Source organism: Wolbachia endosymbiont of Menacanthus eurysternus, assembly GCA_029715105.1.
Lineage (GTDB): Bacteria > Pseudomonadota > Alphaproteobacteria > Rickettsiales > Anaplasmataceae > Wolbachia.
The window spans coordinates 634387-733850 of the sequence record CP085695.1 but is presented as its reverse complement, the minus strand read 5'-3'; the positions used below and the strand labels follow the sequence as shown (position 1 = coordinate 733850).

The 99464-nt window shown below is 27.4% G+C and carries 70 protein-coding genes and 4 tRNA genes (1 of these 74 running past the window's edge); 38 read left to right on the top strand and 36 right to left on the bottom strand.

Annotated elements, in window-relative coordinates; genetic code table 11:
* Positions 1-2562, top strand: a complete 2562-nt coding sequence (gene clpB, locus LJI21_02985; protein WFW29702.1) for an ATP-dependent chaperone ClpB — start codon at positions 1-3, stop codon at positions 2560-2562.
* Positions 2563-3283: 721 nt separating this feature from the next.
* On the opposite strand, the gene tyrS is transcribed toward clpB, so the two are convergent.
* Positions 3284-4546, bottom strand: coding sequence for a tyrosine--tRNA ligase (gene tyrS, locus LJI21_02980; GenBank protein ID WFW29985.1), 1263 nt, complete (start codon positions 4544-4546; stop codon positions 3284-3286).
* Positions 4547-5083: 537 nt separating this feature from the next.
* Between tyrS and LJI21_02975 the strand changes: the two genes are divergently transcribed.
* Positions 5084-5575 carry an RNA pyrophosphohydrolase gene (locus LJI21_02975; GenBank protein WFW29701.1) on the top strand — a complete coding sequence of 164 codons (492 nt, stop codon included), beginning with the start codon at positions 5084-5086 and terminating at the stop codon, positions 5573-5575.
* Between the two features lie 352 nt (positions 5576-5927).
* Here the strand turns inward: LJI21_02975 and mdh are convergent, their stop codons facing one another.
* From mdh to LJI21_02950, 5 genes are read right to left on the bottom strand one after another with little or no spacing between them, the layout of a single operon-like run.
* Complete coding sequence (gene mdh / locus LJI21_02970) at positions 5928-6878, bottom strand: malate dehydrogenase (protein WFW29984.1); 951 nt, start codon at positions 6876-6878, stop codon at positions 5928-5930.
* 1 nt (position 6879) lies between these two features.
* Positions 6880-7452 carry an NADH-quinone oxidoreductase subunit C gene (locus tag LJI21_02965; GenBank protein WFW29700.1) on the bottom strand — a complete coding sequence of 191 codons (573 nt, stop codon included), beginning with the start codon at positions 7450-7452 and terminating at the stop codon, positions 6880-6882.
* 1 nt (position 7453) lies between these two features.
* Positions 7454-7966 (bottom strand): NADH-quinone oxidoreductase subunit B, encoded by a 513-nt coding sequence (locus LJI21_02960; protein WFW29699.1) that lies wholly within the window; start codon positions 7964-7966, stop codon positions 7454-7456.
* Positions 7967-7969: 3 nt separating this feature from the next.
* A complete protein-coding gene (gene ndhC / locus LJI21_02955) occupies positions 7970-8323 on the bottom strand; it encodes an NADH-quinone oxidoreductase subunit A (GenBank protein ID WFW29698.1) in 354 nt (117 codons plus the stop codon).
* Positions 8324-8340: 17 nt separating this feature from the next.
* Positions 8341-8715 (bottom strand): HIT domain-containing protein, encoded by a 375-nt coding sequence (locus LJI21_02950; protein WFW29697.1) that lies wholly within the window; start codon positions 8713-8715, stop codon positions 8341-8343.
* Between the two features lie 463 nt (positions 8716-9178).
* Between LJI21_02950 and LJI21_02945 the strand changes: the two genes are divergently transcribed.
* Both LJI21_02945 and mraY read left to right on the top strand, forming a co-directional pair.
* On the top strand, positions 9179-10570 hold the full coding sequence (locus tag LJI21_02945; protein ID WFW29696.1) for a UDP-N-acetylmuramoyl-tripeptide--D-alanyl-D-alanine ligase: 1392 nt from the start codon (positions 9179-9181) through the stop codon (positions 10568-10570).
* Between the two features lie 1004 nt (positions 10571-11574).
* Positions 11575-12573 carry a phospho-N-acetylmuramoyl-pentapeptide-transferase gene (mraY, locus tag LJI21_02940; GenBank protein ID WFW29695.1) on the top strand — a complete coding sequence of 333 codons (999 nt, stop codon included), beginning with the start codon at positions 11575-11577 and terminating at the stop codon, positions 12571-12573.
* 562 nt (positions 12574-13135) lie between these two features.
* Here mraY and LJI21_02935 read toward each other — a convergent pair.
* Genes LJI21_02935 through LJI21_02925 form a run of 3 tightly spaced genes read right to left on the bottom strand, consistent with a single transcriptional unit; the run spans position 13136 to position 15142 of the window.
* The gene (locus LJI21_02935; protein WFW29694.1) at positions 13136-13759 is read right to left on the bottom strand and encodes an SCO family protein; all 624 of its coding nucleotides are present in this window, start codon (positions 13757-13759) and stop codon (positions 13136-13138) included.
* Positions 13760-13794: 35 nt separating this feature from the next.
* A complete protein-coding gene (dnaQ, locus tag LJI21_02930) occupies positions 13795-14511 on the bottom strand; it encodes a DNA polymerase III subunit epsilon (GenBank protein ID WFW29693.1) in 717 nt (238 codons plus the stop codon).
* On the bottom strand, positions 14501-15142 hold the full coding sequence (locus LJI21_02925; GenBank protein WFW29692.1) for a Tim44/TimA family putative adaptor protein: 642 nt from the start codon (positions 15140-15142) through the stop codon (positions 14501-14503). Before LJI21_02925 ends, dnaQ begins: the two co-directional genes overlap by 11 nt.
* Positions 15143-15315: 173 nt before the next feature.
* Between LJI21_02925 and secB the strand changes: the two genes are divergently transcribed.
* The 4 genes from secB (at position 15316) to sucD (ending at position 18317) form a co-directional block, all read left to right on the top strand.
* On the top strand, positions 15316-15795 hold the full coding sequence (gene secB / locus LJI21_02920) for a protein-export chaperone SecB (protein ID WFW29691.1): 480 nt from the start codon (positions 15316-15318) through the stop codon (positions 15793-15795).
* Between the two features lie 237 nt (positions 15796-16032).
* A complete protein-coding gene (locus LJI21_02915; protein WFW29690.1) occupies positions 16033-16212 on the top strand; it encodes a 30S ribosomal protein S21 in 180 nt (59 codons plus the stop codon).
* Between the two features lie 57 nt (positions 16213-16269).
* Positions 16270-17445 (top strand): ADP-forming succinate--CoA ligase subunit beta, encoded by a 1176-nt coding sequence (gene sucC / locus LJI21_02910; GenBank protein WFW29689.1) that lies wholly within the window; start codon positions 16270-16272, stop codon positions 17443-17445.
* A complete protein-coding gene (gene sucD / locus LJI21_02905) occupies positions 17433-18317 on the top strand; it encodes a succinate--CoA ligase subunit alpha (GenBank protein WFW29688.1) in 885 nt (294 codons plus the stop codon). Before sucC ends, sucD begins: the two co-directional genes overlap by 13 nt.
* Positions 18318-18320: 3 nt before the next feature.
* On the opposite strand, the gene dapF is transcribed toward sucD, so the two are convergent.
* Both dapF and LJI21_02895 read right to left on the bottom strand, forming a co-directional pair.
* Complete coding sequence (dapF, locus tag LJI21_02900; protein WFW29687.1) at positions 18321-19121, bottom strand: diaminopimelate epimerase; 801 nt, start codon at positions 19119-19121, stop codon at positions 18321-18323.
* A complete protein-coding gene (locus tag LJI21_02895; GenBank protein WFW29686.1) occupies positions 19109-19666 on the bottom strand; it encodes a nitroreductase family protein in 558 nt (185 codons plus the stop codon). The genes dapF and LJI21_02895 overlap by 13 nt, the downstream gene beginning before the upstream one ends.
* A 1460-nt stretch (positions 19667-21126) precedes the next feature.
* On the opposite strand from LJI21_02895, the gene lipB reads away from it, so the two are divergent.
* Positions 21127-21747 (top strand): lipoyl(octanoyl) transferase LipB, encoded by a 621-nt coding sequence (gene lipB, locus LJI21_02890; protein ID WFW29685.1) that lies wholly within the window; start codon positions 21127-21129, stop codon positions 21745-21747.
* Positions 21747-22775 (top strand): LD-carboxypeptidase, encoded by a 1029-nt coding sequence (locus LJI21_02885; protein ID WFW29684.1) that lies wholly within the window; start codon positions 21747-21749, stop codon positions 22773-22775. The genes lipB and LJI21_02885 overlap by 1 nt, the downstream gene beginning before the upstream one ends.
* Before the next feature lie 1085 nt (positions 22776-23860).
* On the opposite strand, the gene rpsT is transcribed toward LJI21_02885, so the two are convergent.
* From rpsT to LJI21_02870, 3 genes are all read right to left on the bottom strand, one after another.
* On the bottom strand, positions 23861-24133 hold the full coding sequence (gene rpsT, locus LJI21_02880; GenBank protein WFW29683.1) for a 30S ribosomal protein S20: 273 nt from the start codon (positions 24131-24133) through the stop codon (positions 23861-23863).
* 34 nt (positions 24134-24167) lie between these two features.
* Positions 24168-24911: a 1-acyl-sn-glycerol-3-phosphate acyltransferase gene (locus tag LJI21_02875; protein ID WFW29983.1), complete on the bottom strand. Its 744-nt coding sequence runs from the start codon at positions 24909-24911 to the stop codon at positions 24168-24170.
* Between the two features lie 956 nt (positions 24912-25867).
* Positions 25868-26908, bottom strand: a complete 1041-nt coding sequence (locus tag LJI21_02870) for an AI-2E family transporter (protein ID WFW29682.1) — start codon at positions 26906-26908, stop codon at positions 25868-25870.
* A 721-nt stretch (positions 26909-27629) separates the two neighbouring features.
* On the opposite strand from LJI21_02870, the gene metG reads away from it, so the two are divergent.
* Positions 27630-29165 carry a methionine--tRNA ligase gene (gene metG / locus LJI21_02865; GenBank protein ID WFW29982.1) on the top strand — a complete coding sequence of 512 codons (1536 nt, stop codon included), beginning with the start codon at positions 27630-27632 and terminating at the stop codon, positions 29163-29165.
* An 815-nt stretch (positions 29166-29980) separates the two neighbouring features.
* On the opposite strand, the gene LJI21_02860 is transcribed toward metG, so the two are convergent.
* A complete protein-coding gene (locus LJI21_02860; protein ID WFW29681.1) occupies positions 29981-31426 on the bottom strand; it encodes a replicative DNA helicase in 1446 nt (481 codons plus the stop codon).
* Positions 31427-31547: 121 nt separating this feature from the next.
* Between LJI21_02860 and LJI21_02855 the strand changes: the two genes are divergently transcribed.
* From LJI21_02855 to LJI21_02830, 6 genes are all read left to right on the top strand, one after another.
* Positions 31548-31631 (top strand) — tRNA-Leu (locus LJI21_02855).
* Between the two features lie 31 nt (positions 31632-31662).
* Complete coding sequence (locus LJI21_02850) at positions 31663-32253, top strand: RDD family protein (GenBank protein ID WFW29680.1); 591 nt, start codon at positions 31663-31665, stop codon at positions 32251-32253.
* Between the two features lie 452 nt (positions 32254-32705).
* The gene (locus LJI21_02845) at positions 32706-33629 is read left to right on the top strand and encodes a ribose-phosphate diphosphokinase (GenBank protein ID WFW29679.1); all 924 of its coding nucleotides are present in this window, start codon (positions 32706-32708) and stop codon (positions 33627-33629) included.
* Positions 33619-33978, top strand: coding sequence for an aspartyl/glutamyl-tRNA amidotransferase subunit C (locus LJI21_02840; protein WFW29678.1), 360 nt, complete (start codon positions 33619-33621; stop codon positions 33976-33978). Before LJI21_02845 ends, LJI21_02840 begins: the two co-directional genes overlap by 11 nt.
* Before the next feature lie 134 nt (positions 33979-34112).
* Entirely contained in the window at positions 34113-35339 is a 1227-nt protein-coding gene (gene mtaB, locus LJI21_02835; protein WFW29677.1) for a tRNA (N(6)-L-threonylcarbamoyladenosine(37)-C(2))-methylthiotransferase MtaB, read from the top strand.
* Positions 35340-35397: 58 nt separating this feature from the next.
* Positions 35398-36204, top strand: a complete 807-nt coding sequence (locus LJI21_02830; protein ID WFW29676.1) for a P44/Msp2 family outer membrane protein — start codon at positions 35398-35400, stop codon at positions 36202-36204.
* Positions 36205-36661: 457 nt separating this feature from the next.
* Here the strand turns inward: LJI21_02830 and rnc are convergent, their stop codons facing one another.
* The 8 genes from rnc to LJI21_02790 all read right to left on the bottom strand — a co-directional run bounded on the left by rnc (position 36662) and on the right by LJI21_02790 (position 47621).
* A complete protein-coding gene (gene rnc, locus LJI21_02825; protein ID WFW29675.1) occupies positions 36662-37366 on the bottom strand; it encodes a ribonuclease III in 705 nt (234 codons plus the stop codon).
* Positions 37367-37450: 84 nt separating this feature from the next.
* On the bottom strand, positions 37451-38482 hold the full coding sequence (locus tag LJI21_02820; GenBank protein WFW29674.1) for a quinone-dependent dihydroorotate dehydrogenase: 1032 nt from the start codon (positions 38480-38482) through the stop codon (positions 37451-37453).
* 471 nt (positions 38483-38953) lie between these two features.
* Complete coding sequence (locus LJI21_02815; GenBank protein WFW29673.1) at positions 38954-40234, bottom strand: pyruvate dehydrogenase complex dihydrolipoamide acetyltransferase; 1281 nt, start codon at positions 40232-40234, stop codon at positions 38954-38956.
* 1154 nt (positions 40235-41388) lie between these two features.
* Positions 41389-43752: a type VI secretion protein gene (locus LJI21_02810; GenBank protein WFW29672.1), complete on the bottom strand. Its 2364-nt coding sequence runs from the start codon at positions 43750-43752 to the stop codon at positions 41389-41391.
* A 26-nt stretch (positions 43753-43778) separates the two neighbouring features.
* Positions 43779-44129 (bottom strand): hypothetical protein, encoded by a 351-nt coding sequence (locus LJI21_02805; protein ID WFW29671.1) that lies wholly within the window; start codon positions 44127-44129, stop codon positions 43779-43781.
* 552 nt (positions 44130-44681) lie between these two features.
* A complete protein-coding gene (locus LJI21_02800; protein ID WFW29670.1) occupies positions 44682-45698 on the bottom strand; it encodes a nitronate monooxygenase in 1017 nt (338 codons plus the stop codon).
* A 678-nt stretch (positions 45699-46376) separates the two neighbouring features.
* Positions 46377-46955, bottom strand: a complete 579-nt coding sequence (locus LJI21_02795; protein ID WFW29669.1) for a CvpA family protein — start codon at positions 46953-46955, stop codon at positions 46377-46379.
* Between the two features lie 75 nt (positions 46956-47030).
* Positions 47031-47621: a riboflavin synthase gene (locus LJI21_02790; GenBank protein ID WFW29668.1), complete on the bottom strand. Its 591-nt coding sequence runs from the start codon at positions 47619-47621 to the stop codon at positions 47031-47033.
* 1066 nt (positions 47622-48687) lie between these two features.
* Here LJI21_02790 and pheS point away from each other — a divergent pair.
* Entirely contained in the window at positions 48688-49731 is a 1044-nt protein-coding gene (gene pheS, locus LJI21_02785; GenBank protein ID WFW29667.1) for a phenylalanine--tRNA ligase subunit alpha, read from the top strand.
* A 1220-nt stretch (positions 49732-50951) separates the two neighbouring features.
* Positions 50952-51024: transfer RNA gene (locus tag LJI21_02780), tRNA-Lys, on the top strand.
* A 611-nt stretch (positions 51025-51635) separates the two neighbouring features.
* Here the strand turns inward: LJI21_02780 and LJI21_02775 are convergent.
* Positions 51636-52445: a uracil-DNA glycosylase gene (locus LJI21_02775; GenBank protein ID WFW29981.1), complete on the bottom strand. Its 810-nt coding sequence runs from the start codon at positions 52443-52445 to the stop codon at positions 51636-51638.
* Positions 52435-52983: a peptide deformylase gene (gene def, locus LJI21_02770; protein ID WFW29666.1), complete on the bottom strand. Its 549-nt coding sequence runs from the start codon at positions 52981-52983 to the stop codon at positions 52435-52437. The genes LJI21_02775 and def overlap by 11 nt, the downstream gene beginning before the upstream one ends.
* A 61-nt stretch (positions 52984-53044) precedes the next feature.
* On the opposite strand from def, the gene ftsA reads away from it, so the two are divergent.
* A complete protein-coding gene (gene ftsA, locus LJI21_02765; GenBank protein ID WFW29665.1) occupies positions 53045-54376 on the top strand; it encodes a cell division protein FtsA in 1332 nt (443 codons plus the stop codon).
* A gap of 946 nt (positions 54377-55322) precedes the next feature.
* Here the strand turns inward: ftsA and petA are convergent.
* Together petA and gyrA are read right to left on the bottom strand one after the other, a co-directional pair.
* Complete coding sequence (gene petA / locus LJI21_02760; GenBank protein ID WFW29664.1) at positions 55323-55904, bottom strand: ubiquinol-cytochrome c reductase iron-sulfur subunit; 582 nt, start codon at positions 55902-55904, stop codon at positions 55323-55325.
* 78 nt (positions 55905-55982) lie between these two features.
* Positions 55983-58667, bottom strand: a complete 2685-nt coding sequence (gene gyrA / locus LJI21_02755; protein ID WFW29980.1) for a DNA topoisomerase (ATP-hydrolyzing) subunit A — start codon at positions 58665-58667, stop codon at positions 55983-55985.
* 130 nt (positions 58668-58797) lie between these two features.
* Between gyrA and LJI21_02750 the strand changes: the two genes are divergently transcribed.
* Positions 58798-58870: transfer RNA gene (locus LJI21_02750), tRNA-Val, on the top strand.
* 340 nt (positions 58871-59210) lie between these two features.
* On the opposite strand, the gene LJI21_02745 is transcribed toward LJI21_02750, so the two are convergent.
* Complete coding sequence (locus LJI21_02745; GenBank protein ID WFW29663.1) at positions 59211-60461, bottom strand: IscS subfamily cysteine desulfurase; 1251 nt, start codon at positions 60459-60461, stop codon at positions 59211-59213.
* Between the two features lie 255 nt (positions 60462-60716).
* Complete coding sequence (locus tag LJI21_02740; protein WFW29662.1) at positions 60717-61628, bottom strand: acetylglutamate kinase; 912 nt, start codon at positions 61626-61628, stop codon at positions 60717-60719.
* Positions 61629-62252: 624 nt separating this feature from the next.
* Here LJI21_02740 and prfA point away from each other — a divergent pair.
* Positions 62253-63356 carry a peptide chain release factor 1 gene (gene prfA, locus LJI21_02735; GenBank protein WFW29661.1) on the top strand — a complete coding sequence of 368 codons (1104 nt, stop codon included), beginning with the start codon at positions 62253-62255 and terminating at the stop codon, positions 63354-63356.
* A gap of 130 nt (positions 63357-63486) precedes the next feature.
* Positions 63487-64344: a hypothetical protein gene (locus LJI21_02730; GenBank protein WFW29660.1), complete on the top strand. Its 858-nt coding sequence runs from the start codon at positions 63487-63489 to the stop codon at positions 64342-64344.
* Between the two features lie 515 nt (positions 64345-64859).
* Here LJI21_02730 and LJI21_02725 read toward each other — a convergent pair.
* Together LJI21_02725 and LJI21_02720 are read right to left on the bottom strand one after the other, a co-directional pair.
* Positions 64860-65891, bottom strand: coding sequence for an aspartate-semialdehyde dehydrogenase (locus tag LJI21_02725; GenBank protein ID WFW29659.1), 1032 nt, complete (start codon positions 65889-65891; stop codon positions 64860-64862).
* A 1186-nt stretch (positions 65892-67077) separates the two neighbouring features.
* Complete coding sequence (locus tag LJI21_02720) at positions 67078-67752, bottom strand: septal ring lytic transglycosylase RlpA family protein (GenBank protein ID WFW29658.1); 675 nt, start codon at positions 67750-67752, stop codon at positions 67078-67080.
* 85 nt (positions 67753-67837) lie between these two features.
* On the opposite strand from LJI21_02720, the gene murC reads away from it, so the two are divergent.
* The 7 genes from murC (at position 67838) to LJI21_02685 (ending at position 75814) form a co-directional block, all read left to right on the top strand.
* The gene (murC, locus tag LJI21_02715) at positions 67838-69301 is read left to right on the top strand and encodes a UDP-N-acetylmuramate--L-alanine ligase (GenBank protein ID WFW29657.1); all 1464 of its coding nucleotides are present in this window, start codon (positions 67838-67840) and stop codon (positions 69299-69301) included.
* Between the two features lie 14 nt (positions 69302-69315).
* Positions 69316-70596, top strand: coding sequence for a phosphopyruvate hydratase (gene eno / locus LJI21_02710; protein ID WFW29656.1), 1281 nt, complete (start codon positions 69316-69318; stop codon positions 70594-70596).
* The gene (obgE, locus tag LJI21_02705) at positions 70580-71581 is read left to right on the top strand and encodes a GTPase ObgE (GenBank protein ID WFW29979.1); all 1002 of its coding nucleotides are present in this window, start codon (positions 70580-70582) and stop codon (positions 71579-71581) included. Before eno ends, obgE begins: the two co-directional genes overlap by 17 nt.
* A 573-nt stretch (positions 71582-72154) precedes the next feature.
* Positions 72155-72796, top strand: coding sequence for an alpha/beta fold hydrolase (locus tag LJI21_02700; GenBank protein WFW29655.1), 642 nt, complete (start codon positions 72155-72157; stop codon positions 72794-72796).
* Positions 72797-73440: 644 nt separating this feature from the next.
* Entirely contained in the window at positions 73441-73764 is a 324-nt protein-coding gene (gene secG, locus LJI21_02695; GenBank protein WFW29654.1) for a preprotein translocase subunit SecG, read from the top strand.
* Positions 73764-75374, top strand: coding sequence for a CTP synthase (locus LJI21_02690; protein ID WFW29978.1), 1611 nt, complete (start codon positions 73764-73766; stop codon positions 75372-75374). Before secG ends, LJI21_02690 begins: the two co-directional genes overlap by 1 nt.
* A 20-nt stretch (positions 75375-75394) precedes the next feature.
* Positions 75395-75814, top strand: coding sequence for a nucleoside deaminase (locus LJI21_02685; protein ID WFW29653.1), 420 nt, complete (start codon positions 75395-75397; stop codon positions 75812-75814).
* Positions 75815-75918: 104 nt separating this feature from the next.
* On the opposite strand, the gene LJI21_02680 is transcribed toward LJI21_02685, so the two are convergent.
* Complete coding sequence (locus LJI21_02680; GenBank protein WFW29652.1) at positions 75919-77199, bottom strand: MFS transporter; 1281 nt, start codon at positions 77197-77199, stop codon at positions 75919-75921.
* Between the two features lie 665 nt (positions 77200-77864).
* Here LJI21_02680 and nuoF point away from each other — a divergent pair.
* Entirely contained in the window at positions 77865-79145 is a 1281-nt protein-coding gene (gene nuoF, locus LJI21_02675; GenBank protein WFW29977.1) for an NADH-quinone oxidoreductase subunit NuoF, read from the top strand.
* Positions 79146-79567: 422 nt separating this feature from the next.
* A complete protein-coding gene (gltX, locus tag LJI21_02670; protein ID WFW29651.1) occupies positions 79568-80908 on the top strand; it encodes a glutamate--tRNA ligase in 1341 nt (446 codons plus the stop codon).
* Between the two features lie 212 nt (positions 80909-81120).
* Here gltX and LJI21_02665 read toward each other — a convergent pair.
* Positions 81121-81193 (bottom strand) — tRNA-Ala (locus LJI21_02665).
* A gap of 488 nt (positions 81194-81681) precedes the next feature.
* Here LJI21_02665 and dapD point away from each other — a divergent pair.
* Positions 81682-82503, top strand: coding sequence for a 2,3,4,5-tetrahydropyridine-2,6-dicarboxylate N-succinyltransferase (gene dapD / locus LJI21_02660; protein ID WFW29650.1), 822 nt, complete (start codon positions 81682-81684; stop codon positions 82501-82503).
* A gap of 14 nt (positions 82504-82517) precedes the next feature.
* Here dapD and LJI21_02655 read toward each other — a convergent pair whose 3' ends face one another.
* On the bottom strand, positions 82518-82796 hold the full coding sequence (locus LJI21_02655; protein ID WFW29649.1) for a DUF2610 domain-containing protein: 279 nt from the start codon (positions 82794-82796) through the stop codon (positions 82518-82520).
* A gap of 424 nt (positions 82797-83220) precedes the next feature.
* On the opposite strand from LJI21_02655, the gene LJI21_02650 reads away from it, so the two are divergent.
* Complete coding sequence (locus LJI21_02650) at positions 83221-84258, top strand: SAM-dependent methyltransferase (protein ID WFW29976.1); 1038 nt, start codon at positions 83221-83223, stop codon at positions 84256-84258.
* Positions 84259-84386: 128 nt separating this feature from the next.
* Here LJI21_02650 and topA read toward each other — a convergent pair whose 3' ends face one another.
* Entirely contained in the window at positions 84387-86705 is a 2319-nt protein-coding gene (gene topA, locus LJI21_02645) for a type I DNA topoisomerase (protein WFW29648.1), read from the bottom strand.
* A 1139-nt stretch (positions 86706-87844) separates the two neighbouring features.
* Between topA and serS the strand changes: the two genes are divergently transcribed.
* From serS to guaA, 3 genes are all read left to right on the top strand, one after another.
* Positions 87845-89128 carry a serine--tRNA ligase gene (serS, locus tag LJI21_02640; GenBank protein WFW29647.1) on the top strand — a complete coding sequence of 428 codons (1284 nt, stop codon included), beginning with the start codon at positions 87845-87847 and terminating at the stop codon, positions 89126-89128.
* 42 nt (positions 89129-89170) lie between these two features.
* A complete protein-coding gene (purD, locus tag LJI21_02635; protein WFW29646.1) occupies positions 89171-90445 on the top strand; it encodes a phosphoribosylamine--glycine ligase in 1275 nt (424 codons plus the stop codon).
* A 634-nt stretch (positions 90446-91079) separates the two neighbouring features.
* Entirely contained in the window at positions 91080-92669 is a 1590-nt protein-coding gene (guaA, locus tag LJI21_02630) for a glutamine-hydrolyzing GMP synthase (protein ID WFW29645.1), read from the top strand.
* A 1064-nt stretch (positions 92670-93733) separates the two neighbouring features.
* Here the strand turns inward: guaA and LJI21_02625 are convergent.
* Positions 93734-94906, bottom strand: a complete 1173-nt coding sequence (locus tag LJI21_02625) for an NADH-quinone oxidoreductase subunit D (GenBank protein WFW29644.1) — start codon at positions 94904-94906, stop codon at positions 93734-93736.
* A gap of 415 nt (positions 94907-95321) precedes the next feature.
* On the opposite strand from LJI21_02625, the gene LJI21_02620 reads away from it, so the two are divergent.
* On the top strand, positions 95322-99464 hold the 5' portion of the coding sequence (locus tag LJI21_02620; GenBank protein ID WFW29975.1) for an NAD-glutamate dehydrogenase. It continues 555 nt past the right edge of the window; 4143 of the gene's 4698 nt are visible here — the first part of the coding sequence; the start codon lies at positions 95322-95324; its stop codon lies off the right edge, out of view.

The following is a 99464-nucleotide window of genomic DNA, read 5'->3' as shown; positions in this document are numbered from 1 at the left end:
ATGAACTTTAATAAATTTACTGAAAAAGCAAAAAACTTAATTCAAAGTGCTCAAATAAAAGCATTAGGATTAGGACATCAAACTCTTACAAATGAACATTTACTTAATGTAATGTTAGAAGATGAATCAAATTTAGTACAAGATCTGATAAATGCTTGCGGAGGTAATGTGCAAAATATTTCTAATGCTGTAAATGATGCGATAAAAAGACTTCCAGTAATTGAAGGACCTGATAATACTAATCTCGGCCTCTCAAGAGAAGTTGCAAAAGTTTTCGAAAATTCAGCTAATTTTGCAAAAAAAAATAACGATTCATTTATTACTGTTGAACATCTATTACAAGGTCTTGTTGCACAAAAATATGATACCGTAAGTAAAATTTTAACAGAAAATGGTGTAACCCAGCAAAAATTAAATTCAGCTATCTTAGAAATCAGAAAAGGTTATAATGCAGATTCTCCAAATAGTGAAGAAAAGTTAAATACAATAAAAAAATATACAAAAGATATTACAGAACTAGCTACGCAAGGAAAACTTGATCCGGTAATTGGTCGAGATGAAGAAATAAGAAGAACCATGCAAGTATCACTAAGACGTACAAAAAATAATCCAGTATTAATAGGTGAACCAGGGGTTGGAAAGACTGCAATAGTTGAAGGGCTTGCAAATAGAGTAGTTGCAAATGATGTACCACTTGGTTTACGTGGTGCAAAAGTTTTATCATTAGATCTTGGTGCATTAGTTGCAGGAACAAAATTTAGAGGAGAATTTGAGGAAAGATTAAAAGCAGTTATTAATGAACTTTCAAGAACAAAAAAAAAAATAATATTGTTCATTGATGAATTACACACTTTAGTTGGAGCGGGAGCATCAGATGGTACAATGGATGCTTCAAATTTACTAAAACCTGCTCTTGCGCGCGGAGAAATTCGTTGTATAGGAGCTACAACTTTAGATGAGTATCGTGAGCATATAGAAAAAGAACCTGCATTTGCAAGACGTTTTCAGCCTGTATTCATTTCTCAACCAACTGAAACTGACACCATTTCAATACTTAGAGGTTTAAAAGAAAGATATGAGGTACATCATGGTATTAGAATTACAGATGGTGCAATAATTTCTGCTGTACTGTTATCTAGTAGATATATAACAGATAGATTTTTACCTGATAAGGCAATTGATTTAATTGATGAAGCAGCTAGCAGGGTAAGAATTGAAATGGATAGTAAACCAGAAATTATAGATGAACTTGAGAGAAAAATAATGCAATTAAAAATTGAATCAGAAGTTTTAAAGAAGGAGTTTGATGAAAATTCAAAGCAGCGTTTAAAAAAAATAAACGATGAAATTGAAAATATGAATATTAAATTTGTTGATTTAACAAATAAGTGGCAAATAGAAAAAGATAAAATAGCTAAGATACAAGATACAGCAGAAAAATTAGATAGTGCTAGAAAAGAATTAGAACTGGTTCAACGTAGTGGAGACTTAGGAAAGGCTGGAGAATTAATGTACGGTATAATTCCACAACTCGAAAATGAATTAAAAAGTCAAGAAAAGGTTACTGATAGTTTTTTAAAAAAAGAAGTTACTGAAAATGATATTGCAAATATTGTTTCAAAATGGACTGGGATTCCAGTTAGTAATATGATGTATGATGAAAAAGAAAAGCTTCTTAGTATGGAAAATGAAATAGGAAAAAGAGTAATAGGACAAAAAGATGCAATAGAAGCAATAAGTAATGCAGTAAGGCGATCTCGTTCAGGCGTACAGGACACTAATAGGCCGTTTGGTTCATTTTTATTTTTGGGGCCAACAGGAGTTGGGAAAACAGAGCTTGCAAAAGCTCTTGCTGAGTTTTTATTTAGTGATCAGTTAGCGCTTTTGCGTTTTGATATGTCTGAATATATGGAAAAACATTCTGTTTCGAAGTTAATTGGTGCACCTCCTGGATATGTTGGTTACGAGCAAGGTGGTAGATTAACTGAAGCAATAAGAAGAAGACCGTATCAAGTAATCTTGTTTGATGAAATAGAGAAAGCAGATCCAGATGTGTTTAATTTGTTATTACAAATTTTTGATGAAGGTAGACTGACTGATAGTCGTGGTAAATTAATTGATTTTCGTAATACAATATTGATTTTAACTTCTAATCTCGGTGCTGAGATAATGCTAAAAAGTTCCTTTGATTCTGTAAAAAAGGAAGTAATGAAAATAGTTAAATCTGTATTTCGTCCTGAATTTTTGAATAGGTTAGATGAAATTGTTATATTTCATAATTTAACTAAAAACGATATTTATAAAATAATAGATGTTCAGTTTCTTTATTTGCAGAAAATGCTCGCTAAACGAAAGTTAGATATAAGTCTGTTAGAGAGTGCTAAGGAGTTGATAATGCATACTGGTTATGATTTTGAATATGGAGCAAGACCCTTAAAAAGGGTAATGCAAGAATCTATTCAAAATAATTTAGCTAAATTACTTTTGTCTGGAGAAGTAACTGAAGGCGATAAACTAGTGGTGTACGCCTTTAATGATGAAATTTTAATAAAAAAGATTTAGGGCTATATTATCATCAAATAGTGGTTTGTTTTTATTGGATATTTGGATGTTTTGTATTTTATATAAATTAATGTGTGTGGATTTCTAACAAGTTATAGAAAATTTTTAGTTTTGTGAGTTTAAATTTTAATTTTATTAAAGCTATTTGTTTTATTAAAATAATGTTAATATTATTATATACCTTGTTTATAGGTTTTTATTTGTGTGCTGATAGTTATTTTGGATTGTGACAATCTTTTAATTTTAAATTAAATCATAGAAGTTTTAACTTCATAAAAAGTTTGGATTGTTACTTTTTATAATCAGATTTCTTTTAGAGCTTTGTAAAGGTTTTAATTTTGTTTAATAAATTAGGATTTTTAGTAAAAGGTTTTCTTCAAAATCAAGAGCATTTTTAATGTATAGAAGGCATATCTCATTTATTCTAAAAAAAGGGAGGTTTGTTTAAAGTTGTTTATACTGTTGATTGGCATAGAAAAGAAGTGTTGTTTTATGATATTTCATTTTATTATATTAAGAAATAATCGGATAAATATAAAGTGGTAGAGGTTTTATGTATTGTGATTTTATAATATTTTGTGTTTAAATTTAAATTTTTATTTAATTAAATAGTTTATTGATAATATTTTGTACTGATTAATATGTACTTTTATTCCAAATTTTATTTTTATTTTAATTTTATTAAATATTTTGTTTCTCTAGGGAGAAGATTCTATTTAGTTTAATATATTACAATTTTTATATGTCGTTTTTTTCCTGCAGATAGTTTTATAAATGGGTGATATTTAAAATTATTAAAATTTATTACGTAATTAGTATCATTTACAATGATATCGTTAATTTTACATCCGTTATTTTGTATCAAACGTTTTGCAGCACATTTTGATGGTTCGAGACCTGTATTGTGTAAAATGTTTATTAGAGATATGCCATTCGTGATTTGTTCTTTTGTTATGGTATACTTTGGAAGTAAAGAATTATCTTTGTTATCAAAAGTAGAAACTGCTGTGGATTGTGCAAGTTTTGCTTCTTTTCTGCCATGACATATTTTTGTTACTTCTGTTGCTAAAATTTTTTTTGCTTCATTTATTTCTTGATTTTTCAGGGATTCTAATTTTTTAATTTCATTAATTGGTAGATCAGTAAGTAATCTTAAAAAGCGTCCAACATTTTGATCATTAATGTTGCGAAAATATTGCCAATAGTCGTAGGGTTTTAACATTTTGCTATCAAGCCATATTGTTTTATTTTCAGTTTTGCCCATTTTTTTTCCTTGTGCATTTAGTAAAAGAGGTGTAGTAAGGCCAAATAATTTGGGTAAATTTAATTTTTTGCCGAGTTCAATTCCATTTACTATATTCCCCCATTGATCAGCTCCGCCTATTTGTAAACGACAGCCATATTTTTTATTTAATTTAATAAAGTCATAAGCTTGTAATAGCATGTAGTTAAATTCAAGAAAGCTTAAATTTTGTTTTCTTTTTAGTCTAATCTTTATACTGTCAAAATTTAGCATACGATTTATAGAAAAGTATATTCCTATGCTACGTAGAAAATCTATATATTTTATGTCGTTTAACCAATCTGCGTTGTTTACTATAATAGGGCTAGTTTTTTTATTGTTGAAAGATATTATCTTTTTTAATTTTTTCTTTATATTTGTCATATTTCGATCTATATCATCTGTAGATAAAATATTTCTTGTTTTATCTTTACCGGACGGGTCACCAACTTTTGTTGTTCCACCTCCGAGTAAAATTATTGGTTTATAATTAAATTTTTGTAGATGACGGAGCATCATAATATGTATAAGATGACCGATATGAAAACTTGGAGCTGTACAGTCAAATCCTATATATGCAACAATGTAATTGTTTTGTGTTAGTAATTGATCTAATTCTTCAATATTTGTACATTGGTATAGGTATTCTCTTTCTTTAATAAAATTTAAAAACTCTGATTTATACTTTGTAGTTTGTTGCATTTTAATTAAAATATTCGTGTTCATAAATTCTATAGATATTTTATAAATAAAAGTAGGTTGATTTTATAGTTTTATTTAGATAAGTTTTTATACAATTTTATTGTGTGGATTCTTTATTGTATATTGGGATTATATAAGCTAGTTATCTATTTTAATTTGTTTTAATTTTTATATATGATTTGCTTAATTATTTAGGTTAAAATCGATAAGTATAGTTTATTTTATTGCTACAGTAACAAAAAGTTTTGACTTAGATTGTCAAATATGGTAAACTGTATCCCGCAAGGTAAAACAGATTCTCGTGGGGATTTTATATATATTTAATGGGTTTTAATAATTAGATCCATAATACTGAGAATGTTAAGAAAATTAACAAGGATTTGAGGAACCAAGGATGTTATAATTGTGCTTTTTAAATTAGAGAGAATTCGGTTATGTTTATATTTTATGTAAATTATATTTATAGTTGTTAAAGTTAATTTTCTGAAATAGATTGCTAAATGATAGCAATAGAGAGTTTTTTATATAAAAAAGTTTATGGTTTATCAGGAAGATGATAAATATCGTCCTTGCGTTGGTATAATGTTGTTTAATAAACAGGGACGTATTTTTGTCGGAAAACGTTTTAGTAATGATTCTTATTGGCAAATGCCACAAGGTGGTATTGATGATAGTGAAAAATTAAAAAGTGCTGCGTTACGTGAATTATTAGAGGAAGTTGGAACTAATAAAGTAGAAATTGTAACCAAAAGTAGAAATTGGATATACTATAATTTACCTAGAGGGTTTATACCAACTTATTGGAATAGGAAATATTTTGGACAGAAGCAGATATGGTTTTTAATGAAATTTTGTGGAGAAGATAAAGAAATTAATATTAATTATACTAATTGCCCAGAATTTATAGAATGGCGTTGGCAAAATATAAATGCTTTAATGACGAATGCTATCTTTTTTAGGAAGAAGGTATATAAAATAGTGATAGAAGAGTTTTATTCTCAAATAAAAGCTTTTGCTTTTAATAAATAAATAAAAATAAGAGATAAGAATTATGTTCTATTTTTAGATAGAATATAACGAATATTATATGTGTATTTCATGTAGAAGCATATAATAAATTGTGCAGGACATGAATTTAGTTTTAATGGGTTAGTACTTTTTGTGCGGGATTTCCTTATTTGATAATACTTTTCTCCTCATTCCTTCTTCTCCTCTCTCTTGGGAAGAAAACTTTTTCATTAGTAGTATAGGTTGTAAATAAAATAAACTTTTAATAAATAAATTTTTTAAAGTAGATTCTTTTAATGACAAAAAAAAAGAAGTTTTACTATTGGGTATAAATTAATTTTCAATATTTTCGTTATTATCTTTAGTTGCGTTTTTAGTTATTATTTAAAGTTTTTATTAAGTTTTCTGTTATTTTTACAGATTGATTAAACATTTTTTGTTCATTATCTTCCATTTTAATTTCTAAGATTTTTTCAACTCCATTTTTCCCGATGATTGTAGGAACACCAATAAACAAGTCTTTTACACCATATTCGCCATTTAAGTAGGAAGTGCATGCTAGTATACGTTTTTTATCTTTTAAATATGATTCTAGTATATATATAGCTGAAGATGCAGGAGCATAGTACGCTGATCCGAATTTTAGTAAATCAATTATTTCTTTTCCGCCATTACGAGTACGTTCGATTATTTCATTAACTTTTTTTTGTGTGATAAAACCCATATCAATAATTTGAGTAAGAGGAATACCAGAAATAGAGGTATATTGAACAAGAGGTATCATGGTGTCACCGTGTCCTCCGAGCACAAAAGTAGATATATTTTCGATTGAGATATTTAATTCGTTTGCGAGAAAATAACAAAAACGAGATGAATCAAGTACTCCCGCCATTCCAACAATCATGTGATTTGGAACACCTGAAGATTTATGTATTACTGAAACCATGGCATCTAGGGGGTTTGTGATTACTATTACGAAAGCATTTGGAGAATATTTTTTAATGTTTTTACCAACTTTTTTCATTATTTCAGCATTAGTCTGGAAAAGATCATTTCTATTCATACCAGGTTTTCTTTTAATGCCAGCAGTTATTATAATTGCATCAGAATTTTCTATATCTTTATATTCGCTAGTACCTATTATACTAGTATCGAATTTTTCGATAGAGGATGATTCTGCAATATCAAGTGCCTTGCCTTGTGATATTTCATTATCGATATCAAGCAATATGACATTACCAAGTTCTTTGAGAACAATCATGTGAGCTAAAGTTCCGCCTATATTTCCTGCACCAATTAAAGATATTTTTCTCTGTGCTATCATTTTATTTTTTATGTTTATTTTGTATCTTGCCACCCCATGGAGATAAATTGTCAAATATTCGAAAATCTTGTGGTAAATCAATAGGACTGTATTTAATTTTTTTTGATTTTATATCATATTTAACTTCTTCATAGCCAGTAAGTGGAAAATCTTTTAGCATTGGATGGCCTTTAAAAGTATAATCTGTTAGAATTCTTTGTAAATTTGGGTGATTATAGAATTTTATTCCATACATATCAAAAACTTCACGTTCAAACCATGAAGCTGCGCTAAATATATTTGTTACACTAGAAGGAGTATCACCCTCATGTAACTGGAGTTTTACATGTACTCTAATATTATATACAATACTAAGCAGGTTGTATATTAATTCAAAGCGTTTTTTTCTATTTGGGTAATCAATTCCAAAAATGTCAATCAATAGCTCAAATCTGCATTTTTTATTGTTGCGTAGAAAGAGTAAATGGTTTCTGATATCATCTAGAGTTGAATATATTATAATTGTATTACTATCATTCTGTTGAAAACATTTACATCCGGTTTTTTTTTGTATATATTCGGCAATTTTATTCATATTATATGTTTCGCTTTATTTTATTTTGTAGACACAACATTCCATATAGAAGCGCTTCGGCAGTTGGCGGGCATCCTGGAACATATATATCAACAGGTACAATTTTATCACAACCACGTACTACTGAATAGGAATAATGATAATATCCACCACCGTTTGCGCAACTACCCATAGATACAACATATTTTGGATTTGACATTTGATCGTAAATTTTACGTAATGCAGATGCCATTTTATTGGTTAGTGTGCCTGCAACAATCATAACATCTGCTTGTCTTGGACTTGCGCGGAAAATCATACCATATCTATCGAGATCATATCGACTTGATGCAGTGTGTATCATTTCTACTGCACAACATGCAAGACCAAATGTCATAGGCCATAATGAATTTGATCTTGCCCAATTCATTATGTAATCTATCAAATCACCAAATTTGGTAATAAGAAATCCTTCTTTCTTATATTGGCTCCAATTGTTATTTTTTTTATTAAAAGTACTGTTATGATGATTCATTTCTTATTCTAATTCTAATGCACCTTTACACCATTCGTAGATAAAGCTTATAGTAAGTATTGTAAGAAATATTATCATAGACCAAAAGCCGTAATAACCTATTTTATATAATGAAACGGCCCAAGGGAAAAGAAAAGCAATTTCTAGATCAAATATTATGAATAGTATTGAAATTAAATAAAATTTGATATTAAGGTTTTTTCTTGCTCTTGACAAGGGTTCAAATCCGCATTCATATGTAGAAAGTTTTTCCTTATCGAAACTTTTTATTGTAAATAATACCGGCAATACGCCAAGTACGAAAGATATTATAACTGATATGCAGATGAAAATTATTATAGTTAAGTATTCGCTCATATAAAATGAATGAAAAATTATAAGTTATTTACATGTTTTCCTAATTTTCTACCACCTAGAATATGAATATGAAAGTGTGGTATAATTTGTTCTCCATTTTTACCATAATTAGTAACTAATCTATATCCAGTTTTTTCTAGGTTATGTTTATGTATTATTTTTACTATTCTTTTAAAGAAGTTTATTATTTCTTCTGTGGGAGCATTCAGAATAAAATCATCATATGAGATATACTGATTTTTTGGTATAACTAGAATGTGAATTGGTGCATCAGGATATTTATCGTAAAATGCTAACATGCTATCATTTTCATATACCTTTTTGCAAGATAATTCACCTTTTATTATTTGAGCAAAAATATTATTATTGTCGTATTTTTTTTTATCACTCATATTATTTTATTTTACCTCTTTATTTTATTATTTTGTAGTTGATAGCTTTAGATAAAAGGGACGCCCATCCTCCTTAGGAGAGGGGTAGTATGGCATAAAACAATGCTCTATAAATTTCGCACCAATATTTAGACATAATCTCCTCCCTTCTTGGAATTACTAGAATTTATTTTCATAAACTAAACATTCTTATTTTACTTTATAAAAAGTTTTTTTGCAATATAACTTAGCAGGTTTGATTCTTATAATTTAAAATTATTAGTCTTATTAATTAATTTGGAATGACATTTTATGTTTAGGTTTTTGTATTTTTCTCATTTTGAGAGAATTAATAATTCTATATTAATTTCAATTATAATTTTGTTTGAAAATATCTATTTTATCATATGCATTATATGATATAAAATTGTGTGATAGGATTTTATATAGCTGTTCTAATATTAATTATTAAGGTATACACAGAATGTTCAAGTGGAATACAAAAAATATAATTTATGCTACTGGTGGAAAAAAAATAGGTAATTATGATGAGCGAATATATAGTTCAAATATTTCGATAGATACGAGAACCTTAAAAAGGGGTGATGTGTTTATTGCCCTTAAGGGAGAGAATTTTGATGGGCATGTTTTTTTAGGTGAAGCTTTTTTAAAGGGAGCGGTAATTGCAATAGTAAGAGAATGCAGTAATTATAATACTAGTTTTCCTTTAATTCTTGTTCAAGATACCCTTAAGGCTTTGCATGATATGGCATCATATTATATTAAAAATGTTCTTATTAGGGCTAAAGTTATTGCAATTACAGGTAGTATAGGAAAAACTACCACAAAGGATATGTTGAATATTGTTTTATCGCAATATGGAATATCTCATGCGAATAAAGGGAACTTAAATAATGATATAGGGCTGCCTTTAACGATTTTAAAGGCTTCAGAAAATTGTCAATATTTAATACTTGAAATGGGTATGAGCAAAGCTAACGAAATAAGAAAGTTATCAGAGATCAGTAGTCCTGATATTGCAGTCATTACTAATGTAGAACCCACTCATATTGAGAATTTTTCTTCATTACTTGATATTGCTGAAGCAAAATCAGAAATTTTGTATGGCATGAAGAATGATGGTATTTTAATTATAAATAGAGATAATAGGTATTATAATTATTTTTTGTCATTTTGTAATAAGAGGAAGGTAGTGAGTTTTGGTAAGCACAGAAGTGCTACTGTTCGTTTATTAGACTTGGCAAGGGATGATAATTATGGATTAAGTTTTAAAATTAGGTTTAGTGATAATACAGTTATAAATTGTAATTTACTTGTTCGAGGTGAGCATTTTGTATACTCTGTGTTGATTATTGCAGTAATTTTGCAAAGCCTTAGTCTTGATTTATTGAAATTTCCATTTACGCTTAAGAAATTTAATATAACTAGGGGTAGAGGTAGTTTTCATAAATTAAAATTTAATGGAAAGAATATATATTTAATTGATGATTCTTATAATGCTAGTCCATCTTCGGTAAAAGCTGCAATAAAAACGCTATGTACATATTCTTCTCATAGAAAAGTAGCATTACTTGGTGATATGTTAGAGCTTGGCAATAAGAGTATAAAGTTTCATGTAGGTTTGCTTAATTCTATTGTAGAGTGTTGTGTTAATGGGGTTTATACAGTTGGTAAGTTTATGTTAGAGTTGCAGAGGTTTCTACCAGAAAATATAAGGGGTATGCATTTTGATAATTCTAGCGAGTTAAGAGATTATTTGCCTAATATTATTCAAAACAATGACGTGGTTTTAATTAAAGGTTCACACAAGATGAAAATGGATCTTATAGTACGGAGATTTATGAATGATTGTTAGAGTTTTAACTGCGTAAAATTATTAATTTATAGAGAGTATAATAGAAGTTATAAAAATAATTAGTAGAATTATCGTTTTAATGTGAGAAGGTTATGCTTAATATTTAGGAGAAGAAAGTTCTCTTTCGTCCTTATAAAGGGTGTATTATATTGAAGGTCGATATAACATTATAAATGTTCTCATTTTTAATTAGAAGGTTATTGGTTGATAAATTGTTGAAGTTTTTAATTAGGGTTTTTGGGATATAAGAAATAATATTTAAAATTAATTTAGTTTTTTGGTAAAAGTAAAACAATTTTTGTTCATAAACAACTTTCTTTAAGTTTTAATAAAAGTGATTTAAAGTAAGTCAGAAGAAAGATATATGGCTAGTCTGTTTAAAATAATATGTATAATAAAATATAGAGAGTAGAGTTAGTAACTAATGATTTTGATGCTTAATTTAGCGTATTAAAAAATATTAGCAGAAGATTGCTAAGAATATTTGATATGTTTGAGCTAAAGTAAGATAGATAGTTTCAGTTAAAGATTATGGAGGGATTTGATAGTTTAATTTTAAATGTAGTTATAAGTATATATTTAATTTTTTAAAATTTAGCAGGTAAGAGAATAGTGCTTGTAGGCAGCAGTACCTATTGTAAGTTTTTAAAATTTTGTTGTTTTAATTTCCAAAAAGGATAGAAAATTTTAATATATTTGTATTTTGTGTTATTTTATGTTTTGTTCACCCTTAATAAGGGTGTGTGTAATAATGAACATATAAAAGTAGACCGTATATTTTATATTCTTTAATAGTTTAAATAGTGGATTTTTAAAAGTTTTTCTCTCTACTCTTTAATAAGAGAATATATGAATTAGAAGTTAAAAATTAAAAATTAAGTATTAAAAATTCTTTTATTATTTAAATTTTTAGTAGAGTTAAGAGATAATGGTGGGTTTTAAATATTTAAGTTATTTATAAAAATGTGAAATATTAATTTATGCTTAACATTATTTAAAATTAAATGATAGGTAATTTTTTATATATAAAAGTATTTTGTACTTCATTTATTTCTGGATTTGTTCTTTTTTACTTTTTTGTAAAATTCTTCAAGAAAATATGTAAAGACGGGCAGCCAATTAGATTATTTGGACCAGAAAGTCATTTAATAAAAAAAAAACACGTTCCTACTATGGGTGGGATAGTAATATTAGTTTCTTCCTTATTGTCAATTTTATTGTGGATTCAATTAACTGCGGAGATTTTATTACTTATATTTGTAACTTTGTCTTTTGCTATAATTGGGTTTATTGATGATTTTTTAAAATTAAAGGCAAATAGCTACTTGGGTTTAAGAGTAAAAATTAAAATACTTGCTCAAGTTATTATTACATTAATCGGTATATTAATGTTTAAGTTGTATTTTCCCAAAAGGATTACAGAAGAGACGTTTTTTATTAAAGAAATAGTAATTTATTTTGGTCATTTATATATTCCATTTATTGTGCTTGTAATTGTTAGTTCTTCTAATGCTGTAAATATTACAGATGGTTTAGATGGTCTTGCAGCAACTCAAGTTATTAATTCTTTTATTTTTTTAGGACTAATTGCACACCTTACTCAAGGAGTGAATGATATGGATATCGTTCTGTTCTGTATTGCGCTTGTGGGAGCACTTTTAAGTTTTCTATGGTTTAATATATATCCTGCGAGAGTTTTTATGGGTGATGTTGGAAGTTTATCAATTGGCGCGGCTTTAGGACTAGTTAGCGTTTTTATTAAAAGAGAAATGCTTTTTGCAATTATTGGGATAATTTTTGTAATAGAAACTTTATCTGTGATTATTCAGGTATTATATTTTAGATATACAAGGCTTAAATATGGAAATGGGATAAGGATTTTTCTTATGACTCCAATACATCATCATTTTGAAAAAAGTGGGTGGTCTGAAATTAAAATAGTTGTGAGATTTTTACTAATTTCTATTATTTGTTCGGTATTTACTATAGCTTTTTTATTATGAAGATTTATTGGTGTTTATTTAATTTTATTAGATAAAATTATCAAAAATTTTAGATGAAGAAAAGTATTTAAATTTTTAAAAGTTAGTGGTAGGACAGTAGGTATTTTGTATTTTTTATGTTTATAAATGTAGATTCTGGTGGATAGTTGATTATGGAATTGGGCTATTTCTAGTATTAGAAAATCGGATTTATTAAAATAATTAATTATAAAATATATAAAAAGTGGTGTGATGTATATTTTGAGATTCAGTGATTTATTTACTATCGAATAAAATGTTGTCACAATATAGAAATTTTGTACACTAAGGGTTTGTAATTTTATTTCCTTTTCAAAAGGAAATAAAATATGGATTAATGTATATGTGTAAAACAATTTTTAATAAAGTTTATTTTAAATAAAAAAATGAATGAAACTAAAAATATTACTATTTAGTAGTAGTTGTATTTTTTATTTTATTTAAAAGTAGATTTCTTATGTGAATTGATTTCTGAATTATTTGAACACAGAATGTGTAAAACTTATCAAAGTGGTAATTTTTAGTATGGAAAACTGTAACGAGTTTATGATTTTTCGTTTATATATTTTTTTATTTCATTTTTAATCTTGTCTGATTGACTTTCGTCTGAATTTAGATCAGCTATAAAATGCGTGATATATTTTCCCTTAGGTCCAATGAGGTATATTATTGAAGAGTGATTAATTTCATCTTCTTCAACGATTTTGCTGGAATATACTTTATAATCTGCAATTACTTGACTTATTTTTTCTTTTTCACCTGTTAACATTTGTATTCTGTGATCAAATTGTTGATGAAACTCTTTGAGTTTCTTTACATTATCACGTTCAGGATCAACTGTTATAAAAAATGCTTGTAATTTATTATTAGTTTTTTCGTCTAGTTTTGAAAGCAATTCTGAAATTATTCCAAGATTCATAGGACAAATTTTTTTACAAGAAGAGAATCCGAAGAAAATTATCATATATTTATCTTTAAAGTTATTACTATGTATAATTTGCCCATCTTGATTAATTAGAGAAAAATTTCCTCCTATTTTTATTTCTAAATTTCTAACAACAATAGGATTAGGAGCAAAAATTCCCTTTTTAGTAAAAAAACAGTAACTTAGAAAAATAGATGATAGCATTATTGCTATACTAGATAGTAATTTTATAGAACTTAACATCACTTATTTATATTTATTGTTTTTATATATTTATTTTATAATTTTTTCCAAAGCGGATTATGAATTTTATTTAATAGTTTTTTATGTTCATTGATTTCTTCATCGCTTGGTGAGTATTTTCTATGAGTTATGTTATTATATCTATAATGGTGGATGTCTGTAGAGACATTATTTTGTTTATGTTGTTTATTATTAAATAAAAAAATTTGCAATCCTCCAGTAAGCTCAACGTATACTTTTGCAAGTAATTGAGCATCGACTAGTGCTCCGTGTAGTTCTCTATTCTCTAGTGATATGTTAAAACGTTTGCATAATGCACTTAAAGATGCTGGTGATCCTGTGAATTTTTTTCTTGCAAGTAATAATGTATCTAGGACTCTTTCTTGAGAGATTAATTTAGCATTTAATTTATTTAATTCCATATTTAAAAATTTAATATCAAATTCAGCATTATGAATTATTAAAATGTCATTAGATATAAAATTAAGAAATTCTAGTGCTATATCCGAAAATAATGGTTTGTCTTTTAGGAATTCTTTGCTAATACCATGGATTTTAAATGAGTGATAAGGTATATCCCTTTTCGGATTGATATATCGGTGAAATACCTTGCCAGTTGGAATACGATTGATTAATTCAACACATCCTATTTCAATAATTCGGTGTCCAAATTTAATATCTAGACCAGTAGTCTCAGTATCAAGTACTATTTCACGTAATTTTTTTTCAGCAAAATAATTATTAATGTTCATTATCTTCTTTTTTATATTCTACGGATGTGAGAAGCCATTTTGGATTTGAGAAAGTAATATTTTTTTTAAATTGCCAAATATCTTCAACTTTATTGATAGTAGATGTATTACCAGATATAATTTCTCCTTTGTCGTTTTTAATAAAATTAATTTGATCTGAGAGAAAATATACTACAATGTGTACTGTATCTTTTATTAATTTTATTTCTAAAATTTTTTGTGTGATAATAGAAACAATTATAGATTCTTGTACTTCTTTGCGATATTTGATTTTTTCTACAAAGTTACTATATAATTCCTTATCTAGGAGTGGTTTTAATTTGGGTAAATTTCCTTGGTTGTAGTATTTTATTACTAATTCAAAAACTAAGCTTGAACCTTTCATAAAATTGAAAATTGAGAAATTTTTATTTATTTGTAATATTTGTTCGTAAGTAGCTTTTATTGAGCTACTGTCAGTGTCATTATAAATATAATTTTCAACGTTTTCTACTATATTTTTTTCTTCTTGGTTTGCGTCAATTATATTGGTTAGTTTTTTTATATTAGAACTTGTAGATCTTCCTAAAGAATTATATAATCGTGAAAAAATAAAAGCTGCTAACAAAGCATATATTACGAGTTCTATCATAAATAGTAATATTAATATAATAATTAATTAAACTAATTGTTAACGAAATGGTTTATTTTATTTTATATTCCAAATAATTAACTTCTAATTCTTAGATTTGCTATTTATTTATAAATGGCTATATTGTACAAGAAAGTATAAGTATTTCAAATAAACTTTAATTAAAAATAATAATGGTATATTACAAAGAGTCACGGTTAAAAGTTTATGGTCAATATATTAAAGATTTATCATTCGAAAATCCAAATTCACCATTTTTACCTCGAGAGGTCCCAAATATTAGTGTAATGGTAAGTATTAATTCAGCGAGATTAGAAGGAATCAAAAATAGTGAAGATAATAAAGGAAAACTTTTTCATGAAATTACTTTACACATAGAGGCAAAAGCAACAGTAAATAATAAAAATATCAGTAGTGATATTGCTTTTATTTGTGAAACAAAATATTGTGGTGTTTTTTTAATAGAAAATTTTTTAAAATTAGATATTGAAGAGGCAAGACGAATTTTATTTATAGATGGACCTACTTTTCTTTTTCCATTTGCAAGAGAGGTAATTGCAAGAGTTACAAGTAGTGGAGGGTTTCCTCCTCTTATGCTAGATCCTATAGATTTTGAAGCTATGTATAAGAAGAAGACTAATGTGAAGATATAAAATAATAGTGACAGTGGTTTTGATAAAAGGTTAAAAAGTACTTCACTTGGATTGAATCAAATATGTATAAAATATTAATGTTATAATACGTAAGATTTTATTTTTAATAATAAAATCCTAAGACTTTTGTATTTTTATTGTTTATATTGTTATTTATATATGAGTATGCTAAAAAAAAATTGACAATTTAATCAGTTTAATCCATATCATAGGGATATATTATACGGTGTGTAAACTTTGATTGAAGTATCGGTTCATTATGGTGATATAGATAGGGCATTCCCTGTTTTGAAGAAGACAATTCAGAAGGAAGGAAGAGGTGTAAAGATGAGAAAGCAATATCATGAGAAGAGATCTGAAAAGATAGCTAGAAAAAAAGCTAAGAAGAGAGCTAGGGATAAAAAAAAATGTATCTGATTTCCTTTTAAAGAAATAAAAAGGGGGGTGGAATTAATTAATTATGGTTTATGAACTATGAACGTTTATGAGTATCAAGCAAAGGAAATTTTGTGCAAGTTTGGTGTTCCGATTCCGAGAGGTTTTGTTGTCTCTTCCGTAGAGGAAGTAGAAATCGGAATGGATAAGTTAAAATCTGATGTATTTGTAATTAAAGCTCAAATTCATGCAGGCGGAAGAGGTAAGGTTGGTGGTGTAAAATTTGCAAAGTCCCCCGAGGAAGCTAAGAGGTTTGTTGAGTCTATGCTTGGTATGGCCTTAGTTACTCATCAGACTGGTTCAATGGGATTACAGGTAAAGAAAGTGTACCTTGAGGAAGGTTTAAATATTATAAAAGAATATTATTTGAGCCTAGTAATTGATCCAAAGCTTAGTACTTTAGTATTTATATTTTCTTCAGAAGGTGGGGTTGATATTGAGGAAGTCGCAAAAAATTTTCCTACGAAGCTTGTAAGATTTGTTATTGATTATTCTGTTGGTTTTGTGAATTTTGATAGTAGTAAATTAGGTAGTATTTTTAATTTAAGTTTAAGACAAGTAAGAAGAATAACTGATATTGCTAAAAGCATGTATGATGCATTTATCGCAACTGATGCAAGTCAAATAGAAATTAATCCATTAGCTGAGATAAGTTCAGGAGATTTTATTGCGGTTGATGCAAAAGTTAGTTTTGATGATAATGCTTTATATCGTCATCCTGAAATTATGGAGCTTTACACTTCCGATAAAGTAGAAGAAATGGAAGCCATGAAATATGGTTTTAGTTATATTAAAATGGGTGGAGGTAATATTGGTTGTATGGTAAATGGTGCTGGTCTTGCTATGGCAACAATGGATATAATAAAGTATTATGGTGCAAAACCTGCAAATTTTTTGGATATTGGTGGTAGTGCGAGTAAGGAAGTTATTATTAATGCACTTAGAATTTTGTTATCTGATAGTGATGTAAAGGGAATATTAATCAACATATTTGGAGGTATAATGCGTTGTGATACCATTGCAAGCAGTATAAGTGAGATTTCAAGAGAAATGAATATAAATGTTCCGTTGGTAGTTAGGTTGTCAGGCACTAACTTTGAAGATGGAAATAAAATTTTAAAAAGTTCTGGGTTAGATGTTACTCTTGTAGAAGGATTCGATGATGCTGCACAGGTGATAGTAAAATTAGTAAATAGTTTATCATGTCAATTTTAGTAGATAAGAGTACAAGATTAATATGCCAGGGTTTTACCGGTATGCAGGGTACGTTCCATTCAGAACAGACAATTAGGTATGGAACAAAAATGGTAGGTGGCGTAACCCCCGGCAAGGGGGGAACTTCCCATCTTAATTTGCCGGTTTTTAGTACTGTACTAGAAGCTAGAGATAAAACTAATGCAAATGCTACAGTGATATATGTACCTGCTAAGTTTGCTGCTGATGCAATATTAGAAGCAATAGATGCGGAAATAGAAATAGTAGTTTGCATTACAGAGGGAATCCCTGTACTTGACATGATAAAAGTTAAACGTGCACTTATTGGTTCGAAAAGTAAATTGATTGGTCCTAATTGTCCTGGAATTATAACTCCTGAAGAGTGTAAGATAGGTATTATGCCAGGATATATTCATAAACGTGGACATATAGGGATTATATCTCGCTCTGGGACGTTGACTTACGAAGCGGTAGCACAGATCACTGCTATTGGTCTAGGTCAGTCGACGTGTATAGGAATTGGAGGCGATCCTATTCATGGTGTGACGTTTATTGATTGTGTAGAGCTTTTTTTGAAGGATAATGATACTTATGGTATTGTAATTATTGGTGAAATAGGTGGAAACGAGGAGGAGGATGTGTCACTTTTTTTAAAGACAGAGAAAACTAAGAAGCCAGTTGTTGGGTTTGTAGCCGGTAAGACAGCACCTCCAGGAAAACGCATGGGGCACGCTGGGGCTATCATTTCCTCTAATAGCGGTGGGGATGCTGATTCGAAGTTAGAATTTATGAAGAGTGCTGGCATTGCAATTGCAGAAACTCCTGCTGTAATTGGTAAAAAGGTTTTAGAAAAAATGAATTATTATATTTAAAATTTAAGAATTTTTCTTTTTAAGAAATCCTACATCGCCGGTTATGAATATATTGTTTGATACCCATTGCACCAGTATTTTTCCTCCCTGTGAGTTTATAAATGTTTGTGTACTACTAGTAGGTAGATGTTTAAGAAGAATAGATGCGACAAATACTGCACAAGACGCACTACCACATGAAGAAGTAATACCTGTACCTCTTTCCCAAACTTTCAAGTTTATTTCTCCATGTTTTTTGATTTGAGCAATACTGATATTTATTCCTTCAGGGAAAAGAGCGTGTTTTTCCAGTTTTGGTCCTAAATTTTGCAATGGTATTTTGTCGATATTATCAACAAAAAAAACTATGTGAGGATTACCAATATTTACTGCAATTGGATTTTTTAGCATTTCGATTTTTATTGGTAAGCAGAGAGTATTACATCTAATAGATAGGGGGATTTCGTACCATTTAAATAATGGTTTGCCCATGTTAACTTTTATAGACTTGTTATTAATTTTAAAGCATTCTAAAATGCGTCCGTTTATTAATTCTATAGTTATGTATTTAGTATTTTTTTCTAACATTATTAAGTATCCAACGCATCGCGCTGCGTTTCCACATATTTCTGCCTTACTACCATTAGCATTATATATATGCATAAAGCAGTCCGCTATGTTAGAGTTAGTGATAACTATCACTTGATCGCAATTGTTTTGATAAGCTATTTGTTTATAATCTCGTCTTAAGTTATTTGTTGTACGTGAGTCTATAATAACAAAGTTATTACCAGTACCATGCATTTTTTTTATTACTTCGGCCATTCGTCATAAAAAAGTACTTCTTCTATTGGTTTTCTTATTTTTTTTTTAATGTCAACTCCTTCTTCTTCGTAACCGATTGATATAACTGACATTATATTAAAGTTATTAGGTATGTTAAATTTTTCTATTATTTTATTTTTATTAAATCCACTCATTTGATGTGCCATTAAGTTCATAGATGTGGCTTGTAACATAAGTGCATAGTTTGCTGCTCCAGTATCGTGTTTAGCCCAGGAATTTTTTCCTTTATTTATTTTTTGAAAATTTTTTGCACTTAACGATATAATTAAGACTTGTGCATTTTTTGCCCATTTTTGGTTAGATTTATTAAGACAATTTAATAATTTTTCCCATGAATTTTGATTAATTTGTTTGTTACATACAATATATCTCCAAGGTTCATCGCAAAAGCATGAAGGAGAGAATCTTGCTGCTTCTATTAGAGTAATAATATCTGCCTGGTTTACTAGTTTGTTTGAATCATATAAATATCCGCTATGTCTTGTTTTTATTAACGTTAATAATGAATCTTGTTTATTTGTCATTTATTTTATATTAAAAGCAATACGAATTGTTTTATTGTATCAAAATATACAACAATTTGAATTAGTTAATTTATAAAAAGTTATAGATATACATTTTATCTTTATTAAACTTTTTACTTATTTATATTCTAGGAATTATCGTTGATAACGATGTAATATAAATTTATAATCACGAATATCTAATTTAATTAAAATTAAGTTATATAAATATTTATTTATATAGAAATAAGACACTAAATAAGATTGACTATTGACATATGGTGTTTTATAAAAACTCTTTAAAAAAAGAGGTGTGGGTATAGGATGTAAACAGTGATATAAAATAATATTAGTTGTTATGTAGTTATGAATATAGGTGAATAAAGATTTGTATCTTTTAAGAAGATTAATTGTGTATTTTTTATTTTGAATTTTAGAAATTTTGTAAGATTTTGCCGAAATTATGTTAGTGTTAAAGATCTGTTATAATTAATTTTGTAATTGTACACTACATATTGTAGTGTATATAACTGTTAGGGCTTTGTGAAGACAGGATAGATGGGTTAGAGATAAAACGTAGTAGAATTATTTTTTTAAAATAAAATTAGAAAAGAAAAATGGATTAGAGTTTTATAGTCAGATAGTAATGAGAAATATTAATTATTAATTAGTTGAATTTTCTTTAAAAAGAAAGGAAGAAATAAATTAAAAGTAGAAAGTTTAAAATTTGAAGAAATTGTTTTGATGTTAGTTTTTCTTTTAAGAATTGTAAGATAAATTTGAACGGGTTACTATCTAAATAACAAAAATATATAAAATAAAAGTGTTAATAATGATAGTTATAGAGAGTATTATTTTTCTAAATAGAAAAATAGAGAAAAAGTAAAATTAAAATGGAGATCCTATTTATAAAACAAAGTAGAAATTTAGTTAAAATTTTGAAGATTCTGTATAAGAAATACATTGTTTCATGTATTTTGTATGAGATTGCAGTATTAATTGTTTTAGATAAATTTTAGAATGTTCCTCTAGAATGTTTCTAAATGAGTGGGATCCTTGAAAAGGATAAAGATAATAAAAGTATGGATATATATAAATGTGAGTTTCACCACTTACGTTGGGGATTGGTATGCATTAAATTTATTTAATGATCTCTTATTTAGATCTTTAGGTTCCGATTAAAAATTTGTAATTATTTTATAGATAAAAATTTGAGTTAAGTTTTGTGGAATCATGAAGACATTAATTTTGACAAATTTTATTTAACTTTAAAAATTGGTTTTCTTAGTAAACTTCAAATTTGTTTTATTGAAAATAAAACAGAGAAAATTTTTTGATAAGATGTTTTTAATAAATTAAAAATTTTTATTATTATATATGTAAATAAAATTAAAGTTTTACTGAAATTAATGAAATTAAATAAAAAAAGCTTCAGATAGTTAATACAAAACATAAGATATTAAATACAGATAAGTGAAAATATGGTGAAATGGTTAATAACTGATCAATTAATTGATTACAGTAATGCTGTAAAATTCATGAAAATAAAAAATAAAAGAATTTATAGTAGATTATCTGACGAATTAGTATGGTTACTTCAGCATCCTTCACTTTATACGGCAGGTATTGGTGTAACTGATGAAGAAATGATCGTGAAAAATTTATTTCCTGTGTATAAAACGGATAGAGGTGGCAAGTATACGTATCATGGTCCAGGTCAGCGTATTGTATATTTAATGCTTAATCTTAGAGAAAGAAATAAATGCGATATAAGATTATATATTAGAGATTTGAGTGATTGGATTATTAATGTCTTAAGGTATTTTAACATTATTGGAGAGTTCAGGGGAGATAAAATAGGTATTTGGGTAAGTAACAACGGAATAATGGAAAAGATAGCAGCTATTGGTATACATATAAGGAAATGGGTAACTTATCATGGTATAGCACTTAATGTTTCTCCAGATCTTTCTCACTATAGAGGCATTATTCCTTGTGGATTAAAAGATTGTGGTGTTACATCAATGAAAAAGCTCGGAGTTGAAGTTTCATTTTCTGAATTGGACTTTTTATTAAAAAAAGAATTTTATAAGATATTTTAATGTTTATTATTATTTATATTTTTTACGTTATTGTTTTATGTGTTAATACGAGTAGTATTTATGCAATTGATCAAGTTGATATTATCGCTCCTTCTTCAAAAGGAAGAGAGTCAGATTTAATTTTTATAAAAGAATATGTGGAGGCTTTAGGTTTTTATCCTCATGTTTCGGAAAAAATATATAGTAATGATAATTCATTTTATTCTAATTCTGATGAATTTAGAGCTAATGATTTGATTAATGCTTTAATTGGTAAAAGCAAAATAATTTGGTGTATTAGAGGTGGAACAGGAGCTTCTAGGTTAATTCCTTATCTGGAAAAATTATCAAGCGATCAAAAAGAAAAGATTACTCGAAAAGTTTTTATAGGTTATAGTGATGTAACTGTTTTGCATACGTATTTACAAGCTAAGTATGATTGGCAAACCTTGCATGGTACTATGTTAGAAATGATAGTAAATAATTCTGTTTCGGAGAGTTCCATTGAGAAATTAGAAGGATTAATATTAAATAAACAAGATTTTATTAGATTTGATAACTTGAAGATAATTAATAATAACATTAAGTTAAAAAATGGTAGGTTAGAATCTAAAATTGTTGGTGGTAATATGACATTAGTTGAAAATAGTATAGGAACTGTTTGGCAAGTAAATGCAAAAGGAAAAATTCTATTTTTAGAAGATATAAGAGTTTATCCATATGCAATGGAACGTAGCTTAGATCATTTAAAACAGGCTAATATTTTTGATGGTGTACAAGCGGTGATTTTTGGTAACTTTGTTAATTCTAGCAATAGTAATCTTGTTGAAAGAGTAAAGGAAAGATTTGCAAAAAGTGTCAATTTTCCAGTGTTTACAATTCAGGGGGTAGGGCATGGGTATATAAATGATCCATTACCCCTTAACACTCATACTATAATTGATATAAAGAACGAGAAAAAGGGTTTGTTTTTCATGGATGTTCAGAATTTACAAGTTAGTTCGCCTATACCTACATCTAAGATAAGGGATGGAGACAAAAAAGCATAAATGTGCTAGTGCTAACTTCAAAATTAAGAAATTTAATTCTCTTGAAACTTAAGAATATGAAGGTAACCTGAAAAAGGATTTTTATTTTGTAGTAGAAATTTTTTAAATATAATATTTAAGCATATTAGATTTATAATATGAAAAATTCTTGTGATATGTAATGTAAGTTTACTTTAGTTATATAATCTCCCTTATAAATTTATAAAAGAGCGTAGGAATTTATGTGGTGTTATATTTAAAGGGATTGTATCACCCAATTATCTGAGATCTTAGCTTTATTTTATATGAGTTTATTCAATTCTATAGTATAGTTTTACGGAGGAGAGAATGTAAAATATAAGTGTGGAGTTATTTTAGGATATGGATAAGAAACATTAATAAAAATATTATTTGTATTTTAAGATTATCTTCGAGCTTATTAAATCTAATTTGAGAGGTTTATTTTTTTTTCTATGGATTTTATTACTTTATAAGTAATTTCTTTAATATTTTTACTGTGTATTATAGACTCTATTTTTATAGACAAGAGAGAGATCAGGGTCATCTCATTTAATGAATGAAAATTTTTATCGTTTGAGATTAAAATAGTAGTTTTTATTATTAAAATTTTCCATTTTATATTTGTGGTATATATATTATTTTATTTTGGGTTATTACAAAGAAGAGGTTTTGAACTTTAATTTTATTTAATTAGTGTATAAAAAGAAATTTTCAATTGAATTAGTTTCCTCTATTGATAGAGGAGAGATTTATCAAGATTATTTTGAAAATCTTTGTAAAGAGAGAGAGTTTAGTATTAAAAAGTGCTATTGTATGTTTTCCAATTTAATTGGAGTTTATGGATTTTTGATTATTAGTTTTATATATTATTTATTGATAATTAAGATGATTTGCAGCATACATAGAGATATTTTAATGATCTTTTTATATATATTTTTGTGTTGTATATTTTATGGTATAGCGAGGTATTTTAAGTTTATAAACGTGATTAGTAGTTGGTGTTTTTAGAAAATTTTAGGTATTAGGTCGACTTGATTCTGCAAAAGGGAAAGGGTGTGAACTGAAAATTTTATAGTTACGACCTGTTAGGAAGAAGATATTAGTGTTTTAACTTTTATATTTAAGCGACGTATTTTACGTGCAGCAGTATTTTTGTGAATGATACCTCTACTTGCACATTTTTGTAAATTAGATTCAGCATTTTGAAATGCTACAGCAATATTTTTTTTATTACCAGACTCAATCATATTAACCAATTTTTTAATAGCGGTGCGTGTTTTATTTTTAAACATTTTATTTATTAAATTACGTTTTGCGATGATTTTTATCATTTTTTTAGCATTTTTATGATTTGCCATATGAGATTAAAATCTTAACTGTACTTGTTTCATATTATAGATTTTTTTTATTAATTTGTAAATTATTAGTTTTAGCTATAGTTAATTTTTTACTTTTTTCTTCAATAGTTTTTTCTAAATTTTTTAAGAATTCATTTTTGTTTAATCCTGGATGTATAGGAGGTAATATCTCTATTGTTGCCTTTCCAGAATTTTTTCTTATAGAAAATATATTTTTTGGCCAGAATAATCCTGTATTTAATGCAACTGGTAATACGGGAATAGATAGCGCATTGTACAGTGCCGCAACTCCTGGTTGATATTTTATTTTTTGTGTTATAGATGTTCTAGTACCTTCGGGGAATATTATTATATTTCTATTTTCTTTTATACGGATTTTAGATAAATTAATAATGTGTCTGATAGATTTAATGCCGTTTACACGATTAATAAAAATCATTTTTAGTGCTATAAGATGCAGACCAATGAATGGAATCCATTTTAGTTCGCGTTTTAAAATGAAAACTGCGTTTTTAAATAAAAGTATAAAGATGAATGCTTCGAACGGGGATTGATGTTTAGAAGCAATTATGAACGGTTGTTTTGGTATATTCTCCACTCCTTTAACAGTATATTCAATATTATGCAATAAATAAAGCATGTATAATACAATTCTTATTGAATAGGTAAGAAAAGTATTTATTATACGTATGGGGAGTAGAAGCATTGGAAGTGTAACTGAAGTGTATACTATTTCCCATATTATAAAAAAGAGATTGAACAGTAGCCCATTTAATATCAACGTCATGACTTTAGATATTTTTAAATTTTAAAATACCCTTATCAAGGATAAGTCTGTATATTATTGTTAGAATGTAATGATATAAGTCAACCGAAATTTTATAGAGAGTAATTTTGTTGAAATATATTTGTTTTATGTTGTATGGTAATGAGAGTAAGGGGGGGGGGCTTTATTTAAACATTTTAAAGGATCTTAGCAAAGAATAGAAATATTAAGTTGATAAGTTTTATTTATTAGTGAGTAAAATGTTTTTGTTTTCCTATTTTATATATAGGAAGGAATATGTAGCTTAGTTTTATTTATAAATATGAGAGTTGTTTTCAAAAAAAAATAGTGGTTTTCTATATCTTAAATGGGACTTATAGAGGCTTTTTGATAAAAGTACTTTTTAATTTGTTCTATTTATAGAAATTTTAGAATTTATTCTTTAGTTCTATATCTATTTGTTTAATTATAATTTTGCTGGGAATATGATTTTTATCTAATAAAAGAGATAAGATAAATAAACTATTTATCAATATGGCGAGTACAATAAATTTTCGTTTTGTTTTTTTAAATTTTAGTTTTATTTTTATCATATAATTAGATTATGGTTTAAATTGGTGAAGTTTTATATAAATTTAATTATTGAAATATATTGTATAAAATAATTATGTATAAATTGAAAACCTTTATTTGGTTTATTTTTATTTTAATAAGGGTAAAACATTTTCAATGGATGGGATGCCATTCTTAATATAAGAAGAAAGATATGTAAAAATGATGCAAAGTTTTTACTTGTGTATTTGTTTCTTTTATCTCTCTAAAATTTTAGAGAGATTTCAATTGGTTATTTATTTTTACAATAGATGATTATTTACCTTTATTACACTAACTTTTTTTAGTGAGTAGGTTTCTTTTATTATTTCTGTGTATATATTTGCATATATATGTTTTTTATTATAAGTAAAAATTTAACCGTTTTTATAAAATTTGCTTTTGAGGTATTTATAGATTATACATCTAGTTGAAGCATAGAATACTGCTATTGTTGGAATAAAAAGTAATATACCAATAATTCCAAAGTATGATGTACATATAGTAATTCCAAGAATAATTATAGTTGGATGCATATGGATTTTTTTTCCTATTAATAAAGGAACAAGCAGATTTGTGTCTATTATTTGTTCAATACCAAATAACGTTAAGACAGCGACACTTTCAGACCATCTGTTAAATTGAGCAATAACGCTTAGAACACCAATTATTGTATATAACAATGGTCCTATACAAGGTATAAATGTTAGTGCTCCCGATAAGATTCCGATGGTAATAGAATGTTTTAGTCCTATTAAATCAAGACCTATGGAATAAAAAATCATCATAAAAATGCATATGTTTATTTGTCCTTTTAGATAGTTAGATACAATGAAATCTATTTTTAAAAAAAATTTTACAACTTCCTCTCTGTAGGGAATAGGAATCAATTTATTAACTCTTATTACAATAAAAGGCCAATCACGTAATATATAAAAGAATACTGCAGGAGTAATAGCTATTAGTGATAATGTATGAATTAAATTAAAGCTTGAGTTTAATACTTGAATTAAGAAATTACCTATGATATCAAAGATGCTTATAAAATAAGATATATTATTTTCATAATTTTTTGTTTTTATTTCGTATAAATAATCAAATAAACAATCTTTTGTTATGTCAAGAAATTTTAGTTTAGATGTAATATTCACTAGATTTAGCGAAGGGACTCTACTAATTAGGAAGTTTAATATTGAAGATATTTGGACGTATATGATAGGCAATATAAATGCAAAGATTAATATAAGAATTATTAGTAAAATTATTGTAATAAAAATTGCAGAATATAAGCGTGGTATTTTATATTTTTCAAATTTTACTACTAGTGGGTTGCATAAGTATGCAACAATGATAGATATCAAACATGGAAAAATCATAGGGCGCATTAGAAATAATGTGCCAGTTGTAAAAAGTAGCATGAAACAAATACCTACATAGTGTTTTTGCATATTTTAGATAAATTTAATTTATTAGATGAAAATATAAATATTAGTTCATTTTGTTTTTCTTGTTAAAGTAAATATTTTAGAATAAGAAGGGTTATAAAAAATAAAGAGTTTTATATCTAAAGAATAAATTTGGCTTGAGTGGAAAATATAGAAATTATCAATAATCATTGATAATCTTATCTTATTCACTAGTGAATCATTAGTGGATTTTATTTGTTGAAGTGGTTTGGAGCGTGGGTGGAGATAAAATCAATATTTATTTTTGTTAGGATAAAACAATTTTTGTATAATTTATTATATTATATATGTAATTTTTACATATATTATATATAACTTATCAAAATATTAATTTTATGTAATTTTATTATATTTCTTATTCTATTTCTATATTTATTAGTAGTACTCTAATCAATTAGAGTGATTTAAAAATCAAGGAAGAAATATAAAATAAGTTAAGTGTAAAAAAATTTTTATGTTTTCCTTTATAGGGATATGCTTTTAATATTAAATTTGTGATTGGGTGGGTTGTGGTTAATTATAGTTTTGTTAGTAAATGTGTAATGATTTACGATGGTACATGGTAGTATTGAGTTTTTACAAAAAGAGGGTGGTGTGATTTTAATCATCTAATGTTAAAGTCAACAAATTATTAATTTTGTGATAAATGTGGATAAAATTAGGTTTTTAAATGGTGAAACAATTTGAAAATTTTTACATTACTACACCTATATATTATGTAAACGATAGACCACATATTGGTCATGTGTATACTTCTCTTTTATGTGATGTGATGGCGAGATTTATGAGACTTGCTGGAAAAGATGTTAAGTTTACTACTGGTACGGATGAACATGGGCAAAAAATTGAGAAAGCGGCTGAAGCATATGGAGTACGACCAAAAGAATTTGTAGATAAAATAAATGTTTCATTTAAGAATTTAACTAAGTTTATGAATTTTCAATATGATGATTTTGTACGTACTACTGAAAAACGTCATGAGAGAGCTGTGGTGGCTTTGTGGAATAGACTTGAAGAAATGGGGCAGGTATATTTTGGTTATTATTCTGGTTGGTATTCGGTTTATGATGAAGCGTTTTATCATGAATCTGAGTTGATAAATGGTAAAACTCCAGCTGGTGGTGAAGTTCAGTGGGTAAGAGAAGAGAGTTGTTTTTTTCGTTTGTCGCATTGGCAGGATAAATTATTAGAATTATATGAAAATCAGCCGAATTTTGTTTTACCTAAAAGTAGAAAAAATGAAGTAGTATCGTTTATAAAATCAGGACTTACTGATCTTTCAATTTCTCGTAGTAGTTTTAGTTGGGGAATAAAAGTACCGGGTAGTAATAAACATATAATCTATGTTTGGATTGATGCACTTACTAATTATTTAACATCAGTAGGTTTTCCAGATGTTGAAGGTCAAGGATATAAAAAGTTTTGGGCAAATAGTAGTTCCTTAAATATTCATGTGATTGGCAAGGATATATTGCGTTTTCACGCAGTATATTGGCCGGCCATTCTTCTAGCTGCAAATTTACCGTTGCCTAAGCAAATTGCGGTTCATGGTTGGTGGCTGAATGATGGAAAGAAAATATCTAAGTCTTTTGGTAATATCATAGATCCGATTAATTTAGTGAAAGAGTTTGGTGTTGATCAATTACGATATTATCTTCTTCGAGAGGTAAAATTTGGTCAAGATGCTAGTTTTAATAGAAAAAATATGATTAATAGAATAAATTCAGAATTAGCGAACAATATAGGAAATTTAATACAAAGAACAATTTCGTTTTTGCATAAACAGTATTTTGGAATTATACCAGTAGTTGATAAAAGTTTGTTAAAAAACGAAGAAAAACTTCCAAATTGTAAAGTTTTATTTAATAAGGTGATAGATCATCTATTAAGGTATGAGTATGATCGGATCATACTTCTAATTATTAGTATCTCTTCTGAAGCTAATGCTTATATAGATAAAAACGCGCCTTGGATATTAATTAAAGTTAATGTAAAAAAGCGTGTAAATTTAGTAATATATAAGTTACTTGAATATATTAGAATAATTGGTATCTTATTGCAGCCAATCGTTCCAAAGTCAGCAGAAATAATATTAGATCAGTTGAAAATTCCGAAAGAAGAACGTGATTTAAAGTCTTTATATAAGGCTTGCATAAGTTCAGGTATTGAGCTACCAAGACCTACTCCTATCTTTTTAAAGATTAAATGATGTTAGAGAAAGAGTTGTTGGGATATTTTTGTAGTAAATTAGGACACTTCGCAAATTTGAAAATCCTTATTACTGTTAATTAGTAATTGTAGTTAATTGGTTTATATACGAAAAGAATAAATTTAAAGATATAAAATAGGAGTAAATTATATAAGTAATTTTTATTGGTTTTTGATCAAAATTTTTAATTGGGTTAGTTTTGATATTTTACTTTATTAACTTCATTTATGAATGTTATTTTAATTAGTTTCTATTTTATTCATAGAAAACTTATTTAGATAAGATTCCTAATCTATACAAGAGTTTTTAGTATTTTATATAAAATTTTCTTAACAAGAAGATCTTAAGGTTGAAAGTTTAAGTTTTTGTTAGGAAGTAAAGATCATTATCTATGGTTTCTGACTTATATGCGGTATAAATACTGTATAATTTATATCTTACTTATTTTCTACCTTAAATATTTTAGTAATAACTATATAATGGAGTAGAATTAAAGTTAGGAGGTCCCCGTAGCATTTTATCTTTTTACTGTTTTAACGCAAGAGATTAGGATCAGTTTTAGATAGTTTATTTTCGTAAACGAAGTAACAATGTATATTGTTAGTAATAAACAAAATAATTTAATATTTTTAAAGGTGTGTTTCTTTTATAAATTTTAATATTAATAATCATATAAAGCTATTGAATAATTTTGTGATATTTATTTTATAGTTTTTATTTAAATAATTTAATGAGAAAGAAGAGAGTGTAATCTCTTTATTGTTATATATATAAAAAAGTATTTTTTATGTAAAACAATTTATAATATTTGTTAATTAAATATGTTCTTCTGTATAGTCTTTAAATGCTCCTCTACTAGAGTCAAAGTATAGTTTTATATTGCCGATTGGTCCATTTCTTTGTTTTGCAATAATGAGTTCTGCAAAATTTCTAATTTTTTCCATTTTTTCTTGCCATTCTCGATGTTTATTGCTTCCTTCATTTGGTTGTTTTCTTAATTCATAATATTCTTCTCTATATAAAAACATTACTACATCTGCGTCTTGTTCTATACTCCCTGAATCTCTTAAATCTGCAAGTTGTGGTTTTTTTTCATCTCTTTGTTCTACAGAACGGGAAAGTTGCGATAATGCAACAACTGGAATATTTAATTCTTTTGCAATTGTTTTTAGACCTTGTGTCACTTCTGTGATTTCTTGTACTCTATTTTCGTTACTTCTTTTTGTTGTTCCTTTAATTAATTGCAGATAATCGATAAATACTACTGCTACATTATATAATTGGCATAGTAGACGTATTCTTGTGTGAAGAGTGCTAATTGATAGCGCTGGAGTATCGTCTATAATAAAAGGTAATTCAGATAATTCTGTACTTGCACTAATAAATGCGTGTAATTCAAAATTACTAATTTTTCCAGTTAATGCTTTATAATAACTAACTTTTGAATCTATAGTAATTAATCTTGCAGTTAATTGTTCTGCTGACATTTCAAGTGAAAAGAACACTACGTAGTGATGTTTATTTGTTTTCTTATATAAGAATTTACAGGCATTAAGTGCAATATTTAGAGCTAATGCTGTTTTGCCCATAGAAGGTCTTGCAGCTAGAATCAATAAATCTGATTTTTGTAGACCACCAAGAATTTGATTTAAATCTTGAAGTCCTGTTGTAATTCCAAGTGCTTCTGGATTATTTTTTAGCATACTTATTTTTTTGACTACATTTTTAATTGAGCTAGCAAGCTCTATATATGTTTTTTCGTTTTGTTTTCTTAATAAGTTAAATAATTTAGTTATTATTTGTTCGATTTGCGCCTGTGCGGGGTTTTCAATATCATATTTATAGCTATTATTAATTATTTCATGTCCTAATTTGATTAAACATCTTCTTAAGTAGGTGTCATGAATTATTCTGATTAGGTTGTAGATATCAAGTGCAATACTTGCTTTTGCTGCAAGTTTTGCAAGATATTTAACACCACCGCATTTAATAAATGTTTTGTCGTTTTCAAAGAACATTTTGAGATTTAATTCATTAGCAATGACACCATGTTTTCTAATTTTTATTATTTGAGTAAAAATATTTTGATGTAATGGGTCATAGAAACTATCTGGTGTAATCATATTTTCAATTGCATCGCAAATTCTATTATCACGAATCATTGCACCGATAAGCATTTGCTCAGCTTCTAAGTTATATGGTAATTTACATATTTCCTTATCTATACTTATAGAAGTAATGGAGTTAATTGGTTTATTCATTTTGATTTTGAAAAGTAATTAATTTATCGATTAGTGTAGGATATTTAATCTTTGTTTAAAAGATATATAGAACAAAAAAATTGACTATTTTTTTATCAACTTATAGCATTTAGGTTCTAATACCCCTGTGGTGGAATTGGAAGACACGGCAGACTCAAAATCTGTTGCTATTAAAAGCATGCTGGTTCAAATCCGGTCAGGGGTAGAGTTAAATGTAAAAATATTTTATATTGTATATGTTGTATAAGTTTTTTTATCGTTTATTTTCTGTTTTGCTTTTTATGGCAAGCAATGTTCAAAAGATAAAAATAGATAAAAGTGGAATATGCTATGTGACAGGATTTAGACGTTATATATCTATATTGCTTGATTTGATTATTATTATTATAGTTTTACAGTTCTGTAATATGATTATGAGTTTGCTCTTAAATTTGAATGAAATAATTTTAGAACATCATGAGGCGATTTTTTCTGAAATAGAGAGTGAAATACGAAGCAAATCCTTTAAGTTGGTAATTTTAAATCAAATGTTTCAGTTCTTTGTGTTATTTAGCTACATTTTATATATGTGGGTTAGATTTGCTGCTACACCTGGAAAATTAGTGTTTGGTCTTAGAGTTGTAGACGGACAAACTTTTAAAAAAATGTCTTTAAAACAGGCAATAAGTAGATTTTTTGCTCTCATGTTATCAGCTATGCCATTATTTTTAGGTTTTATATTGTCAAATTTTGATAAACGTTGTCAGGCTTTACATGATAAGATTTCTGGTACTGTAGTTGTTGCAAATAGCAGTCTCTTCTCTGTAGGTGGAATCAATAGATTCTAATTATGTAAAAGTTTATTATTTGTTGCTTCTTGTATATTTCTGTTTATATAACTTTATATAAGTTATTGAGTTGTTTATGAGGAATTATTTTATATCACTAAATTAGTGTGTACTTGTAAAAATAATATATAAAATAAATAATATAAAGAAATTGTTAATGTTTTAATTTTAATAGGTGATCTTATTAATAAGTTTAAAGAATTTTATTAAATAGTTTTAAAACTGTTAGTAATACTTAAATGTAAAGTTAATGCTTATTAAATGAGATGTTGAAATTTTGTTTTTGGATATAGTGATATTTCGGGTGGGCTTTATTTTAATTAATGATAAAATAGAATATAACTGAGTTTTGTTCTAAGTTAGAAAAATTTTGATAAAAAGTTTTTTAAAATAAAAGGTTTAAATTATTTTAGAATTTATTTAATTTTGGAAATTTTAGTTGTGTTTAGATTATGAAAATAATAGTAGGTAGTGCTAGTAAAGAATTAGGGGAATCTGTAGCCTCTAAATTAAACGTTAAGTCTTCTCTTGTTTATGTATCAAAATTTGCAGATGGCGAGATGGATATCCGTGTAGGAAATGATATTTATAATCAAGAAGACGTATATATAGTACAATCAATTTCTCCACCTGTGAATGATAATCTCATGGAGCTTTTGCTTATAATTGATGCGGTAAAGAGGTTAAGAGCTAAGAAAATAACAGCAATTATACCGTACTATGGATATAGTAGACAAGATAGGGTTATTAAAGATGATAATACTCAATCCGCTTTAAGCGCAAAATTAATTGCGAATCTTATTCAAGTTGCAGGTGTAAGTAGTATTGCAATTATTGATTTACATTCGAATAAAATTGAGGGTTTTTTTGATATACCTATTACTAATTTAAACTGTTTTGAAGTATTTGTTGACTTTGTATGTATGGAAAATTTAGCAATAATCGCACCAGATATCGGAGCTATAAGTAGGGCTCGTGCATTTGCAAAGATTTTAGAAAAAAAATATAAATTTAGCAATAAGATTATTTTAATGGATAAATATAGAGAAAAAGCAGGTATTTCTCAAGTGGTAAATATAATAGGAAGTGTAACAAATAAAAATTGCGTTATTATTGATGATATAGTTGATTCTGGTGGTACATTGTGTAATGCTGCTCTCGTATTGAAAAATCATGGAGCAAAATCTGTTATTTCATGTATTACGCACGGTGTTCTTTCAGAAAAAGCTATTGAAAAAATCTCTTCTTCCTTTTTAGAAAAATTAGTAATTACAGATACAATATTTTATAAATTAAAAAAAAATAGTAAGATAAAGATCGTTTCAGTTGTAGATATTTTAGTTCGTTTTATTAAGGGGGGTATTAGTGTCAGCTAATAAGTCAATAGAGGACGTTATTATATCTCTAGTAGAATTTGCAAAAAAAAGAAAAGTAACAATCTCTAGGAGAGAAATGCTTAAAATTGCACAGCTTGTGAAAATTAAGTTATTATCGGATGACGAAATTGAGTTTTTTTCTAAAGAATTAGCGATATTGAATTGGATACATGATATTTTATCACAAGTTAATACTGAGGGTGTTTTTCCTGTGTATTATGGTAATATAGATAAGAGTACTTATACGCGCGATGATGTTGTAAATTCTCAAAATATTAAAAGGGAAATATTATTTAATGCGAAGTCTGAGCATGGATATTTTGTAGTACCAAGAGCTATTAGACGTTAAAATAGGTAGGATTGTTGTTTATAAACAAACATATTTTGGGGTGTTTATGCAGTTTTATCTTAATAAAAGTTTATTTGTGAATGTTTAATATTTTATAATCGAATTTAATATTATAAATAGAAAAGTTTTATAGAATGAATGAAATAGTTACATTTGGATGTCGTCTGAATCTTTACGAGAGTGAATTAATTAGAGGAATATTGAAAAAAGCGGGGAAAAAGAATGTTGTTGTAGTACACAGCTGTGCTGTTACAAATGAAGCAGAGCGACAAGTAAAACAAAAAATATGTAAAATTCACAAGAACAATCCGAGTAAAGAAATTATTGTAGTTGGGTGCGCAGTTCAATTAAATTCTAGATTATATAGTAATATGCCTGGTGTGAGTAAAGTACTTAATAATCAAGATAAGCTTAAGATTGAAAATTATTTATCAAATGATAACAAAGTGTTAGATAATGATAGTCAAGAAAATAGACATAAATCTATTTTAATTAGTGAATTTCAAGATAAATCAAGAGCATTTATAGGAATTCAAAATGGTTGTAATCATAGTTGTACATTTTGCTCGATTACTAAAGCAAGGGGGGATAGTCGGTCTGTACCAATAAGTAATATTATAGAACAAATTAAGATTTTTATAGCAAATGGATATAAAGAAGTAGTATTTACAGGAGTTGATATTACTGATTTTGGTGTGGATTTATTTGGTAAACCTTCGCTTGGTTTAATGATTAAGAGAGTTTTGAACGATATACCAGAATTGGAGAGACTTAGGCTTTCTTCTATTGATATTGCTGAAGTTGATGATGAATTGGTAGATTTAATAGTTAATGAGTCAAGATTTATGCCACATTTACATTTAAGTTTACAATCTGGTAATAATTTAATCCTTAAAAGGATGAAACGTCGTTATAATAGAGAAAAAGTAATAGAATTTTGTCATAAAATAAGAGAGTTAAGACCTAGTATAGTATTTGGTGCTGATATTATTGTAGGATTTCCAACTGAAACTGATGAAATGTTTCAAGATACTATTGACCTTTTAAAGAAAATAAACATAGTTTATTTGCATGTTTTTCCATATTCAAAAAGAAAAGATACTCCTGCTGCACGAATGCCTCAAGTACCAGAGGATATACGGAGAGAAAGAGTAAAAAGTTTAAGAGAAATAAATAAGAAAATGATAGATGATTTTTATCAGTCTTTGATAGGAACTACACAAAGAGTTTTAGTCGAGAAAAATAATATTGGTAGAGCAGAAAATTTTGCATCAATAAAGCTTCTATCGAGAGTTGACGCTAAAAGCATTGTAGATACCAGTATTATAGGTATGAAGAGTGGTTATTTAATTGGTTTTTAATTTTCTCTTTTTCGTCTATTAACACGTATATTATTTAGTAGTACTAATTTAATTAGTAATGAAAGGATTTATTGTTAAATTAATAATTTTATATATTAGTACATTTTTTATTTACGTTGTTGGTGCGAGTAACATTAGAGATCAGATTTTTATAGATGGATTTATACGTCATGAGTTAAGAAAATGTGATGAAAAGAAGGTTACTCCACTAGAAGATAATAGAGAGCCTAATTTTTACATTAGTACTAATTTTAGTAGAATATATTCTGATAATTTAGAGTTATTTATGAGTTCTGTGAGAGTAATAGGAGAGAAAATTCTTATCCTCATTAAAGGAGGTCATTGCGCTCCTGTAATAAAAAATGTGATTGAAGATGGAATCAGAAATATTGATAAATTTAATGATAAAGTTGATTTTCATTGGATTAATAGTTTATCTTTAGGTTACTATACTACTGCCTTGATAAAAAATAGTTGGATTGATTTTGAAAATGTGTATTTTTGGATTGATACTAATAAAGGTGATAATTCTATAGTAGCATTTGATAGATCAATTAGAATATTTGCATTTTTGTTAAATTTTTATTATAATCCTAATATTATAGATTTGCGATTTACTCCGTATATAGGTTTTGGTATAGGATCAACAGTTTTTGATTTTGAGAGAATTAGTCCTAAATTTAGTAATTTAATACCATTAAATATTGCTTGGTTTATTTATCAATTTAGGCTTGGTGTTAATTATTCAATAGTACCTAGTAGAGTTAAGACCTTTCTAAGTTATCGTTATTTAAGTATTCCAATACCAGTTTTACATAGTATATCAATTCATAATGTTGAGGTTGGTTTAGTGTTTGATTTTTAGTTTTGTTTTGTTCCTATTAATTAGGATCATAATTTTATGAAGTACAAAATAAAAAGAGGAGAATTCTAATTTTTAATAAAGAAATTATAGTTGAAATATTAAATTTTGAAAATCTGTGGTTTTACAAAAAAGATGATCTATAAAGTTATCTTTATTTCTAAAATAAAATAAGAAAAAGTGTTTTTAATATTTGTTTCCTTATAAAAGAAAAAGTTTTGTTTGAGATAAGGGGCTTAAATTATTTAAAAATTTTTATATTATATATGAGAGAGTGTATCTGAAATGAGCTTTTTATTTATATTTTATTTTGATGAAATTTGAATTTGTTTTTCTTTGATTTTTTAAAAAGTTTTGTTATATGTTATAAACATAACCTGTAGTAGAGAAGGTTTTTTATTGAAATATTTATTCGAGTGTAAAACAAATTTTGTTTTAATACTTAAATAAGTATATCAAATTAAATTGATTTTATTGTTACTAATTTTTTTAGCATCAATTCAGCAGCTTTTTGCTCAGCAGCCTTTTTACTAGAGGCGTATGCAGAAATTTTACCGTGATCTTTAATGTAAATTGATATAGTAAATTCAGGATCATGTGCTGGTCCAGTTTTTTTTATAAGTTTATACTCGGGTAGTGGTAATTTGTTTTTTTGAGTCCATTCTTGTAATGATGTTTTAGGATCTTGAGGGGGAATTAGCATGGTTTTAGCTAACTTTTCCCAGTATTTAGTAACGAATTTTTCAACATTTTTAAACCCGCCATCAATATAAATTGCACCTATTAATGCTTCGAGTGCGTTTTCTAATTTTTTTAAGTTATGTTTTTTTTCATTGCAATGTTTATTACTTTTCATAATGATGAAGTTATCTAATTTTATTTTTTTAGCAATATTAGCAATTGTATTACCACAAACTAAGTCTGTTCTTCTTTTTGCTAATGCTCCCTCTTTTTCTTCAGGGAACAGTTTAAATAAGATAGTAGATACAATCATATTTAAAATGCTATCTCCTAGAAATTCCAATCTCTCGTAGTTCTCAGTTTGATTTTTACTATTTTTTTTATTTAAGTTTGGATGGGTTAGTGCTTCTTCTAGAATTGCATCGTTTTTAAATTTATAGTTAATGATTTTAGATATTGTAGTATTATTATTTGTTTTTTTCATTTTATTTTTCAATTTTAAGTTGAAGTATTCGATGGTTTTATAAACAAAATTAGTTCTCTATTTTACTAAAATAAGAGAATCTTATTAAGAGTTACAACCTACTGCTTCACTTATGTTATTTAATCCATCTTTTCTTATTAACTCCGCAAGTTCAAGATTTATTTTATTTATAACCTGAGGTCCTTGGTATATAATGGCAGTGTATAACTGCACTAAAGAAGCTCCTGCTTTTATTTTTTTATATGCATCAGCTCCATTTGAGACTCCACCACATCCCATCAATAGTGTTTTACCTTTAGTAAGCTTATACATATCACTTAATAAGTCAGTTGAGAGTTTAAATAGCAATTTACCACTTAATCCACCAATCTCATTGTGATAAGAATGTAAATTCTTTCTACTGACTGTAGTATTACTTATTATCAAGCCATCTATATTATATTTTAATGTGAGTTCAGCAATGTTTTCTTTTGTTTGTTGGTTTATATCTGGAGATATTTTTAATATTATTGGTGTAAATTTAGAGTTATTAATTGATTGTCTGGTCAAAGTGACAGATTTTAACAATTTTGATAATACATGTTTATTATGTAAGTTACGTAAATTTGGTGTGTTTGGAGATGAAATATTTAGAACTATATAATTACTTTTTCCATATATAATTTTTATTAAATCAATATAATCACCGATTTGATCTTTTGAAGCATTGTTTTTTCCTATATTAATACCGAAAATACAATCATCAAGTTTTGTTTCGTTTATCCGTTTAAGAAAATAATCTATTCCTCTATTATTAAATCCTAATCTATTTATTATTCCTTCATCTTTGATTAGACGGAAAATTCTAGGTTTTTTGTTTCCATACTGAGGGAATTTAGTTACAGTGCCAGCTTCAATAAAGCCAAAACCAAATGATAACATCGGTCTTATGATATCTGCATTTTTATCAAAACCTGCAGCAAGTCCTATAGGACTCCTAAGTTTATTACCAAAGAAATTTATGCTTAAGGATTCTGGTAATTCTATAGGCTTTTTATAAGGTATGTTTTTCAATATGGTAATTATCAAAGAGTGAGCAGTTTCAGGTGAAAGTAGAAATAATAAATTGTGCAGCATTTTACAAAACATTTTCAATTTATTTTTATCATAAAAATGGTGTAGATGTATAACTTTAATGAAAGAAGAAGTTTTAACCTTAGTTTAGTATTGTAAAAATTTTAATAAATTTAACCTTTTATTAAGTAAAATTTTGAGAGAGTGAGTTTTATTAGTTAAAACTTTTATAAAATGGACACGGATTTATTTATGCATTCATTAACTATGTTATAAATTTTATTTTGTATTTTTAATTATATTTAATTATTAATTTAATGTATAAGGATGAGTTTCAACTCTCTTGTATTGTAATTATTATTAGTAGTAACTATAAAATACTAGCTTACCTATTGATTTTTAATTTATGAATTTAAATAATTCAAGTTTATTTTATAAATAAATATGTAAACTTTATAGTTACAAAATATTATTTTAAATATTTATTAGATTTCTACTAAAAGTTTTGGTTTTCTTTTATAGAAGAAAAGATATCTATGTAGCTTCAAGGAGCATTGTTAGAGGATTTTCTATATAATGTTTAAATTCATTTAGGAATTTTGCTCCCAATGTTCCATCTATCAATCTATGATCAATAGAAAGTGTTACTATTATTATTTCTGCTATTTCTATTTTATTATTGATAATAACAGGTTGCTTTTCAGCTGCTCCAATAGCCATAATACATGATTGTGGGGGATTAATTATAGCGCTAAAAGTTTTTATACCAAACATGCCTAAATTAGAAATAGTGAATCCTCCTCCTTGAAATTCTTCAGGTTTTAATTTTCCAGACTTTGCTCTACTTATTAAATCTTTTACTTCTTTTGATATAGATAAAATATTTTTTTTATCAGCATTTTTTATTATTGGAGTGATTAATCCATCTTTAAGAGCTACAGCGATTGAAATATCTATATCTGTATATTTTAAAATTTTATCTCCTATCCAAGAAGAATTCACATCCGGATTTTTTTTTATGCCGAAAGCAACTGCTTTTATGATTAAATCATTAATTGTTACTTTGTTGTTTTTATCTATTGAATTGATTTCGTTTTTAAGTGATATCAATTTATCTACTTGACAGTCTATAGTTAAATAAAAGTGTGGCATATTTTGTTTAGCTTCAACTAGACGTTGTGCTATAGTTCTACGCATATTATTTATTTTAATTATAACATTTTCTCTTAATTTTTCGCGACTTTTAGTTTGTATATTTTTATTTAAAAATTTTAATACATCAGCTTTAATAATACGACCATATGGTCCTGTGCCTTTCAGCTGTTTGATATCTAAGTTTTTATTTTTAGCCATTTTCCTAGCTAGCGGACTTATTTTTATTCTCTCTATTGTTTTAATGTTATTTTTTTCTTTTCCAGATGTTGATGTTATATATTGTGGCGGTATTAGCATTGTTTTGGAGCTGAGTGGTGGTAAAAAATCTGATGATGCTGAAGTATATTTTTCAGTTTTTTTATTAGTCTTAATATCTGTAATATAATCTTGATTAAGTGTACTACTATCTTCTCCGTCTTCTAATATTAGAGCTATTGGCTGATTTACTGGAATATTATTTATTCCCTCTGGTACTAGAATTTTTGCTAAAACTCCTTCATTTATAGATTCGAATTCCATCACAGTTTTATCAGTCTCTATTTCAGCAATTACATCACCTATCTCAACTCTGTCTTGTTCTTTTTTACACCACCTTACAATTTTTCCACCAATTTTACTCATTGTTGGAGAAAGAGAAGGCATTAATATTTCTATTGGCATCTATTATGTAATTAGGAATCTGCTAATTCTGACTTGTTTTTTATTTTATGTCAAATCTAATAATTAAAAATTATTGGTAATTAGAGATTGCTAATAAGATTATTTGTATAAATACTAATTTTTAGAACTGATAATTTCTAATAAGAATGAGTAAAAGGAGCTGAAGTCAATAATTTTATTGTACAATAAAATTATAAATTATTTTAGACTATTATACGTATAATTGGAGTTGGATTATAAAAAGGTTTTAAGAAGAAGGTTTTTAATAAAAGAGAGTAATTTTGGTATCTAAGAATTAAAGAAAAGTTTTAATAAAAGGGGCTTTATTTAAAAAAAGAATTCTTCTCTATTAAAAATGTGGTTTTAAAAGATAGTAAAAAAGGTGGCAAGAAGAAGAGAATTATAAAGAATAATTATTAGATTTTTTGCTAAAAACTTTTTTAAAACTATTTAGTGGGAGTGTTCTTTTAGGTAAACTCTCCTCCCATATTAAATGGGGTAAATTGTAGGTTATGCAGTAATTTTGTTTTATATAAAATTATTTGTTGTTTTGATAAAGTTTTCGTTTTATTTAAAATTTTGTTCTTTTATATATTTTCCTATAGGAATAATATATTAGTAATATTATAATATTAGTTTTCATTGATTTTGTGTTTTATTTTTTTGTTACGTTGCATTTTAATTATTAAATTGTCTTGTAGTTAAAAACTGGGCTTAAATATAATTTAATATAGGTGTTTTATTGGAGTTTCTTTGTTGATAAAAATATATTTGTCGTATATTTTGTTGTCTTGTTCATAGTAACAGTTGGTATTCACGTTTATTTAGATTATTTTGTTTAATTTTGGTAGATTAATTTTTTTATTCATAAGATTTTATAAATTTTAATTTCCTATAGGATTTTTATATGGATTAATAAAATTAATTTTTATTTTATAGATTTGTTTTTCATTTTATTTGTTTTGTTTAAAAAATTTTGTTTTATAGGTTCATTAATTCTAATAACTCTAAAGCATCATTGATGTTAATAAAATTTAAAGATTTTAAAAGTTTATTGCTAACTAAAGTTTAGTGTGTATTTTATACATGTAAATAACTAGAATTTAAAGTTGTAATACAAAAATTACATCTAAAGAAAAGTAATTAAAATAAAACTATGCTTCACATTTCTCATAAAATGCTGGTAACCATTTATTTATTTCTTTACCTTTTTCTTTTATTGTTTTATGCATGCATTTTATAGTATTTTTATTTGCTGAAAGTATATGTATTTCCCTCATATCTTTTAAGTTTAAATTTAAAGTTACTAACTCTTTATACTGTTTTATTAAAAATAAACCTTCTTGTATTGGTGTTTGTAAGATTGTATTTAATTCATCTTTTGATAAAGAAAATGCCTTCATATATAATCTATTTGCATTTAAATTTGGCATTAATATTTTAGTATCGATATGCTTATCAAGATATTGGGTAAATTTACTAGCAAATGCTAAATTTAAGTTTTCAGTACTTAAAATTACCACAACATTTAATTTTGTCATTTTATTCATCCAAATATCAAATTCTTTTTCTGTAGAAAAAATATTACTTATTTCCCATGCTTCATCTAGAACAAGTATTGTTGGTGAGCCATCACATTTTGTTTCGAAAGAGTATAATAAATAGTAAAGTACAACATGCATACATTCTTTTTGTTTTATGAGATTTGACGTGTTAATAGATATAATTTTTGTTTTCCAGTCTATATTAGATTCATTGCCATCTTGAAGCAAATAAGAAAATTCGCCATGACACCATTTACTTATTTCACCACCTAACGGTAAGAGCATTTTAGAAATTCGAGAAATAGAGCGATATTTTCTTGGTATAGAAAATATATAATTTACAGTTTTTTTTATTTTTTTTTCTAGATCTAGAGAATCTATATTATTAGCTATCATTCTTTTAATTAATTCAATTAGCATATTACGATTAGAAATGTTATCTTCGATATTTAGTGGATTAAATTTTAGACTTTTATTTTTGTGTTTTGGATCAATTGTATAATATTTGCCATTTACTACTTTAGTAAAAATTGTTGATTTTCCTGTATTATCTAGAATTACAATTCTAGGGTCAAATTTTCTTGATTCTGATAATAGAAAATTAATTAGAGAAGTTCTGCCTGAATTTTGAGTACCAAGTATAGTAGTATGACCGTTATTTTTTCTTGCATGGAAGTTAAAAAAGTAAGGATTTCCTTTTTTTGAAAAAAAGATAGTTATTGCCTCCTTCCATTTTCCTCCTTTTAATGTACCTGATGTAAAATCATGTAGCATTGCAAAACTGCAAGTGTATTTTTTTAGCATATTTTTCGGTTGTTTAATAAAAACAAAGTTGCCTGGAAGTTGTGCCCAAAAATGATCTTCCATGTGTAAATCAGTTCTAAACATCATTAGACCTACTAGTGACATTATAGTAGATAGATTGTTAATGTTTTTAATTAGTTTTTTTTTATCGTTAGCAAAAATTGTAAAAATAATTTTTTGTTGGCAAAAATTTGCAGAGGAAATTTTTTCTAGTTTTATTGTTTCTTTAATTTCTGAATTTTTAAGTAAAACGTTATCTTCACTAATTTGAAGGATATTGATTTGTTTTTTAAATTCTTTAATTGCCTTATTATTATTGGTGAATATTATTATTTCTGTAATAATAAATTCAGAATCAAGTTGTAAACATTTATTTATATTTTCTAAGGGGATTTCTCGGTACTCTTTTATGCAAAAGATAGAACCAAATTTTTTTTGGTTTTCAAAAACTATTTGAAAAGTATTAAAACCAAAAGCTATTTTCATATTTTTAATGTACTGTGATAGGTCTTTTTCATGTATTAAATAGTTCTTATGAGTTAATGTAGTAATATAATGAAGAAATTCTATCATTTCAGAGTAAATTTTTTTAGATTTACTAATAAATCTCATACCGAGCTTTTTAGCTCCGAAAGGCTTTAAATCATTTTGAATTAAATCAGTTACAATTTGTAATTTTTGGTAGTTTTCTTGTAAAAATAATTTGTGTTGATTTTTAATTCTATTTAAAAAAAATAAGTTGTTAGTTTCTTTGTAAAAATTGCTAAGTAATATTACTATATACAGTTCATTTATATATAGTAGCTTACTATTTAGTTTGTTAAGCCATTCTAGATGTAATTTATCAGAAAAATCTCCAGTTTTGTTCCATTTTAAGTTTAATTTATTAAGTTTTCTGATAGTGTGAATCCAAACTGTGAAGTATAAATTATCATTAATATTTTTTGATATACTATTTCTAATTTCTGTCCTGAGGTCACTACAATTATTAACATAGGAGTAATTTTCTAATTTAATTATTTTTAATAATTCTCCTTGTTTTGTTAGTATAGTTTCTTTGTCGTAATGACAGGCATATGGAATGAAATCTAAATCAATTTTTTCTAAAGTTGCTAGATGGTTGTTAGATTTTTCAAATCTAATGTTAGTTATTGGTGTTTTTTGTTGCATTTTAAGCAAGAGAGTATGGTTTTCTATTATTTTTTCTCTTGTTCAAGTTTTATTTTTATAAAAGCGAATTTTTCTTTTAAGAAATCAGTTGCCTTTTCTGTGTTACCAAATATCATAACTAGTATACTAAATATCATCACCAAAAAGATTAAACTTCTAAATAATATTACAAGTATTACTAAGGTAATACAAATCCTTATGATTGTAGAGGGGTTTATTTCCCTAAAAGTTTCCTCAATTAAAAATGTGGGAATAAGATTTTTTATAGTTACATCATTAACTAGTTCACTTTTAGTTAAATCTGCTTTATTTGAATACGATAGAACTAAGCTCAGTAACATTATAAAAATCAACACTTTATTTAATTGAACACGCATTCAACTAAGCACTTAAACAATAATACGAAAATTATAACAACTTTGATGTTAATAACAAGGAAATTTATTTTGTTTTATTAAAATGAAATACATATATAAAAAGATTTTGGTACTCAATTTGAGTTTCTAAGTGTTAGATTTTTTTAATCTGAGAGTGTAATAAGTAGCTAATTTATAGTTTAATAAAACTATTATTAATTTATTTCATTAAAATTAGTAAAACCGTGTTAAGTATTATGATTTTAATAGATAAACATAGAGAAAAATAATTTTTCCATAGTAGTATTCTATAGAGATTTTTAATTGGATATTTGTTTACAATTTATGATTTATTTTGCTATTTGATGTAGTTGATTATATGTATTTTGTTTAGTTTTATTATAATTATTTGATAAATTGTTTATTTAAGATACTTCGTAGTGTGACAATTTTATAGCTAGTGTATAGGAAATTGGATTTGTTAAAAAGTAATTTGTCTTAATAAATAAGAGAAGATTATTTTAGATTATTACGCCAGGGTTTTTGCTAGTTTTGAGTTTGTATTATTAGATGTTAAGTGTTTTTATTTCTATACCCATTTTTAATGTAGCTGTTTGCTTGTTGAATTAGCATATCTATTACCTCTTTTACAGATTTTTCTCTATCAATCATACCAACACTTTGGCCAGCCATTAAAGATCCTGTTTCAACATCTCCCTCGATGACCGCCCTTCTTAAAGCGCCTGCCCAGAATTTTTCTATTTCAAGTTGTCCATTTTTTTTAGAAATTTGTCCTCTTTGATATTTATCAATAATTTCTTTTTGATGTTTTATAAAATTATCACTAGCCTTATTAACTATTGCTCTTACTGGAAGTACAGGAAAATCAGTACTTATTTGTACAGAAGAACATGCATTACGTGCAACTGATTTAATAAATACCTCCTTAAAATTTTTATGAGCAATTGATTCATTTGTACAGACAAATAAAGTACCTATCTGACAACCGCTTGCTCCCATCTCTAAGTAATTTACTATCATTTCACCCCTTCCTATTCCACCAGCAACAAATACTGGTGTTTTTTCTCTTTTAAAAAAGGGTAATATTTCTTGTGCAAGTACAGAGGTACTGACTGGACCTATATGTCCACCAGCCTCCATTCCTTCTATGATTAGCGCTCCTACTCCTATTTTTACTAATCTTTTTGCAAGGTTTAATGATGGTGCGAAACATATAACTTCAGAGCCTACATTCTTAATTTTTTCTATGTTATCCTTTATTGGTAATCCACCTGCAAAAACTATATGGCTTACTTTTGATTCAATACATACATCTATTAATTGATTTAGATTTGGATGTATAGTGATTAAATTTACGCCGAATGGTTTTTTAGTTAATTTTTGTGTTTCTATAATTTCTTTTTTTAGTAATTCTGGCGACATGGCGCCGCATGCAATTACACCAAAACCGCCAGAGTTTGAAATTGCTGAAACTAAGCTTCTTTCTGAAACCCAGCTCATAGCACCACCCATTATTGCAAATTCACTACCAAGAAAATCTGTTCCTTTTTTCCAGAGATTACTTAACATATATTTATATAATGCATATTTTAAATATTTTTACTATCTATTTAGAATAGCAAAACGCTCTATTGAGAGAAGTTTATAGTCAAAATTTATATATAGATAATTTCTAATAGGATTAAAATTATTCTCCTTTTGTGTATTTTGTTTTGTATTGAAGATATAAAGGCAAAATAAGAATATTAAGATAGGAATTTATGCACCAAATATCAAAATTTAAAATTATAAAGTGTAGTATTATTTTGATTGATTTTAAGAATTGAAAAATTTATTTAAATTTTAAAAGTGAGTAAAAGAGATTTATAAGATAAAAATTTTTAATTATAAGTTTATATTAAGTACTTTGGTTAGATATTTTTTAATTTTCATTAAAAATTGGAATGTACCAATGAAAGTGCTAATGAGTAAGATTTTGAGTCGGATTTTATTTATTCTATAAATTTTATTGCAATCTTATTGTCGACAGTGGTGTAGAAAGTTTTTTAATGGGGGATTGATTATAAAATCAATATCTTTTTACTAAAAGTATGAAGTAATAGTTTATATGAATTATCTAGATTAGATTATTGAGTGTTCAATAATCGATAAAAGTGAAATTTGGAGGTCTATATATTTAGATTAAGATAGCTTTAAGAAGAAAGTGAAATTATAAAAAGTATTAACTTTTTTGTTTACATTATTTCATTAGTTATTTGCTTTTTTTGATTGAATTACTTTTTTACTAATTTCTTCAATTTTTAATATCAATGAATCTGGTATATACATGTTAATTATGTTTTCTATAGATAGAAATACCTGGTAGGAATAGGAGTTTGTTATCCAAGTAGGCAGTGTAGCGCTTAGATCTTCTATTTTTTCAAATTCTTCGTTTCTTTTGTCATATATGGTATAACAATATAAATGTACAGCAAAGAATAGTATGTAGGAAAGCAATATTCCCTTAAAAGCTCCGATAAGAATTCCTGTAGTTCTATCAATCAGATTTAATCTTATTGGTAGTAACATATACATTAAAAAATTGTTTATTATCATAAATATAAGGTTGAGCACGATAAATACGGAAATTGTAGAAAATACATTTTGTGTGATTTTATAGTCAAAGTACTTGCTATAGTTTATAGCAAAAAAATCATAATGATTAAATGTAAAAAAAATAGATAGAGATAAAAATATTAATGCGCATAACTCTTTTATAAATCCTCTAGATATCGATATTATTACGAATATAATAACGATAAAAACAATTATATAATCAAAGATCATATACTAATGTGATTATTTCTCTCTGGGATTTTAGCTACAAATAGTAAATTTGTAAAATTTAATTATGCATAAATATTATTGACATATTAATTGATTTAAATATTTAGAAATCATATCAACTTCTAAATTTAGATAGTCGTTTATTTTTTTATATTGGAATGTCGTATTTTGCCATGTATAAGGAATGATGTTAACGGTGAATTCATAGTTTATAACTGAATTTATTGTTAGAGATACGCCATCTAAAGCTACAGATCCTTTTTCTGCGATAAACTTAATTAGTTTTCGTGGACAAGATAGTTTTATTTCATGAGAATCAGAACTCTGATTTATTGTGAGGATTTGCACTGTTTCGTCGATGTGACCTTGTATTAAATGGCCATCAATTCTATCACTCATTTTTATTGCTTGTTCTAAGTTTATTTTTTCTCCTATTTTCCAACAATTATTTAAATTAGTAATCTTCACAGTGCTTTTGGAAATTTGAGTTATAAATATATCATTAATTACATCGATAACGGTCAGACATATACCAGAACAGGATATTGAATCTCCTTTATATATGGGAGACAAACTTTTTGTTTTAATATAAAAGATCCAATCAGAGTTAGAACAAATCTTAGTATCAACTATAATTCCGATATCTGTAATAATTCCCTTAAACATGGGTTTTAATGAGCAATTTTATCATAGGGATATCTTTTTAAAAGCGATTATTCATTTTAACAAAAGTATAAAGGAAATTTATTCTTGTTCAATAGAATTTTTAATGAGTATAAATAAATATTAATTTAATTAAATACAAATAATGAAAATTTAGATTATTTGTTGTTTTATTAAGTTAGTTTTATGGAATTTTATTCTGATGTAGTTTTGGTTTTAAAATTAATGTGAGAATTATTTATTATTTAATAAACTTTTGTAATTAGAAGTTAAATAAAACGGGAAGTGGTACAAATTTTTAGTAAAAATGTCTCCCCCTCTTTATAGGAATGTTCAAAATATTGAAATAAATTTAAAAATATTAATATCAAAATTTGTGTAATTTGACTATTAAAATGTTTTATCTTAAAATAATATAAGTTATTCAAGAAATTGAAGTTTTATGTACTTTTAAAAGTAATTTAACTAGGATTTTTGTAAATTTGTGTTTATAAAATTTTATAATGTTATATTTATAGGCATCTCTTTAGTAGATTTTAGTATTTTTCAGTTTTTTAATTATTTCTAAATATTTTCATATTTTAGCTCATAAAAGCTAAGTTTGATAATTTAAGCTGTTTTGTTTAAGTTTGAGATTTTATAATATCATTTGTTTATTTTGCATCACCTTAGGTGGTTTGTAGTGTTTATTTTACAAGTTTAATGTTTAGTATTTGAGTACTGAAGTTTTTATAATTAAGATTTAATTTTAATTTTTATAGGAAAATCTTGTAAGTTTATGTAGAATTTTTAGTTTTGCATTAAATCTTAAGGAGAGAGAAATTCTATAAAGAAGTATTAAAATTTAAAGATTTCCTGTTGTTATATCTTTCTATTTTATTTATTTAATAATTGATTTTAATCTAAACTTGTTATATTTTTATTTCTATTATAAAAATAGTTCGTTCCTTTTGAGGAGATAGTGTGTTTTATAAATTTTCTTGTATTTTATTTATATGATGTAAAACATGAAATGTGTAATTAAACGAATGTGATAATTAAAGTAGCTCATATTTATTATATTATTTAAGTGAATAAGGAACAATTTGATAAAATATTCTCAATTGAAGATAAAGCGATTTCTGAGATTAAAAGTGTTTCTTCTTTGAAAGATTTAGAAATAGTTAGATTAGCATATCTTGGAAAGAAAGGTGTTTTTAAAGTTTATTTTGATTATTTAAAAAAAATAGATGATATAAAAAGAAAACGCGATTTAGGTAAAATTATTAATGCTTTATATTTTAAATTAAATCAACTTATAATAGATAAAACAGCTGTATTAAAAGCTGAAAAGATTAATTTTAAGCTCCAGAATGAGTTTGTTGATATTACACTACCATGCAGACCAGAGAGAATTGGTAAAATTCATCCATTGAGTAAGGTTATAAGTGAAGTGAAGCTTATCTTTTCGCATATGGCTTTTAAGGCAGTTGATGGCCCTGAAATTGAAGATGAATTTCATGTGTTTGATGCATTGAATACTCCAAGTTATCATCCTGCACGTGAAAAGCAGGATACTTTTTATTTAAAAAATAAAATAAATGATAAAAGAATGGTATTGCGCACTCATACTTCTTCTGTTCAAATTAGAATTATGGAAAAGACTAAGATTTTTCCTATTAAGATAATAGCTGTGGGTAGAGCATATAGGAATGATTTTGATGCAGTTCATACTCCTATGTTTCATCAGATAGAAGGATTATACATAAATGAGAATGTTAATATGGGTCAGTTAAAGTTTACTATTCATCATTTTCTTAAAAGATTTTTCGAAGATAAAGAATTAAAAATACGTTTTCGTAATAGTTTTTTTCCCTTTACTGAACCTTCTGTAGAGATAGATATAAGTTATAAGGGTAGTAAGTGGATAGAAGTGCTTGGATGTGGTATGGTACACCCAAATGTGTTTCGGAATACTGGTATAGATCATAATAAATATAATGGTTTTGCATTTGGTATTGGTATAGAAAGACTCGCAATGTTGAAATATCAGATTGGTGATTTAAGGAATTTTTATGATAATAAGATTAGTTGGCTTGATCAATATGGTTTTCGTTTTTCGTGTTTAAGGTGAAATTGTTGAATAAAGTTTACTTATTTTACTTATACGTTGATTATGTGGAAGGTTAGAATTTATATAAAATATGAGATATCGCTATCAGGTGGTAATAATTATTTACTATAAAAGTAGCTATTATAATTTTAGTTTATTTCTATTTTATTCATTTCTAATGTTATATTTTATCAAAAGGAATATAGCCTCTCTAAGAGGAGGAATCTTATACGGAAAAAGACCAATAAGTAAGGGTGTAAGATTTTATATTAGAAAATATAATAAAATTATTAGATTAAGAGAATTTTGCAGGAAATAAAATTAATTAAATGGTAAACAAGGAATTTTCCCGCTAAGAACGAAGTAAGTAATATTTTATATAAGGAATTCGTTGTATTAAAATGGATAATGATTTTATTGTTAAATTTTAAGATGTAATAATTGGTGATATCTGAAATTTATTTGAAATAATAATGGTAAGTCATAAATTGACCTTAAAGAGAAATTTTTAAAATATTTAAAATTATTGAATTATTTAGTAAAATGGATTTTAAGAAGCGATATCTTTTTATGGCATAAAAATTAAGATAAGTAACTAAAATTGTTGAATGGTGGTAAATATTATGATGGAAGATTTGTGATTTATAATTTATCTGGCATGGTAAAATATTATAAAAATGAAGAAGGTTCTCCTATAACCGCGGAAATAGCACCTTATCTTGAAATAAGATAGTGAGGTTTTTAGAATAATAAATTTTTCTGAAAAGAAAATATATGAATAGTAAGTTAAGTTAATAAATTTAATTAGTACATGACATAATTTAATATTAGTACATTATTATTAAAAGTATTATTTTGACCAAAATCAATTATTGATTAAGTTTCTCTTTTTATGTTTTTTCATCATGATATAGTTCTATAAATTTATTTATTTTGTGTATTGGTTTCTATTATAAAAAATTTAGGAGATATTAGATTTGAAGGTTGAATTGAAGAGCTAGCAATCAAAATAATACCTTTTGTACTTTATAGTGAAAATTCGTAAAGAGGGATTACGGTAATATGGTATTAAATTAGTAAATTTAAAGAAATTTGTAGTAAGGTTTTTGTAGATTTGTTTGCTTTTAGCATTGAAGAGATAGTAATATAAAAGTAATAGTTTATGGTGTTAAAAATTAAATCTTAATTAAATTAAATAAATTTCTATTTTAATTTAATAAAAGGATATAGAATAAATAAAGGATCCCGTAGCTCAGTTGGTAGAGCAACTGACTTTTAATCAGTGGGTCGCGCGTTCAATTCGCGCCGGGATCATCCTATATTTTGTTTTATATATTTTCTTTTAAATTTTATTGGATTTCTCTCGAGGGGTTCGTGTACTATATAAGTTAGAGTTACTAATTTTATTAGTTATTTTTATTTTAAATTTTTATAAATTGTTAGTTGAAGTTCTCTTTAAAGAAATAAGTTAGCAAGTTTAAGTGTATCTTTATAAAGTAAGTAATTTGTTTTTTAAATTCAATTAGATCAAAATTTAAGAGATAGATTTCTATGTATTTCTGTTTTATTAGAAGTTATATTTTATATATATTGGATATAATTATTTTACGATTGATCGTATAAGTGTACTTGGTAAAATTTTGGTGAGTGTCTTATTAATTTTCTTTTTATAAATACTTCTATTTTTATAATATAAAAATAAATTTTTATGTATTTTAGCAGTAAATTTTACAATTATATTGTTGGTTTTGTGTTGATTTTGACTCTTTTTGTCTATGACAGTTCTTTTACACATATAAATAAAAGGTTCTTTTATTTAAATAGAAGTTTTATTTATAATGAAATTAACATATAACACTTCGGGATTATATTTTATTGATAAATAATCTTAATTGTGATTTTACTAAACAAGTAATATGAATTATCTATACGATGATATCGTGGCACAAGATATAGTCTCTAATTTTTTTTAAATCTTCCCAAGCTAAGCGTTTTTGTGATGGTTGACGAAGTAAATAAGATGGATGAAATATAATGGCTGTAGTAATTGAACGAGATAAATATTGGTTGTTATATGTGTAAAACTTACCACGTAGACTTGATATAGTTTTTGTCTTATCTAACAGACTATAACATGCGATTCCGCCAACTAGAATTAGAATTTGCGGTGAAATTAGCGCAATATGTTTTTCGACGAATGGTTTACAGACATCAAGTTCGAAGTTAGTAGGTTTTCTATTACCAGGTGGACGCCAAAATACCGTGTTACTTATATAAACTTTAGTGCGATCAAGGTTAATTGCATTAAGCATTTTGTCTAACAGCATACCACTTACACCGCAAAATGGTATACCTTGTAGATCTTCATTTATTCCTGGTGCTTCGCCAATGAGCATAATTTTCGCATTTGGATTGCCGTCAGAAAAAATAGTGTTAGTTGCAGTTTTTTTAATTTCACATCCATTAAAAGATAAAATTACATTTTTTAGTTCATCAATACTATTGCATCTACTCGCAAGTTTTTTTGCCTCAATTATCCAATCATTTGATATAACTTGTTGTTTTTTATCTTTTATTTCACTTAGATATGTAGTGTAATCTAATTTTTTTTCGGTATTTATTGTTTGGATATCAATGCTTTTTTTATTTTTTTTTTCTTCTTTATCTTCTATTAGAACAGAATCGATACCCATTTCATGATAAAATTTCAATAATTCTAAATCTTTATTGTTTATGTTCATAGTATTTTTTAAGTTTTTGTGCCTTTTTTATAGCTATATCATATTTTAATTTAGATAAATGTTTAATATATAAGATACCATTTAGGTGGTCTATTTCATGTTGAATACATCTTGCAAGCCAACCGCTAGCCTTTAATGTATGTTCTTTATTATTTAAATCTCTATATTTTACAGTTAAATAATTTAAACGTTTAATTTCGTAGCTTTGTTTTGGTATTGAAAGACATCCTTCTTCAAGAATTACTTGCTCATCAGATGATTCAATAATTCTAGGATTAATCATACAAAATTTTCCGCTTGATTTATATCCTGTCGGAGTGTGTGTAGTAGACTTCAGATGAACAACGTCCATAACAAAAATTCTTTTCAATACCCCAACTTGAACCGCAGCAAGACCGAGACCGTTTGTGTGGTACATAGTATCGAACATATCATTTACTAATTTTTTGATTTCATTGTTTATAATTGTTACTTCATTTGCGCGTGTATTTAATCTTTTATCTGGAGCAATTAAGATCGATAATTTAGACATAAAATTATAACTTTAAGTTTTATTTTTTTTTTTGTCTAGTGTTTAGAAATATAATATTAAAATGTTATTATTTTCTTTGTCTTTAATAAAGAATAAGAAATTATTGAGAGTTATTAAAAATGCTGCAATTTTTATAAATGAGGAGTTAATAATTATGCATTCTGCAGTAATAGTGAAACCAAAAAGAAATGTTTTTGCTGTTTTAGATATAGGAACAACAAAGATTATTTGTTTAGTTGTCAAGATTATTGGGAGTATTAATTATAAAATAGTAGGAATTGGTTACAAAATTTCAGAAGGTATAAATGGGGGGTCAATAACCGATGCGAAATATGCGAATTATTCTGTTCTATCAACTATAGATTTAGCTGAACGAGTTTCAGAAGAAACTATAGATCAGGTGTACATTAATATTGCTGGATGTGGAATTTCATCTTTTTATGTGCACAATGAAGTTATTGCATCTAGTCATGAGATTTCTAATCGGGATATAAAGCGTGTAGTTTTTCAAACTTTTGAAAAATATATTGAGAAAAATGTCATTATTCACAATATACCCATAAAATATCATTTAGATGATATGACAGATATAAAAGAAGTTAGTGGATTGTATGGAAGAAAATTGTCTGTTGATGTTAATGTTGTTACTGCTTCTCGTCCTGCACTTATTAATATTGAAAATTGCATAATTAATAATAGTGGGTTAAGTATGGGAGGTTGTATTGCTTCCTCATATTCTGCAGGTCTTGCTTGTTTAAGTGAAGATGAGAAGGAATTTGGAACTGCTATTGTTGATATAGGGGGTGGTTCTACTGCGATTGGAATTTTTAAAAGAGGAAAACTTATATATGCGGATAGTATTCCAATTGGTGGTATTTATATCACTCGAGATATTGCTTATGGACTTTGTATAAATATAGAACATGCAGAGCGTATGAAAATATTATATGGTAATACTATTATAACTTCAATAGATAAAGACGAATATATTGCAATTCAAAGTAATGAAAGCAATGAGTCTATACAAGTACTTAAATCTGAACTTGTTAACATTATAAGACCTAGAATTGAGGAAATACTTGAGCTAGTAAAAGAGCAATTTTATGAGCAAAAAGACACAATTAATAAGGTAGTAATAACGGGAGGAACTAGTCAGCTTTTAAGTATGAAGGAGATTGCAAGCTATGTATTTAACAAGCAAGTTCGTATTGGATATCCTAAATCATGTAATGGCCTTGATACTGAATACAGCAAGAATCCTGTGTTTTCTGCTGTTATAGGTTCTATAAGATTAATAATTGATACTTTTTATGGGAAAAGCTCTGAAGTGTTTGGTCAGGATAGCAAATTAAGTAAGTTATATCATTGGGTGAAATCAAAAGTTTTAACTTAAAATGAGTTCTATAGTTTTGGTTATATATCAGGTTATTATATATAATAATATTATTATTTGGCAAGATTATTTATTTTGTTTCGTTTTAAAATGCATGACTTATTTGTAGTATATTCTATAATATAGAGTCTATAAAACTAAAATTATTTATTTTATATTTTTGTTTACAATGAGTAATGTTTCTCACAAAATCTTACATTTTTGATATTTAGGAAATTATTTGATTCTTAATTTTTATTAACAATTATTTTATAATTTAAAATAGATTTTATTACTTTTTACTTTACATTTTGTTAAATGCTTGTTAACTTTTGATGTTTTAATTTTAAATTCTTAAATTACATTCAAGATTAAAGTGTTTTAAACTTTTTATTTATTTGCACTTTGTAAAAGTGTTCTAGAGTTTGATCTGATTTTTGTCTATATTTTACTTTAATTTCGTTTAATTTTATTGTAGTAATTTGCTCATAAGTGCATATGAATTTTCTAGTATTTTTAATTTACTATCATATTTTACACGATCATTAGAAGAGGTTAGTGATTGTAATTGAATAATCTTTTTATCAATTTTCACGATTAAGCCTTATTAAGATTTGTTTTATATTTTATATTTTATTCTTATCTTTACGTAAGGTTTTGTCTAGATTTTTTTAGTTAAAATAGCATAATATTATAATAGAAGATGATAGTTTGTTTATTATATATAAAAAGTTAAGGGGTTAAAAATAATATTTATGGTTTTAACTGTTAGTGAGACTTTGATAGACAGATATAATTATAGTAAAAGTAAATTAGGTTATAATTTAGGAGATTTTATAAAACTATAAAAATAAAACAGTTCATTATGTATTTTATATATTTCGTGTGTTAGGTTATTTCTCTTTTTCTTTTACGATTTTCTAAATTTTTTTTAAGTAAAATAAGTAAAGATATTATGGGTAAAGTATCAGGATTTTTTGCCGATTATTACAATGTTTTCATTTAAAAAGAAATAGTCAGGTATAGCCATATTTTTTGGTGCTGGTCCTCCAATAACTCGTCCCGATGCATCATAATATGATCCGTGACAAGGACAAAACCAACCGTTGCCGTCTTTTGTAACATAATTAACTGGTACACATCCAAGGTGAGTACATATTCCAATCATAATTAACCATTCTTCTTTTCCCTTATGCACTCTTTGTTCGTCTGATTGAGGATCTCGTAAATTTTTTATATCGATTGCTCTTGATGTTTCAATTTCTTGTTTTGTACGTTTACGAATGAATACTGGCTTACCACGCCATTTTACTTTTTTTGCTTGTCCTTCTTGGATATCAGTTAGATTAACTTCAACGGTGGATGCCGCTAAAATTTCAGCGGAAGGACTCATAGATTTAATTAGTGGCCAAAGTCCACCTATGACTCCTATACCAGTCATAGCGCACGTAGTTAACGTTATGAAATCCCTCCTACTTTTATTTTTAGTGGTATCCTTATTTTGAGATTTTCTTTTAGTTTTTTTAGCTATTAAAAGTTTTTTATTCATTTTTCTGTTTTGTTATGAGTGCATTGTAATTAGAATAGTGTAAATTATCAACAAAAACTTGTATCAATTATTGGTATTTTAAGATGGAATACTTTTTTTACAAGGATTGGCATGATCCTCAATTTTTGCAGCTGATACCACTTTTTCTTTACTTTTTGTTTTAAATAAAGTGACTCCTTGAGTGCTTCGTCCTGTAATTCTAATATCATTTACTGGAATGCGGATTAATTTTCCTTTATCTGTAATTAGCATTACATTGTCATTATGTTCAACTGGAAAACTAGCGATAACATTACCATTTCTATTGGTAGTGAGAATATTTGTGATACCGACACCACCTCTATTTGTTACCCTATATTCGTATGCGGAAGTTCTTTTACCAAATCCATTTTCGGTAATAGTTAGTATAAATTCTTCATTTATTGCAAGTTTTAAGAAAAGTTCGCTATTTATTCCTAAGTTATTTAAAATTTTTTTTAATTTAGAGTTAACTGTATTATTAACAGCGGCTTCTAATCTCTTTATAAGCGGGATTTTTAGGTAAAGTTCTTTTATTTCTGCTGCTATATTTATACCGTTTAGCATGGTAATAGATATTACGCTGTCATTTTTTATAAGTTTAATTCCCCTTACACCATCTGAATTACGACTTTTAAATTGGCGAACATCACTTACGATAAATCTAATGCTTTTTCCAAGTATTGTTGAAAGTAAAACATGATTAGTTTCGTTGCATACTTTGACTGATACTAGTTTATCTCCTTTATTAAGTTTAATTGCTATCTTTCCATTACTTGGTATGTAGAGAAAATCTGATAAAGAGTTACGTCTTATACTTCCATAAGATGTAGCAAAGATTATATTTTGATTTTTATCATTTTCACTTGGAAGTGGCATGATATTAGTAATGGTTTCACCTTCAATAAGAGGAAATATATTAATTAATGCTCTTCCGCGCGCTGTTGGTTCTGCAAGAGGTAATTTGTAGACTTTCAATCTATAAACTTTACCAATATTTGAGAAGAATAAAAGATTAGTGTGAGTGTTTTCAACAAATAATTTTGTAATTACATCTTTTTCCTTCAATCCTTGTCCCAATTTTCCTTTCCCGCCCCGGCGTTGAATTTTATAATGAGAAAGTTTTACACGTTTAATATAACCATTCATAGTTACGGTTATTACCATATCTTCTTGTGGAATAAGGCTTTCGGCTTCGATATTTATGTCTGATTCCTTTATTGAGGTTTTTCGTGGTACTGCAAACTTATTTTTTATTTCTTGTAAGTTATTTTTGATTTCTTTCATTAATTTTTCTTCTGAATTAAGGAAAGTAGTATAATCTTTTATTAGATTAATCATTGAATTTAATTCAGTTTCCAATTTAATTTTTTCAAGTCCTGTTAGGCGCTGCAATTTTATGTCAAGAATAGCTTTAATTTGTGACTCAGTTAATTTGTAAACTCCATTTTTAAAAAAATTTTCATTATTTGAAATTAGGTTAATGATTGTATTTATTTTTTTTGAAATTTTCCATTTTCCATTTGAAAGTTTTTTGCTCGCTTTTTCATAATTTTTTGCAATAAGTATAATTTTTATTATTTCATCTATATTTAAGATTGCGATATAGAGCCCAATATGTATATGGGCTTTTTCCCTTGTTTTTTTTAGACGAAATTCTATTTTCCTAATTAGTACTTCTTTTCTAAAGTTAATAAAAGCGGCAATCATTTCTTTTAGTGACATTAGAACTGGTTTTTTTTTGTCAAGAACTAAAGTATTGATATTAAAACTACTTCTTAGTGGAGTAAGAACTAGTATTTGATTCAGTATAAAATCTGCTGCAGTATTCTTTCTAAGATCGATTACTATTCTAATTCCGGATTTATCTGATTCGTCTCGAATCTCAGTTATGCCGTTGATTTTTTTTTCTTTTATTAGTTCTCCTATTTTTTCGATTAGTTTTATTTTATTTACTTGATAAGGTATTTCATCAATAACTACTGCTTGTCTATCTTGTGGAAGATCTTCTATATGAGTTCTGCCCTGTATAACAATTGAGCCCCGTCCTGTAGCGAATGCTGATTTTATTCCAGATTTGCCTAGAATTATTCCTCCAGTTGGAAAATCTGGTCCTGGTATTATCTTGAGTAGTTCATCTAATGTTACTTTTGGGTTGTCTATATATAATATGCAAGCATCAATTACTTCTCCGAGGTTATGAGAAGGAATATTTGTTGCCATACCCACCGCAACGCCGCTAGCACCATTTACCAAAAGATTTGGAAATTCTACGGGAAGAACAACTGGTTCTATTTCATTCCCATCATAATTTGGTTTAAAATCAACTGTATCTTCATCGATATCATTTAATAAAAAATGCGAAACATTATGAAGTCTTGCTTCTGTATATCGCATTGAGGCTGGTGGATCTCCATCTATTGAACCAAAATTACCTTGCCCATCAATGAGTGGTAGAAGAAGAGAAAAGTTTTGGGCCATTCTAACTAAAGAATTGTAGATAGCCATATCACCATGCGGATGATATTTGCCCATTACGTCTCCGACTATACGAGCTGCTTTCTTATATGGTTTATTAGCATCATATCCAGCTTTAAACATTGCATATAATATTCGTCTGTGTACTGGTTTAAACCCATCACGTACGTCAGGTATAGCTCTACTTATTATTACGCTCATTGCATAAGATAAATAAGAGTTTTCTAATTCTTTTACTATTGAAACTGGTACTATATTATTTTGCATCATACTTTTGAGAAGTAGAAATAGTTTTTAATACTAACATTTAGTTAAATGAGTGGTCAATTAGAAATTGTAAAATTATAAAGTCTTAATTTTTATTTACAAAAATAGTATTGAGTTTTAGAATTTATTTGGGCAATTAGCTTAGCTGGTAGAGCATCTCGTTTACACCGAGGAGGTCGTCAGTTCGAATCTGTCATTGCCCATTGCGTTTGATTTTTAAAAAATTATATATTTTAGAGAGGATATAAATTGAGTATAAGTGTAGGAATAATAAATAAATTCTCCGCTATAAAAAGGAAGAATTTGATAGCGTGTGTATATAGGGGTGTTTCTGTTAGTAGGTTAGGTAAAGATGAGAAGGTCACATTAGCAATCGGGAGTTTTTTTGCTTATATATTTTCTTTTATGATCATCTAAAATGAGATTGTGTTCATTTATAAAGAGGTGTTTGTATGTTTTATATAAATCCATGTTAAAGAAGATTATGATAAAGTTAGAGAATTTTTTGTAATTTATAACCATTCAAAATGGTTATAAGTTGAGTTAGTGAGGAGAATCCCATTTTACAGTATTTAAATCTATTCCTTCTTGGACCATTTCCCATAGCGGGCTCATTTCTCTTAGTCGTCCAATATTTTTAGTAATAAGGTTTGCTGCATATAAGATTTCATCTTTAGTTGTAAATCTACCAAGACCAAATCTGATTGATGAGTGTTCAAGGTCGTGGTTATTATTTAGTGATCTTATAACATAAGAAGGTTCAAGAGATGCAGATGTACATGCAGAACCTGAACTTACCGCTAAGTCTTTAATTGCCATAATAAGAGATTCGCCTTCAATATATGGAAAACTTAGGTTTAAATTTCCAGAAACTCTGTTTTCATAATCACCATTTAAAATAACATCGGGAAATGTTTTTTTTATTTCGTTATATAAGATATCCCTTAATTCTTTTAATTTAATTGCTTCTGTTTCCATTTCTTCTCTAGCAATACGTGCTGCTTCACCAAAACCAACTGCAAGTGGAGTTGGAACTGTTCCTGATCGTATACCTCTTTCCTGTCCACCACCATTAATTAGTGGTATTAATCTAACACGAGGGTTTTTTCTTCGTATATATAATGCACCTATTCCCATAGGTCCGTAAATTTTATGACTAGAAATACTCATAAGATCAATATTCATTTCATTAACATCGATTGGTATTTTTCCAAAGCTTTGAGCTGCATCTGTATGAAAAAATATGTTATATTTTTTACATATTACGCCAATTTCTTTTATTGGTTGTACTACACCTATTTCGTTATTTACCATCATTATTGAAACGAGAATTGTTTTATTGTTAATCGCATTTTCAAGGTTTGATAAATCTATAATTCCATTTTGTTTAACAGGTAAGTATGTAACTTTAAAGCCTTCGTTTTCTAGCTGTCGACAAGAATCTAAGACACATTTATGTTCTGTATAGACTGTTATTATATGATCTTTTTTATTTCTATAAAAGTGAGCAACACCTTTTATTGCGGTATTATTTGATTCAGTTGCACCTGAGGTAAAAATAATTTCTTTGCTATCAGCATTAACTAGATTAGCAATATATTTTCTTGCTTTTTCTAATGCTTCTTCAGCTGCCCATCCAAATGAATGACTACGAGAATGTGCATTACTAAACTTACTGAAATAAGGTATCATTTTTTCTAAAACACGAGGATCTACTTTAGTAGTAGATTGATAATCGAGAAATATTGGTAATTTTACCTTGGAATTATATGCTTTCTTATTTTTTACACTCATAGTATAAATATATAGAAATCTATGATAGATAGATAGCATCAAAATTTTATCTTTTCAAGATAATAAATTTTGCTAAGATATGGAATTTTATAATCTATTTTGCCAGATGGAAGCTAATGGCAATAGATAGAGAAGATTTTTAGATATAAAGAAGATCTGTTGGTTATTTTATAATATATAAGTCATCACGTTGTTTGTCTGAAATTAGGTACACTGCTTTTTATATGGTTTATATAATTAATATTGTATACAATTTTATATGTCGTGCACAATTGATATGCTCAGGTTATCTTCAGTAAATATGTCAATTAGAATATTAGGTATTCTGCTATTAACTATATGAGCAGTTCCAGAACATTCTTCTACCATTTTAGCACACGTCATAAGCTTTTTGATAAGTTTTTCCTCTTTAATTTTACCGCAATTAATCGATGCATTTAGATTTTTAACAGATATTTTTTTACTACCAATTTTATCTATTTTTTCATATACATCACTAAAGGTTATCATTTTAGATGCAGAGATAGCAATCGCTACGGCACTTGCTGTACTGTTTGCATCAAGATGATATGTTTCTTTATTTATACCATAACCAATAGATGCGATAACTGGTATAAAATCTGATTCTTCAAAAAAAAACAATATATCAGGATTGATTTCAGTTGGTATTCCAATGAATCCCATATCTAATATTTTTTCAATATTGCTTGATTCATTTTCTTTGAAAAAGATACTCGCTTTTTCTGCTTTTATTAGGCTACCATCTTTTCCAGATAATCCAATTGCTGAACCACCAGCATTATTTATGTGATGAACAATTTTTTTATTAACTGAGCCACATAGTGCCATTTCAATGATTTTTATGGTATCTTTATCTGTAAGTCTAGTATTGTTTATAATTTTATTATTCATGCCTAAAGCTTTTAATACAGAATTAATTTCATATTCTCCATCATGAATTACAACTGGATTTATACCAAGTTGTTTTAATAAGATAACATTATGTACAAAAGAGTTAAGTAGTGTTTTGTCTGAAATTGTTATGTTACTACATTTAATAACGAAAGTTTCGCCAACGAAAGTTGGTATATTAGAAAGTACTTCGAGCAATATTTCTGCTTTTTGTTTAAAATGTATCTTATTTCTTGAAAATTTATTATTTTTCATTTTTCTTTTTATTTAATGTTTCATATTAATTAGTGCGTTTATTAAGTGATGAGTTGATGTATTTTTATCATTAATCTATTTTTGAATTTTTCTTAGAGAGGAATTAAGATTTTTTTGATTTTTATTAAAGCATGCATTAAGTTAATTTTATTACACGTAATCAACAAATTTTGTCTATTATTTTTAATTTAAGTTTTGTTTTTATTATTTTTATAAATACAAAACTTATCTTAAGTTTCGAGTTAAATATAATCCATAATATTATTTTTTATAAGTTGTGTTGTTTTACTTTGTAAAATGGTTACTTCATGATTAAAATGAGAGCAAAAGATTAATTCTCATATTTAGGCATATGTTTAGGTATGTGAATATAAATATGAAGTGTGTAATTCACTCCCTTAATTGAGGAGTAGTAAGAGTTGTTCTAATAGCATTTGGATTCCTTTACATTATGTTTAAGATAAGTTTATTTAGTGGTAATTTTATAGAAAAATGGGGATCTTATAATTTGAATTCGATTAAATATAAAAATTTAAAAAATGTTGAGGTATTGGTCACTAATGTATATTTTATATATTTATTTAGTTGTTTTTGTCGAAGGTTTTGTTTAAGTGTATTTGTATTATGTCACGCTCAATTCATACTGATATAGAAAATAATTTACAAGATTTAAAAAAAAAATTTAACAATATAGGGAAGAGATTAGAGAATTTTATCACCGATTTAAATCATAAAGAATTTATTAATCTTTCAAGAGAATATTCTGAGCTTAAGCCAATTATTGAAATAATTGATGAGTATAATTCTTTAAAAGAAGAAGTTTTAGATTTAGAGGAGATCATTAGAGATGAAAGTAGCGAAAATGATATAAAAGAATTAGCAAGAGAAGAACTCTTTGAGAGGCAAAGATTATTGCTAAAAATAAAATCTAAATTAGAATTAGCACTCTTGTCTAAAGATGAAGATGATTCAAAAAATGTAATATTAGAGATTAGAGCTGGTACTGGCGGAGAAGAGGCAGCATTATTTGCGGCAATGTTATTTCGTATGTATCAAAAATATTCTGAGAGGAAAAATTGGAAATTTGAACCAATAAGTATTTCAAGTACAGGTATGGGTGGACACAAGGAAGCTTCTGCACTTATTAATGGAACAGAGGTTTTTGCAAGATTAAAATTTGAATCAGGGGTACATAGGGTGCAAAGAGTACCGGAAACTGAATCTTCAGGGAGACTACATACTTCAGCAGCTACTATTGCAGTATTGCCAGAAGTTGAAGAAATTGATTTTAAAATAGAAGAAAAAGATTTACGGATAGATGTTTATAGGTCTAGTGGTCCAGGAGGGCAATCAGTAAATACAACTGATAGTGCGGTAAGAATTACTCACCTTCCAAGTGGGATAGTTGTAGTACAGCAAGATGAAAAATCGCAACATAAAAATAAAGCTAAGGCCCTTAAAGTATTGAGAGCAAGATTATATGAAATTAGAAGACAAAAAAAAGAGAAAGAAAGATCAACTATGAGGAAAAATCAAATAGGTTCTGGAGATCGTTCTGAGCGTATAAGAACTTATAATTTTCCACAATCAAGAATAACAGATCATAGAATTAATTTTACTTCACACAGGTTAGAACAAGTTATAAAGGAAGGTGAATTAGATGAGTTTATTGATGTATTAATTTCAAGAAGTGAAGCAGAGAAACTTGCAGGAGGAGTAAATGGTTAATGTTAATAATAGGAATTAGTGAGGGTTGTTTATGTTCTCTTTAGGTAGGGGAATTGATTTTTATAACTGCTAAAATAATAATTGGTCATTTTATTTTTATTGATTTCTTTGTAGAAATTTATAGTAATTAATGCTGAGTAATGATAGTAAAAAAATGCGTAATGGTGGCAATAATGTATATGATAAAATAGTAAGAGATTTGAATAGATTAGTTCATAGAGGACAGATAAATAAATTTAGAGAGGTATTTTATGAGCTCGGTTATCATTACAAGCAACATTACCTCCGTACAACGATAATGAAATGTAATGCTAAGGCTATGTATTGTATATTGAGTTCAATAAAGAGAGATGAAGCGCTTAGTGTATTATATGATTTATTTAGGGAGAGAAATGGGTTTGCATTTAATACGCTCGATGTTATTGCTAGTCAATCTACTTTTTTATTTAGGACTTTATTTAATCAGTTGAATTCTCAACAAAAGGAGGACTATAAAAAATATTTAAAGATAAAATCTACGGTTGGAGCTAAGCATATTTTAGAGCGTTTTTATTCAAAAAGTAATGCTAGTAATGCTTTTGAAGCAGAAAGTTCTTCCGTTGTGAGGCATTCTAATACAGATAGCAGGCAGTTAAGGCAGAGGAAAAAGCCTACAGATGAATTTTCAGCATTAAATAGTTTTGCTAGTTTACTTCCAAATTCTGCGATTTTAGAAAAAAAGGATAATCAGCAACATGTGGTAGGAACTTTTGCGGTTAATTGTGCTTTAATGTTGGAAGAATGTTATGATAATATGTTATTAGAAACAGATCTAGAATCAAGTAGTTTGTCATTTGATGAGTTGATTTATTGGGTAACTGGTGAACAATTATCAAATAATCTTCAAGCTTCAATACTAGAGGAGTTTCATAAACTAGAAGAAGTAACTGTAGAGCCAGTGGTGAAGTTTCAACGTGATAATGATGGTGTTAGAGTTAAAAATTTATAATTAGAAAGATTTTGATAATTTTATATATATGCCATTTATTTATGATGTCTTGCATTTTAATGCAAAGAACCTTAATGGAATAAGGAACTTAAATGTGTTAAGATTTTTGAAAATTTGAAATATAAATTAAATAAATGTTAATGATGGATGGGGAATTGAAGATTATTGTTATAATTTTAAATATAATTAACAAAATAACGAAATAAAAAGTATATATAAGTAAGTATAAAGATTATATGGGTAGTTTTTGGTTAAAATATATTAGAATTTGATTCCTCTCTTAGAGGAGATAGATATAAAATATTGGTTTTGTTATTTTAATGAATTAATAGAACTAGAATGTTGGGATTTTTATCATTTGATAGAGTTGTTTATATTTGAATTATCAAAAATCATCTTTATTAACTTAAAGTTAGCGAGAGTGGTTAATTTTGTAAAATTACAATGAATATTTTGCAATTGAATAATATATCTTCTATCAATGTAATGAAATAAATTACAGGGATTGAATAAAATTATTGTAATATTTTTATTAGAATTTCAAAGATTTGAACCATGTTTAATGCCGCACCCTTACGTAAGTTATCAGTTACTATCCACATATTCAATCCATTTTTAATGGTATTATCTTTTCTAATGCGTGATACATACACAGCATTTTCTTGTACAACATCAATTTGAGTTGCGTACTTTTCATTTTCTCGTCTATCATATACTAAAACTCCGTTATTTTCTGTTTCTTCAGATAGTACTTTATAAATTTGCTCTTCAGTTATAGCTCGATGAAATTCTACATTTACTGTCATAGCATGACCAATAAAAACTGGAACTCTTACACAAGTTGCAGTAACTTTTATATTTTCTTCTAAAATTTTTTTTGTTTCTTCTCGCATTTTCCATTCTTCTATTGTAGAACCATCTCTCATAAATTCTCCGATATGAGGGATACAGTTAAACGCTATTTGCTTAGGAAATATTTCTGGTTTTTTACTTTCGTTCATAAAGATCTTTTTTGTTTGATAATAAAGTTCATCCATTGCTGCCTTACCTGCACCTGAAGTTGATTGATAAGTTGAAGCAACAATTCTTTTTATTTTTGCTTTTTGATGCAGTAGGTGTAATGCTAACAGCATTTGTATTACAGTGCAATTTGGACTAGATATTATATTGTGATTTTTATATCCTATGATTTTTTTTTTGTTAATTTCTGGAATAATTAATGGTACGCCACTTTTCATTCTAAAATAAGAACTGTTATCTATTACAATACATCCTGTTTTAGTTGCAATTGGTACATATTTTTTAGAAACATCTGCTTCAGAACAAAAAATTGCTATGTCAGTTTTAGAAAAATTATAATTTTCAAGACATAAGACATTTAATTCTCTTTCACCAAAGCTTATTTTTTTTCCATCTGACTCTTTTGATGCGAGTGCGACAATAGAATCTATTGAAATTTTTTCCTCATTTTGGAATTCAGAAAGTATATTTAGTACTTCACGTCCTACTTTTCCTGTTGCTCCAACAACAGCAATTTTATATCTCATATATGCAGGAATATAGGTCAAAATTTATAATTTTGCAATAGAGATTTTATTGTTATTGGAAAAACTTTCAATTTAATTAGAGTATTTAATTTAGGTATTAATTAAATGTTGTTTAAAGTGAGAAATGCTATTTCAATTATTATTGATTCAATCGAGGGAATTGATAAAAATTTATCTTTTAATTTTATTTTGTAAATGAGTATGTGAAATATTTAATCAATTAAAAAAGGTTTTTATAAGTTTTATTTTAAATATGTGATTCTGGTAGAAAGGATAAGGTAAGTTTATTCTATAGATAATTGAAGTTCTAATGAAAGGTTTTTATTAGTATAATGTGTGTTATAATAATTTTATATTAAGATAGATAATTTCTGAAATACAAATTAGTAAATGTGTAAATGCAATGAAAAGTGTGTTTTAAAAGAATTGTTTTGTTTATATGTTATTTTTGATTTTAAAATTAATTATTAATATATATTAAGTTTTATTTGCTGAACCTTAGAAAATGTTTCTGTCTGTAAGAGGTGTATTTATTTTAATAAATGAATTTTAGAAGATTAAAATTATAAAAAGTAAGTGAGAGAGTTTGTAAAGATTAGTTGATTTTACTCAAATTTTTAGTGTTTATATGTGTATGTAAAACTTTTTAAGTTTTGATTTTTTGTTGTTCTATTATAATATAGAAAGTTTTCACGATTAGTTTTGATTTGTAGATTTAATTGTATTTATATATCTGAGATATAAATAGTATTATTTTGCAGCATGTAAAAGTTGTAATGTTTTGAAAGAATGATTTATAAAAATTTTATTTAATTTTATAACTAAATTAATTAGTATTGATTTTTATTTATTTGTTTTATTAATTAGGTTTTGTAGATTTCATAAAATTATGAATTTAATCATAAGTTTATAAAATTTTATATTATATTATTTTATTTGTTTTTAAAAATTTCTCTGAAGAGAAATAAGTTAGCTTATGTGGATTACTTCTTTATTATAAAAAAGTTTCTAGCTATAACTTAATTTGGTATGGTTAATTTATATAGGAGACTTTGAGGTTTTAAGACTTTGTAATTGTTGCAACAGTGAACAATTAGTGCTTATTATTAAGTGTTTTTATTTTGTAAAGTTTTTGTAATTTTATTTTACTTTACTAAAATGATTTACTTTAATTATAGCGCCGCTTTTATTTATAATTTACTCTTACGCAATATTTATTATTTTTAAAAAGTAATCTAACATTTTTTATTCCTTGACTACGAAGTTTTGATGCAACAGACTTAGCAATCTGAGCTTTTTCAAAAAACGCAATATATCCTATGTTTTCTGTACCGTTTTGCTTTGTAAGGTATTTTTGCATTTCTTTTTTATATTGCATTTTATAATGTGGGGCTTTTTGTATTAATCGTTCTGACATTTTTTTTAGATATTGAATTTTTACTTTCGCAAGTCCAGATTTATGAAATCCTAAGATTTTTGCTGCTTTTTCTGAGAGGTCTATTATTCTTCCATCAATAAATGGTCCCCTGTCATTAATCCTTACTATGAGTTTTTTTCCATTTTCTAGATTAGTAACTAGAACAAAACATGGCATTGGTAAGGTTTTATGTGCTGCAGAAATTGAATTGCGATCAAATATTTCACCATTTGCTGTAAGAGTACCATGATCTTCTATTCCATACCATGATGCTACTCCTATTTCTTCATATTGATTGCAGTACTTAGGATGGTAAGTTATTCCATTTATAGTATAGCTGTTTCCAATTTTATAATAACCTAAAGTACTGTTACATTTATTTCTAGAATTACAACTATTTATTAGAGCAAATATTAAGCATAAAAAAGTTAGATTTTTTCTCATTTATTTTGGAGAAAGGGTTTATTCAAAACTATGAGGATTTCAGATTTTACTATAATAAATTTAGTAGTTAGTATCTACTGTAAATATGAATGATATTAAAAAAAAAATAATACATATAATTGGTATAGGTGGAATTGGAATGAGTGCAATTGCCGAAATTCTTCATAATTTAAATTATAAAGTTCAAGGTAGTGATATACAATCAAACGATAATATAGATAGACTGAAAAAGTTAGGTATAGAAATATACATCGGTCATAGTGCTGATAATGTTAAGCAAGCTAAAGTAGTTGTATATTCTTCGGCAATAAAATCTGATAATGTAGAATTAATTGCTGCAAGGGATAATAGAAAAATCATTCTACATAGATCAGGAATATTATCTGAGATTATGAGAGATAAATATGTAATAGCAGTTTCTGGTTCAAGCGGAAAGACTACAACAACTGCAATAATTTCTTCTATTTTTGATTATTCTGGAATTAATGCAACTGTAATTGTGGGTGGGGTATTAAATTCTTATCGTAATAATTCAAAATTTGGTAAGAGTGATATTTTTTTAGTTGAAGCAGATGAATCTGATGGAACTATGTTAAAAATTCCTACAAATATTGCCGTTATAACAAGTATTAATAATGATCATATAGATTACTATGGTACGTTTGATAATATCAAAGATGCATTTTTTCAATTTGTGAATAAGGCAGATTTCGCTATAACACCTCATTCTACGAGTATTAATTATAATGGTTTGACATTTGGGTTTAAGAATGGTGATATAAGAGCTAGTAATATAGAACAGTACAGTGATAGTATAAGGTTTGATGTATCAATTAATTTTGATGAAAATAGTTGGATTACATTATCCAATCTAAAAATAACAAAGAGAGAGAAATATAGTAATTATTTATTACGACGAAATGTTTCATTATTATCTCATCGTTTAATTTTAAGAACTAGAATTATGAAAAATGTGATACTATCAAATGCAGTTGGTATTCATAAGATTAGTAATGCTTTAGCTGCAATATCTGTAGCGATAAAGCTTGGGATTAGTGATTCTGATATTAGAAGAGGTCTATTGGGATTTAAGGGGGTAGCAAGGAGATTTTCTCTAATTGCTTTTATTAAAGGAGGTATTAGATTAATCGAAGATTATGCTCATCATCCGAACGAAATATATGCAACTCTGAAAGCGGCACGCTCTATTTCTAAAAAGAAAGTGATAGGGATTATTGAGCCACTGCGTTTTATTCGTATTCGTAGTTTTTTTTATGAATTTATACGAGTTTTTATGATGTTTGATTACATTATTCTTACTTCTGTTCATCCCCCAGATGATAGGCCGATTCCTGGTTGCGGAGTTTATGATATGAAAAAAGCTTTAGTTAACAATGGGTTTAATAAAGTTGAGATTATGAATAGTGCTTTGCTTATTTCACATTTTATTGATGACTTTACGAGCCCAGATGATATAGTATTGTTTATTGGTGCTGGTAGTAATATAGTTAAGTTGGCAAAAGAGACTGCAGCTTTTTATATTAAATAAAAAGGGTTTTGTTTATGGTAAAACAGATAATTAATAGTGTATTTGCAAGAGAAATTTTGGATAGCAGAGGTTATCCAACTATTGAAGTAGAAATTGAACTAAGTGATGGAGCAATAGGTAGGGCATCTGTACCTTCTGGGACTTCAGTTAGTAAAAGGGAAGCGTTAGAATTGAGAGATCACGATGAAAAAAGGTATTTTGGCAAGGGAATACTTAAGGCTGTTCAGCTTGTAAATAAAGTAATAGCGAATAGAATTATTGGTATGGATGCAACGAATCAGACCATGATTGATAATGTTTTAATAGAGTTAGATGGGACAAAAAATAAATCAAAACTTGGAGCAAATACAATTTTAGGCGTATCTCTAGCTACCGCAAAAGCGGTAGCGAATAGTTTTAAAATACCATTATACAGGTATTTAGGAGGAGAGCAGGCAAATGTTATGCCGATTCCATTTTTTAATATAATTAATGGCGGAGTGCATGCGGATAATAAATTAGATTTTCAAGAATTTATGATTATTCCTATTGGGGCTGAGACTTTTAGCGAAGGAATTAGAATGTCTGCAGAAGTGTTTCATAATTTACGTAATATTCTAAAAAAGAATGGTTACAGTGTAAATGTAGGAGATGAAGGAGGCTTTGCGCCTAATATTGAGAATGTTGAGGAGGTTTTTGATTTGATAATTTATGCCATAGAGTCTGTGGGTTATTCGATAAAGGATCATTTTGCATTAGGTCTTGATGTAGCTTCGTCAACCTTTTGTAAAAATGGAGTTTATAAATTTAGAAATAAAGAGCTTTCTTCAGAAGAGGTAGTTAAATATTATTGTGATCTTGTGGAAAAATATCCTCTAATTTCTATAGAAGATCCAATAAGTGAAGATAGTTATGAGTATTGGAGTTTACTTACTATAAGACTTGGAGATAAGATTCAACTAATCGGTGATGATTTGTTTGCTACAAATTGCGAGTTAATAAGTAAAGGAATAAAAAGAAAAATTGCAAATGCTGTATTAATCAAGCCAAATCAGGTAGGTACATTGACGGAAACTTTCGCTGCTATTGAGATAGCGAAATCAAATTGTTATAAAGTAATTATTTCTCATAGATCAGGTGAAACAGAAGATACAACGATATCTCATATAGCAGTTGCTTCGAACTGTGGACAAATAAAAGCTGGGTCATTATCACGCTCTGATAGGCTTGCAAAATATAATGAGTTGTTAAGAATAGAGAGCGCGCTGGGAAGAAATGCTAAGTATTGTAATGGTTTGTATGAATTTTGTAGATGAAGTCAAATTATATCTAAAGGCTGGTAATGGGGGTGATGGTTGTGTAAGTTTTCGTCGGGAAAAGTTTGTTGAATTTGGTGGTCCAAATGGTGGTAATGGGGGGAGGGGCGGGAATATAGTTTTTATCAGTGATATAAATCTTAATACTTTGCTTGATTTTCGTTATAGAAAATATATTAAAGCAAGTAATGGAAAAAGAGGAGCAAATAGGAATAAGTCCGGTATAGCTGGGAAAGATATTGTACTTAAAATTCCAGTTGGGACACAAATAATCAATATGGAAAGCGGGAAAGTTATAGTAGATCTTAATAAATCTGGAATGAAATTTCAAATAGTACAAGGTGGAAGAGGTGGACTTGGGAATATGAATTTTAAGTCTTCTACTAATAGAGCGCCAAGGCGTTTTACTTACGGTCAGCCTGGTGAGGAAAAGTATGTGTTATTAAAGTTAAAAGTTTTAGCCGATGTTGGTATTGTTGGTATGCCAAATGCTGGTAAGTCAAAATTTTTAACTCGTTGCTCGAATGCTGATACGAAGGTAGGCGATTATCCATTTACTACAATAAGGCCATATTTAGGTGTAGCAAAAGTAAGTGATGGGGAAATTATAATAGCAGATATTCCAGGAATAATTCCCAATGCTCATCGTGGAGCTGGACTTGGATATAAATTTTTGAAACATATAGAAAGATGCAAAATCTTGTTTCATTTAATTGATATATCTCAAGATGATGTTATTTCTGCATATAATTGTATTCATAATGAGCTTAGGTATTACAATATTGATCTTATCAGGAAAGAGGAGGTTGTAGCATTAAATAAGTGTGATTTATATGAAGAATTAGAAATTCTCGAAAAGAAGAATTATTTAGCTAGTTATCTTAATAAAGAAGTGATTTGTTTATCGAGCAATAGTAATTTATATTCAACTTTAGAACTTTTAAATAAAAAATTAAAAAAAGAATATAGTCTTAGGAAGAATTAACAAGTTATGTTTAATCCCTTAAAAATTAAATAGAATGATTTTATGCTTTTGTTTTAAGTATGGGGGGTTACTTATTTTTAATTTTAAAATATTAAAATAAGATGTCATTCTTTTGTATAAAAGTAATTTTATATTGTTTTTATGGAATAGAAAAGACTTATTTTATAGTATAAAGTCATTCATGCAAGATTTTGGAGTCTTTTAATATTTTTGGTACTTCAATTTTATATTGAACATTTTGTTTTTGCATAGAATACTGCTTTTTAAGAGAACTAAATTTTAATACAATTTGTTTTTGGACTTTTAAGTCTGAGGATCCGTTCCCTTATAAAAGACTTATAGGTGAAATATATGAGTCGGTTGATTTTTTTATGTGTTAAAAAGCGTGTATTTTAGTGATCCAGATTGTATTAAATTTTGTTGTTTGTTTTAAATTTTTGAAATTTATTTAAATATAAACGCCCATAAATCTCCACTTAAGGAGATATATTATTTATTATAATTTTTATTTACTTTTATTTTATACAAAATATTTTACAATAAAATAAAATACGTATAAGCGCATATAAGAAGATGATTGAACTTAAGGGTCCAGAAATTTGTAATAGTAGAAATAAAAGCAGTTTAATTGTTTGTTTGCATGGATGGGGGTCAAGTGGGGATAATTTTATTCATCTTGCTAAAATTATGAGTAAGTCTTTACCTGATTCATGCTTTATAGCACCAAACGCTCCATTTAAAAGGGAAGATAACGGTTATCAATGGTTTAGTTTAGAGGATCGTAGTGAAGATGTACTATATCATGGAGTGAAAAATGCTGCATTAATAATAAATCATTTTGTTGATATGAAATTAAAGAAACTCAATTTAAATGATGGACAACTTTCTTTTATTGGGTTTTCACAAGGTGCAATGCTTGCAATACACGCTTCTCTTGTTCGTCCTCAATCTTGTGCATCGGTTGTTGCGTATTCTGGTAGATTTCTTTCACCTTCAAGGGTTTCACAAGAGATTAGATCAAGGCCAAATATGTGTATTATTCATGGTGATGCTGATAATATAGTACATTTTTCTTTCTTTAATTTAGCAGTCAAATTTTTAAGAAAAAATGGAGTAAATGTCGAGAGTCATAAAATTCATGCATTAGGCCATATTATTAATGAAGAAGGCATAAAGATAGGTGTAGAGTTTATTAAGAGAAATTTAGGGTGTTGAGAGTTGTGGCTAATATAAGGTGTTGTAGTGGTAATATTGTGTTATTTTTATAGAATTTAAAAAGGGAATGTTTGGAAAAGAATTAATGCTGTATAGTTTTTCGTTTGAAAATTGAGTGTGATAGTTTTCTTCAAGGAAGAGAGATGATAGACGGCAAATTTTGTTTTCAAAAGTGTAGAGGTTTCATTTTAATATCTTCTTTTACATGGTTCACTAAATAGTTATTATTTTAATTTATTTCAAATGTTTTTGGCTCTTTAATCCTATAGATAAAATGATATATATAATAAATTTATAGCGGGGTTTATCTTTCATCATAAAATGGGTATGTTTGTCTTTGGGTGTATGGAGATATTATTTTTAATAATTTTACTATAAATTGACCAATTAAAAATATAGGATAAAGAGAGGAAATATATTTAAAAAATATATAAGTATTATGGGAGGGTGGTGAAATTTTATAATTATATAATGTCATATATCTTATCAAGATGAGTTTTTAGAATTGTTTTAATAAAATAATAAGAAAATTAAATTCTTACACCCATTATTGTTTGAGTTTAACTCCCTTATTATTAGTAGAGAGATGTTTCTTGACTTGTGTATTTTATGCTCATAAAATTCTTATTTTTTATTCTGTAGTAATGTCAATAACAATACTGAGTATTTTTCAAATAATATTAGTTATTATTTTAGTGGTTTTAGTGCTTTTTCAACCTCCTGGGAGTAGTTCATTGAGTGGTTTTAATTCGCAACATGGGAGATTTAGTTCAATTGTTCAAATGAAATCTTCTGTAAATTCGCTTAATAAAATAACTGTTATGGTTGCGGGGCTATTTATTATAAATACATTATTATTATCTGGATTATACGCAAAAGGTGCGCATAAAAAATCAATCGCAGAGAGAATCTTGTTAGAAAAAAAACAAGAATATGAACATACCTCTGTTCCTTTTGAAAATAATTGATGAGGAAAGCTAAGTTTATTTTTATAACAGGAGGAGTGGTTTCTTCTCTTGGTAAAGGTTTAGTTGCTTCGAGTATTGGTGCGCTTTTGCAATCTTATAGCTTTAAAGTTCGTATTAGAAAACTTGATCCATATTTAAATATTGACCCTGGAACAATGGATCCAATTCAACATGGTGAGGTATTTGTTACTGAAGATGGTGCTGAGACTGATTTAGATCTTGGACATTATGAGCGCTTTACAGGAATTAATGCAACAAGAGATGATAATATAACGACTGGTAAGATATATTATGAGCTTCTTAGAAAAGAAAGGCATGGTGATTATCTAGGCAAAACCGTACAAGTTATTCCGCATGTTACAGATTTAATTAAATCTTTTATTTTCAATAATACTGAGGATCTAGATTTTATGATATGTGAAATTGGCGGAACTGTAGGTGATATCGAGAGTCAGCCTTTTTTAGAGGCTATACGTCAAATTAATTTTATGCTTGGAAAACAAATGGTTATTCTTATCCATTTAACATTGGTACCATATCTTACCGCAGCCCAAGAATTAAAAACAAAACCTACACAGCATTCAATTCGAGAATTAAATTTCGCTGGATTGCAACCAGATATTATATTGTGTCGTAGTGAGAGAGAAATTTTTGATAATCAAAGAAAAAAGATAGCAAATCTTTGTAATGTTTCATTATCTAATGTAATGTCAGTTCCTGATGTAAGTCATATATATGAGTTACCAATTTTGTATAATCAACGTGGACTTGGTATACAAGTTTTGAAACATTTTAATTTAAATAAACCAAAACCGAGATTAACTGAATGGAATCAAATAGTGCTTTCTATGAAAGATATAACGCGTGAGATTATTGTGTCTGTAGTAGGAAAATATATTGAATTTCCGGATGCATATAAATCATTAGTTGAAGCGTTAAATCATGGTGCAATTAGTAATAAAGTTAAGATGAAAATTAATTGGATTAATTCAAGGGATAAAAATGAAAGATTTTTTGATAAGAAATTTATAGAAGAAAAATTATATAATTCTAATGCGATTCTTGTTCCGGGGGGGTTTGGTGATAATGGAGTAGAGGGTAAAATATTGGCAATAAATTATGCGCGTGTGCGCAATATACCATTTCTTGGAATATGTCTTGGCATGCAACTTGCTGTTATTGAATTTGCTCGCAATGTTATTAAGCTTGAAGATGTACATTCCGAGGAATTTTGTAACTGCAAGCATCCTGTTGTTAAGTTAGTTTATAATGAAAAAATTGGACTTGGTGGAACTATGAGACTCGGAGCATATGGATGTAATATAAGACCAAGTTCAAAGGTAGCAGATGTATATAATGGTAAGACTATTATTTTTGAGAGGCACAGACATAGATACATAGTTAATTCAGATTATAGAAATGATTTAGAAAAAAATGGATTAATATGTAGTGGATTATCAGAAGATGGAATGTATATAGAAGCGGTGGAGTTAAGAAAGCATCCGTGGTTTATTGGTGTACAATTTCATCCAGAGTTTCAATCGAAACCGTTTTCTCCTCATTCTCTTTTTGTATCTTTTATTAAAGCAGCAATTGATACAGTGGTATAAAAATGTTTAAATATCGATATATGGAGTTTGCAATAGAGCAAGCAAGGATTGCTAGGAAAAATGATGAAGTTCCGATAGGTGCTGTATTGGTAAGTAGAAGTGATGATATTATTTCTTTTGCTCATAATATGTCTGATGACCCAACCGCACATGCGGAGATGTTAGTAATTAGACAGGCTTGTAGATCGTTTTCAAAATCTATATTTTATGAATCTGATATATACGTAACGTTAGAACCATGTCCAATGTGCATTCAAGCTATTTCTTTTGCAAAAATTAGACGATTATACTTTGGAGCTTATTATAACCCTAGTGGTAGAACTGAAAGTGGTATTAAGATATTGCAACATTGTAGTTATATGCCTGAAATTTATGGTGGGATATTAGAGACAAAGTGTTCTCTTTTATTAAAAGATTTTTTCGAAGAATTGAGAACTTGATTATGTTTTGATTATTTGGACAAATTTAATTGAGCAAGTATTTTATATTTTGTATTTTTGATATTTTCTATAAAAATATTTTGAACGTATTAATTGTATAGTTGTTACATATGGAGATGAAGACATTTATCTTGGGGTTTTATCTGTAGTATTGCTATTAAACTTAATAACAAACAGAAGATCACATATAATCCAGCAGCGAAATTTATTTTAGGAAATATTATGGTAAACCAAGTACATATCATTGGAGTAAATCCTCCGTGCAAAGCATAAGAGATATTGCGGGATAAGCTTACTCCGCTGAATCTAATGTTGGCAGGAAAAAGTTTAGATGCCACTATCCCTATAGGATTTATACCCCTTTCTATTATTGATAGAATCATAACATTAAGCATAATTATAGGATAACTTTTGTAATAGTGTGCGATAAACAACATAGGACAACATAGCACTATAGTAATTACTATAAATAGGATTGCAGTGCGCTCTTTTCCTATTCTATCAGCTAATATTCCAAATGCTATGGAAAATACTGGTATTAGTACGCTGGTAGCAATAAGCATAATCTCATTGAGATATGTTATCACATATGTTTCAACTAATATTATTTCTTTTGCAATTGTTCTAAGAAATATAGTAAATCCAACTACAACATTAACTGGTATAGATATTAAAATTGCAAGTATAAGGGCTCTTTTATAATGTCCTATAAGTTCTAATATTGGTAAATTAGATAAATTTTTTTGTTTTTGATTTTTTTTATATTCTGGAGTTTCTCCCAATGCATATATACTGTATGCACTGGTTAATCCACAAATAGCCGAAAAAACAAACGGTATTCTCCATCCCCAAGCGTTAAAATCAGTGATTTTTTTGCAAATTATAACTGTTATTACAGAAAGTAACACTCCAATGGAACGACCGAAACTTATTATTCCGAAAAACATTCCTAATTTTTTTTTATTAGATAAATGTTCTATTAAATAAACTGAACTGCCTCCTTGTTCAGCGCCAAGTGCAATTCCCTGTATTAGATGAATTATAAGAAGTAATATAGTGGATGTTATTCCTATTTTATTGTAACTTGGAATAATTGCAATAAAACTAGATGGAACTGATATTAGTAGGATTGCGATTGTTAATGTTATTTTTCTTCCATGTCTATCGCCAATATGACCAAATATTGATGCACCAAGTGGTCTTATCATAGCGCCAAGTCCTGTAATTCCGAACAATTGTAATATTTTATAGTAAATATTTTGTGCATAACAAAATTCTCTACTAATTATATTGACTAGATCAATAAAAAGCATATGATCGTACCATATTGCTATTCTACAGAGTATTGTAGATATTAATGCTTTTGTTTGTTGATTACGCCACATTAAGTAAATGTTTTCTTTTATTTTAGCTAAGTTTTGGAATTTAGTAAAGTTATGTTAACTAGGGTGAGATTTGTTTTTATTACGAAAGACTGATGAATTTACTAGTGTGAAGTGTTTGTGACGGAAAATAAACAATTTTACGTTACTCTCTTTAGAGGAGTTGTAGAATTAATTTGTGATTAAAAGATCTGGTAAGTTTAATAAATATATAACTTTTTGTTTATGTTAAATATGTCTTTTGTAAAGATAGGATTGCTTCTTATTGGTTATATATTTGCAAAATGAATTTATTTTAATAATAGAAAATTTAGATATTAATAATCTATTAATCAAGTTTTGTTTATGTGTTCAAATTTATTTCATTTTAAATGATTCTTTGTTAAGATAATATTAATAAATAGTAATTAATAATTAAATTTGTTAATTTTAGTTATTGCTTAATTTAAGTAGTAATATTGCAAAATTGATTAAAGTTTTAGTATGACTACTATTTTATAGTTTTATAATTTTATTGATTTTTGTTTTAATTTCTTGCAAATTTTTAATTTTATAGTGCGTATGACTTGTATAGAGGAGGGGTTATTTTTATATTGTTATAAAACAATCAATAATAGATGTGAGTAGTATCTATGTTTGATGTTAGTTATATTCCATGGTAAAGAGATATAATGGAAAAGCAGAATAGAATATTTACCAACCTGGATGGCGAGGAAACTCCCTTGCTTAGGGGAGCAAAGAAGAGGGGTAGTTGGCGAAAAACAAAGGTTTTATTGGATTTAGGATCAGAAAAAATTATTGATGAGGTAAAAAAATCAGGTTTAAGAGGTAGAGGAGGTGCAGGTTTTCTTACAGGTCTAAAATGGAGTTTTATGCCTAAAAATCCATTGAGAGAACATCCAACGTATTTAGTAGTTAATGCAGACGAGTCGGAGCCAGGTACTTGTAAGGATAGGGATATACTGCGGTATGAGCCGCATAAATTACTTGAAGGTGTTCTTTTAGCTGGGAGGGCAATTCAGTCTTCTACTGCGTATATTTATATTAGGGGTGAGTTTTATGATGAATATTTGGTTTTAAGAGAAGCACTTGAGGAAGCTTATAAAGAAGGTTTTCTCGGGAAAGATGCTTGTAAATCTGGTTATGATTTTAATGTATTTATACATAGAGGAGCTGGGGCTTATATATGTGGAGAAGAAACTGCTCAGCTTGAATCGATTGAGGGGAAAAAGGGTTTTCCTCGTATAAAACCACCGTTTCCTGCGACTGTCGGTCTTTTTGGTTGTCCAACTATGATAAATAACGTTGAGACTATAGCTATGATTCCGGATATTTTGTATCGTGGAGGAGAATGGTTTGCATCTCTCGGAAAACCGAATAATACTGGTACTAAAATATTTTGTATTTCAGGACATGTAAATAATCCGTGTAATGTTGAAGAGGAACTTGGAATTCCGTTACGTGAATTGATTGAAAAATATGCTGGTGGAGTACGGGGTGGCTGGAATAACTTACTTGCTGTTATACCTGGAGGGTCTTCAATGCCGCTTATTCCGAAATCTGTATGTGATGTTGTTGAAATGGATTTTGATTCATTGAGAGCTGTACAATCGGGTCTTGGTACTGCTGGTGTTATAGTAATGGATAAGTCTACTGATATAATAGCTGCGATAGAGAGATTATCATATTTTTATATGCATGAATCATGTGGGCAGTGTGCTCCGTGTCGTGAAGGTACCGGATGGATATGGAGAATTATGAAAAGGATGGTTAAAGGGGATATTAGGTTTGATGAAATAGATAAAATATTAGATATTACATCTCAAATAGAAGGGCATACGATTTGTGCATTTGGTGATGCTGCAGTTTGGCCAGTTCAGGGAATGATTAGGCATTTTCGTTATATTATTGAAGAAAGAGTGAGGCTTTTTATTAATAAAGATTGTTAGTAAATCTGTATAGATAATTATAATTATCATATATGATGTAAGTTTACTTTAAATAATTTTTTAAAACCTATTTTGATTTTATAGTTTAATTATACAGTGACGTTATTTAGTATTTTGATTAGTATAAAATGTCTATTATGTTTTCGTAAAATTCTTTAGGGAATTAACTTTAATTTATTTAATTATGTTTTATAATTTTTGTAAATTTATTTCTATATTATATAGATGAAGACTAATTAAAATTAAATACCTTTAATAATAAGATATTTATAAATGTTCCTAAAAGGAAATCGGTTTCTATGTTTTTTAGAAAAATTTGTGGAAATTATGAAAAATTTTATGTTATCTTGTTTGTGTTGCATAATTCATTTTACTTTAATAAAGTTATACTATTAATGAAGTTATATAAATAATATAAATTAGTGTTAACAAGATTTGCTCCGAGTCCAACTGGTCATCTTCATATAGGAAATATTCGTACTGCACTTATCTGTTGGATGTATGCGCGTAATAAAAAGGGAAAATTTATACTTCGTTTTGATGATACTGATATTTGTCGTTCGGATATTAAATATATAGATAGCATTGTACAAGATTTGAGATGGATGGGTATAAATTGGGATTTTAATTTTAGGCAGTCAGAGCGTTTTGAGCGTTACAATGAGATATTTTTACAATTAGTAAAAGATGGATATATTTATGCATGCTATGAAACGAGGGAAGAGTTAGATATTAAGCGTAAATTACAGTTAAAATGTGGATTACCACCTATATATGATAGGAGCGCGTTGTTTCTTACTGAGCAAGAAAAAATTCTTTATAAGAAAGAAGGACGAAAACCGCATTTTAGATTTAAGCTGAATAGAAATGAGATTATTAGTTGGAATGATGAAATTAAAGGAATTATAAATATTGCAATGAATCATATCAGTGATCCAATAGTAAAGAGGGAGGATGGAATATATACGTATATGTTACCTTCCGTTATTGACGATATTGACTTCAATATAACGCATGTTGTACGTGGAGAAGACCATATAACTAATACTGCGATACAAATACAAATAATTCGAGCGCTAAAAGCAAAGATTTATACGTTTGCTCATCTTCCTTTATTATATTTTAATAATGATAAGAAAATGTCAAAACGTAAAATTGGATTGAACATAAGATCGATTAAAGAAGATGAAATTGAACCAATAACGCTTATTACTTATTTATCAAATCTTGGAACTTCAGATCCGATTAAATCATATAACATTCAATTTCTAATTGATTCATTTGATATTGAAAAATTTGGTTCAGCACCTATAAAGTTTAATTTTACTGAAATATATAAACTAAATAGTAAAATTTTAAGGCAAATGTCATTTGCAATGATGAAGGAGCGTTTAAATCGAATTGGAGTAAATTCTCCAGAATTTTGGTACTTTATAAGAAGTAATATAAAAAGATTTTCTGAGACAGTTAAATGGTGGAAAATATGTAAATACAACAATATAGTAGTAAAACCTATAATTCTCGATAAAGAACTTGTAAAAATTGCTCTTGATGCGTTACATTATGGTGATTTTAATGAGAATACATTATTAGAATGGGTTAAGAATATTCAGCAAAAAGTAGATATAAAAATAAAAGATTTGTTTATGCAGTTACGTTTAGTATTAACAGGTGTAAAAACTGGACCAGAACTTGCTAAGTTATTAGTTTTTATTGGTAGAGAAAATACTATTGAAAGATTAAAGAAAGTAAGCACAATTTAATATTGTGTATTTCTTTATCATTTTAAAATTTGAAGTACGGTAATTTTATAGTGCAGGAGAGATAATCTGTGTTATTTTAAAATATTTTCTAATTTGAGATTGAGTCACTAGGGTCACTATTGAGGGTTTTTTAAATATTAGTTGAGAAATTTTGCTGTTTACATTATTGTTATATTGCTTTTTAATTCTGTATAAGTTTATTTAAACTAGTGTGGAGGCAAGCGGCATCGAACCGCTGACCTTCTGTGTGCAAGACAGATGCTCTACCAACTGAGCTACGCCCCCAGTTTTAACTTTATTTTAATAATACAGAGATTAGACTAACTAAATTTGAAATACAAGAAATATTTACTATATATCTGTTTTATATTTAAAAATAAGAAGGTTTGGGATTTACATTTTAGAATTATATTCTATTTTATTATGTTTTACATATTTTAATATTTTTATTTTATTTTACATTTTATGTGTTTTTGGGCTACATTATAATATAATAGTAAGAGGAGTGTTTTATAGCACAGAGAGTATAGTTTTTATATACAACATTCTTTTACTTGAGAGCAATATTTATATATTTTGCGGTTTCTTATTTTAAGAATAAGATTTTATCTTAATAAAACTTATTTATTTTGTATTTTTGAATTTATTTAACGTGGTTTTGCTTGCGTTTTAGTTACATTTTGTTAATATATTTATCTATTTTTTAGATTAGTTTTATTTACTTTTTAAAGTAAGATTATGAGACTGTTGTTTATATTTATATAAAAGAATATATGTTACTGAACAAAATGCAAGATGATATAAGAGATATTTGGGAAAATAAACATAGACTTAGTGAACGAAGTATAAAAGAATCGGCAAAAGTAGCAGTAAGAGAGGTAATTGAACTTTTAGATAATGGTAAGATTAGAGTGACAGAAAAGTTATCAAGTGGGGAGTGGGTGGTGCATGCATGGATAAAACAGGCAATATTGTTACATTTTCTCATTGAAGAAAATAGAATAATAGGTGAAAATAATTGGTCGTATGATAAGATTAGTAGTAAATTTGATAAGTGGGATGAGGAAAGATTCCGTAGGTCAAAGATTAGAGCAATACCTGGGTGTTTTGTTCGTCACTCTGCCTATATAGGTACAAACGTTGTTCTTATGCCGAGTTTTATTAATGTTGGTGCATATGTTGATTCGAATACAATGATAGATACTTGGTCAACGGTTGGTAGTTGTGCACAAATAGGGAAAAATTGTCATATTTCCGGAGGAGTGGGAATTGGAGGAGTTTTAGAGCCTATTCGGGCTTTTCCAGTTATTATAGAAGATAATTGTTTTATTGGAGCGCGTAGTGAAGTAGTTGAGGGTGTTATAATAAGGGAAGGAGCAGTTTTGGGTATGGGTGTTTTTATTGGAGCATCGACTAAAATTATCGACAGAGAAACGAATGAAGTATTTTATGGTGAAGTGCCTTCTTATTCTGTAGTTGTACCGGGATCATTTTTATCAAAAAACAATATCTCGATTTATTGTGCAATTATAATAAAAAGGGTGGATAAGAGTACAAGATTAAAGGTTTCTATAAATGAAATTTTAAGGGGTTAAAGCTAAAAAATTTTCTATGAGTTGTTTTTATTATGTTTAATATTAAGTATGTTAATGGCATATGCGCATAGTTCTGAGAACGGAATTCCATTTTGTTGGGATAATCTATATAGTTTTTGTAAGCTTTCTTTTACTTTATTGGGAATACTGCCTCTACGTTCTCTTGCAAGCCAGAAATCTTGATGATGAATTGGATGAGTATTATTTCTTGGGTTTCCTATGTGAATCACAAAAGGTGACCTTTGTCCATTAAAATCACACTGCACAGTAATTTTTTTTATAAAATTAGTCATTTAAAAAAGAAAGTGGATAAATTTTTATTTCTTTTTATTTATATTTGGTAAAATATACAAGTTTTTTATGAAGTTTTGTTTTGCAAAATCTCTTTTGCCTTTAAAAGCTTTTGGTTAATTTATTTGTTTAATTGCGGTTCTTCTCTCGTATTATTCTATGTAATAGCTGCATAAATATCAGCGTGGCAACATTTTTGTTAATCTTAAATTATTATTAATATTTTGAACTAAAGTTTGAAAATTTGATGAATTTTTAGGGTCACACTCAGTGTTATTGCGATCTCTTTAGTGAGAGAAGTATTTTAATTATTTATTTTGTTTTAAGACATTATAATATAATATCAAATTTTGAAATTTATGATTTTTGTAATTTACAAAGTAATTGTAGTAATGGTCATATTTGCAGTTTATATTCATAATCATGATACTTACTTATTTGCACAGGCTAATTGATAAAAATCAAGGGTCAATATCAATTAGTGATTTTATGAGAATCGCTCTGTATCATAATGAGTACGGTTATTATATGAGTAAATTATCGTTTGGTAAAGACGGTGATTTTATCACAGCACCTGAAATAAGTCAATTGTTTGGTGAAATAATTGCAGTGTGGGTAATATGTATATGGGAAAAGTTAGGAAGACCATCTAAATTTTCCTTGGTTGAACTTGGACCAGGAAGAGGAACGCTTATTCTTGATATAATAAGAGTTACTAGGAGGTATAGTGATTTTTTTAATTCAATGTCAATTCATTTAATTGAGATAAGCCCAATTTTACAAAAAATACAAAAGCAAAAATTGAAAAGTTTAGATGTTAGCTGGCATGAAAATATTAATAGTTTACCAAAACAAGCAACTATTTTTTTGGCAAATGAATTTTTTGATGCTCTTCCAATAAATCAGTTTGTTTACTACAATGAGAGATGGTATGAGAATAGAGTAACAAAACGAGACAATGGGTCATTATTTATAATTGCTGATCGATTTTCTGTTAAAAAAGAAATTATGTATTTCAATACTGCTTTGAATAGCAAACTTTTTTATGGTGCGGTAGTAGAGGTATCTTCATTTAGAATTGATATATTAAAAAAGCTTGAGGAGAAGATTTACAATAATAAAGGAGCTGCTTTAATTATAGATTATGGATATATATATCCTGAATACAGAAGTACTTTACAGTCGTTAAAACAGCATAAATATGTTAGTATATTTGAAGATATTGGTAGTAGCGATATCACTGCACTTGTAAATTTTCAAGAATTAATAGATTCACTAAGATATGTTGATTATGAGATTTTAACTCAAAGAGAATTTTTATATATTTTTGGTATAAAAGAGAGAGTACAAGCTTTGATGAAAAATTTGAATAGTACGCAAAAAAATAAAATTTTTTGTGAGTATTTAAGATTAACTAAAAATATGGGTACTCTTTTTAAAGTAATGATGATTTATTGTTTGTAAAATTGTTTTATGATTAGTTTTATAGTTCTCTAATTAAGAGAGAACGAGATTGATTTTATTATTTATTGATCTTCCATTTAATGGATATTAATGCATAGAGAATGGTTCCTTTAGAAAAGGAGAACATTTTAGCATTTTTCGGTATTTTTTATATGGTTATTATGTAAAATAATTTTTATAGCCTCATCTAATTGCATATTTAGTATTTTTTTAGAATTTCCTTTCAGGGGAAAGTATTTGTTTTCATAAAGAATATAGTATCCAAATTTTCCAAGGCCTATTTTCATTTCCTTTTTAGTTTTTGGATGTTTTCCTATTTTTTTAGGTAGGGAGAGTAATTGAGTTGCTATATTTAAATCAATATCATCGATATTTATGTCTTTCGGTATAGAAACGGTTTTTTTTTCTTTTAATAACTCATTATTTAATTCTAAATAAAACCCAAAAGGACCTTTTTTAATTATTACTCTTTCTCCAGTAATATTATCTATACCTAGATTTTTTAGATATTTTAAGTTATGATTATTATCATTGCCTACAATTTCTTTTGAATGATTACATGTCGGGTATGTAGAGCATCCAAGAAATATTCCAGATTTTCCAAAGTTTAATTTTAATATTCCATTGGAACAATTAGGACATTTTTTGCCTATTTCTTCTTTTTTTTCTTCTAAACAAAACCAATCGATTACCAGATTACGAATACCATTAAAAATTTCATCATGGGTCATTTGTTTGACAGAGTTTACGAGTTTAGCGAATGGTATCCAAAAATGGCTTAGCTCTTTTTTCCAGTTTGCATGTCCATTTGAGATTAAATCAAGTTTTTTTTCTATATGTGCTGTAAAATTATATTTTACACAATGTTGAAAGAAAGTTTCTAGAAATATTGTAACGATTTTACCACGACTACTTGGGATAAATTTTTTATTGTCTAATGTAACGTATTTGCGATCTAGTAGTACTGAAATAATTGTTGCATAGGTTGAGGGACGGCCTATACCGATTTTTTCCATTTTTTTAACAATGCTAGCTTCACTATAACGTGGCGGTGGTTGAGTAAGATGCTTCTCTATTTCTATAGAGATCAGTTTACATGTTTCACCTTCTTTTATAGCTGATGGTAGTATTATATTTTTATTTTCTTTGTTATTTATATCATTTTCATATGCTTTATAGAATCCATCGAAAAATATTCTTGATCCGCTTGTCTTTAAAATTATTTTTTGATCAGTAGAACTAGTTTTGATTGTTACTTGATTGAAGATTGCTGGTTTCATTTGGCTTGCGATGGTTCTTTTCCAAATTAGATCGTATAATTTAAATTGTTCTAGTGTTAAGTAACATTTAATGTTATTTGGAGTTTTATTTATATCAGTTGGACGAATTGCTTCATGTGCTTCTTGAGCATTTTTTATGCTTTTTGCATATCGATGAGGAAGTTTAGGTAAGTATTTATTACCATATAATAATTTGATTGATTTTCTGATTGAATTTATAGCTTCATTTGTAATATAAAATCCATCTGTACGTATATATGTTATTAAACCAACAGTTTCGCCACCAATATTAATACCTTCATAAAGGTTTTGTGCTATGCGCATGATATTTTTTATATTAAAAAAAAGTTTGTTTACTGCTTCTTGTTGAAGACTCGAAGTAATAAATGGAGGGGGGGGGTTTTTTTCGATTTGTTTGTGTTCTATAGAACTTATTTTATATTTTTTAGATTTAATTTCTTTAATTAAGTTATTTACTTCTTCTTCATTTTTGATATCTAATTTTCCTAATTTTTTATTATTAAAGTGATTAAGTACAGTAGAAAACACTTCATTTTTATTATTTTGCATTTTTGTTTTTATACTCCAATATTTTTGTGTTATGAATTTTATAATTTCGCTTTCTCGCTCACATATGAGCTTTAGTACAACGGATTGTACTCGTCCTGCAGATTTACTTCCTGATAATTTTGTCCATAAGAGTGGTGATAAATTAAATCCTACTAAGTAGTCTAAAACTCTGCGTGTTTGTTGAGCGTGTACTAAATTCATATTAATTTCTCGTGGATTTTTTATAGCTTCTTGTACTGCTTTTTTTGTTATTTCGTTGAAGACTATTCTGTGAATGTGGATTTTATCATTGATTGCTTTTTTTTCTTTTAAAGCTTCTATTATATTCCACGCTATTGCTTCTCCTTCTCTATCTGGATCTGTTGCAAGGTATATATCCGATGTTTTACTTGCTTCTTCTGCTAATTTTTTTATGCATTTTTCTGCTTTTTTAAGAATTTCATATTTTATAGCAAAATCATTGTCTGGATCGACAGAACCGTTTTTTACTGGCAGATCCCTTACGTGTCCAAAAGATGCAGCTATTTTAAATTCTTTACTTAGATATTTACTTATTGTTTTTGCTTTTGCAGGAGATTCAACTATCAATAGAGCCATAGTATTTTAGAATAAACGCGAGAAACAAACGAAAGTATTAAGAATATTTTAACGTGTACTGTGAATTTTACAAAATAAATTAAAGGAGAGTATATTTTAGCTAAAAAATTTTATAAGGCTATTTGAAATACTTGCTCAATGAATGAAATTTCACTAGCAATATAAGAGTTTTATTTATTAGTTAAATAATTTTATATTTTTATCTATTTTTATTTATTAGGTGAAATTACAGAATTATTTTATAAGTTACAGAATGAAAGTTTGTGAAGGAGAATTTAATGAGAATTAAAAGCTTCTTTTATTAAAGAGTGGGGTTATTGAATTTTATAGTAGTAAGTTTATAGCTTTAATATAACTTTTGTTATCAACTAGAGGCGATAACTATTTGTCTAAGTAGGTTTAGAATAACTTCTATTAGTAGATTTCTTTTTTTTTGGTTCATTTTAAAGTAAAGTAACATTTTCTTTTGAAGAATGAATTTAGAATATTTTATATTGTCCTCTTATTTATTTTAATAAGTAAAATTTTATGGTATAATTTCGTTATTTAGAAATATTTAGATTTATCAAATGAAATTTGTTTCTTTCTTTACGTAAGAGGATGTATCTTCTGTGAGAGAGTCCGTGTTTGATGGATATTTTTATTATTTTGAAAATTATATTTTATTTTGTTTAGAGTTTTGGTTAGTAAGATTAAAATAATATGATGAATATATATATAGTAGGTCTCATATAACAGACCTGAATATTGAAATTTGTTTTAGAAAATAGTGTTTTATAGAGTGGAAGGTGTTTATTTAATATTTTGATATCTTTGGAAGATTTTTGGGCTATCTTATTTACGATCATTATGTGAATTTAATAGTTAAGGATTTATTTTCGATTGATGCCTTTTATTTAAATTTTATTTCTCTTGAGAGATAAAGAAGAGAAGAGGTTTGTAATTTTTGTGACTTATAATTATATATACGGCCCTGTAGGCGCTCATAAAATTTTAATTTATAATTTTAAATTTAATTATTTAAATAGTTAAATATTTAGATTTTAACTTTGATTCATTTATATATAAAAGCATTGAATATTAAAAGTCTTTAAAGTATACCAATGAGAAGAGTTAATTAGTAATTTTATATTATTTATATGCATGATATAGAATATATACGCAAAAATCCTGAGCAATTCAAGAGAGCAATGGAGAATAGAGGAATTAAAAATTTTGTTGTAGAGGAAATATTAAAAATAGATCACGAGAAAAGATTGTTGACTACTAAGTTACAAGATTTAAATAAGAAGCGTAATGAGGTTACGGAAGAAATAAAGAAGTTAAAGATGAGTAGAAGTTTTTGCGAGAATGAAGTAGAAGCATCAAAAAATATAATAAGCGAGATAAAGGCAATTAGTTTAAAAGAACAAATAAAGAAGAATAGTTTAATAAGTATTTTATCTAATTTGCCAAATACTCTTGCAAAGGATGTACCAATAGGTGGAAATGAAAGCTTTAATGTAGAGATTAAAAAATATGGGGAAAGGAGGAAATTTGATTTTACACCGAAATCTCATTACGAACTTGGGGAGAGATTGGGTTTAATGGATTTCGAACGGGTAACAAAAATTTGTGGGTCAAGATTTGTAATATTGAAAGGACAATTGGCTAAACTTGGGCGAGCATTAATAAATTTTATGCTTGAAGTTCATGTTAATGAGTTTGGTTATGTTGAAGTATATCATCCTGTTTTAGTAAAAAATAGAGCAATGTATAATGTCGGTCAAATGCCAAAGTTTTCTAATGATTCATATTTGACTACTGATGAGTTGAGATTAATTCCAACAGGTGAAGTGGTTTTGGCGAATTTAGTTGCTGATAAAATAATAAAAGAAAATGAATTACCAATTCGTTTTACTGCATATTCTGAGTGTTTTCGTAAAGAAGCTGGTAGTGCAGGAAAAGATACGAAGGGCATGATAAGGCAGCATCAATTTGGTAAGGTAGAGTTGGTGAGTATCACAACTGAGAATCAATCAGATAACGAATTTGAGCGTATGATAAGTGTAGTTGAAGAAGTGTTGAAACAATTAGAATTACCATATAGAGTGATGATGTTATGTAGTGGTGATATCGGTTTTGCTGCACAGAAAACCTATGATATAGAGGTATGGTTTCCTGAACAAAAAAAATATAGAGAAGTATCAAGTTGTTCAGATTGTGGTGCATTTCAAGCAAGAAGGATGAATGCTAAATATTCTTTAGAAGTTAATAAAAAGGTGAAAAAGTATGTTCATATTTTAAATGGTTCTGCATTAGCTATAGGGAGAACAATTATTGCTGTAATAGAAAATTATCAAAATAATGATGGATCGATTGCGATACCGAATGTGTTGCAGAAGTATATGAGCAATGATACCATTATAAGAAATAGATTGTAATTCTGATAATAAAAATTAATAAAGATAATAGAGTTTTGTGGAATGAGGGTTTTAGTTATAGGTTCTGGTGGACGTGAACATGCTTTGCTTTGGGCTTTAAAGAAGTCTTCTATTTTGACTAGATTATATATTGCTCCTGGTAGACAAGCCATGGAAGATCTTGGAGTTCTTGTTAACTTAAATATTCAGAATTCGGTTGATGTTTTACGGTTTTGTAAGAGAGAAAATATAAAATTAGTTGTTATTGGTCCAGAGCAACCAATAGTTAATGGACTTGCTGATGATTTATCTTTAGGGGGAGTAAATGTTTTTGCTCCAAATCGAGCAGCTGCAAGGCTTGAAGCTTCAAAAGCTTTTACCAAGGGTTTATGTAAGCAATATGGTATACCGACTGCTAAGTACAAATGTTTTGTCAATGCTGAATTAGCTAGAAGTTTTATACGCAATAATAATAAGATAAAGTTTCCACTTGTAATAAAAGCGAGTGGAATTGCAGAAGGAAAGGGTACATTAATTTGTAATACAAAAAGTGAAGCTTTTTTAGCTATAAATTCGATGTTAGTGGAGAAGAAGTTCGGCGAATCAGGTAAGGAGATAGTTATAGAAGAATTTTTAAGAGGGGAAGAAGTAAGTTTTTTTGTTTTTATCGATGGTACAAGAATAATAACATTTGGATGCGCAAAAGATTATAAAAGAGTTAATAAAAACAATAATAGTCAAAATACAGGGGGTATGGGGGCTTATTCATCGCCTTTAATCATAAGTCATGATATGGAAAATAAGATTATTCAAGGGATAATATATCCAACAGTTCAGGCATTGATTAATATGAAAACTCCTTATAAAGGGGTGCTTTTTGCTGGTTTAATTCTCTGTGATGGTAATCCCAAGCTTCTCGAATATAATGTTAGATTTGGTGATCCTGAGGTACAATCTATTTTACCTAGGCTTGATAAAGATTGTGATTTATTGGAATTAATGTTTCTAACTTCAGAAGGAAATTTAAATACTAAAACTGTAAAGCTTACTAATAGATCTACAGTTTGTGTTGTTGTTGCAAGTGATGGCTATCCGGGTGATTATAAAACAGGAGAAGTAATTAAAGGATTAGGTAAAATTGAAAATATACCAGGAATACTTGTTTTTCATGCTGGTACTAGATTGGATAAAAGTGGTAATTTGATTTCTGATGGTGGGAGGGTAATTAATATAGTAGGAGAAGGAAGTGGAGTGGAAGATGCTAAAGATAAAGTATATTCAGCATTAAATTTTTTAGAATGGCCAGGAGGTTTTTTTAGGTATGATATTGGCGATTGATGTTTTAATTTTCTTTTGATGCTTGAAATTTAAGTAGGTTGTTTTAAGTGATGTAATATTTATGGTTTATAAATTGTAAGCGAAGAGGTTAAAATGCATAAAATGTAGAAATATTTTGTCATTACTTTTAAATTTTAGTGAAACTTTTGGTGAATTGTATATAGCGTGAGTATAGAGATAAATATTTAGAAATAATAAATAATATAAATTTAAGGAGTTAGTTATTAGAGGGTTGGGTATAAGGTTGATATGAGAAATAAAGTAAATCTTGGTATTTTATACATAATGATAAAGTCATGGTAATTATTTATATATGTATTAATGGAGATATGTATATCGGGAGTCTTTGTATTTGTAGAAGGATGTTGCTAAAAGTTAAAGGGGTGTGGAAATAAGATTTATGGATAATGTGGATTATAAAAATAGATTTATGTTCTGTTATTTAGTGGGGTTGGTAATATGTTTTGGTTATATTTGTTTATGAGAAATGGTATAAATTTATCTTTATGGGGGGAGTTTATTGATTTTAATTATGTCTTATAAAGAAGGTTTTTACTGTATAGTGGTTATCATTATTTATGATTTTATAAAAGAAAAGATTTGCTTATCTTTTTTAAAAGGGGGGTTGTTTTGAGTGAATACGAGGAATAAATTATCTGCAATTGCTATTCTTGATTTTGGTTCGCAATTTACTTGTCTTATTGCAAGACGAATAAGGGAAATGAGAGTTTATTGTGAAATATTTTCTAGTAATATTTGTTTCGATAAATTATCTAAGTTTAATGGGTTTGTTTTTTCTGGAGGGCCGCAATCAGTAAATGATAATTTTAATGATATAAATAAAGTAGCGTATAAAATTATAAGGTTTAACGAGAAAACAAATGTTCCTATATTTGGAATATGTTATGGACAGCAACTCATTTGTCATTATTTTGGAGCAAGAGTAAAAGAAAAATATAAACAGGAATTTGGTAGAACTAAGATAAAAATCTTGGGATTATCTTCACTTATAAAGGGTGTTTGGGAGACTAATTCTGAAGTGGATGTGTTGATGAATCATATAGATAGTATTGAAACTGTACCACGTGGATTCAGTGTTATTGCACTTAGCGTATTAAATCAGACAATTGCAATGATTACAAATGAAGAGCGTAAGATTTACTGTACTCAATTTCATCCTGAGGTTAATTCTACGGAAGGCGGGGATAAACTGTTATCTAATTTTTTGGATATTGTAAATTGTAAAAGAAATTGGATAGTAGGGGGGTCGTTTATTAAAGATGAAGAGAAAAAAATTAAAGATTTAGTAGGAAAAAAAAGAGTAATTGCTGCAGTAAGTGGTGGTGTTGATTCAAGTGTTGCAGCAATTCTTACCTATCGAGCTATAGGAGAACAATTAAACTGCATTTTTATTGATACTGGATTGCTACAAAAAAAACAAACGATTGATTTATTGAGAAGTATCATTCCTATTAATTATATCAATAGGTCAGATTTATTTTTAAGTAGATTGAGGGGGATAATCGATCCTGAAGAAAAAAGAAAGATTATTGGGAATACTTTTATTGAAATGTTTGAAGAAGAGGCAAAAAAAATAGGTGATGTGGATTTTTTGATGCAAGGTACTATTTATTCAGATGTGATTGAATCAGGGTGTGCTTCATGGAACAATAGTACGATTAAGTCTCATCATAATGTTGGAGGATTGTCAGAAAGGATGAATTTAAGGTTAATAGAGCCTTTACGTTATCTTTTTAAAGATGAAGTAAGGTTGCTTGGAAAGGAAATTGGTCTTTCAGATGAGTTAATATTTCAGCATCCGTTTCCTGGTCCTGGTTTTGCAGTAAGAATTATAGGTGAAGTAAATGAAGAAAAAGTTAGAATATTACAAAAAGTGGATGAAATTTGTATTAATACAATGAAGAGCTATGATTTATATAGTATTGTATGGCAGGTTTTTACTGTGTTATTGCCAGTAAGAACTGTTGGTGTTATAGGAGATAAACGTGTATATGATGGGTATGTTTGCGTTTTAAGAGTTGTAACATCACACGATGGTATGACGGCTGATGCATTTCCATTTGGAAATAAAAATCAATATTCATTAGTATTTTGGGATTTTTTGCAGTGTGTTAGTAATGCAATTACCAACAATGTTCCTGGAGTAAATAGAGTTGTTTATGATTTAACTTCTAAACCGCCAGCAACTATCGAATGGGAATAACTATATGAAAAGAAAATATTTCTATTTTATTTAAAAATTAGTTTAAGGATAAAAGTATCTATAAAATTGTAAATAATTTTGAACATTTGTTTTGAATATAAATAAAAATATAGAATTAGTATTGAATTGTTAGCGAATTCTAACAATTTTAACTGCTAGTAATTAGTATTACATTTGTGTAAGTTTTGTGTGAATTTTGATTTTTAAAATTAAAATAAATGGTAGGTTCAAGAATAAGAAAGTGTTTAAAATTAAACTGTATGGTATAAGTTAATAGTTTTTCTGTTAAAAAAAGGGGGGTCTGTAGAAGTTTTGATAAAGATAAAATCTAGTAAATTATAAGGTACTTTGGCGGGGAAGTGTTTATAATCTTTCTCTTTATAAAGAGGTATTTTATATAATGCTTATTATAAAATATAAAGACTGCGAAAATAGTGAAATAAATTTAAAGATGAAAAGTTAAAAGGAGAAAATATGGTTTTAGAATAAAAGAGAATTGGATAGGACGGGGTGTTTTTGAATAATAGTATTTTCTTGATATTAGGTAGTTTTAATATATTTTGAAATTATTATGTAATGTGTTTATAAAATGTGTCTTATTATAAATAAGATTTTAAGTTTTTAGGGTGAATTAGAGAAGCAATGCGTTTTTATAATTATTTTAATAAAATCATCAAAACCTTTAGGGTATTTAAATTATAGTGATTATTTATTATAATATAATGTGGGTTAAGATATTGAGTGTAGGCTAGTGTCATTAAATAGTTTTGAACAATATAAATTTATAATGAGATTTATTTAAATTACATTGTTAGTTATTATCATCCTCACAGCCCCTCCCCCTTTTTTAGGGATGGCTTTTAAAGTTTTTTAACTTTAATTTTTATATCCTTATGTTTTATAAGTATTTTTATAATATTTTATATGATGTTTGATACGAAGGGTTCTTCGTATATAAAAAGGTATGGTGGTGTTCTTAATCAAGATATAAGTAACTCTCTAAAACATTTATAAAATATATGTAATAAAGTTCATACTACATTTTATAATAAAAATTATAAATTTTATCTATCGATTTCGCCAAATACTATATCGAGCGAACCAATGATTGCTGCAATATCAGCAAGCATGTGTCCTTTCGATATGAAATCTAAAGCCTGTAAATGTGCAAAACCAGGTGCTCTTATTCTACACCTATATGGTATATTGGTTCCATTTGATACTATATATACTCCAAATTCACCTTTTGGTGCCTCAACTGCTACGTAAAATTCACCTTTTGGTACATGATATCCCTCTGAATAGAGTTTAAAGTGATGGATCATAGCTTCCATGGAAGTCTTCATTTCTTCTCTTGAGGGTGGAGAAATTTTTCTATTTTTAGTTTTTATTGGTCCTTCTGGCATTTTTTCTATGCATTGTTTTACTAATTTAATAGATTGTCTAATTTCTGCCATTCTTACTAAGTAACGGTCATAACAGTCACCGTTTTGGCCGATTGGTATATCAAAATCTAGTTGGTCATATACTTCATATGGTTGACTTTTCCGTAAGTCCCAAGCTAATCCAGCTGCGCGTAGCATTGGTCCGCTAAAACCCCAGTTAAGAGCTTGTTCAATTGATATTTCACTAATTCCTACAGTTCGTTGTTTCCATATTCTATTTTCTGTTAGTAATTCATCAATATCATCTATATATTGTGGAAACTGTTCTGTAAATATTGCAATATCATCAATTAGGTCTTTTGAGATATCTTTAGAAACTCCACCTGGTCTGATATATGCTGCATGAAACCTTGCACCCGAAGCTCTTTCATAAAATCTTAATATTTTTTCTCTTTCTTCAAAAAGCCATAGAAGAGGAGTCATCGCTCCAACATCTAATGCTTGAGAAGAGATATTAAGTAAGTGATTGAGTATTCTAGTTAATTCGCAGAATAAGATACGTAGATATTTTGCCCTAGTTGGAATCTCACACTTTAGTAATTTTTCTACACATAGTGAATATGCATGTTCTTGTGACATTGGTGATACGTAATCAAGTCGATCGAAATATGGTAAAGCTTGTAGATATGTTTTGTATTCTATTAATTTTTCAGTACCACGATGCAAAAACCCAATGTGTGGATCCGCTCTTTCAATTATTTCACCGTCCATTTCTAGTATAAGGCGTAGTACTCCATGAGCTGCCGGATGTTGAGGACCAAAATTTAATATCATTGTTTTTAGATCTGACATAAGATCCAACTAAAGTATTAAGGTAATGTAGATTGAATTATATTAAAAGTCAATTGTTATATTAATTTGACATTAGTTGAAAAATTATGCGATAACATGAGATTATATGATTTGAAATGTGAGAGTTCACATCTAACTGGAAGAAAATTTGTGTTTATATATTATTTTAAAAATCTGTAGAGAATTAGGATTTTAATCTGTTGTATGTTTTATTTTATTATTTTTGCTGTTAGAGAAAGTTTTATATATCATATAATGGATATCTCCTATTTTGAAGTTTGTTTTGGACAGGCATCATAAAGTTGGCGTTGTGTATAATGAAGTAAAAGATTGATAGGGAGTTATGTATTTTAATAATAAAGTTTTTTCTTACTAAAAGGGGGGTTAAATCTACTGTGTATTTTTGGTTATAAAAATGTTTGTGGAGTATAATGTTGACGTTGAGTCTCTATTAAAACTAATTAATCAAGAAGAAAAAGAAAAGAAGATTAGGGAGTTTGTTAAGTATTTTTGCAGTTTTATTTATAATAGTGACTTAAAAATTAGTGGTAAATTTCTTCTATACATTGCAGAAGATGCATTTAATTTTATCCTTAAAAAGGAAAAAGAAGAAAGTAAATTAATAATAAGTAATGTAAGTGATATACCTGGAATAAGAGGTAGTTTTACTATAATTAAGATAGCAAATGATGATATGCCATTTTTAGTTGACTCCGTGATTTCAACTATTAAATCACATGGTTTAAATATATGTTATTATAGTAATAGTATAATCAATATTCAAAGAAAGAGTGGCATTATTGATGAAATTTATCATTTAGATGATAGCGGTGGTGTCAAGGAATCAGTAATATATGTGCTTATTAAAAATATAGGTGATAGTTTTATTTCTATAATAAAAGAATCCTTGCATAAGACATTAGAAGCTGTTTATTGGGTAGTGAAAGATTGGCAATTAATGCTTAAAAAATTAGATGAAGCGATTTATTATGTTGCATCGACATCTAATACTGGTGTTGGAATTAAAGAAAAAGATTTTTTAGTTTGGTTGAAGAATAATAATTTTATATTCTTGGGTTATCAAGAATGCATTTACAATGGAAATTGTAATGTTATTTTAAATAGTAGAGAAAATCTTGGTTTAATGAGAATTCTTGAAGAGAAATATCAAAATGTGTTGGTTACTCATGTAGAAGATGTTAATCATTTATATGTATTAATGTCAGATTTGATTTCAATAGTTCATAAGCGAACATATATAAATTGTATAGGGGTGAGAGAATTTAATGGTGATCTTATAGTAAGAGAGCATCGTTTTTTTGGATTATTTACTTCTACTGCTGAAGTTCAAGACATTAGAACTATTCCGATAATAAAAACTAAAGTTAAGGTGATAGAGAAAAAATCTGGTTTTATATCTGGTTGTCACAACAACAAGGCATTAATTTCTATTTTACAAGCATTTTCTTGTGATGAATTATTTCAGTTTAATGAAGATGAATTATTTAAAATTTGTATTTTAATTATGTCTCTTGCAATTAAGCCAAGAGTTAAATTGTTCTTAAAGAAGATAGGAAATTTTGTTAGTTGTATAGTATTAATACCTATGCGTTCTGCTGGCACTAGGTTGATGCTTAAGATATGTAATATATTAAAAAATGAGGTAAATGCAAAATTTGCATCGATTTATAATCGACATATTATAAATGAGTATGACTTAATGAAGTTGCATGTGATATTGAAGGTTGAATTTAGTGTTTTTACTAAAGAAGTTTTATTGTGCGTTGAAGATAAGTTAAGAAGTATTATAGAAGAGTGGGATGATCGTTTTATGGATAATATTTTTAGTATTGTTAATGATAGTGTATTTATTCGTTATTGTAGAGCATTTCCAGTAAGTTACCAAGAGAGTTTTGAACCTAATGATGCATATTATGATATAAAGAAATTGGAGATAGTAAGAAAAAAAAGAGTAAATGAAGTTGATTTAAAATTCAATTGTGACAACTTTTATCAATTGAAGGTTTATACTCCAAGCAATGGAGGTCTTGAGCTATCAAAGATATTGAGTGTTATCAATAATCTTGGAGTGAAGATTTTATCTCATAATAGTTATCATGTAGAGATAAATGACGGAGTATGGATACATTGTTTTGTATTATTAAGGGTTAATATATTGATAGATAACATTATTTCAAAAGAACAATTTGAGATAACACTTATAAAAGTGTTTAATGGAGAAATTGAGAATGATTATTTTAATAGCTTAATTGTTATTGCCGGATTAGGGTGGAAAGAGGTATTTCTAATTAGGGCTTTGAGTGCTTATTTGAAGCAAATATCTTTTAAGTATAATGTTAGATATATTCAAAAAGTAGTTTCAGACTATCCAAAAATAGTGAGATATTTAATACAATTATTTCATGTAAGATTTGATCCTGGTATGGACATTGATAGGGTAAAAACTACAGATATTTTTAGAGAGAAAATTAGGGAACTTTTAGGAGAGATAAGTGATATTTCACATGATTATGTTATAAATTCCATATTTAATTTAATAATGGCCATTTTAAGAACTAATTATTATCAGAATGATAGGTCATATTTATCTATAAAATTTGATTCAAGTAAAATAAATGACTTGCCTAATCCTCGTCCGTATTGTGAATTATATGTGTATTCAACCCCCTTTGAGGGGATACATCTAAGGGGAGGCAAATTAGCACGTGGTGGTTTAAGATGGTCAAGTAGAATAGAAGATTTTCGTACTGAAATTTTAGGTCTTATGAAAACTCAAATGACTAAAAATACAGTTATATTACCTGTTGGTGCAAAGGGTGGGTTTATAGTAAAGGAAGTTTATGTGGATAAAAGTGTTCTAATGGAGAAGGGTGTTGAGTGTTATAAAAATTTTATCAGAGGGATGCTTGATGTTACTGACAATATAATTGATGGTGGTGTAGTTCCACCGGAAAATGTGATTAGATATGATAAAGATGATCCGTATTTAGTAGTTGCAGCAGATAAAGGTACTGCTTTGTTTTCTAACTATGCTAATCAAATAGCTTTTGAGTATAATTTTTGGCTTGGTGATGCATTTGCGTCCGGCGGATCTACAGGTTATGATCATAAAAAGATGGGTATTACCGCGAGGGGTGCATGGATTGCGGCACAAAGGCATTTTTGGAGGATGAATAGGGATATTTATCAAAATGTGACTGTCATTGGGATTGGAGATATGGCTGGTGATTTATTCGGTAATGGTATGCTTCTTTCGAAAAAAATGAGTTTAATTGGCGCGTTTAATCATGTGCATATTTTTATTGATCCAAATCCTGATGTTAAAAAAAGTTTTATGGAGCGTGAAAGACTTTTTAGTTTACCATCTTCAACTTGGATGGATTATAATAGAAGTTTAATTTCTAAGGGTGGTGGAGTATTTGAGCGCAGTAGTAAGGAAATAAATATTTCCCAGGAAATAAAAAAGTGTTTTGATATAGTAGAAGATGTTTTATCTCCGAATGATTTGATAAAGTATTTATTGAAAGCTAAAGTAGATCTTATATGGAATGGAGGAATTGGTACATTTGTTAAATCAAGAAATGAAAGCCATGATATGGTAGGTGATAAGGTAAATGATGAGTTAAGAATAAATGGTGAAGATATTATGGCTTCTATATTTATAGAGGGTGGAAATCTTGGTTGTACCCAACTTGGGAGGGTAGAGTATGCGGAAAAAGGTGGATGTGTTAATGCAGATTTTATTGATAATTCTGCTGGAGTGATATGTTCTGATTTAGAAGTTAATATTAAAATTGCATTTGCTTCAATTATGAAAAAGGGGAGTATTTCTTTGGAGGAAAGGAATGAAATATTGGCTAGTATGATGGATGAAGTTGCATTTAAGGTACTTGAAGAGCATAATAGGATTGAAACAAAAGCATTACTTTTTGAATGTTTACAAGCTAAAAAAAGATTAGAGCAGCATCATAGATTATTGCTTAATTTAGAAAAAGCTGGATTGTTAAATCGGAGTATGGAATTTCTTCCAGATGATAGAGAAATAGCGGAAATGTTAGCTGGAAAGAAGTATTTTAGTTCTCCTCAGCTTTCTGTTTTAATGTCTTATGCTAGAACAGCAATAGAAAATGAAATTAAGATTTCTTGTTTACCTGAAAAAGATTTTTTATGTTGTAATTATTTATTAAATTACTTTCCGCAAAGAATGGTAACAGAGTTTAAGGGCTATATATTAAACCATCAGCTTCGTAGAGAAATTATTTCTATTTGTATTGCGAATGATATAGTAAATAGAATGGGGTGTATATTTATTAATAATTTAGTTGAAAATACTGGGATTAGAGTGCATGAAGCAGTCAATGTATATATTGTTATTAATCGTTTGTATGGTTTAGATAGTTTGTGGAAGAAAATTGATAAATTAGATGGTAAAATTGATGTTAATTCGTATTTAAGAATAGTGAGAAATGTACAGAAGTTTATTGGTAGAGTATCATTTTGGTTAGTAAAAAACCTTAATAAATTTGCTCCTATAAAG

What these genes read in the sequence shown, in the direction of transcription:
- LJI21_02975 (WFW29701.1), top strand. Translation starts at nt 5,084, where the DNA reads ATGGTTTATCAGGAAGATGATAAATATCGTCCTTGCGTTGGTATAATG.
- LJI21_02925 (WFW29692.1), bottom strand. Translation starts at nt 15,142, where the DNA reads ATGATAGAACTCGTAATATATGCTTTGTTAGCAGCTTTTATTTTTTCA.
- LJI21_02725 (WFW29659.1), bottom strand. Translation starts at nt 65,891, where the DNA reads ATGAGATATAAAATTGCTGTTGTTGGAGCAACAGGAAAAGTAGGACGT.
- LJI21_02945 (WFW29696.1), top strand. Translation starts at nt 9,179, where the DNA reads ATGTTCAAGTGGAATACAAAAAATATAATTTATGCTACTGGTGGAAAA.
- LJI21_02685 (WFW29653.1), top strand. Translation starts at nt 75,395, where the DNA reads ATGGAGTTTGCAATAGAGCAAGCAAGGATTGCTAGGAAAAATGATGAA.
- LJI21_02730 (WFW29660.1), top strand. Translation starts at nt 63,487, where the DNA reads ATGCTGAGTAATGATAGTAAAAAAATGCGTAATGGTGGCAATAATGTA.
- dapD (WFW29650.1), top strand. Translation starts at nt 81,682, where the DNA reads ATGTTACTGAACAAAATGCAAGATGATATAAGAGATATTTGGGAAAAT.
- ftsA (WFW29665.1), top strand. Translation starts at nt 53,045, where the DNA reads ATGTTATTATTTTCTTTGTCTTTAATAAAGAATAAGAAATTATTGAGA.
- eno (WFW29656.1), top strand. Translation starts at nt 69,316, where the DNA reads ATGGTAAAACAGATAATTAATAGTGTATTTGCAAGAGAAATTTTGGAT.
- tyrS (WFW29985.1), bottom strand. Translation starts at nt 4,546, where the DNA reads ATGCAACAAACTACAAAGTATAAATCAGAGTTTTTAAATTTTATTAAA.
- secB (WFW29691.1), top strand. Translation starts at nt 15,316, where the DNA reads ATGGTATATTACAAAGAGTCACGGTTAAAAGTTTATGGTCAATATATT.
- LJI21_02810 (WFW29672.1), bottom strand. Translation starts at nt 43,752, where the DNA reads ATGCAACAAAAAACACCAATAACTAACATTAGATTTGAAAAATCTAAC.
- LJI21_02655 (WFW29649.1), bottom strand. Translation starts at nt 82,796, where the DNA reads ATGACTAATTTTATAAAAAAAATTACTGTGCAGTGTGATTTTAATGGA.
- LJI21_02720 (WFW29658.1), bottom strand. Translation starts at nt 67,752, where the DNA reads ATGAGAAAAAATCTAACTTTTTTATGCTTAATATTTGCTCTAATAAAT.
- LJI21_02800 (WFW29670.1), bottom strand. Translation starts at nt 45,698, where the DNA reads ATGTTAAGTAATCTCTGGAAAAAAGGAACAGATTTTCTTGGTAGTGAA.
- LJI21_02625 (WFW29644.1), bottom strand. Translation starts at nt 94,906, where the DNA reads ATGTCAGATCTAAAAACAATGATATTAAATTTTGGTCCTCAACATCCG.
- rnc (WFW29675.1), bottom strand. Translation starts at nt 37,366, where the DNA reads ATGAAAAAAACAAATAATAATACTACAATATCTAAAATCATTAACTAT.
- LJI21_02680 (WFW29652.1), bottom strand. Translation starts at nt 77,199, where the DNA reads ATGTGGCGTAATCAACAAACAAAAGCATTAATATCTACAATACTCTGT.
- purD (WFW29646.1), top strand. Translation starts at nt 89,171, where the DNA reads ATGAGGGTTTTAGTTATAGGTTCTGGTGGACGTGAACATGCTTTGCTT.
- LJI21_02820 (WFW29674.1), bottom strand. Translation starts at nt 38,482, where the DNA reads ATGCTGCACAATTTATTATTTCTACTTTCACCTGAAACTGCTCACTCT.
- obgE (WFW29979.1), top strand. Translation starts at nt 70,580, where the DNA reads ATGAATTTTGTAGATGAAGTCAAATTATATCTAAAGGCTGGTAATGGG.
- murC (WFW29657.1), top strand. Translation starts at nt 67,838, where the DNA reads ATGAATGATATTAAAAAAAAAATAATACATATAATTGGTATAGGTGGA.
- sucD (WFW29688.1), top strand. Translation starts at nt 17,433, where the DNA reads ATGTCAATTTTAGTAGATAAGAGTACAAGATTAATATGCCAGGGTTTT.
- LJI21_02830 (WFW29676.1), top strand. Translation starts at nt 35,398, where the DNA reads ATGAAAGGATTTATTGTTAAATTAATAATTTTATATATTAGTACATTT.
- prfA (WFW29661.1), top strand. Translation starts at nt 62,253, where the DNA reads ATGTCACGCTCAATTCATACTGATATAGAAAATAATTTACAAGATTTA.
- LJI21_02870 (WFW29682.1), bottom strand. Translation starts at nt 26,908, where the DNA reads ATGCTACTTTTTACAACTGGCACATTATTTCTAATGCGCCCTATGATT.
- petA (WFW29664.1), bottom strand. Translation starts at nt 55,904, where the DNA reads ATGAATAAAAAACTTTTAATAGCTAAAAAAACTAAAAGAAAATCTCAA.
- LJI21_02965 (WFW29700.1), bottom strand. Translation starts at nt 7,452, where the DNA reads ATGAATAAAATTGCCGAATATATACAAAAAAAAACCGGATGTAAATGT.
- LJI21_02795 (WFW29669.1), bottom strand. Translation starts at nt 46,955, where the DNA reads ATGATCTTTGATTATATAATTGTTTTTATCGTTATTATATTCGTAATA.
- clpB (WFW29702.1), top strand. Translation starts at nt 1, where the DNA reads ATGAACTTTAATAAATTTACTGAAAAAGCAAAAAACTTAATTCAAAGT.
- LJI21_02690 (WFW29978.1), top strand. Translation starts at nt 73,764, where the DNA reads ATGAGGAAAGCTAAGTTTATTTTTATAACAGGAGGAGTGGTTTCTTCT.
- LJI21_02960 (WFW29699.1), bottom strand. Translation starts at nt 7,966, where the DNA reads ATGAATCATCATAACAGTACTTTTAATAAAAAAAATAACAATTGGAGC.
- mdh (WFW29984.1), bottom strand. Translation starts at nt 6,878, where the DNA reads ATGATAGCACAGAGAAAAATATCTTTAATTGGTGCAGGAAATATAGGC.
- LJI21_02935 (WFW29694.1), bottom strand. Translation starts at nt 13,759, where the DNA reads ATGTTAAGTTCTATAAAATTACTATCTAGTATAGCAATAATGCTATCA.
- LJI21_02805 (WFW29671.1), bottom strand. Translation starts at nt 44,129, where the DNA reads ATGCGTGTTCAATTAAATAAAGTGTTGATTTTTATAATGTTACTGAGC.
- LJI21_02815 (WFW29673.1), bottom strand. Translation starts at nt 40,234, where the DNA reads ATGCCAATAGAAATATTAATGCCTTCTCTTTCTCCAACAATGAGTAAA.
- LJI21_02860 (WFW29681.1), bottom strand. Translation starts at nt 31,426, where the DNA reads ATGAATAAACCAATTAACTCCATTACTTCTATAAGTATAGATAAGGAA.
- LJI21_02745 (WFW29663.1), bottom strand. Translation starts at nt 60,461, where the DNA reads ATGAGTGTAAAAAATAAGAAAGCATATAATTCCAAGGTAAAATTACCA.
- mtaB (WFW29677.1), top strand. Translation starts at nt 34,113, where the DNA reads ATGAATGAAATAGTTACATTTGGATGTCGTCTGAATCTTTACGAGAGT.
- def (WFW29666.1), bottom strand. Translation starts at nt 52,983, where the DNA reads ATGTCTAAATTATCGATCTTAATTGCTCCAGATAAAAGATTAAATACA.
- lipB (WFW29685.1), top strand. Translation starts at nt 21,127, where the DNA reads ATGGTGAAATGGTTAATAACTGATCAATTAATTGATTACAGTAATGCT.
- LJI21_02885 (WFW29684.1), top strand. Translation starts at nt 21,747, where the DNA reads ATGTTTATTATTATTTATATTTTTTACGTTATTGTTTTATGTGTTAAT.
- LJI21_02845 (WFW29679.1), top strand. Translation starts at nt 32,706, where the DNA reads ATGAAAATAATAGTAGGTAGTGCTAGTAAAGAATTAGGGGAATCTGTA.
- dapF (WFW29687.1), bottom strand. Translation starts at nt 19,121, where the DNA reads ATGGCCGAAGTAATAAAAAAAATGCATGGTACTGGTAATAACTTTGTT.
- ndhC (WFW29698.1), bottom strand. Translation starts at nt 8,323, where the DNA reads ATGAGCGAATACTTAACTATAATAATTTTCATCTGCATATCAGTTATA.
- topA (WFW29648.1), bottom strand. Translation starts at nt 86,705, where the DNA reads ATGGCTCTATTGATAGTTGAATCTCCTGCAAAAGCAAAAACAATAAGT.
- LJI21_02740 (WFW29662.1), bottom strand. Translation starts at nt 61,628, where the DNA reads ATGAAAAATAATAAATTTTCAAGAAATAAGATACATTTTAAACAAAAA.
- sucC (WFW29689.1), top strand. Translation starts at nt 16,270, where the DNA reads ATGAACGTTTATGAGTATCAAGCAAAGGAAATTTTGTGCAAGTTTGGT.
- dnaQ (WFW29693.1), bottom strand. Translation starts at nt 14,511, where the DNA reads ATGAACATTAATAATTATTTTGCTGAAAAAAAATTACGTGAAATAGTA.
- LJI21_02895 (WFW29686.1), bottom strand. Translation starts at nt 19,666, where the DNA reads ATGACAAATAAACAAGATTCATTATTAACGTTAATAAAAACAAGACAT.
- rpsT (WFW29683.1), bottom strand. Translation starts at nt 24,133, where the DNA reads ATGGCAAATCATAAAAATGCTAAAAAAATGATAAAAATCATCGCAAAA.
- LJI21_02950 (WFW29697.1), bottom strand. Translation starts at nt 8,715, where the DNA reads ATGAGTGATAAAAAAAAATACGACAATAATAATATTTTTGCTCAAATA.
- mraY (WFW29695.1), top strand. Translation starts at nt 11,575, where the DNA reads ATGATAGGTAATTTTTTATATATAAAAGTATTTTGTACTTCATTTATT.
- LJI21_02850 (WFW29680.1), top strand. Translation starts at nt 31,663, where the DNA reads ATGTTGTATAAGTTTTTTTATCGTTTATTTTCTGTTTTGCTTTTTATG.
- LJI21_02790 (WFW29668.1), bottom strand. Translation starts at nt 47,621, where the DNA reads ATGTTTAAGGGAATTATTACAGATATCGGAATTATAGTTGATACTAAG.
- gyrA (WFW29980.1), bottom strand. Translation starts at nt 58,667, where the DNA reads ATGCAAAATAATATAGTACCAGTTTCAATAGTAAAAGAATTAGAAAAC.
- secG (WFW29654.1), top strand. Translation starts at nt 73,441, where the DNA reads ATGTCAATAACAATACTGAGTATTTTTCAAATAATATTAGTTATTATT.
- serS (WFW29647.1), top strand. Translation starts at nt 87,845, where the DNA reads ATGCATGATATAGAATATATACGCAAAAATCCTGAGCAATTCAAGAGA.
- LJI21_02700 (WFW29655.1), top strand. Translation starts at nt 72,155, where the DNA reads ATGATTGAACTTAAGGGTCCAGAAATTTGTAATAGTAGAAATAAAAGC.